92 protein-coding genes, 1 tRNA gene, 1 other RNA gene, 5 pseudogenes and 1 riboswitch (2 of these 100 running past the window's edge) are annotated in these 115,343 nt (G+C 60.9%); of the genes and pseudogenes, 38 read left to right on the top strand and 61 right to left on the bottom strand.

Translation table 11 applies throughout. The features are described from left to right. The 3 genes and pseudogenes from ACTAQJ_RS01030 to argS all read right to left on the bottom strand — a co-directional run. Positions 1–544 carry the 5' portion of a homoserine dehydrogenase gene (locus ACTAQJ_RS01030; protein WP_431115645.1) on the bottom strand. It extends 773 nt beyond the left edge of the window, so 544 of the gene's 1,317 nt are visible here — the first part of the coding sequence; the start codon lies at positions 542–544; its stop codon lies beyond the left edge, outside the window. Beyond that, entirely contained in the window at positions 537–2,021 is a 1,485-nt protein-coding gene (gene lysA, locus ACTAQJ_RS01025) for a diaminopimelate decarboxylase (protein ID WP_498700104.1), read from the bottom strand. The genes ACTAQJ_RS01030 and lysA overlap by 8 nt, the downstream gene beginning before the upstream one ends. A gap of 4 nt (positions 2,022–2,025) precedes the next feature. Next, positions 2,026–3,676 (bottom strand): annotated as a pseudogene (argS, locus tag ACTAQJ_RS01020) (arginine--tRNA ligase). 230 nt (positions 3,677–3,906) lie between these two features. Between argS and ACTAQJ_RS01015 the strand changes: the two are divergent. The 6 genes from ACTAQJ_RS01015 to ACTAQJ_RS00990 all read left to right on the top strand — a co-directional run bounded on the left by ACTAQJ_RS01015 (position 3,907) and on the right by ACTAQJ_RS00990 (position 8,563). Then, complete coding sequence (locus ACTAQJ_RS01015) at positions 3,907–4,383, top strand: FMN-binding protein (RefSeq protein ID WP_498700102.1); 477 nt, start codon at positions 3,907–3,909, stop codon at positions 4,381–4,383. A 5-nt stretch (positions 4,384–4,388) separates the two neighbouring features. After that, complete coding sequence (locus tag ACTAQJ_RS01010) at positions 4,389–5,261, top strand: FAD:protein FMN transferase (protein WP_498700100.1); 873 nt, start codon at positions 4,389–4,391, stop codon at positions 5,259–5,261. After that, on the top strand, positions 5,258–6,760 hold the full coding sequence (locus tag ACTAQJ_RS01005; protein ID WP_498700098.1) for an FAD-dependent oxidoreductase: 1,503 nt from the start codon (positions 5,258–5,260) through the stop codon (positions 6,758–6,760). The genes ACTAQJ_RS01010 and ACTAQJ_RS01005 overlap by 4 nt, the downstream gene beginning before the upstream one ends. A 120-nt stretch (positions 6,761–6,880) precedes the next feature. After that, a tRNA-Arg gene (locus ACTAQJ_RS01000) sits at positions 6,881–6,953 on the top strand. Positions 6,954–7,160: 207 nt separating this feature from the next. Then, the gene (locus ACTAQJ_RS00995; RefSeq protein ID WP_498702132.1) at positions 7,161–8,177 is read left to right on the top strand and encodes a M4 family metallopeptidase; all 1,017 of its coding nucleotides are present in this window, start codon (positions 7,161–7,163) and stop codon (positions 8,175–8,177) included. A gap of 83 nt (positions 8,178–8,260) precedes the next feature. Beyond that, positions 8,261–8,563: a protealysin inhibitor emfourin gene (locus ACTAQJ_RS00990; protein WP_223946383.1), complete on the top strand. Its 303-nt coding sequence runs from the start codon at positions 8,261–8,263 to the stop codon at positions 8,561–8,563. 16 nt (positions 8,564–8,579) lie between these two features. On the opposite strand, the gene ACTAQJ_RS00985 is transcribed toward ACTAQJ_RS00990, so the two are convergent. Next, positions 8,580–9,548: a GlxA family transcriptional regulator gene (locus ACTAQJ_RS00985; RefSeq protein ID WP_442003831.1), complete on the bottom strand. Its 969-nt coding sequence runs from the start codon at positions 9,546–9,548 to the stop codon at positions 8,580–8,582. Positions 9,549–9,629: 81 nt separating this feature from the next. Here ACTAQJ_RS00985 and ACTAQJ_RS00980 point away from each other — a divergent pair, with 81 nt between their 5' ends. Both ACTAQJ_RS00980 and hrpA read left to right on the top strand, forming a co-directional pair. Continuing rightward, positions 9,630–9,800 carry a hypothetical protein gene (locus ACTAQJ_RS00980; RefSeq protein ID WP_223946385.1) on the top strand — a complete coding sequence of 57 codons (171 nt, stop codon included), beginning with the start codon at positions 9,630–9,632 and terminating at the stop codon, positions 9,798–9,800. A gap of 252 nt (positions 9,801–10,052) precedes the next feature. Continuing rightward, positions 10,053–14,048 (top strand): ATP-dependent RNA helicase HrpA, encoded by a 3,996-nt coding sequence (gene hrpA, locus ACTAQJ_RS00975; RefSeq protein WP_498700094.1) that lies wholly within the window; start codon positions 10,053–10,055, stop codon positions 14,046–14,048. Between the two features lie 3 nt (positions 14,049–14,051). On the opposite strand, the gene ACTAQJ_RS00970 is transcribed toward hrpA, so the two are convergent. The 3 genes from ACTAQJ_RS00970 to ACTAQJ_RS00960 are packed head-to-tail and all read right to left on the bottom strand — an operon-like array spanning position 14,052 to position 16,599. Continuing rightward, positions 14,052–14,480, bottom strand: coding sequence for an HIT family protein (locus tag ACTAQJ_RS00970; RefSeq protein WP_431115654.1), 429 nt, complete (start codon positions 14,478–14,480; stop codon positions 14,052–14,054). Then, entirely contained in the window at positions 14,477–15,673 is a 1,197-nt protein-coding gene (locus ACTAQJ_RS00965; RefSeq protein WP_498700092.1) for an NAD(P)-dependent alcohol dehydrogenase, read from the bottom strand. The genes ACTAQJ_RS00970 and ACTAQJ_RS00965 overlap by 4 nt, the downstream gene beginning before the upstream one ends. Beyond that, on the bottom strand, positions 15,670–16,599 hold the full coding sequence (locus ACTAQJ_RS00960; RefSeq protein WP_498700090.1) for a sulfurtransferase: 930 nt from the start codon (positions 16,597–16,599) through the stop codon (positions 15,670–15,672). The genes ACTAQJ_RS00965 and ACTAQJ_RS00960 overlap by 4 nt, the downstream gene beginning before the upstream one ends. 97 nt (positions 16,600–16,696) lie before the next feature. Here ACTAQJ_RS00960 and ACTAQJ_RS00955 point away from each other — a divergent pair, with 97 nt between their 5' ends. After that, positions 16,697–17,779: a PLP-dependent cysteine synthase family protein gene (locus tag ACTAQJ_RS00955; RefSeq protein ID WP_498700086.1), complete on the top strand. Its 1,083-nt coding sequence runs from the start codon at positions 16,697–16,699 to the stop codon at positions 17,777–17,779. Here the strand turns inward: ACTAQJ_RS00955 and ACTAQJ_RS00950 are convergent. Then, entirely contained in the window at positions 17,776–18,453 is a 678-nt protein-coding gene (locus tag ACTAQJ_RS00950; protein WP_498700084.1) for an MBL fold metallo-hydrolase, read from the bottom strand. The two genes, ACTAQJ_RS00955 and ACTAQJ_RS00950, sit on opposite strands and share 4 nt — an antisense overlap. A gap of 94 nt (positions 18,454–18,547) precedes the next feature. Between ACTAQJ_RS00950 and ACTAQJ_RS00945 the strand changes: the two genes are divergently transcribed. After that, entirely contained in the window at positions 18,548–19,015 is a 468-nt protein-coding gene (locus ACTAQJ_RS00945; RefSeq protein WP_498700081.1) for a Fur family transcriptional regulator, read from the top strand. Here ACTAQJ_RS00945 and ACTAQJ_RS00940 read toward each other — a convergent pair. The 5 genes from ACTAQJ_RS00940 to ACTAQJ_RS00920 all read right to left on the bottom strand — a co-directional run bounded on the left by ACTAQJ_RS00940 (position 19,012) and on the right by ACTAQJ_RS00920 (position 24,418). Then, positions 19,012–19,902: a metal ABC transporter permease gene (locus tag ACTAQJ_RS00940; RefSeq protein WP_431115661.1), complete on the bottom strand. Its 891-nt coding sequence runs from the start codon at positions 19,900–19,902 to the stop codon at positions 19,012–19,014. The genes ACTAQJ_RS00945 and ACTAQJ_RS00940 overlap by 4 nt on opposite strands. After that, the gene (locus ACTAQJ_RS00935; RefSeq protein WP_431115662.1) at positions 19,903–20,736 is read right to left on the bottom strand and encodes a metal ABC transporter ATP-binding protein; all 834 of its coding nucleotides are present in this window, start codon (positions 20,734–20,736) and stop codon (positions 19,903–19,905) included. A gap of 153 nt (positions 20,737–20,889) precedes the next feature. Continuing rightward, positions 20,890–21,882, bottom strand: a complete 993-nt coding sequence (locus tag ACTAQJ_RS00930) for a metal ABC transporter solute-binding protein, Zn/Mn family (RefSeq protein ID WP_498700075.1) — start codon at positions 21,880–21,882, stop codon at positions 20,890–20,892. A 113-nt stretch (positions 21,883–21,995) separates the two neighbouring features. Continuing rightward, positions 21,996–23,069, bottom strand: coding sequence for a hemolysin family protein (locus ACTAQJ_RS00925; protein WP_431115664.1), 1,074 nt, complete (start codon positions 23,067–23,069; stop codon positions 21,996–21,998). After that, positions 23,066–24,418 carry a hemolysin family protein gene (locus ACTAQJ_RS00920; RefSeq protein WP_431115665.1) on the bottom strand — a complete coding sequence of 451 codons (1,353 nt, stop codon included), beginning with the start codon at positions 24,416–24,418 and terminating at the stop codon, positions 23,066–23,068. Before ACTAQJ_RS00920 ends, ACTAQJ_RS00925 begins: the two co-directional genes overlap by 4 nt. Positions 24,419–24,904: 486 nt before the next feature. Between ACTAQJ_RS00920 and ACTAQJ_RS00915 the strand changes: the two genes are divergently transcribed. The 5 genes from ACTAQJ_RS00915 (at position 24,905) to ACTAQJ_RS00895 (ending at position 31,174) form a co-directional block, all read left to right on the top strand. Further along, positions 24,905–28,723 (top strand): multifunctional oxoglutarate decarboxylase/oxoglutarate dehydrogenase thiamine pyrophosphate-binding subunit/dihydrolipoyllysine-residue succinyltransferase subunit, encoded by a 3,819-nt coding sequence (locus tag ACTAQJ_RS00915; RefSeq protein ID WP_431115667.1) that lies wholly within the window; start codon positions 24,905–24,907, stop codon positions 28,721–28,723. 140 nt (positions 28,724–28,863) lie between these two features. Continuing rightward, on the top strand, positions 28,864–29,463 hold the full coding sequence (locus tag ACTAQJ_RS00910; protein ID WP_216923989.1) for a GDSL-type esterase/lipase family protein: 600 nt from the start codon (positions 28,864–28,866) through the stop codon (positions 29,461–29,463). 82 nt (positions 29,464–29,545) lie between these two features. Further along, positions 29,546–30,394 (top strand): DUF4097 family beta strand repeat-containing protein, encoded by an 849-nt coding sequence (locus ACTAQJ_RS00905; RefSeq protein ID WP_431115668.1) that lies wholly within the window; start codon positions 29,546–29,548, stop codon positions 30,392–30,394. Further along, positions 30,394–31,008, top strand: a complete 615-nt coding sequence (locus ACTAQJ_RS00900) for a PadR family transcriptional regulator (protein ID WP_431115669.1) — start codon at positions 30,394–30,396, stop codon at positions 31,006–31,008. The genes ACTAQJ_RS00905 and ACTAQJ_RS00900 overlap by 1 nt, the downstream gene beginning before the upstream one ends. A 91-nt stretch (positions 31,009–31,099) precedes the next feature. Further along, positions 31,100–31,174, top strand: coding sequence for a 50S ribosomal protein bL37 (locus ACTAQJ_RS00895; protein ID WP_369299106.1), 75 nt, complete (start codon positions 31,100–31,102; stop codon positions 31,172–31,174). A gap of 139 nt (positions 31,175–31,313) precedes the next feature. Here the strand turns inward: ACTAQJ_RS00895 and rsrA are convergent, their stop codons facing one another. Both rsrA and ACTAQJ_RS00885 read right to left on the bottom strand, forming a co-directional pair. Then, a complete protein-coding gene (gene rsrA / locus ACTAQJ_RS00890; RefSeq protein ID WP_431115670.1) occupies positions 31,314–31,574 on the bottom strand; it encodes a mycothiol system anti-sigma-R factor in 261 nt (86 codons plus the stop codon). Beyond that, positions 31,571–32,383: a sigma-70 family RNA polymerase sigma factor gene (locus ACTAQJ_RS00885; protein ID WP_431115672.1), complete on the bottom strand. Its 813-nt coding sequence runs from the start codon at positions 32,381–32,383 to the stop codon at positions 31,571–31,573. The genes rsrA and ACTAQJ_RS00885 overlap by 4 nt, the downstream gene beginning before the upstream one ends. A 193-nt stretch (positions 32,384–32,576) precedes the next feature. On the opposite strand from ACTAQJ_RS00885, the gene ACTAQJ_RS00880 reads away from it, so the two are divergent. From ACTAQJ_RS00880 to ACTAQJ_RS00850, 7 genes are all read left to right on the top strand, one after another. Beyond that, the gene (locus tag ACTAQJ_RS00880; protein ID WP_431115673.1) at positions 32,577–33,092 is read left to right on the top strand and encodes a DoxX family membrane protein; all 516 of its coding nucleotides are present in this window, start codon (positions 32,577–32,579) and stop codon (positions 33,090–33,092) included. 6 nt (positions 33,093–33,098) lie between these two features. Further along, positions 33,099–34,487, top strand: a complete 1,389-nt coding sequence (gene aroA / locus ACTAQJ_RS00875; protein ID WP_431115675.1) for a 3-phosphoshikimate 1-carboxyvinyltransferase — start codon at positions 33,099–33,101, stop codon at positions 34,485–34,487. Positions 34,488–34,489: 2 nt separating this feature from the next. Next, positions 34,490–35,605, top strand: coding sequence for a ribosome small subunit-dependent GTPase A (gene rsgA, locus ACTAQJ_RS00870; protein ID WP_431115677.1), 1,116 nt, complete (start codon positions 34,490–34,492; stop codon positions 35,603–35,605). A gap of 54 nt (positions 35,606–35,659) precedes the next feature. Next, entirely contained in the window at positions 35,660–36,472 is an 813-nt protein-coding gene (gene hisN, locus ACTAQJ_RS00865) for a histidinol-phosphatase (protein WP_431115678.1), read from the top strand. Between the two features lie 191 nt (positions 36,473–36,663). After that, a riboswitch (SAM riboswitch) is annotated at positions 36,664–36,777 on the top strand. 31 nt (positions 36,778–36,808) lie between these two features. Then, positions 36,809–38,218, top strand: coding sequence for an aminotransferase class V-fold PLP-dependent enzyme (locus ACTAQJ_RS00860; protein ID WP_431115679.1), 1,410 nt, complete (start codon positions 36,809–36,811; stop codon positions 38,216–38,218). Positions 38,219–38,367: 149 nt separating this feature from the next. Continuing rightward, a complete protein-coding gene (locus ACTAQJ_RS00855) occupies positions 38,368–39,123 on the top strand; it encodes a class I SAM-dependent methyltransferase (protein WP_431120264.1) in 756 nt (251 codons plus the stop codon). A 9-nt stretch (positions 39,124–39,132) separates the two neighbouring features. Continuing rightward, positions 39,133–39,846 carry a metal-dependent transcriptional regulator gene (locus ACTAQJ_RS00850; RefSeq protein WP_431115681.1) on the top strand — a complete coding sequence of 238 codons (714 nt, stop codon included), beginning with the start codon at positions 39,133–39,135 and terminating at the stop codon, positions 39,844–39,846. Positions 39,847–39,864: 18 nt separating this feature from the next. Here ACTAQJ_RS00850 and ACTAQJ_RS00845 read toward each other — a convergent pair whose 3' ends face one another. Further along, positions 39,865–41,319 (bottom strand): MFS transporter, encoded by a 1,455-nt coding sequence (locus ACTAQJ_RS00845; RefSeq protein ID WP_498700056.1) that lies wholly within the window; start codon positions 41,317–41,319, stop codon positions 39,865–39,867. A gap of 88 nt (positions 41,320–41,407) precedes the next feature. Between ACTAQJ_RS00845 and ACTAQJ_RS00840 the strand changes: the two genes are divergently transcribed. Next, a complete protein-coding gene (locus ACTAQJ_RS00840; RefSeq protein ID WP_431120265.1) occupies positions 41,408–41,737 on the top strand; it encodes a hypothetical protein in 330 nt (109 codons plus the stop codon). Positions 41,738–41,761: 24 nt separating this feature from the next. On the opposite strand, the gene ACTAQJ_RS00835 is transcribed toward ACTAQJ_RS00840, so the two are convergent. From ACTAQJ_RS00835 to ACTAQJ_RS00770, 14 genes and pseudogenes are all read right to left on the bottom strand, one after another. Beyond that, entirely contained in the window at positions 41,762–42,775 is a 1,014-nt protein-coding gene (locus ACTAQJ_RS00835) for a S1C family serine protease (protein ID WP_498700054.1), read from the bottom strand. Positions 42,776–42,958: 183 nt separating this feature from the next. Next, positions 42,959–43,327: a transfer-messenger RNA gene (ssrA, locus tag ACTAQJ_RS00830) on the bottom strand. Between the two features lie 131 nt (positions 43,328–43,458). Beyond that, positions 43,459–43,929, bottom strand: coding sequence for an SsrA-binding protein SmpB (gene smpB, locus ACTAQJ_RS00825; protein ID WP_026540087.1), 471 nt, complete (start codon positions 43,927–43,929; stop codon positions 43,459–43,461). Positions 43,930–44,012: 83 nt separating this feature from the next. Further along, on the bottom strand, positions 44,013–45,425 hold the full coding sequence (locus ACTAQJ_RS00820) for a peptidoglycan DD-metalloendopeptidase family protein (RefSeq protein WP_431120266.1): 1,413 nt from the start codon (positions 45,423–45,425) through the stop codon (positions 44,013–44,015). Between the two features lie 55 nt (positions 45,426–45,480). After that, on the bottom strand, positions 45,481–46,395 hold the full coding sequence (gene ftsX, locus ACTAQJ_RS00815; RefSeq protein WP_224164730.1) for a permease-like cell division protein FtsX: 915 nt from the start codon (positions 46,393–46,395) through the stop codon (positions 45,481–45,483). Further along, positions 46,392–47,156, bottom strand: a complete 765-nt coding sequence (gene ftsE / locus ACTAQJ_RS00810; RefSeq protein ID WP_216924001.1) for a cell division ATP-binding protein FtsE — start codon at positions 47,154–47,156, stop codon at positions 46,392–46,394. The genes ftsX and ftsE overlap by 4 nt, the downstream gene beginning before the upstream one ends. A gap of 179 nt (positions 47,157–47,335) precedes the next feature. Next, positions 47,336–48,451 carry a peptide chain release factor 2 gene (gene prfB, locus ACTAQJ_RS00805; RefSeq protein ID WP_498700052.1) on the bottom strand — a complete coding sequence of 372 codons (1,116 nt, stop codon included), beginning with the start codon at positions 48,449–48,451 and terminating at the stop codon, positions 47,336–47,338. Positions 48,452–48,537: 86 nt separating this feature from the next. Next, entirely contained in the window at positions 48,538–48,948 is a 411-nt protein-coding gene (locus ACTAQJ_RS00800) for a pilus assembly protein TadG-related protein (RefSeq protein WP_477515042.1), read from the bottom strand. A gap of 70 nt (positions 48,949–49,018) precedes the next feature. Next, entirely contained in the window at positions 49,019–49,492 is a 474-nt protein-coding gene (locus tag ACTAQJ_RS00795; RefSeq protein WP_498700050.1) for a hypothetical protein, read from the bottom strand. A gap of 61 nt (positions 49,493–49,553) precedes the next feature. Further along, a complete protein-coding gene (locus tag ACTAQJ_RS00790; RefSeq protein ID WP_498702131.1) occupies positions 49,554–49,886 on the bottom strand; it encodes a TadE family protein in 333 nt (110 codons plus the stop codon). A gap of 135 nt (positions 49,887–50,021) precedes the next feature. After that, the gene (locus tag ACTAQJ_RS00785; RefSeq protein WP_477515041.1) at positions 50,022–50,225 is read right to left on the bottom strand and encodes a hypothetical protein; all 204 of its coding nucleotides are present in this window, start codon (positions 50,223–50,225) and stop codon (positions 50,022–50,024) included. Between the two features lie 126 nt (positions 50,226–50,351). Then, positions 50,352–51,293 (bottom strand): type II secretion system F family protein, encoded by a 942-nt coding sequence (locus tag ACTAQJ_RS00780; RefSeq protein WP_477515040.1) that lies wholly within the window; start codon positions 51,291–51,293, stop codon positions 50,352–50,354. Beyond that, positions 51,290–52,147 carry a type II secretion system F family protein gene (locus tag ACTAQJ_RS00775; RefSeq protein ID WP_498700046.1) on the bottom strand — a complete coding sequence of 286 codons (858 nt, stop codon included), beginning with the start codon at positions 52,145–52,147 and terminating at the stop codon, positions 51,290–51,292. Before ACTAQJ_RS00775 ends, ACTAQJ_RS00780 begins: the two co-directional genes overlap by 4 nt. Continuing rightward, positions 52,147–53,372, bottom strand: a pseudogene (locus ACTAQJ_RS00770) (TadA family conjugal transfer-associated ATPase). The gene ACTAQJ_RS00775 and the pseudogene ACTAQJ_RS00770 overlap by 1 nt, the downstream one beginning before the upstream one ends. Before the next feature lie 286 nt (positions 53,373–53,658). Here ACTAQJ_RS00770 and ACTAQJ_RS00765 point away from each other — a divergent pair. Continuing rightward, positions 53,659–56,379 (top strand): GH25 family lysozyme, encoded by a 2,721-nt coding sequence (locus ACTAQJ_RS00765; RefSeq protein WP_498700044.1) that lies wholly within the window; start codon positions 53,659–53,661, stop codon positions 56,377–56,379. A gap of 248 nt (positions 56,380–56,627) precedes the next feature. After that, positions 56,628–57,974: a hypothetical protein gene (locus tag ACTAQJ_RS00760; RefSeq protein WP_477515036.1), complete on the top strand. Its 1,347-nt coding sequence runs from the start codon at positions 56,628–56,630 to the stop codon at positions 57,972–57,974. A 72-nt stretch (positions 57,975–58,046) separates the two neighbouring features. Here ACTAQJ_RS00760 and ACTAQJ_RS00755 read toward each other — a convergent pair whose 3' ends face one another. Next, complete coding sequence (locus ACTAQJ_RS00755; protein ID WP_498700041.1) at positions 58,047–58,583, bottom strand: hypothetical protein; 537 nt, start codon at positions 58,581–58,583, stop codon at positions 58,047–58,049. Positions 58,584–58,669: 86 nt separating this feature from the next. Next, positions 58,670–59,476 carry an Rv1352/Rv1906c domain-containing protein gene (locus ACTAQJ_RS00750; protein WP_498700040.1) on the bottom strand — a complete coding sequence of 269 codons (807 nt, stop codon included), beginning with the start codon at positions 59,474–59,476 and terminating at the stop codon, positions 58,670–58,672. Between the two features lie 216 nt (positions 59,477–59,692). Here ACTAQJ_RS00750 and ACTAQJ_RS00745 point away from each other — a divergent pair, with 216 nt between their 5' ends. Further along, the gene (locus tag ACTAQJ_RS00745) at positions 59,693–63,139 is read left to right on the top strand and encodes a chitobiase/beta-hexosaminidase C-terminal domain-containing protein (protein ID WP_498700038.1); all 3,447 of its coding nucleotides are present in this window, start codon (positions 59,693–59,695) and stop codon (positions 63,137–63,139) included. A gap of 87 nt (positions 63,140–63,226) precedes the next feature. Here ACTAQJ_RS00745 and ACTAQJ_RS00740 read toward each other — a convergent pair whose 3' ends face one another. From ACTAQJ_RS00740 to ACTAQJ_RS00695, 10 genes are all read right to left on the bottom strand, one after another. Further along, complete coding sequence (locus ACTAQJ_RS00740) at positions 63,227–64,183, bottom strand: glycosyltransferase family 2 protein (RefSeq protein ID WP_216924011.1); 957 nt, start codon at positions 64,181–64,183, stop codon at positions 63,227–63,229. A 3-nt stretch (positions 64,184–64,186) separates the two neighbouring features. Beyond that, complete coding sequence (locus ACTAQJ_RS00735) at positions 64,187–64,555, bottom strand: GtrA family protein (protein WP_498700036.1); 369 nt, start codon at positions 64,553–64,555, stop codon at positions 64,187–64,189. A 119-nt stretch (positions 64,556–64,674) separates the two neighbouring features. Then, on the bottom strand, positions 64,675–66,789 hold the full coding sequence (locus tag ACTAQJ_RS00730) for a DUF6541 family protein (protein ID WP_498700035.1): 2,115 nt from the start codon (positions 66,787–66,789) through the stop codon (positions 64,675–64,677). A 74-nt stretch (positions 66,790–66,863) separates the two neighbouring features. Further along, a complete protein-coding gene (locus ACTAQJ_RS00725) occupies positions 66,864–67,595 on the bottom strand; it encodes an ABC transporter ATP-binding protein (protein WP_498700033.1) in 732 nt (243 codons plus the stop codon). Further along, positions 67,596–68,453: an ABC transporter permease gene (locus tag ACTAQJ_RS00720; RefSeq protein ID WP_224088060.1), complete on the bottom strand. Its 858-nt coding sequence runs from the start codon at positions 68,451–68,453 to the stop codon at positions 67,596–67,598. It abuts the gene before it with no gap. Between the two features lie 2 nt (positions 68,454–68,455). Then, complete coding sequence (locus ACTAQJ_RS00715; protein ID WP_477515031.1) at positions 68,456–70,468, bottom strand: glycosyltransferase; 2,013 nt, start codon at positions 70,466–70,468, stop codon at positions 68,456–68,458. Next, a complete protein-coding gene (gene glf, locus ACTAQJ_RS00710; protein WP_431115700.1) occupies positions 70,465–71,649 on the bottom strand; it encodes a UDP-galactopyranose mutase in 1,185 nt (394 codons plus the stop codon). Before glf ends, ACTAQJ_RS00715 begins: the two co-directional genes overlap by 4 nt. Before the next feature lie 186 nt (positions 71,650–71,835). After that, a complete protein-coding gene (locus tag ACTAQJ_RS00705) occupies positions 71,836–72,822 on the bottom strand; it encodes a Gfo/Idh/MocA family oxidoreductase (protein ID WP_477515030.1) in 987 nt (328 codons plus the stop codon). Beyond that, positions 72,822–73,913, bottom strand: coding sequence for a DegT/DnrJ/EryC1/StrS family aminotransferase (locus ACTAQJ_RS00700; protein ID WP_477515029.1), 1,092 nt, complete (start codon positions 73,911–73,913; stop codon positions 72,822–72,824). Before ACTAQJ_RS00700 ends, ACTAQJ_RS00705 begins: the two co-directional genes overlap by 1 nt. Continuing rightward, entirely contained in the window at positions 73,910–74,527 is a 618-nt protein-coding gene (locus ACTAQJ_RS00695; protein ID WP_477515028.1) for an acyltransferase, read from the bottom strand. The genes ACTAQJ_RS00700 and ACTAQJ_RS00695 overlap by 4 nt, the downstream gene beginning before the upstream one ends. A gap of 174 nt (positions 74,528–74,701) precedes the next feature. Between ACTAQJ_RS00695 and ACTAQJ_RS00690 the strand changes: the two genes are divergently transcribed. Continuing rightward, on the top strand, positions 74,702–78,811 hold the full coding sequence (locus ACTAQJ_RS00690; protein ID WP_498700028.1) for a type VII secretion EssC family protein: 4,110 nt from the start codon (positions 74,702–74,704) through the stop codon (positions 78,809–78,811). Here ACTAQJ_RS00690 and ACTAQJ_RS00685 read toward each other — a convergent pair. Continuing rightward, positions 78,808–79,245: a hypothetical protein gene (locus tag ACTAQJ_RS00685; RefSeq protein WP_498700026.1), complete on the bottom strand. Its 438-nt coding sequence runs from the start codon at positions 79,243–79,245 to the stop codon at positions 78,808–78,810. The genes ACTAQJ_RS00690 and ACTAQJ_RS00685 overlap by 4 nt on opposite strands. 311 nt (positions 79,246–79,556) lie before the next feature. Here ACTAQJ_RS00685 and ACTAQJ_RS00680 point away from each other — a divergent pair, with 311 nt between their 5' ends. Next, positions 79,557–79,805, top strand: coding sequence for a WhiB family transcriptional regulator (locus tag ACTAQJ_RS00680; protein WP_003804966.1), 249 nt, complete (start codon positions 79,557–79,559; stop codon positions 79,803–79,805). A 102-nt stretch (positions 79,806–79,907) separates the two neighbouring features. Here the strand turns inward: ACTAQJ_RS00680 and ACTAQJ_RS00675 are convergent. The 4 genes and pseudogenes from ACTAQJ_RS00675 to ACTAQJ_RS00660 all read right to left on the bottom strand — a co-directional run bounded on the left by ACTAQJ_RS00675 (position 79,908) and on the right by ACTAQJ_RS00660 (position 88,269). Further along, positions 79,908–81,376, bottom strand: a pseudogene (locus tag ACTAQJ_RS00675) (sensor histidine kinase). A gap of 32 nt (positions 81,377–81,408) precedes the next feature. Continuing rightward, positions 81,409–86,266: pseudogene (locus ACTAQJ_RS00670) on the bottom strand (NAD-glutamate dehydrogenase). A 57-nt stretch (positions 86,267–86,323) separates the two neighbouring features. Continuing rightward, positions 86,324–87,628, bottom strand: a complete 1,305-nt coding sequence (locus ACTAQJ_RS00665) for a CpaE/TadZ family protein (protein WP_498700024.1) — start codon at positions 87,626–87,628, stop codon at positions 86,324–86,326. After that, positions 87,625–88,269: a flagella basal body P-ring formation protein FlgA gene (locus tag ACTAQJ_RS00660; protein WP_498700023.1), complete on the bottom strand. Its 645-nt coding sequence runs from the start codon at positions 88,267–88,269 to the stop codon at positions 87,625–87,627. Before ACTAQJ_RS00660 ends, ACTAQJ_RS00665 begins: the two co-directional genes overlap by 4 nt. Positions 88,270–88,425: 156 nt before the next feature. On the opposite strand from ACTAQJ_RS00660, the gene ACTAQJ_RS00655 reads away from it, so the two are divergent. After that, complete coding sequence (locus tag ACTAQJ_RS00655) at positions 88,426–88,641, top strand: helix-turn-helix domain-containing protein (protein ID WP_498700020.1); 216 nt, start codon at positions 88,426–88,428, stop codon at positions 88,639–88,641. Positions 88,642–88,671: 30 nt separating this feature from the next. On the opposite strand, the gene ACTAQJ_RS00650 is transcribed toward ACTAQJ_RS00655, so the two are convergent. Then, positions 88,672–89,241, bottom strand: a complete 570-nt coding sequence (locus ACTAQJ_RS00650) for a hypothetical protein (protein WP_498700017.1) — start codon at positions 89,239–89,241, stop codon at positions 88,672–88,674. 145 nt (positions 89,242–89,386) lie between these two features. On the opposite strand from ACTAQJ_RS00650, the gene ACTAQJ_RS00645 reads away from it, so the two are divergent. Both ACTAQJ_RS00645 and ACTAQJ_RS00640 read left to right on the top strand, forming a co-directional pair. Continuing rightward, on the top strand, positions 89,387–90,181 hold the full coding sequence (locus ACTAQJ_RS00645) for a LysM peptidoglycan-binding domain-containing protein (RefSeq protein WP_498700016.1): 795 nt from the start codon (positions 89,387–89,389) through the stop codon (positions 90,179–90,181). A 161-nt stretch (positions 90,182–90,342) separates the two neighbouring features. Next, positions 90,343–90,765, top strand: a complete 423-nt coding sequence (locus ACTAQJ_RS00640; RefSeq protein ID WP_498700014.1) for an Rv3235 family protein — start codon at positions 90,343–90,345, stop codon at positions 90,763–90,765. Between the two features lie 129 nt (positions 90,766–90,894). On the opposite strand, the gene secA is transcribed toward ACTAQJ_RS00640, so the two are convergent. From secA to mtrA, 7 genes are all read right to left on the bottom strand, one after another. Continuing rightward, positions 90,895–93,636 (bottom strand): preprotein translocase subunit SecA, encoded by a 2,742-nt coding sequence (gene secA, locus ACTAQJ_RS00635; protein ID WP_431115716.1) that lies wholly within the window; start codon positions 93,634–93,636, stop codon positions 90,895–90,897. A 42-nt stretch (positions 93,637–93,678) separates the two neighbouring features. Then, entirely contained in the window at positions 93,679–94,968 is a 1,290-nt protein-coding gene (locus ACTAQJ_RS00630) for a winged helix-turn-helix domain-containing protein (protein ID WP_431115717.1), read from the bottom strand. A 27-nt stretch (positions 94,969–94,995) separates the two neighbouring features. Continuing rightward, the gene (gene hpf / locus ACTAQJ_RS00625) at positions 94,996–95,724 is read right to left on the bottom strand and encodes a ribosome hibernation-promoting factor, HPF/YfiA family (RefSeq protein WP_431115718.1); all 729 of its coding nucleotides are present in this window, start codon (positions 95,722–95,724) and stop codon (positions 94,996–94,998) included. Between the two features lie 143 nt (positions 95,725–95,867). Then, positions 95,868–96,116, bottom strand: coding sequence for a phosphoribosyltransferase family protein (locus ACTAQJ_RS00620; RefSeq protein WP_498702130.1), 249 nt, complete (start codon positions 96,114–96,116; stop codon positions 95,868–95,870). A gap of 877 nt (positions 96,117–96,993) precedes the next feature. Continuing rightward, entirely contained in the window at positions 96,994–98,712 is a 1,719-nt protein-coding gene (locus tag ACTAQJ_RS00615) for an LpqB family beta-propeller domain-containing protein (protein WP_498700009.1), read from the bottom strand. Continuing rightward, on the bottom strand, positions 98,709–100,505 hold the full coding sequence (gene mtrB, locus ACTAQJ_RS00610; protein ID WP_498702129.1) for an MtrAB system histidine kinase MtrB: 1,797 nt from the start codon (positions 100,503–100,505) through the stop codon (positions 98,709–98,711). The genes ACTAQJ_RS00615 and mtrB overlap by 4 nt, the downstream gene beginning before the upstream one ends. A 160-nt stretch (positions 100,506–100,665) precedes the next feature. Beyond that, positions 100,666–101,340 (bottom strand): MtrAB system response regulator MtrA, encoded by a 675-nt coding sequence (mtrA, locus tag ACTAQJ_RS00605; protein ID WP_144649950.1) that lies wholly within the window; start codon positions 101,338–101,340, stop codon positions 100,666–100,668. Between the two features lie 233 nt (positions 101,341–101,573). Between mtrA and ACTAQJ_RS00600 the strand changes: the two genes are divergently transcribed. From ACTAQJ_RS00600 to ACTAQJ_RS00575, 6 genes are all read left to right on the top strand, one after another. Then, positions 101,574–102,845, top strand: a complete 1,272-nt coding sequence (locus ACTAQJ_RS00600) for a DUF7847 domain-containing protein (RefSeq protein ID WP_431115721.1) — start codon at positions 101,574–101,576, stop codon at positions 102,843–102,845. 145 nt (positions 102,846–102,990) lie between these two features. Continuing rightward, positions 102,991–103,533 carry a DUF4129 domain-containing protein gene (locus ACTAQJ_RS00595; RefSeq protein ID WP_498700007.1) on the top strand — a complete coding sequence of 181 codons (543 nt, stop codon included), beginning with the start codon at positions 102,991–102,993 and terminating at the stop codon, positions 103,531–103,533. Between the two features lie 92 nt (positions 103,534–103,625). Next, positions 103,626–104,642: a DUF4350 domain-containing protein gene (locus ACTAQJ_RS00590; RefSeq protein ID WP_498700005.1), complete on the top strand. Its 1,017-nt coding sequence runs from the start codon at positions 103,626–103,628 to the stop codon at positions 104,640–104,642. A 78-nt stretch (positions 104,643–104,720) separates the two neighbouring features. Further along, entirely contained in the window at positions 104,721–105,743 is a 1,023-nt protein-coding gene (locus ACTAQJ_RS00585; RefSeq protein WP_431115725.1) for an AAA family ATPase, read from the top strand. 52 nt (positions 105,744–105,795) lie between these two features. Continuing rightward, positions 105,796–107,088 carry a DUF58 domain-containing protein gene (locus ACTAQJ_RS00580; RefSeq protein WP_431120272.1) on the top strand — a complete coding sequence of 431 codons (1,293 nt, stop codon included), beginning with the start codon at positions 105,796–105,798 and terminating at the stop codon, positions 107,086–107,088. 11 nt (positions 107,089–107,099) lie between these two features. Further along, positions 107,100–107,825 carry a DUF4166 domain-containing protein gene (locus ACTAQJ_RS00575; RefSeq protein ID WP_498700002.1) on the top strand — a complete coding sequence of 242 codons (726 nt, stop codon included), beginning with the start codon at positions 107,100–107,102 and terminating at the stop codon, positions 107,823–107,825. A 10-nt stretch (positions 107,826–107,835) separates the two neighbouring features. On the opposite strand, the gene ACTAQJ_RS00570 is transcribed toward ACTAQJ_RS00575, so the two are convergent. Both ACTAQJ_RS00570 and ACTAQJ_RS00565 read right to left on the bottom strand, forming a co-directional pair. Further along, positions 107,836–108,867 (bottom strand): uroporphyrinogen decarboxylase/cobalamine-independent methonine synthase family protein, encoded by a 1,032-nt coding sequence (locus ACTAQJ_RS00570; protein ID WP_498700000.1) that lies wholly within the window; start codon positions 108,865–108,867, stop codon positions 107,836–107,838. Between the two features lie 4 nt (positions 108,868–108,871). After that, positions 108,872–109,261 (bottom strand): chorismate mutase, encoded by a 390-nt coding sequence (locus tag ACTAQJ_RS00565; protein ID WP_431115729.1) that lies wholly within the window; start codon positions 109,259–109,261, stop codon positions 108,872–108,874. 128 nt (positions 109,262–109,389) lie between these two features. On the opposite strand from ACTAQJ_RS00565, the gene ACTAQJ_RS00560 reads away from it, so the two are divergent. Then, positions 109,390–110,046: an NADPH-dependent F420 reductase gene (locus ACTAQJ_RS00560; protein ID WP_498699997.1), complete on the top strand. Its 657-nt coding sequence runs from the start codon at positions 109,390–109,392 to the stop codon at positions 110,044–110,046. Positions 110,047–110,166: 120 nt separating this feature from the next. On the opposite strand, the gene ACTAQJ_RS00555 is transcribed toward ACTAQJ_RS00560, so the two are convergent. From ACTAQJ_RS00555 to ACTAQJ_RS00540, 4 genes and pseudogenes are all read right to left on the bottom strand, one after another. After that, on the bottom strand, positions 110,167–111,873 hold the full coding sequence (locus ACTAQJ_RS00555) for an ABC transporter ATP-binding protein (protein WP_477515008.1): 1,707 nt from the start codon (positions 111,871–111,873) through the stop codon (positions 110,167–110,169). Then, positions 111,870–112,862, bottom strand: coding sequence for an ABC transporter permease (locus ACTAQJ_RS00550; RefSeq protein WP_477515007.1), 993 nt, complete (start codon positions 112,860–112,862; stop codon positions 111,870–111,872). Before ACTAQJ_RS00550 ends, ACTAQJ_RS00555 begins: the two co-directional genes overlap by 4 nt. Before the next feature lie 2 nt (positions 112,863–112,864). Continuing rightward, positions 112,865–113,955 (bottom strand): annotated as a pseudogene (locus tag ACTAQJ_RS00545) (ABC transporter permease). Positions 113,956–114,080: 125 nt separating this feature from the next. Next, a protein-coding gene (locus ACTAQJ_RS00540; protein WP_498699994.1) for an ABC transporter substrate-binding protein crosses the window boundary here: on the bottom strand, positions 114,081–115,343 show its 3' portion. The gene runs 366 nt beyond the window's last position; the window shows 1,263 of its 1,629 coding nt (coding positions 367–1,629); its start codon lies off the right edge, out of view — the gene reads right to left on this strand; it ends in the stop codon at positions 114,081–114,083.

Genomic DNA, 115,343 nt, shown 5'->3' with positions numbered 1-115,343 from the left:
CAAGGGCGTCTGCAAACTGCGCGCCAGTGCTGTCCATCTGGTCAAGGATGAAGTTGGTGGTCCCGTTCACGATCCCGAGAACCCTCGTAATGCGATCGCCGGAGAGGCTGTCGCGGATCGGGCGCAGGATGGGAATGGCACCGGCAACGGCCGCTTCGTAGGACAGCTGAACGCCCGCCTTGTCAGCCTCTTCGTAGAGAGTGGGGCCGTCCTGCGCGAGCAGCGCCTTGTTACCGGTGACAACGCAGGCGCCATTCTGGATGGCAGTGACGATGAGCGTACGTGCGGGTTCAATGCCGCCCATGAGCTCGATGACGAGGTCTGCGTCCTTGACGAGGGTCTCGGCGTCCGTGGTAAAGAGTTCACGGGGCAGTTCGACGTCGCGCGGCGAGTCGATGTTGCGCACGGCAATACCGGACAGCTCGAGGCGGGCACCACTGCGGGCGGCCAGAGCCTCGGCGTCGTCAATAAGAATGCGCGCGACCTGGGCCCCTACATTGCCACAGCCCAGCAGGGCCACCTTCAGGGTTCGCACTTCAGACATTCGCCACTCCCATGTCGCGGTTCAAGAGATCTTCTTCGGTTTCCCCGCGGACAATGAGCCTGGCGGCTCCGTCGCGCACAGCGACAACGCCAGGCCGGGCCAGGTAGTTGTAGTTGCTGGAGAGGGCCCAGCAATAGGCGCCGGTACCCGGTACTGCGAGCAAATCACCGGCTGCCACATCCGCGGGCAGATATACATCTCTAACAACTATGTCGCCGCTCTCGCAATGTTTGCCCACTACGCGGGACAGTTGCGGAGCTGCATCTGAGTCACGGGACGCCAAAATCGCCGAATAATCCGCGTCGTAAAGCACCGGACGGGCGTTGTCGCTCATTCCGCCGTCCACCGACACATACCGACGCGGATACGTAACGTTCTCTGGACCAGTTTCGCTGCCCGGAACGTCAACGCGGACAGTTTTGAGCGTGCCTACCTCATACAAAGTGAACGTGGTGCTCCCGACGATCGCGCGTCCGGGTTCGATGGAAACACGGGGCGCTTCGATGCCGAGCTCCCCGCACTTTGAACGCACGACGGCGGCCATCGCCTGCGCGATTTCGGCTGGAGGCCGGGGGGTGTCCACTGGCGTATAGGCGATACCGTAGCCGCCCCCGAGATCCAATTCCGGCAGGATGATGGAGTATTTGGCCTGCATCGCTGCCTGAAAACCGAGGAGCTTCTCCGCAGCCAGCGCGAATCCGTCCGCTTCGAAGATCTGGGAGCCGATGTGGCAGTGCAATCCCAGGAGCTCCACGCTCGGGTACGACGCCGCGGCTGCCACTGCTTCCTCAGCCGCGGACAGGCCGGCTTCCTCCGTGGAGTCCTCAGCCATGGACAGGCCAAATTTTTGGTCCTCGTGAGCTGTGGCAATGAACTCGTGGGTGTGGGCGTGCACGCCTGGGGTGAGGCGAAGCATGACCTTGGCCGTTTCGCCGCGGCTGGACGCAATCTTGGCGACCCGTTCCAATTCATCGAGGCTGTCCACCACGATGCGGCCCACCCTCATATCCAGTGCCCGATTGATCTCGGCGTCGGACTTGTTGTTACCGTGAAGGCCCAGGTTGGCCCCGGGGATTCCGGCGCGGGCGGCAACAGCCAGTTCACCTCCGGAACAGGTGTCCAGGCGAAGGCCTTCCTCTGCCACCCACTGTGCCACTGAGGTGCACAGAAAAGACTTGCCCGCATAGTAGACATCCACTCCCCCGCAGATGTCCGCGAAAGCGTCGTCGAAGGCGTCCTTGAAGGCACGGGCACGCGCGCGGAAGTCAGATTCGCTCATCACAAAGAGAGGAGTGCCGAATTGCGCCTTGAGATCGCTGACTGAAATCCCGTCAATGGTGACCTCACCGGCGTCGTTCTTCTCCACGCCGGCTGCCCACATCGGTGCCTGAAGGACGTTAAGGTCCTCCGGGACGGCCAGCCAGTCAGGGGTAAGCGGAGAGGCCTGGGGTGAATTTGTTGCGGTGTTTGTGCTCATGGCCTTACATCCGTTCCGGCGCGGAAACGCCCAGCAGTCCGAGTCCGTTGGCAAGCACCTGGCTGGTGGCGTCGTTGAGCCAGAGACGAGTCCGGTTCACGTCCAGCACGGGTTCCTCGCCCAGCGGCGAGACACGGCAGGCGTCGTACCAGCGGTGGTAGGCACCGGCGATGACTTCAAGATGGCGGGCAACGCGGTGCGGTTCGCGGAGCTCGGCTGCTTTGGCCACGATGGAGGGGTAGCTGCCGAGGTAGGAGAGAAGCTCGTTCTCCGTGGCGTGATCCAGCAGCGATGCGTCGAACACAGATCGGTCCACCCCCGCCTCGGCGGCATTGCGCGCTGTTCCCCTGGAGCGGGCATGGGCGTATTGCACATAGAACACTGGGTTCTCGTTGCTGTTCTTCTTGAGCAGTTCCGGGTCCAGTGTCAGCGGCGAGTCGGCAGGGAACCGGGCAAGGGAGTAGCGCACTGCGTCCTTGCCCAACCAGGAAATGAGGTCCTTGAGTTCAATGATGTTCCCCGCGCGTTTGGACAACTTGGCGCCGTTGACGGACACCAACTGTCCAATGAGAACCTCAATGTTTACTTCGGGATCGTCGCCCGCGCACGCCGCAATAGCCTTCAGGCGATTGATGTAGCCGTGGTGATCGGCACCAAGAAGGTAAATCTTCTCGGTGAAACCGCGGTCCTTCTTGGAGAGGTAGTACGCGGCATCGGCGGCGAAATAAGTCGGTTCTCCGTTCGCGCGGATCATGACGCGGTCTTTGTCATCGCCGAAGTCAGTGGTGCGCAACCAAACGGCGCCGCCGTCGTCGAACACATGGCCCTGTTCGCGGAGGCGGGCAACGGCAGATTCAATGGCACCGGCGTCGTGCAGTTCCTTCTCGGAGAAGAAGACGTCGAACTCCACGCCGAAATCTGCCAGCGTTGCTTTGATATCGGCCATCTGTGCCTCGTAGGCAGCGGCACGGATGACCGGCAGGGCAGCCTCGTCCGTGAGTTCACGGATATCGGGGTGCGCTTTGAGTACTTCATCGCCGAGTTCGCGAATGTACTCACCGGGGTAGCCGCCCTCGGGGACGCCCCGGCCGTGGAGGCGGGAAAGAACTGAGTTGGCGAAGACGTTCATCTGCGAACCGGCGTCGTTGATGTAGTACTCGGCGGTGACGTCGGCTCCAGAAGCCCGCAGCACGCGCGCGATCGCGTCGCCCAGGGCGGCCCACCGGGTATGGCCGATGTGAAGGGGACCCGTGGGGTTGGCGGAAACGAATTCCATGTTCACAACATGTCCTGCGAGCGCCTGGTTGGTCCCGTAGGAGGAACCCAGCTCAACGATTGCCTTGGCGAGCGCGCCTGCCGTTGCAGCATCAACGGTGATGTTCAGGAAGCCCGGACCTGCGATTTCCACTCCGGTCACGCCGGCGATTTCCTGCAGGCGGTGGCTGAGGATTCCCGCGAAATCGCGCGGATTCGTACCGGCTTGCTTAGCCAATTGCAGGGCAATATTGGTGGCCCAGTCTCCGTGGTCCCTGTTCTTGGGGCGCTCCACCCGGACGTCGTCGGGGACAGCGGATTCCGCCAAGGCGATTTCGCCGGCAGAGACGGCATCCTTGAAGGCAGGTGGATATGGCAGCAGAGAGTTCTTCGGGAGTCACCCATCCAGCCTACCGGGGGCCCGCGAACTCGAGGAATTAAGGCTCGTTTATGTGGATATCTGGGACACAGCACCTATACATGAACGGCTGGCGGCACTCACAGACTGAACCATTACGCTGATTTCAACGTTGTGAAGACGTAAGAGGTGGCTTTTATCGGTCATCCAGAGACCGAAACCATCCGTTGACCGCATGTTGATCACATCTTGTCCAGTTGAAACGAGCAGAACATGACTACGCCACTCCGCAAGAGCCTCTACGTCGGGTTCGCCAGCGTCTCCATTATCGGGACCGCCGCTGGCTGTGCCCCCACAACGGAAGCCCCGTCAACCCAGACACCCGCTACCCAGAATGGTGGCCAGGCTTCCACTGGCAGCCCTTCTGCCTCCACTTCGGCTGGGAATGGTGGTTCCACGTACAAGGACGGCACATACAGCGCGGACGGAACATACACATCGCCGAACGGCCAGGAGACGGTTGGCGTCGAGCTCAAGCTGGCCGGGGACAAGGTGTCGGCTGTAAACATCACCGTCCACCCCTCCAACCCCAATACCAAGAAGTTCCAAGGAGAGTTTGCCAGCGGTATCGCCGCGCAGATCGTCGGCAAAGACATCGACGAACTCAACGTTTCAAAGGTGGCCGGTTCTTCCCTTACCTCCGGCGGCTTCAACGATGCCGTGAAGCAGATCAAGTCCCAGGCAAAGTAGCAGCCATGCCGCATCCGGGCTGGAGCCGCTTTAGCTTCGAAGGGATCGGTACGCACTGGGAGATTTCGACGTCGTCGATGCTTGCGCCGGACGTGCAGCGCCAACTGCTGGCAACGGTGGCGGATTACGACCACACCTATTCGCGGTTCAGGCCGGATTCCCTGGTGTCCGCTCTGGAGCGCGGTCCCGGCAGCATTTCCTTGCCCGGGCACTCTGTAGCCCTCCGCGACGTCTACGAGGCGCTGTACCGGATCAGCGGCGGCTCCATGACACCCCTGATCGGCAGTAGCTTGAACCGTCTTGGTTATGATGCGGGCTACACCCTGGTTCCTTCAGGCGCCCCTGAGGGTGCTGCCAAGTGGGAAGACGTCCTTGAGTGGTCCGGAACCACGGTGTCGAGCAAGGTTCCGCTGGTCTTGGACGTTGGCGCCGCAGGAAAAGGACAGCTCGTGGACCTGCTCGGTGAAGTCCTCCGTTCAGCTGGTTACCTGGACTTCCTGGTGGATGGCAGCGGGGACATGCTGCATACCGGAAGCATGCCGGTCACTGTGGCCTTGGAGCATCCCTATGATCCTAAGCAGGCGATCGGCACCGTGGAATTGGACAATTCCGCCCTCTGCGCTTCCGCCTCCAACCGACGGGCCTGGGGCGACGGGCTGCACCATGTGTTGGATGGAATCACGGGGCAACCCATCCAAACCACAGTGGCCACGTGGACCATGGCCGCGAGCGCGATGGTGGCAGATGCCTTGGCCACGGCACTCTTCATGGTGGAACCGGCTGCCCTTGAGGCTGAGTTCGATTTTTCCTGGCTCCGGGTGTTTTCGAATGGGACTGCCACATTTTCGGGTGGCTTTGAGGGGAGACTGTTCACATGAATGCCATGAAGTCGCGATTGGACACCTGGTTGGGCCGATTCACCATGTACCGCTTGATTTTGTGGGTTCTCGGGGTATTGGTGGCCTACAGCCTGCTCTTGAACGTCTTGGGGTGGCTGACCTTCGGGCTGCCACAGATGCTGGTTCACGTGTGCCTGTGCCTGGGGCTTACCTATGGATCGAACCGCCTGCTGGCTTTGCTTTTCCGAACCACGCCACATTCGGAGTCTTCACTTATTACTGGCTTGCTCCTCTATTTCCTGTTCTGGCCCACATTCGTCCCCACTGACATGCTGGGCGTTGCTTTGGCTTGTGTCCTTGCCAGCGCTTCGAAGTATGCTTTGGCTTTTCGTGGGCGCCACATTTTCAACCCGGCGGCTGCAGGGGCTTTCATCACGGGCTTGACCGGACTGAACATAGCCACGTGGTGGGCCGCAACGCCTGCCATGTTGTGGCTCCTCGTTCCTGGCGTCCTGGCTGTCCTGTACCGCACACGGAAAATGCTGATGGCAACAGTTTTCCTGCTGGTGGCCACCGGCATCGTCTGTGGCGAATTGTTGGGCCGGGGCATGACCTTCGGCCAGGCCCTGTGGCAGCCGTTGGCTCAGCGCCCCCTGCTCTTCTTTGTCGGCTTCATGCTTACCGAGCCGCTCACGCTCCCTCCACGCCGGTGGCAGCAATTGGCGCTTGCCGGCGTCGTCGGCGTTATCTTTGCGGTTCCTTACAACGTGGGCTTGGTGGCCAATTCCCCTGAACTCGCGCTCCTGGTGGGGAACCTCATCGCCTTCTTCCTGGGCCAGCGGGGCCGCGTGGAACTGACATTCAAGGGATCCCGGGCCCTGACACCGGGGACCAAAGAGTTCCGCTTCGAGCCACGGCGCCCCGTCCGCTATGCGGCCGGGCAATTCATGGAGCTGAACCTTCCGCATTCGGGGTCCGACGGCAAGGGCCGCCGCCGCGTCTTCAGCATCACCAGCGCCCCGGGTGCTCCGGAACTGACCTTCGGCGTTGGAACTGCCGAGCCCTTGTCCACTGCCAAGAAGACGTTGTTGGCGCTGAAGCCTGGTGACATGATTTCCGCCACAGCCGTTGGCGGAGACTTCGTGCTCCCCCGCGACGCCTCCACACCGGTCCTGCTGATTGCCGCAGGTATCGGCATCACGCCTTTTCTTTCCCACCTCGCGTCCGACGCCGCATCCCGCGACACCGTGGTCCTTTACCTTGCCCAAGGGAGCGATGAACTCGCCGCTTGTGAGCAATTGGAGGCATCCGGGGCAAAGGTGATCGCCCGGCTCGCGGATGGCTCCACTCCCCCCGATTTCATGCACGACGCCGGCACCTCCAGGATCGATGAACAGCGCCTTAAGGAGCTGGTACCGGACATCGGGGCCCGCGAGGTTTATGTCTCCGGTTCCCCGGCCAGCGTGGACTCCCTGCGTGCCGCGGCGCGAGGTGCAGGTGCACGGCGGGTACACGTTGACTCGTTTGCCGGGTACTGAGCTGCGGGTACCGCAGCGCCGTAAGGTGCAGGGCACTAAAGATCATGGCCGCGTTTTCTTTTGGGGCTCGGTGGCTGCTAAGCTCTAGGACGTCCCACCGGCAACGGAGGGAACCCCGATGCCCTCGTAGCTCAGGGGATAGAGCGTCTGCCTCCGGAGCAGAAGGCCGTAGGTTCGAATCCTATCGAGGGCACACACGATACCCCGCCAGTCCAACTGGCGGGGTATTTTTTGCGTTCCAGCTCGCCTCCGGCCGCCGCAACCCGGGTCGCCGCTATCAGTTCAGGGCTTGCCGGGCGAACACCCCAAAATTGTCAGCCCCCGCTCCTAGGCTGATCACAGTTGCCAGTCGCCAAGAGCCAAAGGGGTTGCCGTGATTTGTTCAATCGTTCCGCCTTACATGCTTCGAAGGATTGCCGCCCAGAGTGAACCACGGCTTTGGGCCGTTGCCCGTGCCGCAAAGGAATCACTCCTGCACATCAAGGACCTCCAGGCGGTTCGTGCCGCCCCGGCGCCCTCTACTCCCCCCAGTGCAATGGCAGCAAAGCCCGGCCCGCCAAAGCGCACCATCTACGATGCCGACACCTCCGAAAACCTGCCCGGCCGGGTAGTCCGCAAGGAAGGCACTGCCCCTATTGGGGACGCCGCTGCCGATGAGGCCTATGACGGTTTGGGCAGCACGCACCGACTGTATGCCGAGATCTTCGGCCGGGATTCCATCGATGGCGCCGGCCTGGCCCTGGACGCTACCGTTCACTACGGCAATCTGTACGACAATGCCTTTTGGGATGGCAACCAGATGGTCTTCGGGGATGGCGACGGGGAGATTTTCCAGCGCTTCACCAAGTCCGTCAGCGTCATCGGCCACGAACTGGCTCATGGGGTCACGCAATTTACGGCAGGGCTCAATTACCGCAACCAGGCAGGCGCCCTGAACGAGTCCATGTCAGACGTCTTCGGTGTCCTTGTGGAGCAGTACCTGAAAAAGGAAACTACCGAGCAAGCAAGCTGGCTGATCGGGGAAGGCCTTTTTACCGACAAGGTCCAAGGTGCGGCCTTGCGCTCGATGAAGGCCCCGGGCACCGCATACGACGACGACATCCTGGGCAAGGACCCGCAGCCGGACTCCATGGACACGTATGTTCGGACCAGTGCAGACAACGGCGGAGTACACATCAATTCGGGCATCCCCAACAGGGCGTTCTACCTTGTTGCCTCCGAGCTGGGTGGCAACGCATGGGGTGTGCCTGGGCAGATCTGGTATGGGACACTCACCAGCGGGTCGCTGACGCCAGCTTGCACTTTTGGCAAGTTCGCCAAGACCACTGCGGCCACCGCGGAAGAACTTTTTGGCGTTGGCTCCGTAGAGCATGACGCCGTCCTGAAGGCGTGGGAGACTGTGAAGGTCAAGGTTTAGACCAGCCGGCGGGACCGTCCGGCCCCGGGTAGTCCCGCCGTCATTGGCCTGCCGCCAGTACGTCAAACGAGAAGTAGCCGGTCATGAAAATCACCGTCCAGCGCAGTGGGGGCATAGCCGCGATGACACGCGTCTGGAGCGTGGAGGCAGTGTCTGATGATGACAAAGAGCGCTGGATGCCGATCGTTGAGGCATGTCCCTGGGACGAGGCGAAGAGCCAAGCCAGGACTGTGAACGAACCGGATCGGTTCATGTACTCCATCAGGGCAGGCCAACGGCGGGCGACGCTACCCGAGCGCGCGGTCACCGGGCCCTGGCAGGAACTGGTGGAGTGTGCCAAGGCTGAAGGTTCCGAATCCCGTGGCCGCCTGGGGGCCCGCCGCTAGATTGCCGGGCCCACTGCTAGATCGCCTCGGCCAACTGCCCGCGGAAGGCCCTTCGGTAACTCTGGGGACTCGTATCCAACACCTTCGTGAAATGGTGGCGCAGCAGAACGGAATGCCCGAATCCTGCTTCCCGCGCGATCTCATCGATATTCAACTCCGTGGACTCCAGGAGTTCCTGGGCCCGCAGGACCCTCTGGGAGTTCAACCAAGCCGCAGGTGTGGTCCCCGTTTCCGCCCTGAAGCGGCGTGCGAATGTTCTGGGCGACATATGCAGCCGAGCAGCCAACTCGTTGACACTGTGTTCTTCGTCGAGGTGTTCAACCATCCATCGCAGGAGTTCCTCCATTGGCGCTGAACCGCAGCGGGGCATTGGCCGGTCAATGAACTGGGCTTGGCCGCCGTCGCGATGGGGCGGGACTACCATGTCGCGGGCGATCGCGGCAGCTACGTTGGCTCCCAGCTCTACACGCACAAGATGGAGGCATGCGTCGATTCCGGCGGCAGTTCCTGCGCTGGTAATGATGGTTCCGTCCTGTACATAGAGGACGTTCTCATCCACCACTGCTGCAGGGTAGCGACTCGCGAGGTCCTGAGAGTAGTGCCAGTGGGTGGTGCATCGGCGCCCATCAAGCAGCCCGGCCCGTGCCAAGGCGTAAGCGCCTGAGCAAATGGACATCACCCAGGCGCCCCGGGCGTGAGCGGCCCGGAGTGCATCCAGGACAGGCTCGGGGATCTCCTGGTCCCGCCCGAAGGGAGCCATGATCACCAGGTCCGCATCGGCCGCAGCTTCCAGGCCGTGGTTGACGTGCAGCGAGAGCCCGGACTTCATGCGGATGTCTCCCGGCTCCGGTGCGCACACCCTGAAGTCGAAAGCAGGTACGCCTGCACCGCGGTCGGACCTGTCGATGCCGAAGACCTCAAAGGCTGTGCCGAACTCGAAGATCGAGAAGTCGGGAACAACGATGACGGCGACTGATTTCAACATATCTCCAGTGTGGCAGAAAATTGTCTAAATGGGGCATTTCTGCCACTGTTTCTTAGCTGCCGCCAAGAGAAGACTGAAGGCATGGAAATTTTCGGAATCATCCTCTTCATCGTCCTTATCACCGCCGTCGCAGCCACCGTGACCGCCCTCCTGAAGGACGGACGCGGCCACAACCCACCCATCAACTCCAAGGAACCCTGGAGCGCCTTCGACGCTCCGAGCACTCCCTACTGGAACCCGCGAATCTACTAGCGGCCCGCCAGCCCACTGAAAGCAGTCAGCCAAGGCCTGTCCATCCGACGCCCGTCCTTCACGGAATCCACCAGGATTTCCTGAACGACGGGCGTCCCTATGCCCGCCTCTCTATGCGCGCGGCTTGCAGTAGTTCACCTGGCGGGCAGCGATGAGGCTGCCGGACATCTGGGCTGCCGGATGGATGAGCTGCCGGACATGTGACAGGGACAGCGGACGTTGACGGGAAGCCACAGTAGACTGGCAGCAGCCATGACACTTCATATTTCCTACCCCGCTGAGCTGCCGGTATCCGAGCGCCGCGAGGATCTGATGGCGGCGATCGCCGCAAACCAGGTGACCATCATTGCCGGCGAAACCGGCTCGGGCAAAACTACCCAGATCCCCAAGATGTGTTTGGAACTGGGCCTGGGCGACAAAGGCCTGATCGGCCACACGCAGCCGCGACGACTGGCGGCCAGGACAGTGGCAGAGCGCATCGCGTCCGAGTTGGACGTCGAGATCGGCCAGGAAGTTGGCTTCCAGGTCCGGTTCACTGGCGAGGTCAGCGCATCGACCAAGATCAAGCTCATGACCGATGGCATCCTCCTGGCAGAGATCCAACGGGATAAGCTCCTGCGCAAGTACAGCACCATCATCGTTGACGAGGCCCACGAGCGCAGCCTCAACATCGACTTCATCCTGGGCTATCTGAAACGGGTACTCCCTCAGCGCCCGGACCTGAAAATTATCATCACCTCGGCCACGATCGATCCTGAACGCTTCGCCAAGCACTTTGGCACGGAGGAATCCCCCGCCCCCATCATCGAGGTTTCCGGCCGCACCTACCCGGTAGAGATCCGATACCGGCCCTTGTCACAGCCTGCCGGCGCCGACGAAGACGGGTCCGATGACGAACTTGAAGAGGACCGGGACCCGCTGGATGCGGTCTGTGACGCCGTGGACGAACTGGCAAAGGAAGCACCGGGCGATATCCTCGTGTTCTTCTCCGGCGAACGGGAAATCCGTGACGCTGCCGAGGCCATCAATGGGCGCATCCAGACCAACCGACGCCTCGCCGGCACGGAAGTCCTGCCCCTCTTTGCCAGGTTGAGCCTGCAGGAGCAGCACCGCGTATTCAATCCCGGTGGAAAGCGGCGCATCATCCTCGCCACCAACGTGGCCGAAACCTCACTGACTGTCCCCGGCATCAAATACGTGATCGACACCGGCACGGCCCGCATTTCGCGGTATTCGCACCGGACCAAGGTCCAGCGCCTGCCCATCGAACGTGTATCCCAGGCCTCAGCCAACCAGCGATCCGGACGGTGTGGCCGCGTTTCCGAGGGCATCGCCATCCGACTCTACTCAGAGGAAGACTTTGAGTCCCGTCCGCAGTTCACGGACCCGGAAATCCTGCGGACCAACCTGGCCGCCGTCATTCTGCAGATGACGGCCATGGGCGTTGCCCGCGGTCCCAAGGATGTTGAGAACTTCCCGTTCGTCGAACCGCCTGATTCACGCGCCATTAACGACGGCGTCACCCTCCTTCGCGAGCTCGGCGCCCTCAGCCCGGCAACTTCGAGCACGCCTGCGTCCAAGGATCCCCGCGGTAACCGTCGGAGCGGCAGTGGCCTGACCGCCGTCGGACAGAAACTGGCCCAGTTGCCGGTCGACCCAAGGCTCGGCCGCATGATTGTCGAAGCCGGCAAGCGCGGTTGTGTCCGCGAAGTGATGATCCTGGCAGCAGCCCTTACCATCCAGGATCCGCGCGAACGGCCCACCGACAAGCAGCAACTCGCCGCCGAGAAGCATGCGCGGTTCCGCGATGAGAACTCGGACTTCACTGGTTTCCTTAACCTCTGGAACTACATCCAGGAAAAGCAACGCGAGCTGTCCTCAACGCAGTTCCGCCGTCTGTGCCGCAACGAATTCATCAACTATCTTCGCGTCCGGGAGTGGCAGGACCTTTTCACCCAACTCCGCCAACTCGCCAAGCCCTTGGGTATCACGCTGGACAATAAGCGTGAAGCTGATCCCGTAGGCAACCACGAGGGAATCCACATCAGCCTGCTGTCAGGGTTGCTGAGCCACATCGGCCTTCTTGATGAGCGCAAGCGCGAATACGCCGGCGCCCGTGGCAGCCGCTTCGCGATCTTCCCCGGTTCTGCCCTGTTCAAAAAATCGCCTGCATTCGTCATGGCCGCCGAGTTGGTGGAAACCAGCCGCTTGTGGGCACGGGTCGCTGCCAGGTTCGATCCCTTGTGGGTGGAGCAGGTAGCCCCGGACCTCGTGAAGCGCTCCTACAGCGAGCCGCATTGGTCCTCCCGGCAAGGGGCTGTCATGGCCCACGAGAAAGTCACGCTGTACGGCGTGCCCATCATCCCGAACCGTCGGGTCAACTACGGCCGCATCGATCCGGAATTGTCCCGTGAACTCTTCATCCGCCACGCGCTGGTGGAAGGCGAGTGGAAGACCCATCACAAATTCTTCCACCGCAACCGCGCGCTCCTGCAGGAGATCGAGGAGCTTGAAACCAGGATGCGCCGGCGGGACATCCTGGTGGATGACCAGACCCTCTTCGAGTTCTATGACGCCCGGGTTGGCAGGGACGTCGTGTCTGAACGGCATTTCGATAAATGGTGGAAGGAGGCCCGCCAAACCGATCCAACGCTGCTGGACTTTGATCAGTCGCTTTTGATGAGCGAGGACGCCGAGGCCCTCGATGATTCTGCCTACCCCAAGACGTGGCTGCACAAGGGCTTCGAACTTCCACTGAGCTACGAGTTCCATCCTGTGGCTCCTGGGTCTGCTCCGAATCCTTCGGACGGTGTCACGGCTGAGGTTCCGGTGTTGTTCCTGAACCAACTGGACGACGCACCATTCCGGTGGCAGATTCCGGGACAACGCGTAGAACTGGTCACGGCGCTTATCAAGTCCCTCCCCAAGCAGGTTCGGAAGAACTTTGTGCCTGCCCCTGACGTCGCCCGTCAGGCTACGGAGGCCTTGGAAAGAGACTTCGATCCTGCCGCCGACGAACTCGAGCCCTCCTTGGAACTGGTGCTTCGCCGGCTCCGCGGACACGTCATCCCACCAGGATCATGGAACTGGGAAGGCGTGCCTGCCCACCTTCGCGTGAGCTTCAAGGTGGTGGACAACAAGGGCAAGGTCCTGGACGAAGGCAAGGACCTCGCCCAACTGCAGGAAAAGCTGGCCCCGGCCACGCGTCGGGCAATCGCCGAATCGCTCGGTGCTACACCCGCGACGACGGCCCCCGGCAAGGGTGGCACAAGAACCGGGGCGCCCGGCACCTCAAACGGCAAGACCGCAGGTTCCGCGGCAGGGACCGTCAGCCGCCCTGACGTCCGCGCCGGTGTCGGCCCAGCCCATGGGACAGTGGCCGAACGCACTGGTATCACCGAATGGGACTTCGGGACCGTGGAACGCCAGGTAACCCGAACGGTCAAGGGCCACGCCGTTACCGGCTACCCGGCGATCGTGGATGAGGGTACGTCTGTAGCCCTGCGCGTGTTCCAAAGCCAGCAGGAGCAGGAAGCGGCCATGCGGGGTGGCGTGATCCGACTCCTGGCACTTCGGATTCCCTCACCGGACCGCTACGTGCTGGAGCACCTCAGCAACACCGAAAAACTGACGTTCAGCCAAAACCCGCACGGCTCCGTCAGTGCCCTGATCGCTGACTGTGCCCTCGCCGCGATCGACAAACTGACGCCCGAGGCGCTGCCGTGGGATAAGGAAGCCTTCGATGCGTTGTATGAAGTGGTCCGCGCTGAGCTGATCGATACCGTATTTACGGTGACGGCCGTCGTCGAACGCATTCTGGCGAGCACGCGCCGGATCCAGAAGCAGCTGAAGTCCAGCGCCAGCCTGCCGCTCATCAGCGCCCTCAATGACATGAAAAGCCAACTGGAGCAGTTGGTCTTTCCGGGCTTTGTGGCACAGACGGGCTACGCGCAGCTGAGCCAGCTTCCGCGGTACCTGCAGGCTATCGAGAAGCGACTCGAGAAGCTTCCGGGCAACGTTCAGCGCGACGGATTGAATATGGCTATCGTCCAGGCGCTGGAGGACGACTACGACGACGCCGTGTCAGCGCTCCTCCCAGGACGCCGGGCAGGTGCGGAATTAACACGGGTGCGTTGGATGATCGAGGAACTGCGTGTAAGTCTGTTCGCCGTCGAGTTGGGCACGGCGTACTCTGTCTCCGAGAAGCGCATCCGAACGGTGCTGAACCAGGCCTTGGCGCCGGCCTGACGGCTAGTCCTCAGGTACGAAGTCCCCGTGGCCGGCAGCCCGCAAGGCCCCGCGCAGCTTCACAGCCGTGGCATCCATGACGGCAGGATCCGGATTATGGTCCACGTTGTGTACCTCAAAGTCCGCCATCGAATAGGCGGGCCAGATGTGCACATGCAAGTGGTCCACCTCGAAACCTTCCATCAGGACACCTACGCGCTTGGCGCTGAAAAGCTCCTCCTGAACCTTGCCGATCCTCTGGGCAACGTCCATGACCTTGGCCAGAAGCTCCTGGCTGGCGTGCGTCCAGGAATCCACTTCCTCACGAGGCACCACCAGTGTGTGTCCCGGCGTGATCGGAGCGATTGTCAGGAAGGCTACAACGTCCTCGTCCTTCCACACGAAACGCCCCGGGATTTCCCCGTTGATGATTTTGGTGAACAGCGTGCTCATGCATCTGCCCTTTCTGACGGTTCCTGAAGTGTTGCGGTGTCCAGTACAAATCGGTACTTTACGTCGCCGGCCACCATACGGTCGTAGGCTTCGTTGAGTTGTTCGGCCCCTACGATCTCAATGTCGCTGGCAACTCCATGCGCGGCGCAGAAATCAAGCATTTCCTGGGTTTCCTCGATCCCGCCAATCAGCGAACCTGCATAGGCCAGGCGGCGGCGTATGAGCAGCCCCGGGCTGACGGGCGGCATGTCATCAGCCGGGAGCCCAAGCTGGAAGAGAGCCCCATCAAGCCGCAGCGTGCGGAAGTAGGGGTTGAGATCGTGCGGCGCCGCAACGGTGTCAATGATGACATCGATACTGCGGTTCGCACCCGCCATGGCCTCAGCGTCCTTGGACAACACCACATGGTCCGCTCCGAGTTCCCGTGCGGCGTCGAACTTCGCTTCAGAGGTGGTGAACACGGTAACCTCCGCGCCCATTGCCTTGGCGATCTTGACGGCCATATGGCCCAAGCCGCCCAATCCCACTACTCCCACCGAATCTCCCTCTTCGACGTCGAAATATCTCAACGGCGAATATGTGGTGATTCCGGCGCACAACAGAGGAGCGGCTGCTGCGGCGTCCAAGGCTTCAGGAATACGCAGCACGAAGCGCCGGTCAACCACCACCGACGTCGAATATCCGCCTTGGGTTACTGCGTCGCCATTACGCGGGTCCGCCACTCCATAGGTGCCAACATTGCCCCGTTCGCAATACTGCTCCAGCCCATCCAGGCAGCTCTCGCACTCCCGGCAGGAATCCACCAGGCAGCCAACACCGACACGGTCACCCGGAGCAAAATTCTGCACAGCAGGACCCACCCGCGTTACCCGGCCGACGATCTCATGGCCCGGAACCAGCGGATAGGGCGGCAAACGCCATTCGCCACGTGTTGCATGAACATCGGAGTGGCAAAGACCGCAAAACTCGATCGCAATCTCCACATCGTCTTCCTTGGGCGCACGGCGCGCGACAGTCAGCGGTACCAACCCGCTGTCCGGGGAAGTGGCGCCAAACGCGGCCGCGAGTGTGGAACCTGCCGGATCCGATGACTGCGCAGGAACAGGCTTCGCTGTGTCCAGGGGAATTGGCTTCGCTGTGTCCAGAGGAATTGGCTTTGCCAGGGGCGGGGGCACGGGACGTCCAGGGGTCATGATCCGACGCTACTCCCGGCAGCGGTGCTCTTGCCACTTTGGCCGAGGGCGCCAGGAGCATCCTCAGCGTTCCCCACATAGTCGTCCTCGAATGGTGCACTGCCAACGGCCACGGGATTCGCGGCATTGTTTGACCATTGCGAGAACGACCCAGGAAAGAGTGCCGCAGTGTGTCCGGCAATTTCCAGGGCGGCAACCTGGTGAGCAGCCGTGACGCCGGACCCTCAATAGACCGCAACGTTGCCCGGGCCATCCGCTCCCAATCCAGCGAAGCGCCTGCGCAATTCCTCCGCTGACAGGAACCTTCCTTCCGCCGTGAGGTTTTCGGTGGTCGGTGCGCTGACAGCGCCCGGAATGTGTCCGGCACGGGGGTCGATCGGTTCGATTTCGCCCCTGTAACGTTCCCCGGCGCGCGCATCCAGCAGCAGGCCCTGCTCATGCCAATGCGCAGCTTCCTCCTCGGCTATCGTGGGCATTTTGCCCTCGGTCAGGGCGACATTCCCGACGGCGGGCGTCACCTCGCCTGCCTCCACAGGGTGACCTGCCGCACGCCAGGCGGCCAGTCCGCCGTCGAGCAGGTAGACGCTTTCCACGCCTGCGTTCCTCAGCATCCACCAAGCGCGGGCCGCGGCCATACTGCCGCTGTTGTCGTAAGCAACCACGGTGTCGCCGTCGTTGATCCCCCAGCGCCGCGCGGCAAGCTGGAAGCGATCAAGAGAGGGAAGGGGATGCCGGCCCAGGGCAGGCTGTGCGTGGTCCGCGAGTTCGCTGGGCAGGTCCACGAAAACCGCTCCTGGCAGGTGGCCTTCCAAGTATTGGCTGTGCCCATCCGTCCTGCCCAGGACCCAACGCACGTCCAGGAGCACGGTGCGCTCCCCCGCCGCGAGCCGCCGGTGTACTTCGGACGCGTCCATCAGAATGGTCATCTGCTCTCCTTCAGCTAAGCCTGCGTGGGCGCTCTGCTACCCATGCCAGTCTTCCAGCCTAGTCTTGTGTTCCACACCCCGCCGGTACGCTTGTCCGGTGAGCAATTCATGCATTCAGGACAGGGTTTGGGCCAGCGAGGCCATCCGCAAGATCGAAGCTGAGAACAACCGTTCGGCAGATACGCACCTCTACGCAGTCCCACTGCCCGAGCATTGGGGAGTGAATCTCTACCTGAAGGATGAGTCGACGCACCGATCAGGCAGCCTCAAACATCGCCTGGCCCGTTCACTGTTCCTCTACGGCCTGGTCAACGGCTGGATCACGGAGGGCACCACTATCGTGGAAGCGTCCAGTGGCAGCACCGCGGTCTCCGAAGCCTACTTCGCCCGCCTCATTGGCCTGCCGTTTATCGCTGTCATGACCAAGACCACCAGCCCGGAAAAGATCGCCCTCATCGAGGAATTCGGGGGCGCCTGCCTCTTGGTGGACCACGCTTCAGAGGTATACGCCGTGGCGGAGGAGACGGCGAAAACGTCCGGCGGCTACTACATGGACCAATTCACCTTCGCCGAGCGCGCCACGGACTGGAGGGGCAACAACAACATCGCTGAATCAATCTTCCAGCAGCTCTCCCTGGAAGAGCATCCGGTTCCCGAGTGGATCGTGGTGGGCGCGGGAACCGGCGGCACGAGCGCGACCATCGGTCGCTACCTGCGATACAACAGGCACCGCACTTGCCTGGCAGTGGTGGACCCGGAGAACTCTGCGTTCTACCCGGCATGGCGCGATGGCGATGCTGCCGCCGCCACGGGTTTGCCGTCCCGCATCGAGGGCATCGGCCGTCCCCGCGCGGAGCCGAGCTTCGTCCCGGCTGTCATCGACCACATGATCCAAGTTCCCGATGCCGCCTCTGTGGCGGCCATGCGACACCTGCGCAAGCTCACCGGATTGCATGCAGGGCCCTCTACGGGCACCAACCTTTGGGGCGTCTGGCAACTCGTGGCCCAGATGGTCTCGGAAGGGCGAAAGGGAAGCATCGTCTCGCTCATGTGCGACGGCGGCGACCGCTACGTCGGCAGCTATAACGACGCCGCTTGGCTGGCCAGCAAAGGACTGGACCCTGCGCCGTATGAAGCGGTCTTGGAGCGCTTCCACGAAACCGGTGCGTGGACCGGTTAAACCTCTACTGACTCACGCGGTGCGAGCCGAGTATAGGTGGTTCCATAACGGGCACCGATCCGTGTGACGTGGCCTTCCACGATCCCCCGGCCCAGCTCGTTAAGCAGACCATCATGGACGGGGAACGCTTTGGGCGCGCGGACAGAGATGACAAAATCCACCACTTCCCCCACTTTGGACCATGGCGCATGGATGGGCACCAGGAGCGTCTGGACGTTGATACCGTCCGGAACCACGAATGAATCACCGGGGTGGAAGACGTTCCCATCCACCAGGTAGCCGATGTTGGACACCACGGGAATCTGGGCATGGATAACGGCATGCTGGCCGCCGAAGGTTCGCACCGGGAACCCCGCTGCCTCGAAATCGGACCCCGGTTCGACCGTATGGATGCGGTTGGCCAACGTTTCGGATCCAGCTGCGTCCACCTCTGCATCCTCGGTGAGGGACTTTGCAGCACCTGCTGGCGCATAGACCTCAAGGGAAGAGTTGCTGCGCAGGGCCGCCAGCACGGCCGGCCGATCAATATGGTCGTTATGCTCATGGGTTACAAGGACAGCATGCGCGCCTGCCAACGCTTCTTCAGACTCAGAGAAGGTGCCAGGATCGATGACCAGGACCTGCCCGTCTTTTTCCAGCCGAACACAGGCATGCGTGAACTTGGTGAGCTTCATGGTGACAGCCTAGGGGCGGCCGCCGACAGTTTCCAAGCCTCCCCTACTGGTAAAATTGGGGTTTGCCAGCGTTTCCAGGGAAGTGAGTCTTTCAATGCCACAAGGCACCAATTCCGCCACGACGGGCCCAGCCTCGCCGGCGGCAACAGGCGTCAAGGAGCAGCGCGTCACCAAGCAACGCCTTGCCGTCAGCGCCGCGCTGGATGAATTGGACGACTTCGTCAGCACCCAGGAACTGTACCGCCTCCTGCAGAACAAGGACATCTCCGTATCCCTTGCCACGGCCTACCGCATCCTGCAGTCACTTGCCGACGACGGCCTCATTGATGTCCTGCGCAACGGGGAGGGCGAAGCCGTCTACCGCCGCTGCACCGTCACTGGACACCACCACCACTTGCTTTGCCGGAACTGCGGCAAGGCTGTGGAAGTTGAGGCCCCCGCGGTTGAGACCTGGGCGGCCCGCACAGCCGCTGAGCATGGTTTCACCGAGGTGGCGCACACCGTGGAGATCTTCGGACTGTGCCCTGAATGCACAGCCAGGAAGGCCGCTGGAAAGCTCTAAAGAGCGCCGGCAGGCTGCTCCCGTGATACGCGGCCGTTGAGGCCACGATTGGCCCGCACCCGCCCGATCACACGGCACACTACGTAAATAAGGAATGACAACGTGGTGACATAGGGGCTGATGGGTATCCGGCTGCCAAGGGCAAGCAGAATTCCACCCACGGTGGCAGCGGTCGCAAACACAACACTCAAAAGCACCACCAGGCGTGGCGACGTGGTAACCCGGAGTGCGGCAGCGGCCGGTGTGATGAGCAGCGCCAAAACCAGCAGTGCGCCCACAATTTGGATGGACAAAGCCACACTGACCCCCAGCAGCACCATGAAGCCGATCGCCAGGCCGCGAACGGGAACACCACGCGCTTCAGCCATTTCAGGGTCCACGCTGGCAAAACTGAGCGGGCGCCAGATCGCCGCGAGGGCAATCATCACCAGGACCGCCGTTCCCGCCAGCGCCTGAAGTTGGACAGTGTCCACGGAAACGATCTGCCCGGTGAGCAGTCCGAATTTGTTTGCGGCCCGGCCCTCATAAAGGGCAAGGAACAAGATGCCCAGGCCCAGCCCGAACGGCATGATTACGCCAATGATCGAGTTCTTGTCCCGGGCCCTCACACCCATGAGTCCCAGCAGCAGTGCCGCAGCCACTGATCCGATCAGCGAGCCGAAAATGATATCGGCACCGATCAGCAGGGCAAAAGCCGCACCTGCAAAGGACAGTTCAGAGATGCCGTGGACGGCGAAGGCCAGGTCCCGCTTCATCACGAACGTGCCGACGAGTCCGCCGAGAAGTCCCAGGACAGCCCCGGCCCAAATTGAGTTTTGAACGAGTGCCAGCAATTCGCCGTAGTTCTCAAAGTTGAAGATGGTCTGCAGGATTCCATTCAGGTCCATTTAGAACTCCTGCCCAGCCGTGGCGTGCGCGTCGTCATGGAAGTGCGTGGTCGCGTCCGGAAGCCCGACGACGACGATCCTTCCGTTGGTGTGGATGACTTCCACGTGGCTGTTGTACAGCTCGGACAAAACTTCGGTGGTCATCACTTCCTGTGGCGTCCCCACGCGGAAATGGCCGCCGGCCAGGTAGAGCACGCGATCAACGTAGTCGATCACGGGATTGATTTCGTGGGTTACGAAAACGACGGCACTGTTCCGGGCATGGCATTGTTCGTTGATGAGTGAACTGACGCCCTGCTGATGATGCAGGTCCAAGGACAGCAACGGTTCATCACAAAGGAGCACCTGCGGTTCGGTAGCCAGGGCCTGGGCCACCCGAAGCCGTTGTTGCTCCCCACCGGATAGCTGCCCCACCGGCACTTTCGCGTAGTCCGAGGCTCCCACCAACTCCAGCAGTTCATCGATCCGCTGGTTCACCTTCTTTGAAGACAACCGCATACCCCATCGGTGGCCGTCAATGCCCAGCCCTACCAGGTCACGTGCACGCAAAGGCGTATCCGGCGCGAAGGATTTTTGTTGGGGAATGTAACCGATCCGCTTGCTTCCCCGCTCCACCGGATGCCCGCCCAAGGCAACCGTTCCTGATTTCAGTTCCTGAAGCCCCAGCAGGACCTTCAGGAAGCTGGTCTTACCGCTGCCGTTGGGTCCGAGGACGGCAAAGAACTCCCCCGGATGTATGTCGAGATCAAGATCGCGCCAGAGTGTCCTCTTGCCGAACTGAAGGCTCGCTCCGCGGAGGCTCACTACGGGTGTCAAAAGTCGTCCTCGATTCATGCGTTGCTGGCGAACGCAACTAGTGGTGGCACCTTACAGTGGCGCCTGTGCTGGTACAGGATTCTGTGCTGGTCAGAGACAGAGGGCCCCGCAGCCATCCTGAATATCTTAGGACGCCGACGGGGCCCCCACCGCAATGGGTTGTCAGGAAATCTACTTCTTGAGCGCTGCCGTGATGGATTCCACGTTCTCTGTCATCCATTGCACGTAGTCCTTGCCCTCCGGCAAGGTTTCGGTGAAGTTCACTACCGGCACGCCCGCAGTCTCGGCAGCCCGCTTTACGGACTCGGTCTGCGGCCCTTCCGTCTGTTCGTTGTACGCCAGCAGCCGGACACCTCCGGAGCCCACCAGATCTGTCGTTTCCTTCAGGACCGACGCCGGGACGTCGGTTCCCTCTTCAATCGCCGCACTGTAGGCCTCCGGAGTCTTGTTCTCCAGTCCGGCCGCTGTCAGCAGGTATAAGGGAACGGGCTCTGTGATCGCCACAGGAGCGTGGTCGTTGCCTGCCTTGAGGGCTGCAAGCTTCCCGTTGAGCTCTGTCAGCTTCGCCTTGAACGTGTTGGCGTTGGTGGTAAAGGTCGAAGCAGATGCAGCGTCCAGGCTGCCGAGCTTGCTGGCAACCGCGTCAGCGAATTTGCCCATCGTGTCCAGGCTGTACCAGACGTGCTCGTTGAACTCGCCGTGGTCATGGTTGTGGCCCTCTTCGGAGGAGGCAGCTTCGGTGTGGCTTTCCTGTTCCGGAGCCAACCCCGAGACCTCAACGGCGCTGATCATGTTTTCGTGGCCGACTTTGGTCTCATCGGCGATTTTGTGGAGGAATTCGTCATAGCCTCCGCCGTTCTCCACCACGAGCTTGGCTTTGGAGATGACCAGCTTGTCTTGCGCACTGGCTTCGTAGGAATGCGGGTCCTGGCTCGTCTTGGTGATGATCGCGTTCACGTTGACCTTGTCCCCGCCAATGGCCTTCACGACGTCCCCGTAGACGTTCGTGGAGGTCACCACTTCAATGGCTCCAGTCGATGACGACGGCGCCCCTGCACCGGCAGTTCCGGCACAGGATGAAAGCAACAGGGCGGCAAGGCCTGCAGAAGCGGCCAACGATATGCGGGCGGCGGAACGACGCACGGAAACCTCGGATCTACTCAAATGAGAATCAAGAACATTTACTGGTGGAGTTCAGTTTAGCTCTAAATAGGAATGATTCCTATTTAGCAAGGCTTGCGCCGACCACCGGGGCCAGCACAAGCCACAATGTCCCGCTATTGCTGGGTCTGTGGACCGCCCAGGCGCCGTATCCCAGTCGCCTGCGTAGCATCGCGGATCTCCCCCACCAACTGCTCGATCACGTCCTCAAGGAACAACACGCCCTGTGTCGCGCCTCCGGGTCCAACTACACGGGCCAGATGCGATCCGGTCCGCTGCATCACAGACATCGCCTGCTCAATCTCATCCTCCGGGGAGAGGTTCGCCAGGGAACGGATCCGCCCCTCGGCGATCGGATGGCGGCGACCCTCCTCAGGTATGGAAAGGATGTCCTTGACGTGCAGGTATCCGGCGAGTTCGCCGTCGTCGTCCACCATGGGGAAACGCGAGAAGCCGGTGCGGCTGACCGCCTTTTCCAACTCGACGGGAGTCGACGCTGTCCTCAGGACCACCAGCTTGTCCAACGGAACCATGATGTGGGACGCCGTATGTTCAGAGAATTCCAGGGCACCGCTGAGCAAACCAGTGTCGTCGTCCACTAAGCCATGCCGCGTGGATTCCTGGACGATCGACTGGACTTCCTCGAGGGTGAACGAGGACGACACTTCATCCTTGGGTTCGATCTTCATCAATCGGAGGATGTGGTTAGCAAGCCAGTTGAGGGTCCAGATCACCGGTTTGACCACGCGGCCGATAAACACCAGCGGCGGTGCCAGCAGCAGTGCCGCCTTGTCTGCTACAGACACCGAGATGTTCTTGGGGACCATCTCTCCGAACGTTACGTGCAGGAACGTGACGAAAAGGAGTGCAATCGCAAAGGCGATGACATCCGCCAATTCCATCGGGACGCCAACCATCTCAAGCGGTTCCGCCAACAAGTGATGGATAGCCGGCTCGGCAACCTGAAGAATCAAGAGCGAGCAGACCGTGATGCCCAACTGTGCGCAGGCCAGCATCAGCGACACGCTTTCCATGGCCCGCAACGTAGTTTGCGCCCGCTTTGACCCAGCTTGCGCCAAAGGCTCAATCTGGCTGCGGCGTGCGGACATGATCGCGAATTCCGCACCCACGAAGAAAGCATTGCCGATCAGAAGAACCACGAGCCAGACAATTCCTGCCCAGTCACTCATACGGCACCTGCTTCATGGCGGTCATTCTGCGTGTCCTCAAGCGTGGCTTCATCTTCGGCAATGTGGCGGAAGCAGATCCGGTCAATTCTCCGGCCGTCCATCCGGGTCACGGTCAAGGTGCCCCCGCCGGTGTCCACAACGTCTCCCACTTTCGCGATGCGACCCAGCTTGCTCATCACATAACCGCCAACAGTTTCGTAGGCAGACTCGTCGGGAACGGTCAGGTTGGGGATTTGTTCGGACACTTCATCCGGCCTCAGCAGTCCAGGGAAGTACCAATCGCCGGACGCGCTCTGCAAGACGCCCGGACGAACTTTGTCGTGTTCGTCCGAGACCTCGCCCACGATCTCCTCAACCAGGTCTTCCAGGGTGGCGATCCCGGCAGTGCCACCGTATTCATCGAGAACGACAGCCAGTTGCAGGTTTCCTTCGCGCAGTTCGGAGAGGAGGGCATCCAAATGGATCGTCTCTGGAACGCGCAGTACGTCCGTCATGATGGCCCCGGCCTGAAGCTTCGCCCGACGATCCGCGGGCACGGCAACTGCTTTCTTGATGTGGACAACGCCGCGGATGTCGTCAGCCGAATCACCAATCACCGGGAAACGGGAGTATCCGGTTCGCCGCGCGGCGTCGAGGATGTCGCTCACAGGCTGGTCGGCATCAATCGTTTCCATCCGGATGCGGGGCGTCATGACGTCCGCTGCTGTGCGCCCCGAGAAATTCAGGGTTCTCGCCACAAAGTTTGCTGTGCCTGCGTCCAGTGTGCCGAGCTCCGCGGAACGCCGGACCAGTGAAGCCAGCTCAGCGGGAGTCCGCGCTCCCGAGATTTCCTCTTTCGCTTCAAGTCCGAACAAGTTCAGCACCTTGTTGGAGAAGCCGTTCAGCACCACAATGGCCGGCTTGAAGACGGCCGTGAACATCAGTTGCGGACGGGCAAGCTTCTTGCCCAGCGGGAATGCCAGGGCGATGGCCATGTTCTTGGGCACCAGCTCGCCCAGGAGCATCGACAAGAGAGTGGCGAAGGCCATTGCGATAACAAGGGCTATGGAATGTGCGGCTTCCGGAGTGAGGCCAAGGAGGCCCAGCGGCCCCACCAGGAGCTGCCCCACAGAGGGCTCCATGACGAAACCCGTCAAGAGCGTGGTCAGAGTAATGCCAAGTTGGCAGCTGGAAAGCTGCGTGGACAGGGACTTCAAGCATTTCAGCAGCGGAGCTGCGCCGTGGTCGCCGTTGTCAACTGCGCGCTGAACACTCGCCTGGTCCAGGGCAACGAGGGAAAACTCAACTGCTACAAAGAAGCCGGTGCCAAGAATCAGGGCAAAGCCGGCAAGGAGGAGAAACCATTCCACTTAGCGCTTCCCTCCAAGGGCAGGCGCCTGCAGTGCGGAACTTGCCCTCAAGGGGGAGATTCGCCCCGGCGGAGGCTGATCGGGTGCCGCAGACGCATGGTCCGTGGCGCCACCAGCTTGGAAGGCCGGCGCGTGATGGGCATGTGAACGGGTGTTGCCGGCTCGAGGGGCGCGCTGTGCGGAGTTGCCTGATCGGCTCCCCCGACAGTTCCCAGGCCGGCACCTAGATTTACTGTCCATAAGGGTTTCAGTCTACAGGGCAGGTACCGCGGGCCCATGCAGTGGTCACGCACTTGAAGGAAAATGAGTGTCTGGGCATTACGTCGACCTCAACATGATTTAGGTCACCACTATTGGCAGTTAACCAACGATCCTAACTAGACTGACAAAGGTCTGAGTTCGCGGGACCCGGACCCTGGTGCATTGTTGCGGAAAAGCAACCTTGGCCAGCGGGAAATCAAAACTCATGGAAGAGGCGTATTTCAAGTGCCAGAGCAGCCCAGCCACCGTCTACCAGAGGAATTTGGCGGAAACGAGTGGCTCGTTGACGAACTGTACGAGCGGTACCAGCAGGACAAGAATTCGGTCGACGCCAAGTGGTGGCCGCTCTTCGAATCCTTCGATACCGGTGACGGCACTTCTTCCAACGGAACCTCCGCAGCCCCAGCCGCTGCCAATCCCCCCACCCAAGTACTTCCCGTCGTAGCTCCGGCTGCAGCGGCCCCGGCACCGGCGCCGGCCGCTCCCGAAGCTGCCCCTGCGATCCCCCCAGCCGCTGCTGCTTCCGGTGAAGCTGCGGTTGCAGCTCCGGCCAAGAAAGCCCCGGCCACGGTTGCCAAGGACGGAGCAAAGAAGCCCGTCGGCGGCAACGCCGCGCAACCGATTCCTGCCCAGCTGCCCAAGAGCACCAAGGCACCCACCGCTCCCGAGGAAGACGTCGTTTCTGTCCTCCGCGGACCGGCGAAGGCCATCGCTACCAACATGGTGACCAGCCTTGAGGTGCCTACCGCCACGAGCGTCCGGGCAGTTCCTGCCAAGCTGCTGATCGACAACCGCGTTGTCATCAACTCCAACCTTGCACGTGCCCGCGGCGGCAAGGTGTCCTTCACGCACCTCATCGGCTACGCGGTTGTCCGTGCCCTCTCCCAGTTCCCGTCAATGAACGTCTTCTACGACGAAATTGATGGCAAGCCGAGCGCTGTCCAGCCCGCCCATGTCAACTTCGGCATCGCCATTGACATGCCCAAGCCCGATGGCACCCGCCTCCTGATGGTTCCCAACATCAAGAAGGCCGAGACCATGGACTTTGCCGAGTTCTGGCACACCTATGAGGACCTCATCAAGCGAGCCCGCAACGGCAAGCTCACGGCGGATGACCACGCCGGCACCACGGTCTCCCTGACCAACCCCGGCGGCATCGGCACGGTTCACTCAGTGCCACGTCTGTCCAAGGGACAGGCAGCCATCATCGGCGTCGGCGCCCTTGACTACCCGGCCGAGTTCCAGGGTGCCAGCGAGAAGATCATCGCCCAGAACGCCATCAGCAAGATCCTCACACTGACCTCCACCTACGACCACCGGGTCATCCAGGGCGCAGGCAGCGGCGAGTTCCTCAAGCTGGTCCACCAGCTCCTCCTTGGTGCGCAGAACTTCTACGACGAAATCTTTGAAGCCCTCCGCATTCCGTACGAGCCCGTCCGCTGGAGCCCCGACCTCCAGGTTGACCCTGCGGATGAGATCAACAAGGTTGCCCGCATCCAGCAGCTCATCCACTCCTACCGTGTGCGCGGCCACCTCATGGCAGACACGGATCCCCTGGAATACGTACAGCGCAAGCACCCTGACCTTGATGTCCTGACCTACGGCCTCACGCTCTGGGACCTGGACCGCGAATGGCCCACAGGTGGCTTCGGCGGCAAACCGCAGCTGAAGTTCCGCGACATCCTTGGAGTACTCCGGGATGCTTACTGCCGCACTACGGGCATCGAGTACATGCACATCCAGGAGCCGGCGGAGCGTAAGTGGTTCCAGGACCAGCTGGAGCACCCGTACTCCAAGCCGAGCCGCGAAGAGCAGCTACGCATCGTTTCCAAACTCAACGCAGCCGAGGCTTTCGAGACCTTCCTCCAGACCAAGTTCGTCGGACAGAAGCGCTTCTCCCTCGAAGGCGGCGAGTCGCTTATTCCGCTGCTTGACGCAGTCATCTCGGACGCTGCCGACGACGGCCTGGACGAAGTCGCGATCGGCATGGCCCACCGTGGCCGCCTGAACGTGCTCACCAACATCGCAGGCAAGACCTACGCCCAGGTGTTCCGTGAATTCGAAGGCACCCAGGACCCCCGCTCTGTCCAGGGATCCGGCGATGTCAAGTACCACCTCGGTACTGAAGGCACCTTCACCTCGGACAACGGCAAGCAGACCAAGGTCTACCTCGCCGCCAACCCGTCCCACCTTGAAGCAGTGGACTCCGTGCTCGAGGGCATCGTTCGCGCCAAGCAGGACCGCCTGGACCAAGGCGAGTCCTTCCCGGTCCTGCCCATCATGGTTCACGGTGACGCTGCATTCGCAGGCCAGGGTGTTGTTGCTGAAACCCTCAACCTTTCCCAGCTGCGTGGTTACCGCACCGGTGGCACCATCCACGTAATCGTGAACAACCAGGTTGGCTTCACCACGGCACCGTCCTCTTCGCGTTCATCGACGTACTCCACGGATGTTGCCAAGATGATCCAGGCCCCCGTGTTCCACGTGAATGGCGATGACCCCGAAGCGGTGGTGCGTGTTGCGCAGCTCGCCTACGAGTTCCGCCAGCGCTTCCACAAGGACGTTGTCATCGACATGGTGTGCTACCGCCGCCGTGGTCACAACGAGGGCGACGACCCCTCGATGACGCAGCCCCTGATGTACAACCTGATCGAGGCCAAGCGCTCTGTACGTAAGCTGTACACGGAATCGCTGATCGGTCGTGGCGACATCACCGAGGAAGAAGCCGAGCAACTGCTCCGCGACTACCAGGAACGCCTTGAGCGGGTCTTTGCTGAGACTCATGCGGCGCAGACCTCCCCCATCCCAATCATCACTGCTGACTCTGCCGCTGTCTCGGACATCGAGCGCCCGATTGCCCAGCAGGCGGACTTCGGAACCAACTCACCGGCTTCCACCGCCATCTCCCCCGAGACCCTTGCCCGCATCGGCAAGGCCCACCTGGAGATCCCGGAGGGCTTCACGGTTCACTCCAAGCTCAAGCAGCTCCTGGAGAAGCGTGAGCAAATGTCCCGTGAAGGTGGCATTGACTGGGGCTTTGGCGAGATCGCGGCCTTCGGCTCGCTGATCATGGAGGGCGTTCCCGTCCGGCTGGCTGGCCAGGACTCGCGCCGCGGTACCTTCGTGCAGCGTCACGCAGTGTTCCACGACCGCGCCAATGGCAATGAGTGGCTGCCCCTGGGCAACCTCTCGGACGACCAGGCCAAGCTGTGGATCTATGACTCGCTGCTGTCCGAATATGCAGCCATGGGCTTTGAATACGGATACTCGGTTGAGCGTCCCGACGCCCTGGTGCTGTGGGAAGCCCAGTTCGGTGACTTCGTCAACGGCGCTCAGACCATCATCGATGAATTCATTTCCTCCGCTGAGCAAAAGTGGGGCCAGCGTTCCTCGCTCGTCCTGATGCTGCCGCACGGCTACGAAGGCCAGGGGCCTGACCACTCATCCGCACGCATCGAGCGGTTCCTGCAGCTCTGTGCCGAGGACAACATGATTGTGGCCAACCCCACCACGGCAGCGTCGCACTTCCACCTGCTGCGTCGCCAGGCCTACAGCCGTCCCCGCAAGCCGTTGATCATCTTCACGCCGAAGCAGTTGCTGCGTCTCAAGGGCGCCGCGTCCGCTGTCGAGGACTTCACGACGGGCGGCTTCAGGCCAGTCATCAGTGATCCCGAGGTAGAGGCTGCAAACGTGGACCGGGTCATCCTGGTCTCCGGCCGCCTGTACTACGACCTCCTGTCCAACCGACAGAAGTCCGGGGACACCTCGACTGCGATCATCCGCGTGGAGCAGCTGTATCCGCTGCCGAAGGCTGAAATTGATGCAGAGCTCGCCAAGTACCCGAACGCTGACATCGTCTGGGCCCAGGATGAGCCCGCCAACCAGGGTCCGTGGCCGTTCATGGGCCTGAACCTGGCACCGGTGCTGGATCGCAAGCTCCGCCTCGTATCGCGTCCGGCGTCTGCGTCCACCGCCGCAGGCTCCATGAAGCGCCACGCTGCCGAGCAGGATGCCTTGATCAAGCAGGCGTTCGAACGCAAGTAGCCAAAAAACTGCCCGGCCGGAGGTGCTGTCAATGCACCTCCGGCCGGGCAGTTCTGTTAATGGGACAGGTACCCGGTTCATCAAGCCGGCCGCAGATCCAAAAGCCGTGCAAGGACCGTAACGAGTGTGAAGAGGTAACCGTGGAAGACAGGAAGCTGCGCATTGCGGCTGTAGGAGATGAATTGCTCGCCGGTTTGGGTGACCCCCGCGCCTTGGGTTGGCTGGGAAGAGTGCTGGCCCGTACCCCCCAGGACACCGTGGTGGTGGAAAGCTTCTCGCTCCCCTGTCCTATGGAAGGCACCGAGGGATTGGCCTCGCGATGGCAGGACGAAGCCGGCCGCCGTTTCAGCGATTCGCACGAGAACCGGCTGGTCATAGGACTCTCCGGCCGTGACCTGGAGTTCGGGCTTTCCACGGCGCGAAGCCGTTTGAACCTTGCCAACATTCTTGATGGTGCCTCGCACAGTGGCGTTGAAGTGTTCGTGGTGGGCCCTCCACCCACTCTTGATCCGGCGCGCAACAAACGCTTGGCCGATCTCAACACTGCATTTGCCGATGTCACTACCCGCCGCAACCACCATTACGTCGACACTTTCTCTCCATTGCTGAACCACGAGCAGTGGAGGACGGACCTGGCAGCCAATGGGGGGACACCAGGACAGGCCGGCTACGGATTGATCGCCTGGCTCGTGCTGCACCGCGGATGGTTCCAGTGGCTTAACATCGCCCAGCCGGAGTAGCCCTCCCGTAAACCATTGCGTTTCCCACATTCGCGATATATCGTGTTTTCATCAACGCGATATATCGCAACTTGGAGGGATCATGTCTGACGAGCTTTGGACCGTGACGGGCCCACAAACACTTGATGTGGACGATGTCCACTCGCTCAAACTTGGAATAGTCAAGGGCAGGTTCGACGTCGTCACCCACGACGAACCCTTCGTCCGGATCGAGGTCAGCGAGATCAGCGGCGACCCCCTAACCATCACGCTGGTGAACGGGCGCCTGGAGGTACGCCACCAACTTCAAGGACCACAAGGTTGGTTCCGAAACCTCATGGGTACCGTCAACAACACCAGCGCCAACTCGGTGGTGGTCGGGATCGCGCTGCCGCATGGAGTGGACGTCGAGGCGGGAACAGTAAACGGCGATGGCATGGTCTCCGGCGTCGATGGACGGATTCGCCTCAACACAGTCTCAGGCTCCGTCATGGCCGACGGCACCAGCGGTGAATTGCACGTCAACACCGTCAGCGGCGAAGTCATCGCCAGAAACCACGACGGCGTCCTGACCGCCAAGAGCGTTTCAGGTGAAGTCACCGCCTCGGGCAAGTTCAAGAACGTTAGGGCAAACACAGTGAGCGGGGACCTCAGCTTCGACCTCCACGACTACACCAACGATCTCGGAGCCAATTCCGTGTCAGGGGACCTGACCATCCGGCTGCCGCACGACGTCGGTCTGGACATCGTTGCCAAGTCTGCCAGCGGCACCGTCATCATTGATGACCAGATGTATGCCCAGCCCGGAAGCAAGGTGCAGACCATCGTCGGTCCGGATGAGAGGCTCATGCTGGTGCGGACCAATACGGTCTCGGGCAAGACGTACATCATGCACGGCACAGCGCCGGCCTCGGGAAATGACAGCCCGGTGCCTGGGGAGGCGGGTCTCTGATGCCTCCTGTTTTTGCGCACGGCGCCCTGCGCTTGTACCTTCTGGCACTGCTTGAGTCAGGACCCAAGCACGGATACGAGCTGATCAAGGCCCTGGGTGACCGGTTCGGCGGCACCTACTCCCCCAGCGCCGGGACTATTTATCCTCGTCTTGGGAAACTGGAAGAGGAAGGCCTTGTAGCTACCGAGACCGAGGGCCGCCGCACCAAGTACTTCATCACGGAAGCAGGGCTCGCGGAACTGAACCGCCGGCGGCAGGAGCTTGCCGACGTCGAGGATAATATCTCAGCCTCCGTGCGGCGACTGGCGGACAACCTGCGGGAAGACATCAGAACCAACATGCGTGGGCTGAAGGCAGATCTTGCGGCCACGGCTGAAGCCGCGCGCACCACTGCTACGGCCGCTACCTTCCAAAGCAGGACGGCGGGCTTTTCTCCTGAGGGCCACCGAATGCTCAAAGAGGCCGAGCTCCTGGTCCAATCATTCCGCGATGACATCCGCGTGGAGTTGCGTCAACACACCGCCTCGCACCCGCTGAATCCCGTAACCCTCGAGACAGTGCGTGCAGTGTTGGACCAAGCCCGCATCTCCATCAGGAATTCCCTGCGGAGCTGACAATCGCCCAACCCGGTTCGCGAGCGAACGCCCGGATGTGCGAAACTGGAGGGCAGCTCTATTGAGTATCAATCATTGAAGGAGGCCAGCTATGAGCAAGCGTGCACGTAAGCGTCGTGACCGTAAGCGCGGCGGCGCGAACCACGGCAAGCGTCCCAACACCTAAGCCGTCGGCTTAGCGTCAAGGCTTAACAGCAAGGGCCCCGGAAACCATACGGTTTCCGGGGCCCTTGGCGTTTGTGGGCCTTTTACCTGGCCAATTGCTGGCCCGTTGCTGGCCGCATTGCTGGATCAGCGGTGTTGGATCAGGCTTCCACCGGCTTGATGGAGTGGATCCGGTCAAGTATTGAGTTCTTGAGGTTCTCCGGCGCAGACTCCGTGCAGGAACGCTTAACCATGGTGCGGATAAGGCACTCAAGGTCATACTGCTCGGCACATTCCTCGCAGGTGTCCAAGTGCTGCTTGATCTCTGTGAGGTCATCGCGGGTCAATGCGCCGTCGAGGTACTCATAGATCCGCTGCATCCGTGTATCGTCGCAATCGCCCAATCCCTGGCAGTCGCTCATTGCTCTTTCTCCTGATTGTTGCTCCCGGCCGCGGCCTGGTCTTCGGTGTGGGCCTTGAAGCCCCGTTCTGCGGCGTAATCCGCCAGCATGTCCCGCAGCATCTTCCGGCCGCGGTGCAACCGCGACATGACCGTGCCGATCGGGGTGTTCATGATTTCGGAAATCTGCTTGTAGGCATATCCCTCGACGTCGGCGAAGTAGACAGCCAACCGGAATTCCTCCGGGATGGCCTGCAACGCGCTCTTGACATCGGAATCCGGCAGGTGATCCAAGGCTTCAGCCTCTGCGGAGCGCAACCCCGACGAGGTGTGCGACTCAGCCTTTGCCAACTGCCAATCCTCAATCGTGTCCGAGTTGGACTGCAGCGGTTCACGCTGCCGCTTCCGATAGAGGTTGATGTACGTATTCGTCAGGATCCGGTAGAGCCAGGCCTTGAGGTTGGTCCCGGGCTTGTACTGGTGAAAAGCCGAAAAAGCCTTGGTGTAAGCCTCTTGAACGAGGTCCTCGGCATCGGAGGGATTCCGTGCCATCCGCATCGCAGCTGAATACAGCTGGTCCACGTACTGCATGGCGTCGCGCTCGAAACGCTCCCGCCGCTGTTCGGGAGTTTCCGTGGTGACATCGACGTCAGCTGGTACCGATGCGTCGGCTGTGCTGTCCCCGGGGGACGAGTCGGCTGCTTCGTACATGGCCGCTGCGGCCGGTTCAATGGTGCTCATCGTTGCCAAGTCTACTGTCAGCTTCCGGGAATCCCGCTGTGCAGGATAGCCAGCCTCCAGCAGACCCACGCGGTCCTTAACCAAGGTCAAAAAACCAACTCCGTTCAGCGAAGCGGCAACACCATGCCGCGGCCCGGTCTTCACCGTGCTTGTTGTTCACAACGGCAGCGGCTGGGTAAATATTCCGCAAAGGTGCAAGACTAGAGCAGACTGCACCCCTTGAACACAGCACTTAGTGAATAACGTCATGAAATATCATGACAAGCCATCCAGGAGGCAAGACATGTCTGTTATCCGTTTTCTCGCGAGGCCGATGCTCGCGTCCAGCTTCGTCATCGCAGGTCTGGACAAGCTCAAGAACGCGGACGACACTGCCAGGCAATTGTCCCCGGTCCTTCGCCGCGCCTCGGAGTCACTGCCCTTCCCGACTGATGAGAAAGTCCTGGCCCGGGTAATCGGTGGCGCGCAGCTGGGCGCCGGCGCGTTGCTTGGCCTGGGCAAACTCTCCCGCTTCGCAGCAACGGTTCTGGCGCTGACGTCCGCACTGAACTCCTATGTGGAGTGGCGCTCAGCTGACATCAGCACGAAGGAAGGCCGGAACGCCCGCCGGGCCCAACTCTTGAAGAACATTTCCCTGACCGGCGGCGTTTTGCTGGCCTCTGTGGACACCGAAGGCCGCCCCAGCCTTGCATGGCGGGCTGAACACCTGGCGGCCGATGCCAAGAAGGCCACCGGCAAGCAGTTCAAGCGGGCAGACAAAGCAGTACGCAAGGCCGTAGACAACGCAGTTGGAGCATAAGGAAGCATGACAGGTACCACCGCAGCAAACACGGGTTCAACACACTCGGTCGACACCCTGCCCCTCTGGGCTGCTCCGTACGCCACCCGGCCAGTGGATGCCACGGTGACGGTGCCGGGCTCAAAATCGCTCACCAACCGTTTCCTGGTCCTTGCCGCATTGGCCGACGGCCCGTCCCGGCTGCGAGCACCCCTTCACTCCCGCGATTCCGCCCTGATGATTCAGGCGCTCAGGCAGCTGGGTGCCACCGTTACCGAGGTACCCGGCGACGGTGATTATGGACCGGACCTTGAGATCACGCCCCTGGATCCTTCAGCTTCGGGATCGGAGACCGCCATCGATTGCGGCCTTGCCGGGACAGTCATGCGCTTCGTTCCACCTTTAGCTGCGCTACGCAATGGTCCAACCACGTTCGACGGCGACCCCCACGCCCGCAAGCGGCCCATGGGGACCATCATCGAAGCACTCCTTGCCCTGGGAGTTCCTGTCGCCACCGAAGGCGGCAGGACGCCGTCGGCCCTTCCCTTCTCGGTGGATGGCACTGGCGAGGTTCGGGGCGGCCACCTGGTGATCGATGCCAGCGCATCGTCCCAGTTCGTCTCGGCCTTGCTGCTGGTGGGCGCCCGTTTCACCGAAGGCCTTCACCTGGAACACGTCGGCAAGCCGGTCCCCAGCCTGGACCACATCAATATGACCGTTGCCGTCCTTCGTGGAGTCGGCGTCAAGGTGGACGATTCGGTGCCCAACCACTGGCGAGTCGCGCCTGGCCCCATTCGTGCCTTTGACCAGCGGATCGAACAGGACCTTTCCAACGCCGGCCCATTCCTTGCCGCAGCCCTCGCAACCCATGGAACCGTCAGGATCCCCAACTGGCCTACCCAAACCACCCAGGTGGGTGACCTGTGGCGTACTATCCTGGTTGAGATGGGTGCCACTGTGACGCTCGAAAACGGTACGCTCACAGTAACGGGCGGCCCGGAAATCAAAGGCGCCGACTTCGACGAAACCAGTGAGCTCGCGCCCACGGTCGCTGCTCTGTGCGCACTGGCTACGGGCCCTTCGCGGCTAACCGGCATCGCGCACCTTCGTGGCCATGAAACGGATCGGCTCGCCGCACTGGCCGCTGAAATCAATCGGCTCGGCGGAGATGCAGAAGAAACAGCCGACGGCCTCATTATCCACCCGGCCACTTTGCACCCAGGCGTCGTACACAGCTACGCCGACCACCGCATGGCTACGGCGGGCGCTATTTTGGGGCTCGCCGTTGAGGGCGTTCAGGTGGAGGATATCGCTACCACGTCCAAGACGATGCCCGAATTTCCGCAAATGTGGGAGGCCATGCTGCAGCACGGCACAGGCGACGACGAAACCGTCACCAGTGAGGCCAGCAACTGACCATGGGCCGCGACGCAAGCTCCTGGGACGAATCCGACGTCCGGATCCGTCCGAACAAAAAAGGATCAAGGCCCCGCACCAAAGACCGCCCCAGTCATGATGACGCGGTCATCGGCCGGATCATCACGGTAGACCGCGGGCGCTACACCGCCATCGCTGGGGAAGACTCGGCGGATGAACGCATTATCATCGCTGCACGCGCGCGTGAACTGCGACGCAACCCCGTTGTCCCTGGCGATTTCGTCGCCTTGGTGGGCGACGTATCGGGAGAACCGGACACCCTTGCGCGGCTCGTCCGCATAGAGGAGCGCAAGACGCTCCTCCGGCGCAGCGCTGATGACACCGACCCCATCGAAAGAGTGGTGGTGGCCAACGCAGACCAACTTGTGGTGGTGGTCGCCGCGGCCAATCCGGAGCCCCGAACTGGCTTTATTGACCGCGCCTTGGTTGCAGCCTACGACGCCGGGATCGAGCCGCTGCTGCTCGTCACCAAAGCAGACGTCAAGGACCCTGCCGAGCTGTTGTCCAACTATCTCAGCCTGGACTTTCCCATCATTATCAGCCGTACCGCAGACGATGAAGCGTCTGGTATTGACGCCCGCTCTGACGACGGACTGTCCGCGCGGCTGGACAGCCGCGCGGTTGCCGAGTTGCGGGCCCACCTTGATGGAAAAGTGACTGTCATGCTGGGCCATTCGGGCGTCGGCAAGTCCACCATGGTTAATGCCCTGACCGGAGCCGAACGGGCTACCGGTGGTGTCAACGCCGTCACGGGGCGGGGCCGGCATACGTCGTCGTCGGCGTTGGCCCTGAAACTGGCAGACGCGCCTCCAGGCAGCTGGATCATCGATACCCCCGGTATCCGCTCCTTCGGACTGGCCCACGTGGACCCCGACCGCATCCTGCATTCCTTCCCCGATTTGGAACCGGGCACGGAAGCTTGCGACCGCGGCTGCAAGCACGATGCCAGCGCCATCAATTGCGGCCTGGACGCGTGGGTGAACGAGGGACATGCCGGTCCTTCCGGAGTGGCCCGCTTGTCTTCGCTCCGGCGACTGCTGGGCGCGGACCCTCGTTTGGAAGCCAAAGAGACCAAGGAACTGGGTACCGTCAACTAAGCATTGGTGCTCCACATCCCAGCTGCACGGAACGTTTCACGATAGTTTGGTGGCATGACCCAACCCGTTTCCAGCTACAACGACGACCTTCGACTGGCCCATGTGCTGGCGGATTCCGTGGACGCCCAAACCATGGACCGCTTCAAGGCTTTGGATCTGCAGGTCGAAACCAAGCCTGACCTCACGCCCGTGACGGATGCCGACAAGGCTGCGGAAGAAGCCATCCGTGGCCAACTGTCGCGCTCGCGCCCCCGTGACGCCGTCCTCGGCGAGGAGTTCGGCAGCAGCGGGCATGGCTCCCGGCGTTGGATCATCGACCCCATCGACGGAACCAAGAACTTCGTTCGCGGCGTTCCTGTGTGGGCCACCCTGATCGCATTGGTTGACGAAGGCGAGCCGGTCGTTGGAGTTGTCAGCGCTCCCGCACTGGGCAAGCGTTGGTGGGCAGCAAAGGACATGGGCGCCTATATGGGCCGCTCCCTGGCATCAGCCACCCGGCTCAAGGTGTCCAATGTTTCGCGGTTGGCAGATGCTTCAATGTCATATTCCAGCCTCTCCGGTTGGAAGGAACGCGGCAATCTGGATGAGTTCCTGGGGTTGACCGAAGACATCTGGCGAACGCGGGCCTATGGCGACTTCTGGTCCTATTGCCTGGTTGCCGAGGGGGCCGTGGATATCGCCTGCGAGCCAGAGCTGAATCTTTACGACATGGCCGCATTGGTTCCCATCGTGACGGAAGCCGGCGGCCGCTTCACCTCGTTGGAAGGCGAGGACGGCCCCTTCGGCGGCAACGCCCTGGCCACCAACTCCATCCTGCATTCAGAGGTCCTCAAGCGGCTAAACCCTTCCTTGGATGACCTCCTCTGAACCAACAGCACCGACAGCACCAACAAGCCAACCGGCTTTGCATAGAATTTTCGACGGCGGATGCCTCCTTTTCGGGGCATCCGCCGTCTTTTCTTCGCCCAAAGCCCAGTTTCCGGACCCTTCGTAACAATGTGCTTAACAAAGCGAAGCGACTTTGGAGCAGGCCAGAGGCGTGACCTAACCTCTTTACAGGTCACGAGTGCCAGCGCTAAACCCCGGTTTGCTGGCCGGCAACCCTCCATTCGCGGTGGGGTGCCCCGGGTGACGACCTGGCCGGTCCGGAACGGATACGGCAAGCGCGGATCCCCATAGGGGGTCCCTCTTGAGTGAGGTCCCATGAGCACTGCTACGTTCAACTCCACCGTTTTGCCGTCCCTTGTGGTCGAAGAAGCAGCGCACGAAGCCGCTGCAGGCAGGCCCCTGGCCGCCGTCACAGGCGCGGAGCTGCAAGCTCCCCTGATCCAGGGTGGCCACGTCCGCTACGCCAACCTCGACTACGGAGCATCCGCTCCAGCGCTCACAATCGTTTCTGCGTATCTCAACGAGATCCTCCCCTACTACGCCAGTGTCCACCGCGGCGCGGGCTACGCTTCCCAGATCAGCACCTCGGTGTACGAGAACTCCCGCGACATCGTCCGCGAATTCGTCGGCGGCCGTCCCGACGATTCCGTCATCTTCACCCGGAACACCACGGACTCGCTGAACCTTTTGGCAGGCTGCCTCCCCGTGCTGGACGGAAAGCCAACGGGCGAGGTCCTTTACCTGGACATCGAGCACCATGCCAATCTCCTTCCCTGGCAGGGCGTCCCCCACCGCAGTGTCGTGGCTGCTTCGACACTGACAGCTACCCTGGCCAAGCTCCGCGAGGAACTCAGCCAAGGCGGAGTGTCATTGCTGGCGGTCACCGGGGCCTCGAACGTGACCGGTGAAATTCTGCCGATCGCCGAACTCGCAGCACTTGCACACGAATATGGTGCCCGGATTGTGGTGGACGCCGCGCAGCTTGCCCCGCACCGCCGCATCAATATCACCGAGGCAGACGTCGACTACATCGTGTTCTCCGGGCATAAGCTTTACGCTCCGTTCGGCGCCGGTGTTGTTGTGGGCCGTCCTGACTGGCTCGACGCCGGCACTCCCCACCTTGCCGGTGGTGGCGCTGTTCGTGAGGCCCGTCTGGACTCGGTCAGCTGGGCCTCAGGTCCCGCACGCCATGAGGGCGGCTCCCCCAACGTCCTCGGTGCAGCAACATTGGCCCGTGCGACGCAGGTACTGGCCGGCTTGGATCAGGATGCCTGGCATGCCCATGAAGCTGCCATCCGCTCCTACCTTGTACAGGGACTTGAAGCAATCGACGGCGTGACCGTTCACCGGATCTTCAGCGACTCCGAAGACACCATCGGCGTGGTCAATTTCTCGGTGGAAGGATTCGACGCCGGACTGGTGGCCGCCTACCTCGCCGCCGAACACGGTGTTGGACTTCGTGACGGCCGCTTCTGCGCCCATCCCCTGCTCAAGCGGCTAGGACTCCCTTCCGGCTCGCTGCGGGCCAGCTTCGGCGTAGGCTCCCGTCTGGAGGATGCCACACGACTCCTGGCTGGTATCGAAGAACTCAAGCGCACGGGTCTCGGTTGGGACTATGTAGTGGATGAAGGCCGCTGGGTACCGGCCAACGACCACCGCAGCTACCCGGAATGGGCACCAAACACCCCGGGCACCGCAGGCGCTGCTCCCTGCACGATTGACTGAAACACACGTACTGTGCGGTAAATTCGTAGGGTAACTGGCGTTCGCGGTAGAGGAGTCTGTGCGTGGCCGTGCCTTCCCGTAGTGTTTCCGGCGGCGTTGTTTCGGGTGGTGTTGTTTCGGGCAGCGCCAGCAGGCCAGGTGGTCCCAAACTGCATGCCACCCGCCGCCACGAACTGGGCCAGAGCTTCCAGGACGGCGGCGAACACTACGATCGCGTTCGGCCCGGCTATCCCGCGGACTCAGTGGATTGGCTTCTTCCTCCTGGAGCGAAGTCCGCCGCGGATGTTGGTGCAGGCACAGGAAAATTTACGGCACTGCTCGTGGACCGCGGCCTGCAGGTGGCCGCCGTCGATCCTTCCACAGACATGCTGGAGCAACTTCGAAAGTCCTATCCCGGCGTTGAGGCGTTGGAGGGAACAGCCGAGGCAACAGGGCTGGCGGACTCAGCATTCGACGTCGTCAGCGTTGCCCAGGCATGGCATTGGTGTGACCCGGTGAAAGCCAGCACGGAAATCGCCCGGATCCTCCGGCCCCACGGAGTACTGGGCCTGATATGGAACCAACTGGACACTTCTGTGCCCTGGGTACACCGGTTGTCACGCATCATGCACGCCGGAGATGTGCACAAGCCCGGCTTCCGGCCAGTTATCGGACCGGAATTCATGGACTTGACGAGCCATCTCACCAGCTGGGAGGACGCCGTGTCACCGGAGGACATCATGGAGCTCACAAAATCGCGCAGCTACTACCTCCGTGCAAATGAAGCCACCCGCTCAAAAGTCATGGGCAACCTGGAGTGGTACCTCTACGATCATCTCGGCCATGCCCCCGGCCAACTACTGGGATTGCCCTACCTGACCACTACGTGGCGGGCCCACAAGATCCACGGCGCCCCGCCACGGTAGGCTTGGTCTGTGAAGACCAGTACGCCCTCCTCCTCGATCGAGGACTACGTCAAGGTCATCTACTCCTATACGGAGTGGCAGGACAAACCAATCACGTCCTCGCAGCTTGCCCTGCGGCTTGGCGTTGCCAATTCCTCGGTGTCTGAAATGGTCCGCAAACTCAAGGACCAGGGCTTGGTGGACCACCAACCCTACAGTGCCATCAGGCTGACTCCGGAGGGCATGCGCCTCGCGTTGTCCATGGTCCGGCGTCACCGCCTCATTGAGACTTACCTCGTTGACGAACTCGGTTACAGCTGGGACGAAGTCCATGATGAAGCCGAGATGTTGGAACACGCGGTGTCCGATACCTTCATCGAACGCATGGCCGCCAAGCTTGGCCATCCCCTCCGGGATCCTCACGGCGACCCGATTCCCTCGGCGGACGGATCGGTGGAGCTTCCTCACGCCTACCGCATGATCGAGTTGGACGAAGGCCACTCAGGCCGCATCACCCGGATCAGCGACGAAAATCCGGATCTTCTTCGGTATCTCGCGTCGGAAGAGATCACCTTGGACGCTCCTGTGGAGGTGGTGGGGCGCAAACCATTCGGTGGAGCCCTCGTTGTTCGGATTGGCACCGGACCCCAACGCCGCGAATTCGATCTCGCGGACGAGGTTACAGGGGCACTTTGGGTCCAAAGCGCTGAAGTCCACGAAGGCTGCGTGCTTCCCGCGCGCTAACTGTGCACAGCGCATCGGTTAGCTGCGCTTGTCGGCCGACCCGCCGTCGTCGGACGCTGTATCCGGTGCACTGTCAGCGCTAACGGCCGCTTCGGGAAGGGGGTTGCGGATCCCGACGGCGGACGCCACCGCGCCGACGACGAACAGTGCCGCCGTGACAACCAAGGCGTTGTACAAACCTTGCCGTGTGAACACAGGACCAACGATCAGGCCGGCAAAGGCAATGCAGATAAGGCCGGCAATACGGGCCACGGCGTTGTTGACGGCCGAACCAATCCCGGCCTCTTCCTGCGGTACCGCGCCTAGAATCGCTGCCGTGAGTGGCGCGACGAGGGTGGTGAGTCCCACGCCAAAGACGATCTGCCCCGGCAGCACCTGGGTCCAGTAGTTCAGGGGCTCCTGGATGGAGAGGGACATCAGAAAGCCCACACCGCATAACAGCGGCCCCACAGTCATGAACCATCGAGGACCATATTTTCCTGCCAGCCCTCCGAAGTAGGACGCAGTCAGCATCAGGATGACGGTCGCTGGGAGCAAAGCGATTCCCGCGATGGTAGCCCCCATGCCTCCAACCTGCTGGAGATAGATGCCCAGGACGAAGAATCCCAGCGATATCCCACCGTAGATCGCAAGCGTGGCAAGGTTGCCCCAGCCAAAGTTCCTTATGGCAAACAGCCTCAACGGCAACATCGGCTCCCTGGTCCTGGCCTCGTGGACCAGGAACAACACCATCGCCACCACGCCGGCCAGGAGCGGCAGCCACACATGGACGCTCGCCCAACCCATCCGGCCCTGTTCAATGAAGGCATAGACGGGACCACCCAGCCCGATCATTGCCAAAACAGCGCCGAGGTAGTCGATTCCCTTGCTCTTGTCCCTGGCCGCATCCGAGGCCCGAAGGCCCGCGAGCAGAGGCCAAATCGCGACCGCTGGAATAACGTTGATGAAGAAGATCACCCGCCACGACAGCATGTCCACGGAAACCCCACCAATGAGGGGCCCTACGATGGCGGCGGCACTCGTCCAACCGGACCACTGGCCGATCGCTTTGGACTGGGAAGGCCCGGAGAAGGAGGTAATGATCATCGCCAACGAACTGGGCACCAGGAGGGCGCCGGCAATACCTTGAAGTGCGCGGGACACCACCAGGACTTCCCCGTTCCAGGCCAGGCCGCACATCACGGACGTCAGGGCAAAGCCCGCTAGCCCCCATTCGAGGATCCGAGCCCGGCCAAAGTGGTCCGATAATGAACCGGCCACCAGGATGAGGGCCCCGAGGGTCAACAGATAGGCATCCACCACCCATTGCTGGATGACCAAGCCACCGCCAAGTTCACGTCCAATCGCCGGGAGCGCAAGGTTCACCACGAAACCATCCAGGATGGCGATAAAAGAAGCCACAATCGCCACAACGAGCACCCGTTTTTGAAGCGGTGTTCTCGGCAGCAAAGCCACAGCATCCGTCATGTGCACAGCCTACGCGGCATTCGTCCATGGCGAAGTCCCGTATCGTTAAACGGTGATTAGTAGACGTGACGCAGCATTGGCCCTTGATATCTCCATGGAAATGGCCCAGCGCCACGGCATCCCGTCACGGCTGTCAGAAGCGGAACTTCGCAACCTCCAGGACAATCCCCCGGCCTGGCTGGTCCAGTCACGTGCCAACCGCACGGGCAAACGGCCCGTATGGGTTCACCTGACATGCGCAGTGTGCGGGTACTCCGAGGCGGTACGGCCCAAGAAGTGGTGGCCCGACTTCTCGTTTGTCTTTTGCGGACACCACAAAAACAGTGAACTGCCGGAACTGTTCCTTGGTGACGTACGCAGCGAATACGAAGGGGTCGGCAGCCGCTTTGTGGGCGTGGTCGACGTCCGCGAGGATCAGGCCTAGGCTCGTCTCATTGCTGCTGGCTCGTCATTGCTGGCTCATCTCCGACGGAACGGCTATCAGCTGTACCGTTTTGCCGTCACGCAGCACGGTCAACGGGAATGGTTCGCCTATGGCCTCGGCAAACAGCAGCTTCTGTAAACTCTCTGCACTGGATACAGCCCTGCCCTGGGCCCGAAGCACCAGGTCCCCTGGCTGGAGTCCCGATAATTCCGCAGGTGAGCCGGCAATGACTTCCACCACGCGCAGCCCCTCTTTCTGGCCAGTCCGCACCACGGCACTGGCATCGAGCGGGATCGGAGTACTCACCAAACCCAGGTAGGCACGGCGCACCCTCCCATCCTTGAGCAGGGAGGCGATAATTCGCTGGGTTGTCGTATTAATAGGTACGGCGAGTCCAAGCCCCAGTCCAGCAATGGCCGTGTTGATGCCGACGATACGGCCCCGGGTGTCGGCCAGGGCGCCCCCAGAGTTGCCCGGGTTAAGGGCCGCGTCAGTCTGGATGACATCCTCAATCACCCGCCGGTGCTCCCCTGCACGGACGGGGATGGATCGTCCCAGGCCGCTGACCACGCCGGCAGTCACGGATCCCGCAAGGCCCAGCGGGTTGCCCACCGCGATCACCAGCTGGCCAACCCTTAGCGAGTCGGCGTTACCCAAGATGGCGGGTGGCGGGGTGGGTTTGAGACCACGGACGACGGCCAGGTCAGACAGCGGGTCCGCCCCCACGAGCTCCACGTCGGTCTGCTTGCCATTCGCAAACACCGCTCTTCCGGACTGGATACCTGCCACGACATGGGCATTGGTGAGCATGTACCCGTCACCGGTGAAGACCACAGCCGACCCGCTGCCCACACGCAGCTGCCCGTTCCGACGCGCACTCGTCATCTCGATAGCGGCCACGTGCGGCGTGACAGACTCCGCAACCCGGATGACGATCTGCGAGTACGCGTCCAAGGCCGCGTCGTCATCCGGCTCCGTAGGCGCCTCTGAATCCCCGCCGTCATCCGGAATTTCAAACTCTGGCTCGGTGCTCATCACATGCCTCCTGCTACCGCGGTGCCGTGCACGTCCTGTCCGGTTCCAGTCCAGTTCAGTGCCTACCCTGTACAACGGCCAGGACAGGGCGGCTAGTCCTCGTTCCCCTACGCCGTGGGTGAACGGCGTGCGTGGCGTGTTCGGACAAAGAAAAAGCCCCCGGATCACTGGGATCCGAGGGCCTTCCGGTGGAGATGGGGGGAATTGAACCCCCGTCCGATGTCGTTTTGTCAGGGCTTCTCCGGGCGCAGTTTGCGTCGGATTTTCTCGGCCCCAGCCATCCTGCAAACAGGTGGCTGATCCGGGCCCAGTCATCTAAAAGTCCCGTTTACCTCAATGACGAAGGCAAACAGCAGTGGCTATCTAAATGACGCCAGGAACCGGGGCGATAGCAACCCCGGGCTGACGGACTGTCTTACTGCTTAGGCAGCGAGAGCGAAGTCAGTGCGCTTAGATTCGGCACTTATTGGTTTGCAGACAGCGTTTACGAGATAATTCTGCATCCTCGGCCCGCTTCACCTGTCGCGACTAACATCGTCGAAACCGATCATCCCCGTATTTTGTTACCAAACCGGCAAGGCATTCATCAAGCGATCGAATACCTACCGGACTATCCATCATAACGCATGCACCCGGAAGATCATTCCCGCGACACAAGCCCTGGGCGGGAGCACCTGCATCCAAACCTAGCGGCGGTTGCGCTCCCGCAGTTCGCGCAACGATTCGCGCTTATCCTGCTGCTCACGCAGCGTTTGGCGCTTGTCGTAGTCCTTTTTACCTCGTGCTATGGCTATTTCAACCTTTGCCCGACCGTCCAGGAAGTAAAGCTGCAACGGCACCACGGTGAAGCCGGATTCGCGGATCTTTTGGGAGATCTTGTCCAGCTCTTCGCGGTGAAGCAAAAGCTTACGACGGCGGCGCGCGGCATGGTTGGTCCAGCTCCCCTGGTGATACTCAGGGATGTGGATGCCCTCCATCCACAGTTCGTCATTGTAGAAGGTACAAAAGCCGTCCACCATGGAGGCGTGGCCTTCACGGAGGGATTTCACTTCGGTACCCATCAGCGCAATGCCAGCCTCATAGGTATCCAGGACATGGTAGTTATGCCGGGCCTTCCGATTGGTGGCCACTACCTTACGGCCACTTTCCTTGGGCACGGTAGAACTCCTTGTTAGATGCGGATTTCAACTAGTGTACGCCAGAGCCCGCGGGCCCTGGTCCCTGACGAAGGGACGGGCTACTAGAGGAGGGTCATCGGATCCACTGCGGCGCCGTTCAGCCAGGTTTCGAAGTGTGCGTGGCACCCCGTGGAGTTACCCGTGCTACCCGAGTACGCAATGAGTTGCCCCTGCGATACTTGCTGCCCGTTGGCCACCACAATGCTGCTGTTGTGATAGTAAATGGTCGTCAGGGAGTTGCCCTGCACCACGCCGTGGGACAGCTTCACCCGCCATCCACCGCCGTCTGCCGAGTTCCAACCAGAGTTGAAGACAGTACCGGCAGCTGCAGCATAAACAGGAGTACCGCAGGCTGCACCGAAGTCGATGCCGGTGTGCATGTAACCACCCGTGCCATAGAAATCGATGGTTCCGGGCGGGGTTGCCCGCCAGCCGAATCCTGACGTGATGGGTACGTAGCTCGCGAAGGGGTGTCGCAAACCAAACGCGGAAGGCGAACCCACCGGCGGGACATACGGTTGCTCGGGGGGTGCCGGCCTTCCTTGCGCAGCCGCTGCGGCGGCCGCAGCAGCAGCTGCCTCTGCGGCGAGGCGACGCTGCTCCGCCTCCCACGCCTCCCGAAGCTTGCGGTCCCTCTCTACGATTTCGGCTGCAACAGAGTCCTGTTCGGCCTTCACGCGGGCAAGATCGGCTTCAATGCCGGGCTTGGCCGCCTGTAGTTGTCCATTCAGGCGGGTAGTGTCCTCGATGAGCTTGTCGACTTCGGCTTTCTTGCTCGCAGCCTCGTCGCGCGCAGCCTTCTCCCGCTCAAGCGCGGCGTCGGCTTTGGCCTTCAGGTCCTGGATCTCAGCCTCGACGGCGGCCAGCCGGGCCTGGGAGTTTACGTTGGTGGCGTTCTGCTGGGTCAGCTTGGTCATTGCAGCGTTCTGGCTGCGCATGGCCTGATCGGCGAGGTCCATGGATTCTGTCAGGCTGCCGGACTCGTTGGATCCGAAGAGCAGGGCGATGTTGGTGGGCACGCCCCCGGATTTGTAGGCCTGTGAGGCGATTTGGCCGATCAGTTTCTTCGTATCGGTGATCTTCTGCTTGTCACTCTCAAGCTGCTCAGTGATTTTGGCTTTGTTCTGCTGGGCGAGCTCCACCCGGGCAGCCAATGCCTCAACTTCCTTGACAGCACTGGCCACGCGGCCCTGCGCTTCCAGAAGTGCCTGCTGGGCGCCCGGGAGACGTCCTTGGTAGATGACAAGATCGCCCGCGGCCTTGGCGATCTTCGAGTCCACAAACTCCAAGGACGCTTGGACGCGCGCGGATTCAGCCTCGAGTGCAGCCTGCTGGTCGTCCAGGCTGTCCGCATGGGCCGTAGGTACACCGGACAGGAGGCTCACAGCGAGGCCCAGGGCGAGCACGCCACCAAGAATCCTGGCTTGGCCGGACGCAAGGCGCCGACGCAGGGAGTTCTGGTCCAACGTGGTCATCATGAGTCCTTTTCGCTTGTCAGCACAGTTGTTCGCAGCCGCCCGTCCTTCATCACTAAACCTTCAAGTAACGCCGGAGGGTCAACAAGGAGGATATCCCGGCCAAGCCGCCGCCGAGCGCAATCAGCACCGGCGCGATCACCAGGACCTGCGTCGATGAGATGAAGGGAGTGTTAAGGAATTGCCTGGAGAGATCACCATTGAGCCAGAAGTGTGCCATCAGCCACAGCGTCACGGAGGCCAACAAGGCCCCGACAACAGCGGCGATCACACCCTCCAGGATGAACGGCAACTGGATCACTGTCTTCGAGGCGCCCACCAGGCGCATGATCCCCGTTTCCCGGCGCCGGCTGAACGCCGAGAGCCGGATCGTGGTGGTTATCAGAAGCACCGCGCAGAAGATCATCACCGCCGCCACACCCATCGCGGCCACAGAAGCGCCGTTCATCCAGGAGAAGATCCGCTCCAACACCTGGCGCTGGTCACTCACCGTCTCAACGCCAGGTTGCGAGGAAAATGTTTCGCTGATGATCTGGTACTTCTCGGGGTTCTTCATGTTGATACGGAACGAGGCCGGCAACTGGTCCTCAGACACGGAATCAACAATCGGCGAATTGGAGAACTGCTCTTTGAAGTGCTTGTAGGCCTCGGCCTGGGATTCGAATTGGAAGTCGTTGATGTACTGCTTGACTGCGGGAGACTCCAACATTGCCTGAAGATTGTCCTGCTGTTCCTTGGTGGCCGGCCCCGAGGCGCAACCAACCGCCGTCGAGCCATCGTTGCAGAGGAAGACCGCAACCTGGACTTTGTCGTACCAGTAGCCCTTCATCTGGTTGATCTGCATCTGCAGCATTCCGGCTGCGCCAACGAACGTCAGGGAAACAAAGGTCACCAAGACGACCGAGATCACCATGGACAGGTTGCGGCGCAGGCCGCTGCCGATTTCCCCGAGGATGAAAAGGAGCCTCACAGCTGTGCCCCCTGCGCGCGGTTGAGTTCCTCGCCACTGGCGTCCTTCAGCCGCCGCGATTCACCCACAACCGGAATCATGGATGTGTACAGTGCCTTCGCTTCGTCACGGATGACCTTGCCGTTCTTGAGCTCCACCACGCGGCGGCGCATTTCATTAACGATGTCGTCGTCGTGGGTAGCCATGACCACAGTGGTGCCGTTCTGGTTGATCTTGTCCAGGACTCCCATGATTCCCATGGATGTAATGGGGTCAAGGTTCCCGGTGGGTTCGTCCGCAAGGAGAATGCCTGGGCGGTTGACGACGGCGCGGGCAATCGCCACACGCTGCTGCTCGCCACCTGAAAGTTCGTGAGGCATCCGCTTTTCCTTGCCCTCAAGGCCAACGGTCTTCAATACCTCAGGAACCGTCTCCCGGATAATGGAGCGGCTCTTGCCGATGACCTGCATGGCAAACGCCACGTTCGCGAAGACATTCTTCTGCGGTAGAAGACGGAAATCCTGGAAGACCACACCGATACCCCGGCGAAGCTTGGGGACTCGCCAGCTCGAAATGTTGGCCACGTTCTGGCCGGCAACGTAAACCGAACCTGAGGATGCTTTGTCTTCCTTCAGGATCAATCTCAGGAAGGTGGATTTTCCTGAGCCTGAGGCGCCCACCAGGAAGGTGAATTCACCGCGGTTGATCTCAAGGCTGACAGAATCGAGCGCCGGTCGGGCATTCTGCTCGTAGACCTTGGTGACATTCTCAAATCTGATCATGGCCCTTTAGAACCCCGCCGGACATGACGTACTCGCCCAGTCCAACAGCCGGAGCGCGGGCTTTCGATGGGGGAAGTGAGAGCACCGGCCACTCGACTATACGCACGCAGCAGCCGGGATTCCGGGGGTTTCGGGGGCGTGTCGTGGAATCCGACGCCCCCGGAACGCGGACTGAGACCCTAGCTGGCAGCGTTACGGTTGCCAGTGCGCCAACGGATACCGGCGTCGATGAAGTCATCGATGTCGCCGTCCAGGACAGCCGAAGTGTTGCCTACTTCGTGTTCCGTGCGCAGGTCCTTGACCATCTGGTACGGATTGAGCACATAGGAGCGCATCTGGTCTCCCCAAGACGCCTTGACATCACCGGCCAAGGCTTTCTTTTCAGCGTCCTGCTGTTCCTTCTTAACAAGCAGCAACCGCGACTGGAGCACACGCAAGGCAGCTGCCCGGTTTTGAAGCTGCGACTTTTCATTTTGCATTGACACGACGATGCCCGTGGGAATGTGTGTCATGCGCACGGCGGAGTCGGTCGTATTGACCGACTGGCCTCCTGGTCCTGAAGACCTGAAGACGTCCACGCGGATTTCGTTGTCCGGAATCTCGATTGAGTCGGTCTGTTCAATCAGCGGGATGACTTCGACGGCGGCGAACGAGGTCTGCCGGCGGCCCTGATTGTCAAAGGGGCTGATACGGACCAGGCGGTGTGTGCCCGCCTCGACGCTGAGGGTGCCGAATGCGTACGGCGCTTTGACCTCAAACGTGGCGGACTTCAGGCCTGCTTCTTCAGCATAGGACGTGTCCATCACGGTGGTGGGGTATCCGTGGCGCTCCGCCCACCGCAGGTACATACGCATCAGCATCTCTGCGAAGTCGGCAGCGTCGACACCACCTGCTCCTGCCCTGATGGTCACTACGGCTTCCCGCTCGTCGTATTCGCCGGACAACAGGGTGACGATTTCGAGCTCGGCGAGGGCCTTGCGAATAGAAGCCAGCTCTTTGCCTGCCTCGGCCATTGACGCTTCGTCGCCCTCGTCCTGGCCGAGCTCCACCAGTACTTCGAGGTCGTCAATGCGTGAGGCAAGCTTGGACAAGCGCTCCACTTCTGCTTGCCGGTGGGATAAGCGCGAAGTGACAACTTGCGCCGATGCGGGGTCGTCCCAAAGGTCCGGCGCGCCAGCCTGCTCACTCAATTCGGCGATTTCTGCCTTCAAGGCATCAACATCGGTGACGTTCTCGATGGAACTGTAAGTGGCGCGAAGCGCGCGGATTTCTGCGGGAAAATCAATCTCAGCCATGGTCTTTCCAGCGTACGCTATCAGCCGGACTCCCCCGACTGGGCGCCGTCATTGCGTCCGTATGATTGCGTCATTGCGTAATGTCGTTATTGGGTGAGCCGGGATCTGGCCGTGGATCTTGCTTCAACAGGGATTCCCTCAGGCAGCAGGAAGGTGACCAAGGGCGGATGGGCGATCGCCCTTAAGACCACCACCGCCGTACCGCCGGGTGAACTTCCCGTTTCAGGAGAAACTTCCAAGTGATCGTGCACGGAGAAGGCTTCGCTGTTTCCCAGGTACAGATCAACCGCGCCCAGCACCCGCTCGTCCACCAGCGACGCCGAGGGCACACTGCTTCCTTCGATGTCACCCACGACGTACGAATCTGCAGCAGCAAGTGCGGCGCCATCGGCCAAGGACAGAAGTTTTTTGTGCTCCAGGTAAATCGCCGAAGTAGCCATCACCACCGCGGCCAACAGGAGTGCCAGAAGTACGAAGCCTACGATCAGCACGGTCATCTGTCCCTCTTCCTCTTTGCGCCCTATCCGCCCCATCGCCATCTTTACGGCTCCTCTTCACGTTGACGATTCACTGAAAGCGGCCCACGACTTGTGTGGCAGAGGCATTGAGCACGGCAGCGTTAAGTTGTAGCGAGTCGCCAAACGGAACCATCGGCAAAGGGACAGTCAGTCGAACCCAAACTGTCACTGTGGTGCCTGCCGAAAGGCAGTCTGACCGGTCGCACGTGATCTCAATTTCGGCCGCTTTCGCCGGGTAGCCGTAATCCTTCAACGCCAGGAGGACGCTCTGTTCTGCGCTGGTCCTCGCGAGGGCGGGTTCAGTTTGGGAAACAAAGACCTTGGCCGCCTGATCCGCCGCACCCACCACCGCGAAGGATCCGCCTTGGATTTGGCCCACGGTTACCAGGAAATAGACAACCGGGACCATGAGCAACAGTGCCAGGAACGTAAACTCCACGATGGCACTGCCGCGTTGCCTTTCGACGTCGGCACCCACTGCAGATATGTCTTGATATGGTCCGAACACCAACTGCAAAGCCATCTTCAGTCGATGCCTACGGCGGTTCATTGTCGAAGCGGGAAACGGCGCCGGAGTCAGGACATCACTTTGGAAGGGCAGCATGTCCGGCAACCTCCATGACTCCGCCCGGTCCGATAAGCCCCACGACTGGCATAGGCGCCCTCACGGTCACTTCCAATGCCCGAATTCCCTCCAGATTCCTTTCAGCGGTGGTCACGTCTGCCGCGAAATCTCCATTGAGCGCCGTTTCGATCAGTTCGGACGTCCTGGCCTCCGCGTCCGTTGCCGTTCGATCGGCAAGGGTTCCATATCGCGCTCCGGACGCGGCGGCATCAACAAGTGTGTTTCGGACGTGAAGGACAAGCGTGAGCTGGACGATCGCCATGAACAGCAACGTCAGCAGCGCAGCAATCATCACGAAATCGATAACGGCGGAACCTCGTTCCCCACTTTTGAGTGCACAGAGACTTTGAAATGCGCAGGGATTTTGAAATGCACAGGGCAGGCAGAGTGCGTGATTTTGCCTGCGGGACCACGCCTGCCCCATCTCCTAGCTGCCCACCTTGGCCATGGCCTGCGTGAAGAGGTCCGCCAATGCTGGCGATGCAATTGCGAGGAGCCCCGCGACCAATATTGCGGACATCAAGGTGATCATCACCCACCCGGGGACGTCACCGCGCTCACCGTGTTCCAGCTGTGATGCCGCATTTCGCGCCTGCACGGCGAAGGCCCAGGAGAAAAAGGGCCAAGTCATCGTGTTTGCGGCAGAAATCGATCGTCCATACTTCTTCATTATTTTCCCCAATGTGTGTGTTTGTATTGCTGGCAATGTGCGACGGGCGGACAAAGGTAATGGGCTAATGAACCCGGCTTGGTCCCGTCAAAGGCTCAACTGCAAAGCGGCGAGTGCAGGAAACGCCGCAAAAATGACCGTTAGTGGAAGGACCCCGAATACCAGGGGCACCATCATGCCGATTTCTTTTCGACCGGCTGATTCCATCAGCTCCCGCTTCGCAGCGTCGCGAACATCGGCAGCTTGTGCCCGAAGTACATCGGCCAACGGAGTCCCCCGCTCCACGGCCACCACTAATCCGTCGACGAATCGGACGAGGGGCGGCAGTTGTGTTCGGGCAGAGAACGCCTGGAGTGCTTGGACCAGAGATTTTCCTGATCTCGTATCGGACAGAACCGCGGTGAATTCTTTGGCGAGCTCGCCGGTGGATGTACGGGAGATCCTGTCCATCGCGCCCACTGCGCTCTCTCCGGCGGCGACGGCCAGGGCCATGAGTTCGGCAAGGCTGGGAAACTCCGCGAGAATCACCGATTCGCGGCGCTTAATCTTTTGGCCAAGCACGAAATCGCGGAGCACGTATCCACAAAAGGCAGCCCCGATTACCGACACCAGTGATGGAAGCGGGCTGAATCGTCCGGAGGCAGCACCCAGCCCTACGCCGATCACGGCAAGCAGGAAGCCGCCTGCGGCCCACACCAGTTGCTCCGCCCTGAAATCCACCACGCTTTTCGCGGACCCGGCTCGAGCCAGTCTCTTTCGCAAGGCTGGGCCGCCACTGTTAAAACGGGACAAGTAGCCAATTCCGTCTTGGATAACTGGGCGGAGAATGCGTTCCAATGGTCCAAAGGGTGTCAGATTATGCGTAGGCGCCCGGAGGAGGCGCGACTCGAGATTCTGCGACTTAAGCTGAGGGTCAATGCGCTCCGCGAATGTCCTGCCGCGCATGAAGGGAAGCCGCACCAGAATCAACCATGTCCCTCCGCCCAGGAGTAATCCGAGGAGTGTTGCGGTGGCGGTCGAAGTGCTCATTGCAGGACCCGTTCATCCTCGGGTAATGCCCCAATACGCAGCATGACTGCGTAACACAAAACCGAGACAAGAAGTCCGCCGAGCAGCACCACGGCCCCGATTCCGGAGTTGTAGGCAAGCATGGCTTCAGGTCTACCGGCCATGACCACCAAGACTATCCAGGGTGCTGCGACAGCAAGCCGGGCACCGTTTACGGTCCAGGACTGCCTGGCCTCGAGTTCGCTGCGCGTCCGGGCGCTTTCCCGAAGAAACCCTGCCAACGTACCCAACATCCGCCCAAGGTCGGAGCCACCCACTTCCCGCGTCATGCGTAGTGCCTCGATGATCCGGTCAGCCACCGGATCTGCCAGGCGGTCCTTGAGTTTGTTTACAGCCGCATCGAACTGACCGCCCGACCTATAGTCGGCACCAAAATCCAGGAACAGGCCCCGCAGTTCGTCCGGCCCGTTGTGCCCAAGTTGGATCAAGGCCTCTGGCAAAGCCAGGCCTGCGCGAATGGCGGATCTGAGGTGGTCAACAACATCGGGCCACAGTTGGCGGAGGCTGGCACGGCGTTTCCGCGCCCGTCGACGCACGAGGCCAAAAGGAATCCAAGCGCCAAAGAGTCCGAAACAAAGGCAGACGGGCAATGACGCGGTCACAACGAAGAACAGGAGCATCGCAATGACTCCGCATCCAGTGCAACTGAGAAGGAGGCCCGCACCAGTGACCTTTTCTATGCCCGCCGAGAGCAAGAGAAGTTCCAGTCGTCGTGGCCGGGGTTCTCTGGCCCGGACGTTTGGCGGATGCTCCCAGGTGGACCACCAGATAAGCATTGCTCCACCGCCGCAAAGGATCCCCAATAGCGGGGCCATCAGTTCAGCTCCAGCAGCGCGGCAACATCAAAACCAGCCACGGCAAACTTATCGACCGCCGGCATGGAGTTGGCTTTGGGCTGCAGCTGCCCTTCAAGCATGCGGAACACCACCGAGGATTCGATGACCCCGTTTTCTACGCGGCGCCCCAACGACAGGATTTCCGTTACCTGCCTGCGCCCATTGGCCTGCCGGGCACAGTGCACCACCAGGTCAATGCACGAGGCAACTGTGGGAAGGACGAATGCACTGGAAATGTTCGCCCCGGCCAGCAAAGGCAGGGTGCAAATCTTGGTGACGGCGTCATGGGCCGAATTTGCATGGACTGTGCACATGCCAGGCAGCCCGGAATTCAACGCAATCAGCATGTCCAGGCTTTCGGCTTCGCGGACTTCGCCAACCACCAAGCGGTCAGGTCTCATGCGAAGGGCTTCCCTAAACGAGCCTTCGCAACGGAATTTCTCCATGACCTTCCAGGTTCGGTTGCCTGCATTGGAGACCCACGACGTCGCGCAGAGGGAGTTGCAATTCAAAGATCTCTTCAACGGTTACTACGCGCTCACGTGAGCCAATGCTTGCTGCAAGGCAGTTCGAACATAGTGGTCTTCCCTGCCTGGGTGGCACCGGAAACGAGGATGTTGAGACCGCTTGCAACGGCTGCACCAAGGAACCTGGCAGATTGGGGTGTGAGGCTTCCCAACTCGACGAGATGCTCAAGCCGGTTCGCCCTGGCGATGAACTTTCTGATGTTGACAGCCCAGTGCTTCCTGGTCACGTCCGGAATAGCAACATGCAACCGTGACCCGTCCGGCAGGGCCGCATCCACGAACGGTGACGACAAGTCCAGCCGCCGCCCCGAGCTCTTGAGCATCCGTTCGACGAGGTCCCGGATTTGCTGCTCGCTCAGGGTGATTCCCGTCAGCTCGGACTCCCCATTACGCGCGACATAAATTTCGTGGGGCGCGTTGATCCAAATTTCCTCAATTCCAGGATCATCCAGGAACGGCTGCAGCGGACCGAATCCCGCTACGGCGTCAAAGACGTGCCTGCGGGCGGTTTCCAGATGTCCCAATGGCGGAAGAGGTCCAAGGAGAGCCCTTTCGTCGTAGTCGTTGACCGCGTCCTCAACCAAGCGTCGGACTTCCGCGGTCTGTTCGAAGGGGTCCAAGCCGCGGCGTCTGATAAGTTCGCGGACCTCACCCTCCACAATCCCAACGGCCTCCATATTTCCCCCAAAAACCTTCGTGTCCGTATCCGAGAGGCGTATCTCGAGTGACCTACGCTAAGGGAGCCGCCATCGAGGGCCAAGTCCTGCTTGGGGGCTTGTGGATAACTATTGGAACAAGAGTCCCTCCAGCATCGCCTGTACCACTAGTCACTCCAGTTTCCGAATGTTAGGGTAAAGCCCGTTAGGAGCTGGCCTTTGGTCCCATGCGCAGGCGCCCGCCCCGGAGCTTGTCAGCAAGCCACACCATGCGCCGCTGAACCGCGGCACAGGGCCGGAATTGGATATGACAAGAACCCCCATAGAGTCGGTCCATCGCATGCCGCTGGCAAGGACTGGAATCGCCCTTTGCCTGGCCCTCCTTGCAGGGACTTTTCCCGGCGGTCCTGCATGGGCGGAGGATTCCGGCCCCCGGCCAGCGCCAGCCCCCATCGCCGAACAGAAGTCGCCAGCGCCGAGTCCACTTCAACCATCGACGGACTCCGGGGCCGTCCCCGAGGACAGCGCCCCGACGGTGACCAACCAGCCGCAGGTGCCCACCGCCGTCGAGCCTTCACCTGCTGTCGCTCCGCAGCCGGCCGTCGGCCCCGCTGTGGACGATCCAGCTGCGCTGCCAAGCACCAAGGTGATGCCTGGCAATGCTCCGGATGCCGAGACCATGAAGGCAGCAATGCGCGCTGCGATTCCGGCGGGCGGGGCAGAAATGGGTCAGCGCTCACCCAGGGTCATAGCGGCAAAGCAAGGCAGCGGAAATTCAGGGCCTGCTGGCTCACGCACCGTGGGACAGGTGGTGCCGATGGACGCCGATCCAGGTCACTGGAGGCCAACCATCGGTATCCATGGACAGGACGTCAGCGCGCACCAGGGCAACGTGAACTGGCAAAGCCAATGGAACCAAGGATCCCGTTGGGCTTACGTAAAGGCCTCCGAGGGCAACTATTACCTGAACGAAAACTATGCACAGCAATATGACGGCTCCCGCAACGTCGGCATGGTTCGAGGCGCCTATCACTTTGCCATCCCCAACTGGTCTTCGGGTGCGGACCAAGCGAGATACTTCGTGGCAAATGGCGGCGGATGGACAGCTGACGGTTACACACTTCCTCCAGTCCTGGACATCGAATACAACCCCTACGCCGGACGTACCATCAACGGCTTCTACTTCGGCAACACCTGCTACAACATGTCGAAGGCACAACTTGGACAGTGGGCTGCCGATTTCGGCAACACGGTCAAAGCCCTGACGGGGCGCTTTCCGGTCATTTACAGCACCACGGATTGGTGGAATACGTGCGTAGGCAACTCCACGTTCGGGAGTTACCCGCTGTGGATCGCCTCATACTGGAACAACCCCACGAACTCTCCTGGATCCTTGCCCGCCAGCTGGGGCGACTACACCATGTGGCAGTACAGCAGCACCGGGCCGTTCGAAGGTGATTCGAACATCTTCAACGGCAGCTACGATCAGCTGCGGACCTTCGCCCGTGGTGCCTCAGCCCCTTCCAACCCATCCATCAAGTCCGGTGCCGACCTCCTGGCTACAAGCTCAACCGGCAGGCTCGATGCATTTCCAGCCGACGGAAGCGGCCGGATCACGGGTCCAGTGACCATCGGTTCGGGGTGGACCGGTGCAAAATCGCTGTACGTCGTCGATTGGAACCAGGACGGCGTCCAGGACATTCTTTCGCAGTGGTCCGACGGGACGCTGAAGGTCTTCCGCGGTGCTCCTGGCGGCAGCTTCTATGCTCCCATCCAAGTCGGTTCCGGCTGGCAGGAAATGTCCCTGACAGTCGGGTGGTGGAACTCCAAAGACGGCTATCCGGGCGTTATAGGACAGGACTATCTGGGCAATTTGTATCGGTACCCGAATACCGGGGGTGGAGCGCTGGGGGCCGGGGTCCTGATCGGGACCGGCTTCAGCGGGCACCAGTTGAACCAGATCGACTTCGACGGCGACGGTAGCCAGGACATTGTCACGCGCACCTCTGACGGCACCCTTCGCCTGTATCGTTCGAATGGCTTGGGTAGCTTCCTCAACGAAGCCGCCCAAGTGATCGGTTCCGGATGGAATGGCATGACGTCGGTAAGTTCAGCAATCGGCTTCAGCGGTGCCGGGTCCCAGGGACTCCATGCCCGCACCGCCAACGGTGACCTTTACTATTACCCAGCCGTCTCGGGTTCGTGGGCCGACCGCAGCCTCATCGGACTGGGCTGGGATGACGCGATCCGGATCAGCGACGCTCCCCTGGATGTTGAGACAACACTCGGCATCGACCAGGAAGATGTGGTCGCGGTGCGCGCCGATGCCAACCTCTACCGCTATCCCGGCACGGGTACCACTGCGCTACTGCCCGAGGATCTCATCGGAACAGGGTGGGCCGGCCTGAAAGCCGGGTTCGTCACGGATTGGAACGGAGACGGCGCCCTGGACATTGTGGCGCAGTGGTCCGACGGCCGGCTAAACGTGTACCCGGGCAGGACCGGCAGCGGCTTTGGGGCCCCCATCGCCCTCGGCAGCAATTGGAAGGACTGGACGCTAAGTGTTGGGACGTGGAAAAAGGCCGATGCACATCCCGGAATCGTAGGATACGACTCCACGGGTCGGCTGTACTACTTCAGCAACCCCATTGGAAAGACGGTGTCCACCGGTATCTCCATCGGAGTCGGTTGGACTGGCCTGGACATAGTTCAAATGGACTTTGACAAAGACTCCAATGCCGATCTCCTGGCAAAAAACGCAGCGGGCGATCTGAAACTGTACCGTTCCAACGGCACCGGCAACTTCATGCAGGAAGCAGCGCGCGTGGTCGGAACAGGTTGGAACGTCATCACAAGTTTCGGTGCAGTCCGTGGATTTGCCGGAGCAGGCTCCAGCGGTGTCATCGCCCGAACCACCGTAGGCGAGCTGCGGTACTACCCGGTGGGTTCAAACAGCTCGTGGGAAACACCAACTCGAATCGGCACAGGGTGGAATTCCCTGACGATTCTCTCACCAGCGGCAAAGTAGCAGGCACGCAGCCCACTTTCGAGGGCCCTTTCGTGGAAATCTTCCATGAACGGGGCCCTCGGTTGATTCCGGGCCCCTGCCAGATACGCGCAGGCGATAAATATCGCCTCGGAGCGGCCAAAATTGCTGAATCACATGGTCTAATGAAGGTGGTCTCACGTATTGGCTGTTCAGCGCATTCGGGGTACGGACTTTGTTTGGGGGCAAGCGAAGATCACCCATTGCGCACAATCAAGGAGTGATCTTTTATGGCGTTTAGAGTTGCAACTGCAAGCGCAGACATTACGCCGTCGCTAAGCACCAATCCGTATATGGCCGGATATGGCACCACCGATGGCGGACGGGAGGCCACCAGCAGTTCGCCGTTCGAGCCCCTCTATGCCCGGGCAATCCTCATCTGGGAAGACGCTCATCCCCACATCATCATCTCGTTGGATGTCCTGGCAGTGCCCCGGGCCATGCATCAACGGATCCGCGACAGGATCATTCAACTCGCGGATTGGTCCAGCAGCGACATCCTGATCCAAGCGACACATACACACAACGGTCCCGCGCTGATCGACACCTTGCATCCCTTCATGGCTTACGGACTGGCAGACCTCGGGTTGGTCCGCTCGTACAGTGATGACTTGGAAGACACAATCGTTGACCTTGCCCAGGAAGCACTGGACGCGAACGAGGAGGCCGTGACCTTCGACTACAAAGTCTCAACCCAGAATTTTTCCGCGAACAGGGTGGGGCTCCCTTACACAGAAACCGCGGTCCCCATTCTGGTAGCCAGGCGGGGCAACGGCACACCGGCGGCTGTGATCTTCAGCTACGGCTGCCACCCCATCAGCGCAGGTTTGCGCACGCTCTTTGATGGAGATTTCGCAGCCGGCGCCTGCAACTACATCGAGAACCGAAACCCGAACTGTTTCGCCATGTTTGTGCAGGGACCCGCCGGGGACCAGGATCCAGGAGGGGTCCGCAGCTGGGAACTCAGAGACCAGCATGGGGACGCCCTCGGCGCGACCGTAAATTCAAACATGCAGTCTGCCGGCAGGGCGCTCAGCGGCCCCATGGTGACGCGCTACCAGGAGGTCCAGCTTCCATTGGACATCACACCGACTGCGGGAAATCTGGCCGCCGTACGTGCCGCATACGTGGCCCGTTTGCCGAACCCCAATGGCCAGCCGCAGTGGTACCAGCGTCATGCCCAAGTCATGATCGGACGAATCGACAGCAATAGCTACAAAACCGCAGTGCCATCCCCCTTCCAAGTGTGGAAGTTCAACGGCAGCCCCCAGCTGAAGATCGCCATGATCGGTGGCGAACTCGTTAGTGGATATGCGGCCTATTTCCGGAATCGGAACGGTGGGACCAACGGAATCATCGTTGGCGGATATGCGAATGAGTCCTGCTGCTATATACCCAGTAATGAATTCTTTCCCCCTTCCATGCCACTTGGCAGCTATGAGGGCGGCTGGGAACCCGATTTCCCAGGAATTGCTGGTGGTTCAATGACCGTATATGGCCATCTGGCCCATTTCAAGGCGGGCACGAATGGCGTGGAGACCACACTTATCAATGCCATGAATTCATTACTTGCCTGAACAGACGGACTAAAGGCGCGGACCAATCGTGGTCCGCGCCTTTCCGTGTCTGCCCTCCTGGCAGCCGCCTACCTATCCGGACACTGCCGTCTTAAGCCACTTGGTGAGCACAGCCGCCTGCGGCGCCAGCGGAGCAAGCGTCAGGGCGCCTTTCACAACGGGAACCCCATAAGCGGCGAGCGAGGCTGCAAGCGTCCTGGGGTCCGTCCGGGTGCATGCCTTAATGATGCGCAAGCAGAGAGCAGAGGCGTCGCCGGGAACGGCACCCGCTGCAAGGGCGGCATTGACGGCGGCCGTCTCCTCCGGAGTCAGGACATGTGGTCCTTTTCCGACATAGTCAACTTGGCAGTCGGTGACGTGCATGTAGCGCGTGGATGCCCAGACCTCTTCAAGGCTCGAGAACTTGCCTATCAGGCTGCCATCAGCACCTGTGCACGTGAATTGATACCGTATCAAAGGTTCCGGGCGTTCCCGCGGGATTTTGTCGTCGTTCGCGACCACAGGCGCCATATCAAGTGCGGCTGGTTGGGAAGTATCTACATTGGTTCCTGAGCAACCGGCCAAGGCAATAGCTGCCACGCCGAGCTGAAGAACACTGCGCCTGCGCATGTCCACCGAGGGATCCCCACTTCATTCGGATGCTCCCCAGCTCCGCATGCATTGGTTATTCGCCCCAAGCCGTTTCCGGCTGCGTCTTAGTACATCTTCCCCCAAATTCCGCATTTGTCACTAGTAAAGTTTTGGCCGGCAGCAAGATCGACGCCTTCGCCCACCGCTGGAAGTCCTCCCTCGGCGGCAATTGCACCCCCTGCGCCGGCTATGGACCACCTGCAATCCGCTGCCGAAGGGCCTTGCTTGACGACTTGATATTTGCCAGGTTGCACCGAATCGCCCACCAAATGGCTGCCATCAGCCATCCTTGTGCCCTCGGCCCAGGCTGCGATGATTTTGCCCTGCGGAGCATCCGCGCAGCGTGAGGCCGCGGCAAGCAACGTCCCGTGTCCGGCTTCCTCAAATCCACCCGGACCGCTTTCATCACTGACCCGCGTGCAGAGCCGGAGGACGTCCAACAACACTGCCAGGCCTCCATCGTCGCCCGGTCCTTGTGGCGCCGCCGTCGAAATTGCTTCTGCTTCCCGGGGCGTTGGCTCGAACGGATCCGTTCCGGTGTAAGTGACTTCGCAGGAGCCCATCCGCGTGTAGTTGGTGGCAGCCCAGACCTCGGCGAGACTCGACAACTGGACTTCCGGCGAGGCGTCAAGGCTTGTGCATCGATAGGCGTAGCGGCCAGGTTCATCACCGTCGCCCAAGGGCTCGCCGTCACCCGTGGTGCCAGTACTGGGAACCGTCGACGGCGAGGGGCTGGGCTCCGCTGTGGCGCTGGTGGTTGCCGTGCCGGTTGTTGTCGACGAGGTACTCGTTCCCGGGGGTGGTTGTGGCGATGGCGTACAGGCGACCAACAGCATCACCAGCGGCACCACCATCGGAAACAGTCTGCGCATTGTGACCTCCACCTCAATCGTGCGGGGCTGGGATTGCCCGGTCAAGACATCGGGAAAGGCGAAAGGGGACCAAAAAAATGTCCCGCATCGAAAAGTACCTAGTGACAAATGTGAAAATTGGGGGAAGATGTACGTAGACGCAGCCGGAAACGGCGTGGGGCGAATAACCAATGCATGCGGAGCTGGGGAGCATCCGAATGAAGTGGGGATCCCTCGGTGGACACGCGCAATCGCAGTGTTCTTCAGCTTGGTTTGGCGTGTCTTGCCTTCGCCGGTCGCTCAAGAACATCTCATGGAAACTCCCATCCCTCCGCCATCAGCGGGACGGTTGGAGGACGGCATCGCCACAAAGTCACCGCACTGATCGCCTCGGCGAGCCTGGCTACAGCAGCGCTCACAGGTGTATTCACAGCGGGGGCTGCCAGCGCTGACCAAGCCCGCCAAACCGTCGCCGTTGGTCTCACGAAAGCCGCAGGTTCGGTGGTGGACCCGGCCGGAAGGATCTGGGTCTCAGATGCGCGTGCCGGATTCTGCCGCGTGACCGAAGCTGCGGGCGCCACCCCGGGCGGGCTCGAAACAGGCACCTGCCTTGGAGGCACGTTGGCTGGCCATAAGAGTGGACCGGCCCTGGCCGGAACTCCCGCAATGATTGATCCGTCGCCTGCCAATCACGGCTCGGGCGACGAAATCGCGTTCATTCCGGATGCCGCCGTCGGAAGTTCCGAGGTAGTCCGCGCGGTTTGGAAGCCCAGCACAGGCGTATTCGACTATGACAGCCAGTTGACCATTTTCGACGGCGACCTCCGTCCGAACGCGGTCAGTGACGGCCCCGATGGCAACATCTATTTGTCGTTCGGCAATGCCCGGTCGATTGTGAAGATCGTGGATCCGACGGCCCTCCATCCGAGCATCGAATCAATCGCTTCGGTTAACTCAAGCTCCTTGAGCCTTGCCGCCACGCACCGCAACAGTGCCGGCAACGTAGTGGTCTATGTCGCTGAAACCTCAGGATTGACCGTGTTCACCGCACCCGAGGACGGAGTGCTGACCAACTTCGTACCAGCACCGCTCTATAACGTCGGCAAGCCGACGGCCATCTACTACGACTGGCAGTCGCCCTTGGTGCTGTACACGGGAACCGGTGGCGGAACCACCACAGCCGACGCCGGCAAGGACACCGTCTCGCGTATCGACCTAAGCACCGATACCGTAACCAACCAATGGGCGCTCGGTTTCAGCAAGATCGGTGGACTGAACATGCGCGACGGCAAGCTCCTGCTCATGGAAGACCCAGGTCAGCTGGATCCTGCCAAGCCAACCCAGCAGGGCAGGTTGCTCAGCCTCGGTGGCGTCGTACCTTCGATTGTGAGCGGTCCGACGGCGGCTAACGGAACCCAGGCAGCAAACCCGGCGTTCACCAATGATTCCACTCCTACTTTCACTGTGGCCTCAACGCCTCCGGGCGGTGCCCTTGAATGCAGTCTCCAATTGAGTACCGCAACACCTGTCTGGCAAGTGTGCACGAGTGGAACGTTTACGCCTGCAACCGCCTTGACCAACGGCGCCTACACATTCTCCGTTCGTGCGGCACCAACAGGGCTGCCCGTATCCCGGGCATTCACGGTTGATCTGACTGCCCCAGCCGCCCCGGTGATCACCTCACCCGCTGCTGGAGCTACAGTCAACGGTTCGCCTGTCCTGGGCGTGACCTCGGAGGCGGACTCCGTCCTGTCCTGCTCGGTCGATTCCACCACCATTTTCACGGCCTGCAGTAACGGCTATGTCTTCAACCTCACAACCGCAGGACAGCACGTCCTACGGGTCCGGGCGACAGACATGGCAGGCAATATCAGCACCGTGGCATCGGTGACTGTTACCACCGACCTGACCGCACCGCAGGTATCCATCAGTTCTCCTGCAGAAGGCGCAACAGTGGGCATCTCGCCGTCGTTCGTCTTTGCCTCAACGTCCACTGACGTTGCCGGGTTCAGGTGCAAGCTGGGCGCCAACGCCTTCACAGCGTGCACATCGCCAAAGTCCTACGCCAACGTACCCAATGGTCCTGTCGCGTTCACGGTGGAAGCCATGGACAACGCAGGGAACACCTCCACCGCAACCAGGAATGTCACTGTCTTCGCTGCCGACACCACCCCACCTGTGGTCTCTGTCGATCCGGCCGGAGGAACGTACGGGGCAAACAAAACCATCAGCCTCACTGTGAACGAAGCAGCCACCATCTATGTGACCACCGATGGCACGACGCCGACAACGTCCAGTCCTGTCTACTCGGGACCGATCGCGTTGACGTCGTCGATGACGTTGAAGTACTTTGCACGCGACACCGCGGGCAACTCTTCAACGGTAGCGACCCAGACGTACGTCCTTGACAACACTGCACCGGTTCTGACGGTTGCACCCGTTGCCGGAGCCTACGCATCAGGGCAGCTTGTCACCATGACTTCCAGCGAACCTGGAAGCATCTTCTACACAACGGATGGCACCACGCCCGCTACTGCAGTGGCGGGAAGCACGAAAGCATACTCGAGTCCATTCGCACTCACGGCTAACACCACCGTAAAGGCCCTTGCTGTGGACGCGTATGGAAATGCTTCTGCAGTCACTACCAGCGTTTACACGGTCTTGGACACTACCCCACCGGTGGTCACCGTGACTCCACCTGCGGGCAGTTACCCGGTGAACCAGCAGATCACCCTCACGGTGAATGAAGCGGGTTCGAGCATCTACTTCACAACCAACGGGACCACTCCGACTGCCACAGCCGCCAACAAGTACTCCACAGCCATCACGCTGACGGCCGCGATGACCTTGAAGTACTTCGCGGTGGATCCGTCCAACAACAGTTCGGCGATCATCAGCCAGGCCTACATCGTGACGGCGCCACCGGCCAACACATGGAAGGACTACACCGGCGACGCAAAGAACGACGTCGTGGCACGCGACAATGGCGGCACGCTATGGCTTTACCCGGGTAACGGCAGCGGTGGTTGGTTGACGCAACGTTCGCTGGGAACTGGTTGGAACTTGCTGAACGCGATCGTTCCCACCAAGGACTTCAATGGTGATGGACGAAGCGACGTCCTGGCGCGTGATACCAATGGCGTCCTCTGGCTCTATCCCGGAAACGGGGCCGGCGGGCTCCAGCCCAGGGTGCAGGCCGGCACGGCTTGGTCGGGCATGACGCTCATCCTCGCGCCAGGGGACTTCAGCGGCGATGGCAAGGCCGATGTGTTGGCGCGGGATTCGGCTGGTGTCCTGTGGCTGTACCGCGGAAACGGCACTGGGGGCTTTGTATCAAGCGCCCAGATTGGCACTGGGTGGAACTCCATGACGGCCATCCTGAGTACCGGCGATTTCAACGGCGACGGCAAGACCGATGTCCTGGCCAGGGACACGTCGGGGATCCTATGGCTCTATCCAGGCAACGGTACCGGCGGTTGGCTGAGCAGGGTCCAAGTTGGAAGCGGCTGGAGCGGGATGACTGCAATCCTGGGCCCCGGCGACTTCAACGGAGACGGCAAGAACGATGTCCTTGCGCGCGACTCCGGTGGCAACCTCTTCCTGTACCCCGGTAACGGAACATCAGGATGGCTCTCCCGGAGCCAGGTCGGGTGGGGCTGGGGAGGGTTCACGTCGCTCCCCTAGCAGCAAGGACGTGACCCCGGCAGGAAAGAGAAGGGAGGGTCAGGACGCCAAGCGTCCTGACCCTCCCCTTCTTGTTACAGGAATTCCCTACGTACGTTCCTTCATGGGATGCATCGTGGGTCTGTTTGGACTTGCCTGTATGTCCAGTTGGAGGGATACCAACAGCATCTGGACTCCCAGCACAAAGGGCACAACAGCCAACATCACCGATCCCGCGGTAGGAGATCCTACGCTTGCGGCGAGAACCCAGATCCCTGCCACGAGACCCATGACAATAAGGGCGATGCCTGCGATCAGCAGAAGAGCCACCGCTGAGAAGGACCAGACCATGTACTTCCACCAAACACGGCGCCAGAAGCCGCCAAAGAGCATGGCCAGCAGCTCGGGGATCACCTTCCGGAGCTTGATGCTGGAAACCTCATTGCCGTAAACAGCAGGAATTGGGACATCCACAATCGGTACATCGAGGATGTTCAGGTGAATCAGGAGGTCGTTCTCAAAGCTGTAGCGTGCGGCCACCTTATTCATTGGCAGGCGACGAAGAACTTCCGTCCGGATCGCCGTGTAACCATTCTGGGGGTCGAAGATGTGCCAGTAACCCGAGGCCAGCTTTGTCATGAACGACAAAACGATGTTGCCAAAGATGCGGTAGCCAGGCATGCCGGCAAAAGACTCACCGGAAAAGAAGCGGTTGGCCTTGGCAAAACCGTAACCATCCACCACCGGATCGAGCAGCTGCGGCAGGTACTCCGGATCCATCTGGGCATCGCCGGCCATCACAACGTTGATGTCGGAGCCCAACTCCATTGCCGCTTTATGCGCCGTCAGAACGGCGCCACCCACGCCTTGGTTGACCTCATGCCGAATCAAGGTGACCCTGCCGTCATCCGCCCGAAGGGCAGCCCCGGAGGTGTCGTCGGGGCTGCAGTCATCAACAATGACAATGTCATCGACGAAATCAGGCATCGTTTCGATCACCTGTGCGATGTGGTTCTCTTCTTTATAGGCCGGTACTACCGCGGCAATTCGAACGCCTCGATACATCGATTATCCTTCGCTGCTGTTAGGTGTGAATTTCTGTGCTGGCGCGTCAGTGCCCGACGCGCCATCTGTCTGTCCGCTGGCGCTCTTCGGTTGCTTCTTTTGCGGGAAGATCCAGTGCTTGTAAATGAAGTAGTTCCATCCCATGGTCACAATCGTCGCAACCACTTTACCGGCAACATATCCGGCACCCAGGAACTGGAAGAGCTCCACGATTCCCATGACCGCCACAGTGTTGAAGGCCAGGAGTCCTGAGTACCGCAGCACTCCACCGAGAGCCGTTCCGCCTCCCCCGAAGGCAAAGTGGCGCTGCAGGAAGTAGTTGAAGAAGAAACTACCCAGAATCCTGCGCCCGTGGCCAACCAAAGCGGCCAACCAAAGACTTGGAAGCAGAGCGCCAGCAGACCGAGATCCACAATGAAACTCAGACCGCCCACCACGAGGAATCTGAACAAACTGGACGAGAGGAACTTTTTGATGAATGCCTTCATTGGTTAGCAGATCCTTCCAAGCGGGGCGATGCCATCGGGTTTCCGGTTCTCGAGGATTCCCGGGACTCCGTCAAGCTGCACTCGGTCCTTGGCAGCGGCGTCGAAGGCTTGTTTGCCACCTGGCAGCTGGGACCAATCGATCCGGTACAAGGCTGCGTTTCCATCACGCACAACAAGCTTCAAGTAAGGGATGGAATCAGGATGGGTCAACCCCGACTTGGGCTCATCCCAGGCCCGGATCCGACCGTCAGCTATGTACACCCATTCGATACCAAGCTCCGATGCGGCCGCCCGTGCGTCGGGATCAGTCGCCAACTCAGGGAGCTTTTGAAGGACAAGCAGCTGGCGGTTGGTAGGAAGTATTTCGAAGTGCCGGATCATCGGCATTCGGTTCCCGAGTGCGTACATCCATACGGAACCATCACAGGAGTCATTCAGCACGGTGGCGTCCTGGGGAACATACTGGTCAATTTTGCTCAGCAGATCCACTTCGGATGAGCTGAGGGTGGGGCCATCAATCTTTGTATTGATGTTGATGCGCTGGGCATTTTGCTTGAAATATGGGATCGCGCCGACCCCGCATACCAACAAAACCGCGACGGCGGCCGCTGCCGTGACGACGTGGTTCGGCCTGCGCCCATTCGTGCCGCCGGACTCGTGGGATTCTGCCCGACGATTGCGGAACCGCCGGACGACCCATTCGATTGCCTCTCCGGACTGGGCAACGCCCAAGCCCGCAAGCGGCACGAGGAGCATGACAAGGACGCCGAAAATGCGCCATTGATCGTCGTAGAAAGGTGCTGTCAGGTTCAGGAAACGGGGGCTCTCGCTGCCCATGGTGTAAACAGACAGAAACGCAAAAGCCAGGACCGGGCCAAAGTACCACCACATGCGGATCCTGAAGGCAACAGCGAGGCAGCCAAGGGCAACAAGGGTTGTCAGGATCGGCATGGCCATGGAGCCATGGTTCAGGAGAACAATGTTCTGGATGGCACCGTTGCGATCAGTATCCGGTGCCCACATCATCTTGGAGACGCGCTCAGATTCCTTGAGCATCTGGGTAATGATCGGCAGGCCGATGATCGCCGCGAGAACCCCTGACACCGCCAGGTAAACAGTAATGCCCAGGATCCTGCCCTTGCGCCGTATCAGCGCGGAGAGCAGCCAGAAGAAAAGAACCGGCAGTACTACGAATGCCAGGGAGGGGTGCACGGCAATAAGGCCCACTGCTCCGAAGGCAATGCCCAGAACCCAGAACTTTTGCCGCTCCAAGGCACCTTTGACTGCCAGGAAGACGAATGGACCCACCAACAGCATGCCAGCGAAAAATGGAATCAGCGGGCCACGCCACAGTAAGTCATAGGGGTAGACCGTGAACCATCCCGAGACTGCAGCCGCGGCGGCGACGGCAACCGGGCGGCGTGTGAGGATCATGGTCAAGGCCATGGCGCTCAGGGGCAACTGAACGGCCATCATCACCAGGACGAAAACATTCAGGAACACCGGGATGCTGACAGCACTCATCGGCCAGAACAGCGCGAGCACTGCGTGGAACGCAATCGGGTAGCTCCTGATGGGCGCATCAGAAATAGTGGTGTCGTAGTAGGCGAAGTTGCCCGCTATGGCCGGATCCCATTCATGATTCACCGAGATAAGCCGGATCATGTTTGCATGCCAAGGAATGTCCCAGTCCTGGTTTATCCCCAGGAGGCCCTCAGTGCCGACAAACCATGACACGGCGGCGACGGCTCCGCCTGCAAGAAGGCCTACGAGCAGGATCCACCAGGAGCCGGCAAATCGATGCTTACCGAAAATGCTTGGCTGTGTTCGGAGGGGAGTCTGGAACTTGTCAGGGAATCTACGCCTCAACAGGAGGCGTAGAGCCAGCAGGACAGCAGCCAACACCAGCAAAACGGCGGATACAGGAAGCAGCTGCCAGCTCAACCCCAAGGAATTGCCCATCACACCGATGACCGTCAGGGCACCCATGCCCAACAATGGTGCCACGACGGGCAGGAGGGTTCGCCGCACTCCCAGTGCTTCTCCGAGAAGCCAGCCTGGACCCCACCACAACACAACGATCAGGAGTACACACAACAGCAGCGGGCCGATACCCATTCCTACGATCGCCTTTCTTAGATGCTTCCACTAGCCATCCCTTGACAGACGACTCTTGCTATTGGATGCCGGACTTAGTTGCGTTCCCGCAGCCAGGCGACAGCCTGGTCAGCCGGACCTTCGAATTGGACAGTGCCGGAGGATAAGACGACTCCCCTGTCGCAGATCCGCGAAATCATGTCCAGGTCATGGCTGACAACCACGAGGGTCCTGCCTTCGTCGGACAGCTGCTTAATCTTGGCCAGGCACTTCCGCTGGAAAGGTTCATCGCCAACAGCCAGGATCTCGTCCACAAGGAAGATATCCGGCTGCGTATGAACTGCCACCGCAAAAGCAAGGCGCAGGAACATTCCGGAAGAATAGAACTTCACTTCCGTGTCGATGAACTGCTCGATTTCCGAGAAAGCGACGATCTCGTCGAATTTCTCGGTGATCTCCTGCTCTGTCATTCCAAGGATCGCGGCGTTAAGGAAGACGTTCTCACGGCCGGACAAATCCGGGTGAAACCCGGCCCCAACCTCAATCAGGCCGGCAACGCGGCCTTTGGTCCGCACAGTGCCCTGATCCGGCAGGATGACACCGGAAATCAACTTAAGCAACGTGGACTTACCGGAGCCATTGAAACCCAGAAGGGCCACGGTCTCCCCATCCTGTATCTCGAAGCTGACATCGTGCAGGGCATCGAACTTCTTGGTGAGGTCACCCTTGCGTCCCTTGACGAGCCACACAAGCGTCTCCTTAAGGGAGTGCGAGTGACGCAAATTGAAGGTCTTCTTCAAGCCCTTGACTATGACGGCGGCGCCCACTCAGACCTCCTGCGCAAAATGGCCTTCGAGCCGGCGGAACACCAGCTGGCCGATGATAAGGAAAACTGCGGCCATCCCCAGTCCAGCCAACCCCGTCAACATCAGGTGAGGGGGCAGTTCGACAGGCTTGGTGACCGTCGGGTACCAGAACGCCCAGTGGAACAATTCCACCGCCACGGTCACGGGGTTGAGCTGGTAGATCGTCAAGACCCAGTCCGGGGCAAGACGACGGATCATGGTCCAGTCATAGAGGACGGGTGAAGTCCAGGTGACGATCATCATCAACATGTCCACGATGTTCTCTGCATCGCGGAAAAACACGTTGATGGCACCTGCCAGGAGGCCCAGGCCAGTGGCGGTTACGGCCACAATGACGAAGCCCAGCGCTGCACCCACCAGCTGCATCACATCTGGTCGCCACCCGTTGAAAAGGGCAGCAGCCAGCAAGACGACCAGTTGGGGAAGGAAATGCACGGCAGCGACCCAGACCGACGCCACGGGAAAAAGTTCCCGAGGCAGGTAGATCTTCTTCACCAACGCGGCATTCCACACGATGGAGCGCGTAGCGTTCGAAAACGCTTCCGTGAAGAAATTGACCACAATGACGCCGGAGAACATGTACAGGGCGTAGTTGGGAATCTGGTCCCCCACGCGAAGGACGATGCCCAGGGCAAAGAACAGGACCAAGTACTGGACCAACGGCTTCACATATGACCACGCCAGGCCCAGCACAGAACCCCGGTAGCGGACCCTGAGTTCCTTGCGGACGATCAGTTTGAGGAGGTACCGGCGCCGGAACACATCCAGCAGACCGGCACCTACCCCTGGAACAGCATAAATATCAGTGGAGTTGGCCATCGCTACTTTTTGGGCTCCGAGGCATCGAACGTCTCTCGCCAGGACTCCATCGATGTGATCTGAGGCAGCGCCGCACGGTACTGGGCCCGGAGCGTCTCCCAATTCGAGAAAAGCTGCGCGTGCAGCTGGGTCGTTTCAACCAGAAGCCGGCGTGCCAACTTGGGATCGCGCTGGTACCACGACGCTCCTGTGCCATCGGCATTGGAGACAACGGCACTGTCCAGATGCGCCAAGCTCCACCATTTGCCGTCCTGATGTGCAACATGGGCCTCAGGGTTGGTCTTGGCAGAATCGCGAACCGGAGCAAGGGTCTGCTTCAGGACAGTCTTAACCGCCCAAGGCAGCAGGCCAAGAGCACCCGGCTGCTTATAGCTCTGGGGCTTCTTCGGCGGACGTTTGCGGAAGGACTCAGGGAAGGCACCGGGATCGGTCTTGATCTGGGAGTCAACAAATTCCTCGCGCATGGCACGGAGCTTGGGCATTGTGGTGGGCAGCTGCTCGTGGAGCTTACCTGGCCCCTCCAAGACGTCCCGGAGAGCCATCACACGAGCTTGCTCTGGGTAGTACTGCATCGATACCAAGTGCTTAATGTCCGTGTTCAGGCTTTCACGGAAAATCCGGCCACCCTTGGGGAACGGCGAATGCAGAAGAGTCGCGATGAGCCTGTTGCGTTCGTGATAGTAAGCCTGCCAGTCCACAGAGTCATCTTTATCAGCCCATGAGACATGCCACACCGCTGCACCCGGCAGGGTAACGGTCGGGAAACCTGCCGCGCGGGCACGCAAGGAGTACTCGGCGTCGTCCCACTTGATGAACACGGGAAGGGAGAGTCCGATGTTTTCCACGACGGTCTTGGGGATGAGGCACATCCACCAACCGTTGTAGTCAGCATCCCAGCGGCGGTGCAGCAGTGGCGTTGAGCGAAGGCCTTCTGCGGAGAAGTCGTGATTTCCCAGGCCCTCCACGGGTCCCCAGAGGAAACGGTAAAAATTCACTACTTCGGCGTAGGCGTGCAAAACGGACTTGTTATACATGTCGAACATGTGTCCGCCGACGATGGTGGGCTTACGGCATAGGTCGGCAAATGCGACCGCCCTCAGCACACCTTCGGTTTCAAGTTCAATGTCGTCGTCGAGAAGCATAACGTAGTCGCTCTTGTCAGAGACGAGCATCTCGTACATGTTGCGGGCGAACCCACCCGAACCACCAAGGTTGCCCTGGTTGATGATGCGCAGCTGCTCGCCCATGGATGCGGCGACGGCGTCGAACCCGTCTTCGTCGGCCACCTTCTTGTTGCCTTGGTCCACGATGATCAGTTCCGCGAGGATTTCACGGAGACCGGAGTCGGCATCGATTGACTTGATGGTTTCAAGGCAGTAGTCGGCACGGTTGAACGTTGTAACACCCAGCGTGACTTTCCCCTGGGGCCTGCCTTCATCAGGAACAGCCCAGTGGGCGCTCTTAAGCGTCATTCCATCGCCGCCGGCAATGAGGTCGAACCAGTACCAACCGCCATCGCCAAAGGGAGCGAGCGTAAGTTCGAACTCGTTCGACGCAGTTCCCTCAACGAGGATCGAGTCCACGCGCTGCGATGCGCCGCGCGCATTCGACCGGTAAACGATGACCGTTCCTTCGCCCTCGGTCTCGATGTGGAGAACCGTCTTTGTGGCGATGGTCCATTTGCGCCAGTAACTGGCCGGGAAGGCATTGAAGTAGGAGCCAAAGGAAAGACGCTCGCCCCGGCGCACCTGCACCGACCCGCGGTCCAGGATGTCCTCCGGGTGGAGTTTGCGGGCCATGCCCACTGCCTGAACAACTGCTGTGCCGTTGTCGTCCTGCTTGCGGACCTTATTGGTGTCCGGATCGACATAGAGCGGCAGGGTATCGAGGTCGCGGTTGGCCGGGAAAACCACACGCTGGACTATTCGAAGGTTCTGCTCAGTCGACGCCGGGCTGTCTGCGGCTGTTGTGGCCGTCATGGCAGTCTCCTGGCTTTCGTTTGTTGTGGCGGTCATGCGTCCACTCCACCACTTTCCAGCTTGGCGCCGCCCGTGAAGTGCGGCTTGATCTTGTTGTCGAACATGGACAGGGCCGAACCGATGGCCATGTGCATGTCCAAGTACTTGTACGTTCCAAGACGCCCGCCAAACAGTACAGACTTCTCGCCACGTGCAAGATCACGGTATGCGAGCAGTTTGCTGCGGTCTTCTGATGTGTTGACGGGGTAGTAAGGCTCGTCCCCCTTCTCCGCAAAACGCGAGAATTCGCGCATGATGACCGTCGCGTCCTTCGTGTAGTCGCGCTCAGGGTGGAAGTGGCGGAACTCGTGGATGCGAGTGAAAGCAGTCTCCGGGTCCGGGTAGTTCATCACCGAGCACCCCTGGAAATCCTCAATCGGCAGCACTTCTTCTTCGAGGTCGATCGTGCGCCAGGAGAGATCACCCTCGGCGTAGTCGAAGTAGCGGTCTACGGGGCCTGTGTAGATCACCGGAACCTGGCCAAGGACCGAGGACCGGCCGAATTCGCCATCGTCAAAGAAATCCGTGTTGAGGATAACTTCGATGTTGGGGTTGTCCGCCATGCGCTCGATCCACGCCGTGTAGCCGTCGACCGGAAGCCCTTCATGGGAGTCATTGAAGTAGCGGTTGTCGTAGTTGTAACGCACGGGGAGCCTGGAGATGATCTCCGCGGGAAGGTCCTTCGGATCCGTCTGCCACTGCTTGCCGGTGTAGTGCTTGATGAACGCCTCGTACAGGGGCCGCCCGATCAGCTGTATTCCCTTGTCATTCAGGTTCTGGGGATCAGTGCCGGCAAGCTCGCCCGCTTGCTCCGCAATGAGCTGACGAGCTTCGGTGGGGCTCATTGCTGCACGGAAGAACTGGTTGATGGTGCCGAGGTTGATCGGCATGGGGTACACCTCGCCCTTGTGGCTGGTGTAAACCTTGTGCTGGTAGCTCGTGAACTTGGTGAACCTGTTCACGTACTCCCAGACACGTTCATTCGAAGTATGGAAGAGATGCGCTCCGTAGCGGTGCACCTCGATTCCCGTCTTCTCTTCATTCTCGCTGTAGGCGTTTCCTCCAATATGGTGGCGGCGATCAAGAACCGCGACCTTTAGCCCCAACTCGGTAGCGGCGCGTTCTGCAATGGTCAGGCCAAAGAAACCCGAGCCGACGACGACGAGATCAGCGTTCACAAACTCTCCTGTGTATTGGCGTGCGGGCACAGAAGTGCCCACGTCTACTGGTCAAGGCTACCCGACTTGGCGTGCGTTCCCCGTATCCGGGCCCTTGGCCGAGCAGGGGCGGCTGGGGTCCACAAACACCAGAGGGAGGCTGGCACGTGGCCAGCCTCCCCCAAAGGCGATGCTTGATTTGGAGTCTCAGAGGCTGATGACAGAGCCCGATTTGGCGGAGTCCAGCACTGCCTCAGCGACCCGCAGGGTCTCAAGGCCTTCCGCCATCGTCACGATGTTCATCGACTTTCCGAGGATTGCGTCACGGAACGCCTCATGCTCCATCTTCAACGGCTCCCGCTTGGCAAGGGCAAAGCGGGTCGAGGATCCCTCAGATACGCCCCGGAAGGCCGCAACGGAATCCCAGTCCGTCTGGAACGTTCCGTTTTCCACGAAGGTCAGGTCTGCAGAAATGGTGTCGGCGATGAATGCCCCACGTTCGCCCAGAACGACCGTTGTACGTTCCTTCATGGGTGACAACCAATTCACGATGTGGTTGGTTACGACACCGCTCTTGAGGTGGCCAATGGCTGTAACCATGTCTTCATGTTCGCGGCCACTGCGGGAGGTCGTGTGCGCTACGACGTTCACGAAGTTGCTCTGCGCCAGCCATGCGGTGAGGTCGATATCGTGCGTCGCAAGATCCTTGACCACCCCGACGTCGGCGATGCGCGCCGGGAAGGGTCCCTGCCGTCTTGTGCTGATCTGGTAAACGTCACCAAGGTCACCATTCCCGAGTCGCTCGCGAAGGCTTTGCAGGGAAGGGTTAAAGCGCTCGATGTGACCGACCGCGCCGATGAGGCCATTGGCTTCGAAGGCCTTGGCAATGCGTCCGCCCGACTCGGAATCGTTCGCGATCGGCTTCTCGACGAGGCAGTGGATACCAGCCTCAGCAAGCCGCAACGCCACTTCCTCATGCAGGATGGTCGGCACGGCAGCCACTGCCATGTCGATTCCCTGCTCAATCAGTTCCTCAACTGTGTTGTAGACAGTCAGGCCATCAGCAACATTGTGTGGATCGCCGAACGAATCCGCGACAGCCACCAGGTCAACGCCGTCAAGCTCGCGGATTACGCGGGCATGATGGCGGCCCATCATACCCAGTCCGATGAGGCCTGCGCGGAGGTTTGCCACTAGCTTCCTGCCTTTGCGATGGCGTTGACGGCCGTCACGATACGGTCCAGATCATCCTGGCTCAACGATGGGTGCACCGGGAGGGACAGCACGCTGGCTGCAGATTCCTCAGTTACAGGCAGCTCATCCGATGTCTGGAAGGGCGCAAGGCGGTGGTTCGGGATGGGGTAGTACACGCCACAGCCGACGTTGTACTCCTCACGCAATGCCTTAGCGAAACCATCGCGGTCATCGGTAATGCGGATGGTGTACTGGTGGTAGACGTGCTCATACCCCTCGGCTACCTTCGGGGTGATGACGCCTTCGATGTTTGCGTCAAAGAAGGCTGCGTTTTCCTGCCGGGTCTTGGTCCAGCCTTCGACCTTTGTCAGCTGGACGCGGCCGATGGCTGCATGGATGTTGGTCATGCGGGCGTTAAAGCCAACCAGCTCATTCTCGTACTGGCGCTCCATGCCCTGGTTGCGCAAGAGACGGAGGCGACGTTCGACGTCGGCCAGGCCTGTGCTGACCATCCCACCCTCGCCGGAGGTCATGTTCTTCGTGGGGTAAAGGCTGAACATGGCGAAGTCGCCGAAGGTTCCGACCTTGCGGCCGTTGACAGCGGCACCATGAGCCTGGGCCGCATCCTCGAACACCTTGACCCCGTGCTTCGCAGCGAGCGCGCCAATGGCATCGACGTCGAAGGGGTGCCCATAAAGGTGGACCGGCATGATCGCCGCCGTGCGGTCGGTAATCTTCGACTCAACAGAGGCAGGATCCAGCGTGTAGTAATCCGGGTCAACATCGGCAAAGACTGGCGTGGCTCCGGTCAGCGCGACCGAGTTGGCCGTTGCTGCGAAGGTGAAGGAAGGAACAATGACTTCGTCGCCGGCGCCTATGCCGGCGGCCAGAAGGCCAAGGTGCAGCCCTGAGGTGCCAGAGTTGACGGCGACAGCTGCGCGGCCGTCCAGAAGTACTTGGGAAAATTCCTGCTCGAAGGACGCAACCTCCGAGCCTTGGGCAAGCTGGCCGGAGGCCAGAACTGCCTCTACGGCCTTGCGCTCGTCGTCGCCAATGATGGGTTTGGCGGGGGGAATGAATTCGGGGCTCATGCCTCTACCTCTCGAAGTGTCTCGTTCTGTTCAACATATATGGCGCCGGTTTCCGGGCATACCCAGTTCCCGCCAATGTTCTGCAGCGGGAAGCCCGCCTTACCGACCCAGCCCCGCCGTTTGGCCGGAACCCCGACCATCAGCGCGAAATCAGGGACATCTTTGGCAACAACCGCTCCGGCGGCTACGGTGGCCCAGCGTCCGATGGTCACGGGAGCGACGCACACGGCGCGGGCACCAATGGACGCTCCTTCACGAATAGTGACGCCCACAGGCTCCCAGTCGTGCGCACTCTTCAGACTTCCGTCCGGACCTACAGCACGGGGATAGGTATCATTCGTCAGCACTACTGCCGGACCGATAAACACGCCGGCCTCCAGTTCTGCGGGCTCGTAGACAAGTGCATAGTTCTGGACTTTGCAGTTGTCCCCCATCTTGACGCCGGTGCCGATGTAGGCACCGCGTCCGACGATGCAATTGACGCCCAATTCGGCTTTCTCGCGGACCTGGGCCAGATGCCAGATCTTGGATCCATCACCAATTACCGCCTCGTCTGAAACATCGGCGCTCTCTGCAACCACTATCACCGGTGAAGGTCCCTTCTCATTGAGCACACGCGACAACGAGTTTCATCTTAGCCGAGACGCCATGTCCTCGCGTCAAGCCAGCGTCTTCAGCTGGTATCGCCAACAGTTGTCCACATAGCCCGGGAAAGGGGCAGCAATCTGCCCGGAAATTCCATAGCCTCAGTTCTGGACGGCTGCGGGAATCCAGGAAGGAATGGGGAAATGATCTTTGAGTGCACACTGGTACGCGGCCCGAAAGCCGGGTCACCGGAGCCCCCGGAAGAGCTGACAATCACTGCCTTCGGCGGAATGCCGGGCTCAGAACTCCAGCGGCAATTGCAGGAGGCCCGGGGGGTCGGGCCCCTGTCAGTTGCAGGGGAAGACCTATCCGCCCTGACTGTCGGACACCCGCCACTCGTGGCCGGGGCAGTCCTGGTGGACGGACACTGTCCCGCGGAAAAGTCAGACTCTCCGGCAACGCCGCTCCTGCTCCTGGCACACACCGGACCGGGGGCCGGCTCAGTCTTTGCACTCCAGCGCGGTTACCACCACCTTGGCCGTGGCGCTGTCGACATTCGCATCCCTGATCCGGGGATGTCCCGCGAGCATGCCGTGTTGGAGGTGTCCAGCACCGCATTGAGCGTCACAGACACGGGGAGCCGGAACTCGGTACTTGTTGATGGGGAGCGAGTCCGGGAAAAGACGGTGACATCGTCGTCGAGAATTCGCTGCGGCAACACCACCTTCACTATCGTTACGTCAAACAGCTCCACTCCCGGGATTCATGCCGATGCCGGCCGTTCTGTTCAAGTGCCACTTGAAGTCCAGCGTCAGACGAGCTCTTTGAACCGGTGGTCAGTTGCGGTTGCGGCGGGACTCCCGCTGGTAGCAGGCGTTGGTCTTGCACTCGCAACGGGAATGTGGATGTTCCTTGGGTTTGCGGCCGTTTCCGCGCTGAGCCTCCTTGTTCCGATGATCAGCGGAAGGAAGGGACGCCGGGAGTTCAGGCTTGCCGTCGCAACGGCGGCACTGCAGGACGCCGAACGCCGCCGCCGATGTTCGCCGTCTGCGGCAGAGATCATCGTTGCCACCTTGGCCCCGGCGGCAGGCTTGGTCCTGAAGCCTACGGCACCTCTGACATTGCCCGTCCCTGGGGCAGGATCGCCTGATGCATCACGACAAGGTACGGACGCCGGCTCCGGAACGTGGGTCCGGCTAGGTACGGCGCCCACGCTGGCCAATGTGCGGCTCGTCCCTGCAGATCCCCATTTCCGTCCACCAGCAATCGGCGCCATGCCAGTGACGCTGGGCTTGCACCCCGCGATTGTTGCGTTGCATGGCCAGACCGAGCACGTTGACGCCCTGATCCGTTTCATCGTCATGCAACTGGCAAGTTTCCCAGGGTCGTCGTCCACACCGATCGTTTTTCTTGGACCGATAGGCCGCCTGCCTCTCAGCGCCCGGTTCCTGCCATACCTGACGCTTGCGACGAATGATGCGGCCGCAACGGCAGCTCTTCGAAGGTTGAAGGGAACCAACAATGGCAGGCTCATCGTTCTCGATGACTCGCCGGGCGGGGATGACCGCCATGCCAAACTCCTGGATGCCGCCTTGGAGGCTTCGTGGCAGGTGTTGCGGCATTCCGGCTCCTATGCCGGGCCCACCGGCGTGGCCATCGAGATAGGACAGTCTGGTACATCCGCCGTCTTGCAGGTCCCCGGTGGCCGGCAGGAGTTCATCCCGGACATGGTTCCGCTGAAGGCTTTCGAACAGTTTTGCCGCACAGTGGCGTCCAATCCGCACCGGGAAGCTGCTGCCGACGACGGCATACCAGGATCCTGCTCTTTGAGTGACCTGCTTCCAGACGGACCTCGAGGCATACTCCGGCGATGGGTTGGAGACAACGGGCCAAACGAGCTCCAGGCAATTCTGGGGCAGGGCCAGGACGGCCCCTTGACGTTTGATTTCCATGTCGACGGACCCCATCTCCTGGTAGCCGGAACGACCGGCGCCGGGAAGTCAGAACTCCTGCGGACGATCGTGGCGTCCATGGCGCTGAATCATTCGCCGGACCAGGTGACATTCCTGTTTGTCGATTTCAAGGGCGGCTCCGGACTACGCCCTTTACTTGGGCTTCCGCACTGCGTGGGCCTTCTTACTGACCTTGGAAGTCATCATCTTGACCGCGTGCTTACTTCCCTGCGAGGCGAGATCCGCCGTCGCGAGGAGTTGTTCGCGGATGCTGGGACTTCAGACTTGGTTGCATATCAACGTTCACCTGCTGCTACCGTAACGGCGATCCCCCACCTGGTCCTTGTTGTGGATGAGTTCCGAATGTTGGTCGACGAAGCCCCCGGAGCGCTTCGTGAGCTGATGCGCGTTGCCGCCATTGGACGGTCCCTGGGCATTCACCTGGTCATGGCTACACAAAGGCCACAGGGTGCGTTGACCGCCGACATCCGCGCCAACGTCACGTCAAGCATCGCCCTGCGTGTTCAGTCGGATGCGGAGTCGATGGACATCATCAATTCCAAAGCCGCAGCATCCATCGGCGTCGATGTCCCTGGGCGAGCGTATCTTGTGAGGGCCACCGGTAACCCCGAGGAATTCCAGACGGCGTCTCTTGCTGTGCCAGCCACGGTCAGCCGGTGGGCCCCTGGGGCAGCAATCGTTCAGTCGGCCTTCGCGGCCTTGCACCCTCCTCAGGACAAACAGCCAATGGTCGGGAAGTCCACGGCACAGGCGGAAGCAAGGGCGGAAGCGGTGGTCTCGGCAACCCGAACCGTCTGGCGCTGCCTGGGGCGGGCCGACCCCAGGCGACCTGTAGCCCCACTGTTGCCGGCATCCATTGCATGGAATGAAGATCTATCCGCTTTCGGTGTGGCAGGCAAGGATGTTGAAGACGTACCGGACGCGTCGATGGCAGCCGTGGGTCCGTTGGGAATCGTGGACAGACCGGAACAGCAGTCAGTTGAGGCCCTGCAATGGTCACCCACCGACCATGGTCATTTCGCCCTGATCGGCAGCAGTTCCAGTGGAATGCACGAATGTTTCAAGGCTGCGTCGGCGATGCTGGCGGCACACGGAACCCCACCGCATCTGTACATCCTGGATTCGACTGGAATGCTCGGAAAGCCCCTCCAAGGCGGCAGCTATGGCGCCACCTTGGGCCTGCATCAGTTGGCATTGGCGGTACGGGTCCTTGAGCGGCTCACTGAAGAAATGGCACGTCGACGCGCCGAAGGCCAGGACGTGTCCACAAGTCCCCGTTTGGTCCTGGTGGTTACTGGCTGGTGCTCATGGGCCGCAGCACTCCGATCAGGGCGTTTCGCGTGGGCAGAGGATCTTTTGAGGGACATCATCCGGGACGGGACGCCCCTTGGCGTCACAGTGCTGATCTCCGGCGAACGCGAACTCGTCAGCTCACGCTTTTTCTCCGCAATCCCAAACCGGGCATTTTTCCCAACCGGCGCCACGGAGGAATCGCGCTATCACTGGCCCCGCCTTCCGGAAGTCGAGTCTGTCCCCGGGCGCGCCGTTGCCATGGGTGGATTTGTTCAGGGCGCAGCCACGGTGGTTCATTTCCGCACTGCACCAAGCGGGACGGACTGGCCGTTCGTCGATCTTCAACCTTCGTCGGAACCACCCTTCCGGGTCCGGCCCCTCCCCGAATCCCTCAGCACGTCTGAATTCGATGTCGCGATGGCTGAAGACCTGGACAGCGGGATATCCCCGGACTCCATTCCCTTGTGGATCGGCCTTGGGGGTGACGAATCGGTTCCCATCTCATTTCCCCTTGGGCCACGTGGAGTCAGCATCGTCATTGGGGGCCATGGCTCCGGCAAGACTTCAGTGTTGGCATCCCTGACGTCCCTTAATCCCCAGGTTCCGTGGGTCTTCCCGGGAGTTGGAACTACTGCCGGTGCTTTCTGGGCAACCGTGGCCCGCTCAGCCACCGCGGGATCGCTGGATCCTGCAAGCATCCTCTGCGTCGATGACGCCGATCTCCTGGATCCGGAGGGGCGGGCTGCTCTCGCCGCCCTGGCCGGCCGGACACGAGGAGTGATCATGACTGCAATGTCAGGTCCGGCATTGCTTCAGCGCTTGCCACTGGCTGGAGAGGTCCAGGCCAATGGCATGGGCCTCATTCTGGCTCCGAGGACTCCCCTGGACGGCGACATCCTCGGAGTGAGGTTGGAAACAGAAAACTCACCGCGTGCTGGTCGGGGTGTAATTGTCCGGGGAAACCGTGTGGTCCAGTTGCAGGTGGCGTTCACCAGCGACTCCGCGACGAACATCAGCACCATCGGAAGTCATGGCAGCGTTCGCTAGAGCGCGCCCTGCGTCCCTCCCGCTCGTGATGCATATGCGATAACGCTCTTTTGGAAGAGAAACACGATCGCTGCCAGCGCAGGCAAAATCATGGCCAACCCTGGAAGAACCAAGCCTCCGGTCATGGTTGGGAAACCAATGGTAAGGACGAACAACTGAGCCACCAGGGCTGCCGCGCGGGTCCATCGGTACCCGCGGAACAGGAAATGGCCCACCGCGAACAGCCAGGCCGAGAAGGCCAATAAGAGGCCCAGAGTGAAGACCGCTCCCCAAAACGTCAGGACAGGAGCTCCGGTCAGTAGTTCGAACGCATACCAAGCCGCAGCGCCCAGGAGGGCCAATGCTTCCAGCACCACAACGATCGAAATAATCAGGATTCCGGGGGGCTTCTTGCCACCGGATTCCAGCCCACGAGTAATGGGTCCCTCAGGCACAGGTCTCACTGGACCGTTGTTTCCATCTGATCCAGAGTTTGGTTGGGCCGGGTTAACAGGAGGTCTTGACACACTGGCACACTACCGGACATAGTCATCTAGCAGTGAGGGCACTGGCGGCTGATGTGATGCATCGCTCACGGATTCAGGGCATTTCAACGACTAATACCCCTTGTTTACAAGGCGTTAACATGAAACGCTTGACTCAGACGACCAAGGGGGCCCATGCGGGCCCCTTTCCTTTGGAGCCTCTCGTGAATGTTTTCACAAAAGGCTCAAACTAGTTCTCACGAATGGAGTGACTGATCAGCATGGATTGGCGTAATCGCGCAGCCTGCCTCGACAAGGACCCGGAGCTCTTTTTCCCAGTCGGCAACACGGGACCAGCACTTCTGCAGATTGAGGAAGCAAAGAGCGTTTGCCGCCGGTGCCCCGTTGTGGACACTTGCCTTCAGTGGGCTCTTGAGTCCGGCCAGGATGCAGGCGTCTGGGGTGGCATGAGCGAGGACGAACGCCGCGCACTCAAGCGTCGCGCAGCACGAGCCCGGCGCGCTTCTTAGCAGGCAGACAAGCACCAAACGCAGAAGGCCGCGGACCACATGGTCCGCGGCCTTCTGCGTTTAATACGGCTACCTGCTAAACCCCTACACCTAAGGAAGTCGCTATGCGCGCGCGAGATTCAGGACAATTTCGACGGCGGTACCGCCACCGTCCCGTGGGCTCCATTGAATGGATCCCCCAAGCTCACTTGTAACCAGGGTACGCACAATCTGCAGACCCAGGCCTTCCGTATATTGCCCGTCCGGCAACCCAACGCCGTCATCGGCAATTGTCACTGTCAAGAACTCGTCATTTCCGTCTCCCGCTGCACGGTCAGCCAGCAACCAAACAGTGCCCGTCCGTCCCTCCAAACCGTGCTCAACAGCGTTCGTGACCAGTTCGTTGATGACCAGGGCCAGGGGCGTGGCGAAATCGCTGGGCAGTTCGCCGAACATCCGGACCTTTCGGTGCGTACTTGCTGGGAAGGTGAAGCGACTTCGGCAGAAAGCCTGAACTGGCGCCCAATAAGTTCATCGAAGTCGACGCTTTGAGTCAGACCTTGGGACAGTGTCTCGTGAACAAGCGCGATGGTAGCCACGCGCCGCATGGCCTGTTCCAGTCCCTGTTTTGCTTCGTCGCTGACCATCCGTCGGGACTGCATACGCAGCAGGGCAGCAACGGTCTGGAGGTTGTTCTTGACCCGGTGGTGGATCTCCCGGATCGTCGCGTCCTTGGTGACCAGCTCCATTTCGCGGCGCCTCAATTCGGACACATCGCGGCACAAAACAAGGGCACCAAAGCGATGTTGCTCGTCGCGCAAAGGAATGGCACGCAGGGAAAGGCTGACCCCCCTGGACTCAATCTCGCTGCGCCATGGCATTCGGCCCGTGACAACCAACGGCAGTGTCTCGTCCACCATGCGCCGATCCTTCAGCAATCCGGCTGTCACTTCAGCGAGGGAACGTCCTTCCAGGGACTCGACCTCGCCCAGGCGCCGGAAAGCAGACACGCCATTGGGGCTTGCGTACTGCACAATGCCTTCGGCGTCGAGCCGGATGAGTCCGTCCCCTACACGCGGGGCACCTCTGCGGGATCCCGTTGGCGATGCGAAGTCAGGCCACAACCCGAGAGTTCCCATGCGAAGGAGGTCGTATGCGCATTGCCGATACGTGAGTTCCAGCCTGGATGGCATACGGGAACTGGACAGGTCCATATGGGAGGTGACAACGGCGAGGGTCCTGCCGTTGCGAACCATCGGCACGGCTTCGACACGCAGCGCCATCTCGCTGCTCCAGCTGGTTTCACTGGAGCGCTCAATGGAGCGGCTGTTCCAGGCCTTTTCCACGAGTGGACGAAGATCCGAGCGGATGCCCTCACCCACGAAGTCCGCGTGAAACACCGTATGCGATGTTGACGGACGTACGTGGGCGAGGGCGATGTACCCAAACTCCGGATGCGGAAACCACAAGGCGAGGTCCGCAAACGCCAGGTCGGCGACCATTTGCCAATCGCCTACCAGGAGGTGCAGCCATTCAGCATCTCCAGGCCCGAAATCAGCGTGTTCCCTGATGGGGTCTGTAAAGATTGCCACTGCACCTCCATTTGCGACGCTGGGACCTGCCCCTAGCGTCGAACGATTGACCTCAAGAGCCTTAATGCTACCGATAGTGAAGCCATGTCATCGGCTTCGAGGGAATTGACCTCATCAAACATGGTCTTCGCCCGTCCGAGTTGTTCGGCATTCAGGCCTTCCCATGCCCTTAGGCGATCCTCGGCAGGGGTGCCGGGCGTGCTCGACTCAAGAACCGACGTCGTCATATCTGCGACGGTTGAGTAGAGGTCGTCCCGGAGCGCCGCACGGGCAAGTGCCTGCCAGCGGTCGTCGCGGGGCAGTGCGCTGATCCGTTCCAGCAGCGAGTCCACGTGGAAGCGGTTGAACACCGTGTAGTAGACATGCGCCACTTCCTCGACGCTGTTGGTCCCGGTCTGGGCAATCCTTGCGATGTCCAGCAACGCATAGCTCTCGAACAGCTCCGCCCACCTGTGCGCCAGGTGATCCGGCAACTCCCAGCCGCGGGCCTTTTCCAGCCAGCCGGTGATCCGAACTTTGTCATCGCCACGTAGGTAGTCCAGCAGTTTGGCCCGAAGCGGCGCCATCATGGGCTTGAACGACTTCACGACGTCGGCAATCGGCCGGGACGCCATGCCCTGCCCGAGCACCCATCGGACTGCGCGGTCCAGGAGCCGGCGGACATCCAGATGGACTTCGCTCCAGTGCTCGGTGGGGAACGATGCCGGAAGGGCATTCAATTCCTCAACCATCGGATCGAGATCGTAGATTTCCCGCAACGCCACGAATGCCTTGGCTACCGCCACCTCATTGGCCGACGTTTCTTCGATCGCCCGGAAGGCGAAAGTGATGCCACCGAGGTTGATGATGTCGTTGGCCACCACCGTAGCGATGATTTCGCGCCGCAGCGGATGGGTGTCCAGTTCGGCGTCGAACCTCTCCCGCAACTGCTTCGGGAAGTAGGCCCGGATCGTCTCCTTGAACCAGGGGTCGTCGGCCAGGTTGCTGTCCCGGAGGGCACCCGCCAACTCGATCTTCGCGTAAGCGGCCAGGACAGACAGCTCGGGAGACGTCAGCCCCTGGCCCTGTTCCAGGCGCTGGCGCAGCGTCTCGGTAGTGGGCAGTGCCTCCAGGTCACGCTTGAGGTCGGCTGATTTTTCCAGCCAGTCCATCAGGCGCTCGTAGCTGGGGCTCCAGTCCGCAACCCGGGTGCGGTCGTTAACGGAGCAGGATGTTTTGGTCGATGTTGTCCTGCAGGACCAGGCGGCCGACTTCCTCGGTCATGTCAGCCAGGAATGCTGCGCGTTCTGCCGCCTCAAGCTTCCCGGCCGCCACCATACGGTCAACGAAGATCTTGATATTGACCTCGTGGTCGGAGCAGTCAACGCCCGCCGAGTTATCAATCGCATCCGTATTAAGGATGACACCCTGCAATGCGGCTTCAATACGTCCACGCTGGGTCAACCCCAGGTTGCCGCCCTCACCGACTACCTTGACACGGAGGTCCTTGCCGTCCACACGGATGGCGTCATTGGCTTTGTCCCCTACAGCAGCATGTGTCTCCGTGCTGGCCTTGACGTAAGTGCCGATGCCACCGTTGTACAAAAGGTCCGCGGGGGCAAGCAGGATTGCCCGAAGCAATTCGGGAGGGCTCAGCTGGGTGGTTCCGTCCGGCAACCCCAGGGCCTTTCGTGCTTGTTCTGACACGGGGATTGTCTTGGCTTGACGTGGGTAGACGCCACCCCCTTCGCTGATGAGGGTCCGATCATAGTCATCCCACGAAGACCGCGGGAGCTCAAAGAGCCTCTGCCTCTCCGCGTACGATGCGGCCGTGTCCGGGTTGGGATCCAGGAAGATATGACGGTGGTCAAATGCCGCCACGAGCCGGATGTGGCGCGAAAGCAACATGCCGTTGCCGAAAACGTCACCTGACATGTCGCCCACGCCGACGACGCTGAACTCTTCGGTCTGGGTGTCGAGGTCGAGTTCACTGAAGTGCCTCTTCACTGACTCCCAGGCGCCGCGGGCGGTGATACCCATGGCCTTGTGGTCATAGCCTACGGATCCACCTGATGCGAAGGCGTCACCAAGCCAGAATCCATATTCGGCAGCCAACCCGTTGGCTGTGTCTGAGAACGTCGCCGTTCCCTTGTCGGCTGCCACCACCAGGTAGGAATCATCGCCGTCGTGGCGAACAACGTCCGACGGCGGCACAAGCCGTTCGCCCTCCGCTGTGGTAACGAGGTTGTCAGTGATGTCCAACAAGCCGCGAATGAAGGTCTTATAGCTTTCAACCCCCTCGGCCATCCAGGCGGCGCGGTCAACTGCGGGGTTGGGCAGCTTCTTCGCGAAGAAGCCACCCTTGGCGCCGGTGGGTACGATCACCGCGTTCTTCACGGTCTGCGCCTTCACCAGGCCCAGGATTTCAGTACGGAAATCCTCCCTGCGATCGGACCAGCGAAGACCACCACGCGCCACCTTGCCAAAGCGGAGGTGGACGCCCTCCACCCGCGGAGAGTAAACCCAGATTTCGAACATGGGGCGCGGGAACGGCAAACCATCGATGGTGGTGGGATCCAGCTTGAAGCTCAGGTATCCCTTGTTTTGGAAGAAGTTGGTGCGCAACGTGGACTCAATGAGGTTGACGAAGGTCCGAAGCACGCGGTCCGCGTCCAAGGTGGCTACTTGCTCGATAGCTTCTGCCAGGGCAGCTCTTGCGGCACCTTGCTGTTGGGGACGCTTGCTTTCCTCGACGCTGGGATCAAAGCGGGCGGCAAACAGGACGGTCAGACCCCGTGCAACATCCGGATTGGCCAAGAGGGTATCGGCGATGAACCCAAAGGAGTTGGTATTGCCCATCTGGCGCATGTACTTGGCGTAGGCCCGGAGGACCACCACTTGGCGCCAGTGCATGCCTTCACGGAGCACAAGGCGGTCAAAGTTGTCAGACTCGACGGCCCCTGTGACTGCAGCACCAAATGAGTCAGCCAGGAGATCTCCGGTGGCGAGCGGGTCTATGCCAGCCGGGTACTTCAGCCCAAGGTCATACAGGAAAAAGTCGCGGTGATCCGCGGTTTCGATTTCGAAGGGCCGTTCGTCCAGGACTTCGAGGCCAAGGTTGTGGAAGTAAGGAAGGATCTGGCTCAGGCTCTTGGGCTCCATCAAGTAGAGCTTGACCCGAGCATCCTCCTCCAATGCGTCACCGGCACCTTCGGGAAGGTACACGTGCACGCCGGGGCGGAGTTCCTTGCTCGCTTCCCCTGCCCGTTCGGCCTGGGCTCCATACTTTTCAAACCGTTCGATGTCCTCCAGCGCGTCTTCAACCTCGTAGTCGACGCGGTAACCGGGAGGGAATGCCTCAGCCCACAGGGCGGACAGTACGTCAGCGCTCTCCGCGGGACGGTTCTCACGAAGTACCTCGGCGATGCCTTCGCTCCAGGACCTTGAGGCACGCATCAGCCGGTGTTCGAGTTCTTCTACGTTGACTTCGGCAAGTTCCGCGGTGCGTGGCAGCCTGATCCTGAAGAAGACGCGTGCAAGGGCCGACTCGGTGATCCTAGCTTCGTAGTCAATGCTCTCGGCCTGGAAGGTCTCGCGTAGTTCCTGCTCAATACGGAGCCTGACACTCGTGGTGTACCGATCACGCGGCAGGTATACGACTGCGGACATGAAACGTCCGTAAATGTCGGGGCGCAGGAAAAGCTTGGTCCGGCGCCGTTCCTGGAGTCGCTGGATCCCGGTGGCCGTGGCCGCAAGGTCCGGGATTTCGATTTGGAACAGTTCGTCGCGGGGGTATGTTTCCAGGATACCCAGGAGGTCCTTGCCCGAGTGTGAATCCATTGGGAAGCCTGCGTTACGCAAAACCGCATCGACCTTGTCCCGGACAATGGGAATGTTGCGGACCGATCCGGTGTAGGCACTTGTGGCGAAAAGACCGATAAAGCGCCGCTCACCATTGACGTTCCCCGCTGCGTCGAAGCTCTTGACGCCGATGTAGTCCAGGTATGCCGGACGGTGGACGGTTGAGCGGGAGTTGGCCTTTGTGATCACCAGTGCCCGCTTTTCACGGGCGCGCTTGCGGCCGGCGTCCGTGAGGTGCTGGATCTGCCGGGTGTTGTCGCCAGCGCGGAGCAAGCCCAGTCCGCTGTCCTCACGAAGTTCCAGGACGTCTTCACCGTCTTCGTTCACGAGGTCGTATTCGCGGTACCCGAGGAACGTGAAGTTGCCGTCATCCAGCCAGCGCAAAAGGTCCTGCGCCTGCCTGAGCTCGGCAATCTGCTCCGGGTGCGAGACGCCTCCAAGCGCTTCTGCAAGTTCCAGTGCCTTGCTACGCATTTTCGGCCAGTCTTCAACGGCGGCGCGAACATCTCCGAGGACGCGTTGGAGGCCGGCAACCAATTCTGCGCGGGCTTCCTCGCTGACGCGGTCAATTTCGACGGCGATCCAAGACTCCATGTGCGAGGAGTTGTCGTTGTCGCCGAGGAGGTGGGCGACGCTGGGCAGTGCCGCGGTGTCGCCACTGGAGATGCCGATATTTGACGGGACCCTGGAAACGTTGCTGAGCTCGCCCGAGACCCGGTCACGGGTAACCACGAAAAGCGGGTGCATCACCAGCCGGATGGCGCAGTTTTGGCGAACGAGTTCGGCGTTGACGGAATCAACCAGGAACGGCATGTCATCAGTAACGATGTAGACAACGTTTCGGTCAGCCTCGACGCCGATTTCCACAATGGCATTTCCGGGTCGCCGGGACTGCGCAACTTTCCTGTGTGTGTTTGCCCGCGAAATCAGCAGCTCAGGCGCATACGCCCGGGAGTCCTCCTCTGCGAGATGCTCATAGTAGTCACCGAAGAACCCCTCACGGACAACTGCTGCATCGGACCGATCCTCCACGCTGGATCCTGACGACATCTACAAACGCCTCCATCACATGTTGATTGCTGCGACTCTGCAGCCCACATGGCGAGCCTAGCGCTTAAGCAGACCGAAGGCTCTGGAAGATCGGCCAAGGGATTTCTGATTTTGCTGGATAGGTGCACAGACCAACCCGGCAATGGCTTTACGCAAGGGAGAGTCGGGCGATGATTCCAACAGGACAGACCCCGACAACAGCGCGGCATCGCACGCTTCCGCGTCTGCAGGTAAGTAGGCATCAACGCCATGGCCAGGGCCGAAGCGCTCCCAGGCCTCGGATAACTGCTGCCTGGGCGAACGGCCCGCCGACGCCCGTTTTACCTTATTGAGGAGCACGCGTGGCGTTGCCTGTGGAACCGCAGCTTCGAGCTCGGCCAGGCCACGGACCAACCGTGGGACGCCGATCGCGTCCGCAGCCCCCACCGCAAAAACCTCGTCTGCCAGCTCCAAGCTGCGCAAGGTAGCGCCATTGCGGCGTGGCGCCATAGTGTCAAAGCTCAGTTCCTCGTCCGCTTCCAGGCAGAAACCGGTGTCCACGACAACTACCTCCGCCACCTGCTTGGCCCTTTCAAGGACAATCGAGAGCGCAGAGGCCCTCAGTTCAGTCCAGCGGTCCGCCCTTGTGGTTCCAGTGAGTACTCGGAATCCACCACTTTTGATGAAGACAGACGTAGCAGCCCGGTCCAGGGCCTCCGAATCCAGCAAACCTTGGTCAGCGAGCCTGCAGGCCTGGGCGAGGCCAGCCGACTCTTCCAACAGCCCCAGCATGGCCGATACGCTCGCACCGTAGCTGTCAGCATCCACTAGAATCACGGACTTGCCTTCGGCCGCCAACTCGGCAGCCATGTTTACCGCAACCAGAGTTCTTCCCGGCGCGCCTGTTGGTCCCCACACGGCTATCACCCTCCCCGAGCCGGCCGCTTCGGGTTCTCGCGTTTCCGGCGCCAACTGGAATCCCGCAGATGAGTCTGCGAAACCGGCGTCTGGAGACTTGCGGGTGCCAACGGGCCCACCGTGGCGGCCCACTGCGTCGGAAATCCTCATGGCAAGGGCTGAGGGCTCAATATCAGTGGACGCTGTTACTACACCAATGGCGGTGAGCCTCGAGACCTCCGCGGGGTCCACAGTCAGAGCGAGAATGGACACACCTACGGCAGCCAGCCGGTCCACCAATGTAGCGGTTAGTTCTTCACAGCCTTCGGCAACGACTGCCGCCAGGGCAAGGCCGCTTTGGCAGGCGGCCATCAACTCCGCAAGCTCTGAACACCGGCGGACCACCGTGACGGGGCCATGCAAGCGTTCCAGCCCACCAACCACCGCTTCCTGTGCCTGGCCAACAGTTATGACCGGGATACTCATTGACTGATGCCCGCGGGGTTCCAAACCACAGATACCTTGGCGGCGTTGGCCTTGGCACCCAGCAGCTTGGGCATCTGCCTGTCCGTGACCAGCACCAGCACGACCGTTGTCTTTGAGGCACCGAGAGCACCGGAACCCGCTGTTACCTCTGCGATTTCAGCACCGGGCAGCAACAACTGTGGTTCTTCAAAAGCGTTTTGCGAGCCAGGCATGGCGACCCAGACGTCCACTTTCGCACCGGGAACTGCCTGCGCTGGAAGCGACTCCTCCATTGATATGGCAACAGGCTTCCGGTTCAGGACGTCAGCCTGGCCGAGGCTCTTCCGGGGAACGAGTTGGTCCTTCTCAATTCTCTGTAGCGCCACCTTGCCCTGGGCAATTCCGCCCTCCACGGTTAGGTAGCCGGACTCGACGTCGTCCAAGCGAACCTGGACGACGGTTAGATCCTCGGGCCTCACGGTTTGGCCAACCGCAATACCCTCCCGTGCGGCATAAACCTGTGTGGTCCGATCAGCTGTACTGACAACTGAGATGACTCCGGCGACGGATACAAGCATGAGCAACACGCCCACCAGGAGTCGTGGATCCTTCCAGGACGGCTTCTTCAACCTGTTGCCGGCGACGCCTGTACTCGGATCCATTTTTCCTGCTCCCCCATTGAAGTTTCATGGCATGGTTACCCGCGCCGCCTCTTCATTGTTGCCGTGACCCGGCGCAAGCCAAAGTCAAGAACTCCAAATCAGGGGAAATTGTGGATAACTGTGCCAAATGGTGCCAACAGGTGCCAAAATAGTCGCATGCCCCGATTCCTGACTCTGGCGGACATCGCCGAACAACTGCAGATAAATTCGCCGCAGGCCTATGCCCTGGTACGCAGCGGTGAGTTGAAAGCCATTCAGGTCGGAGGACGCGGGCAATGGCGCATCGAGGAAAAGATGCTGGAGCAATACATCGAGGAGCGGTATGCCGAGGCCAGCCGCATGATTGAAGAAGCCAAGTCCAAGTCGAGTTAGCGTTGAGGGGCCAAAGAGACCTATGAACGGCTAGAGTCCGTGGTTCCCGCTTGAGCACAGGGCCGCGAGCGATGAAAAGGGAATAGTCCTCACGGCCGCCACTGCATTGCCCCGCCGCACCTCGCCCCGCGTATCGGCAAAATCGAAATGGTCCCGTCCAACCCTGTCGATGACACCATGGAGCCTGTGGTCTCCGCCCGGACCGTTGGCCAGGACCACTGTCACCGGCGCCCTGTCTCGGGAGAGCCCCCGGAGTGCGCTGGCAAGCCTTAGCGAACTTTGAACCTGGGTAACAGGCTTCCTGGCCAATCTTCCCAGGCCGTCGTAATGACTTACCGATGCGCATGGAATGAGCCATTGCCGTCCGTTGTCGATCAACACAAACCAGTCCCCACCAATGTGGCCCAGGGTCCCTTGGAGAGAAATACCGCTGTTCAGCACCAAAGTGATCTCAGCTCCGGCGACGCCCCGAAGCCTGTCCGCCAGGTCCAGACCGGCAAGCTCGACCCGCACACGTTCGGATATTTCCGATTCACGGACCAAGGTGCGCTCAGCAGAAAACTGCGCTTCCAGATCTTCAAAAAGAGAGTCCCATCTCATATCGTCACAATAGGACCCGTAGCGCGTGGCGCCAACTGCAATTGGATTTTCCCGTCATGATTGGACAAAGCCCTTCGACTGTGCTCAGAATTGGCAAACAGCATCAAATGACATCAAACAGCATTAAAGAGCCGAAAGGGTAAGAATGAGCAGCGATCCATCAAGGATCCGCCACGATGCCACCTTGGCCGCCGTGCTCCTCGCGTTGGGACTTTTGCTGCTAATCGTTGGGCAGAACCTCGTGGGGCAATGGCAGGTGGATACAGCCCACGGGCAGAGAGGTACGTTCGACCACCTCCTCGCCCTTGCATCCAGCGCGTCGGGAATTGCCATTGTGTCTTGGTGGATCCTCTCACTTGGCCTCGCAGCTTGGGCAGCAGTTCTGCATGGCGCGGGAAGGAGCGGCAGCGCCAACGTCATCGCCAAGTTCAGTCCAGGCTTCATGCTGAGGCTGGCGCTTGCCCTTCTAAGCCTGAATTTCCTTGGAATTCAGGCTGCACAGGCCGCCGCAACGCCCGGACCTCAATGGCAAGCCACTGCCAGTGGCGCCACAGGCACGGCAGCGTGGCATCCAACAGCTGGCGCACAAGGACCCCTGCCCGCTATGGGAATGACTCCAGCACGAAGCACCGAAGAAAGCCACGACGCAAGCCGGCGAGGGCCTGCCTGGCAGCCACATCCTCCCATGGTTGAGCCCGGCCTCCTGTCGCGCCCAGGCTCTCGGGACATGACGTTTGAACACCCCGCTGAGTCGAGCGTTGTCGTCAAGCCGGGTGACACGCTGTGGTCCATTGCCGCAGACAACCTCGGACCCTTCGCGACAGACGTTGACATCGCTCTCCATTGGCCGAGCTGGTATTCAGCCAACCGAAGGATCATTGGCAACGACCCTGCGACCTTGCGCCCGGGGCAAGTACTGCAGCCCCCAACGCCGGGCTAAGGTCCTCGCCGCACGTAAAGAATCCGACTGTAATGGACGGCACCCACTCAGGGGCACTCGTTCAAGACGTAAGACCAGTCCCATTGTCATCCCAGACGTAGCAACCTGAGCCAAGCGATGCCCGCGCAACGGCTCACAGAGTGAACTCATGAGGATTGACCATGACTGTTGTAACTGCACGCCGCCACGCAGACCGCCAAAGAACCAAACGTTCCGCAACGAATGCCGGAGCCGATGCTTCTACCCTTGACGTAAGGTTAGTGGCGCGAAGCATCGCCCAAGCTGCAGTCGAGGTACTTGCCGGGACAAGGTCCGTTCTCCAGCTGTCCAGATCCCTCGATGCGCAATGCTTTCTTTCGCTCCAGCATCGGGCCGCCCTTACCCGCGAACACGCTTCACGTACCCGCGGCTCGTTACAGGTTCACAGAAGCCCAATGGTCCGTTCCGTCCGGGCTTGCGCGATTTCAGACTCCATCTACGAGGTCAGCATCGTCGTCTCTGAGGAGCAGCGCTCGCGCGCTATTGCCATGAGGTTGGAACACTCCGACGGGACGTGGCAGGTCACCGCCTTGGAGATTGGCTAGGCACCAGGTTGGCTAGGCACGTGTCATTAGGCACCCGTAAGCCCAGCAGGTTGCCTCGACCAGGAGTCGGCCGATCTTCGAAAAAGACCCCGGACATGTGTCCGGGGTCCTTTCTCATAAGGGACGAGATCAGCGTCGCTTCTTCTTGGCAGTTTTGCGCTGCTCCTGGGTGGCTGCCTTGGCAGGATTACCGGATCGGCCCGAGGAGCGACCTTCGATGCGGGTCTGGCTCGCACCGTCCTCGCCTGGGGCTGTGTACTGCAATTGCGCAGGCTTCTCGGGTGTCTCCAGACCTGCAGCACGGATCTGGGGATCGTGGTGCTCGGTGTGTGCACCTGCCGCAGTATCGTCGGCAACAACGACATCTTCGGCGGGGGTCACCTCAACTTCAAGGTTGTAGAGGAAGCCAATGCTTTCCTCACGAATGGCTTCCATCATGCTTTGGAACATCACGAAGCCTTCGCGCTGGTACTCCACCAGCGGATCGCGTTGGGCCATGGCCCGCAGCCCGATGCCCTCTTTGAGGTAGTCCATCTCGTACAGGTGTTCTTGCCATTTACGCCCAAGCACCGACAGAACTACCCGGCGCTCCAGCTCGCGCATACTTTCAGAGCCAATGGCTTCTTCACGGGCCTGGTACACAAGCCGCGCGTCAGAGAGGATCTCTTCCTTGAGGAATTCGGCAGTGACCCTGGACTTACCGCCGGCTTCATCAATGATTTCCTGGGCAGTTACGGTGGCCGGATAAAGCGTCTTCAGGTTGGACCAGAGCTGGTTGAAGTCCCAGTCATCGCCGTTGCCTTCTGCCGTGGCGGCTTCAATAAGGGCGTTGATGGTGTCTTCCAGGAAGAACTGAACTTTTTCGTGGAGGTCATCGCCTTCCAGGATCCGACGACGGTCCCCGTAGATCGCTTCGCGCTGGCGGTTCAAAACGTCGTCGTACTTGAGGACGTTCTTGCGCTGCTCCGCGTTGCGGGCTTCCACCTGACCTTGAGCCGAGGCAATGGCACGGGAAACAAGCTTTGATTCCAGCGCGACGTCGTCGGGCACAGAACTGTTCATGAGCCGCTCGGCAGCACCGGAATTGAACAGCCTCATGAGGTCATCGGTCAGTGAAAGGTAGAAACGGGATTCCCCGGGATCGCCCTGACGTCCGGAGCGGCCCCGCAGCTGATTATCAATCCGGCGGGACTCGTGGCGCTCGGTGCCCAGCACGTAGAGGCCGCCAAGGTCCAATACTTCCTCGTGCTCGTCCTTAACCGCTTGCTTGGCCGCTGCGAGTGCCTCGGGCCATGCTGCCTCGTACTCTTCCGAGTTCTCCTCCGGGTCCAGGCCCCTCTTGGCGAGGTCTGCGATAGCAGTGAATTCGGCGTTGCCACCAAGCATGATGTCGGTACCGCGGCCTGCCATATTGGTTGCCACTGTGACGGCACCCTTACGTCCGGCCTGAGCCACGATCGAGGCTTCCCGTGCGTGGTTCTTGGCGTTCAGGACCTCGTGGCGGATTCCTTCTTTTGCCAGCAGCTTGGAGAGATATTCGCTCTTCTCAACGCTGGTGGTGCCAACCAGTACGGGCTGGCCCTTTTCGTGGCGTTCCGCGATGTCTTTGACGACGGCGTCAAACTTGACGATCTCGTTCTTGTAGACGAGGTCCGATTGGTCGATGCGCTGCATGTCCCGGTTGGTAGGGATGGGCACAACTCCGAGTTTGTACGTGCTCATGAACTCGGCTGCCTCGGTCTCGGCCGTACCCGTCATGCCGGACAGCTTGGAATACATGCGGAAGTAGTTCTGCAGCGTTACCGTTGCCAGAGTCTGGTTTTCGGCCTTGATCTCGACGTTTTCCTTGGCCTCGATGGCCTGGTGCATGCCTTCGTTGTATCGTCGCCCGGCCAGGATACGGCCTGTGTGCTCGTCAACAATCAGGACCTCGCCGTCGAGGATGACGTAATCCTTATCGCGCTTGAAGAGTTCCTTCGCCTTGATGGCGTTATTCAGGAAACCAATGAGCGGTGTGTTGGCCGATTCGTACAGGTTCTGGATACCGAGGTAGTCCTCCACCTTTTCAATTCCGGCTTCCAAGACACCAACAGTCCGCTTCTTCTCGTCGACTTCGTAGTCAGCCTCCGGTTGAAGTCGGAGTACGACCTTCGCGAATTCGCTAAACCAGCGGTTTGTGTCGCCTTGGGCCGGGCCCGAGATGATGAGGGGGGTACGCGCTTCGTCAATCAGAATCGAGTCAACTTCATCCACAATGGCGAAGTTGTGGCCCCGCTGAACGAGCTCACTGGCGTCCCAGGCCATGTTGTCGCGCAAATAGTCGAAGCCAAATTCGTTGTTTGTCCCGTAGGTGATGTCTGCCGCGTATTGCTGCCGACGCACGGACGGATCCTGGTTGGAGAGGATGCAGCCGCTTGTGAGGCCAAGGAAGCGGTAGACACGTCCCATGAGCTCGGACTGGTATTCGGCAAGGTAATCATTCACCGTGACCACGTGGACGCCGTTGCCCGTTAGGGCATTGAGGTATGCCGGGGCAGTTGCCACGAGGGTCTTGCCTTCACCGGTTTTCATCTCGGCGATGTTGCCCAGATGGAGGGCTGCGCCACCCATGAGCTGCACGTCAAAGTGCCGCATGCCCAGCGTTCGGGATGAGGCCTCGCGGACTGCTGCAAATGCCTCCGGCAGGAGAGCGTCCAAGGTCTCGCCGTCCTGGTGCCGGGAGCGCAGACGGTCCGTTTCCTCCCGAAGTTCAGCGTCAGAGAACGTCTTGAAAGAGTCTTCCAGGGCATTGATGGAATCGGCATAGTTCCGCAGTTGCCTGAGTGTTTTCTTGTCACCCGTGCGGAGAAGTTTTTCGATTAGTGATGCCACGTGAAATTGCTCCCAGTCTCATGCTGCCGAATTCTGGCTGTTTCAGTCTACGGGAGAGAGTATCGCCACGTTATCCGGTTCCCCTGTGAGCGGACTGCTTTGCCCATCGGGTTCACAAGGCCCGATAGGTCCCCAGGCCACTGCCTCGGAGAGTGGACCCGAGAGATCCCCCACCGGCCACACAACAACTTCCTGAAGGCCGAGCCACTGGGCCATGAGCCACAATTCGGCGGAAAGCTCGACGGCGGTATCGGGTGGCGCTCCCGGCTCACCAAAGGCGGACCGAACCAAGAGTTGGCCTGCGGCCCTGTCTGCCTTCAAATCGACCCGAGCCACGATGCCTTCCCTGAGCAGGAAGGGCAAAACATAGTAGCCGAAACGGCGCTTGGCAGCGGGCGTGTAGATCTCAATCCGATAGTGGAATCCGAACAACTCTTCCAGGCGCCGCCGCTCGAAGACCAGCGAGTCAAAAGGGCTCAGCAGCGCCCGGCCTTCGGCCCTGCGTGGCAATCTGGCCTCGATGTGCCGGTAGGTTTCCCGGTCCCAACCGCGAACGGAAACGCGCTCCAGCCGGCCTGCCTGGAGAAGTCGCTGCACCGACGCCTCCCCGGCCTTCAGCGGGGTCCGAAAATAGTCGGCAAAACACCGGACCGTTCCGATGCCGTGGGCCATGGCGGCTGCATCCATGAGCCGGTCAAGGGCAGCATCGGCATCCATCCCACCGTCTAGCGAACCCGGCAGAACCCTGGAAGTAAGTGTGTAGAGGCGTTCGAATTGGGGTGTACGCGAAGCTGCCGAAACGCGGCCCTCTTCAAACAGGTGCTCCAGAACGCGCTTCACGGTGTTCCAGTTCCAGCCCCAATTTCCGCTTTCGGGGTCCTGGGTGTGCCCAAGTTGTGCAGTCAAGGCAGACGCCGTCATCGGCGGCCCGGCCTCCAGGGCTGCGAGGATTCGTTCCTCCATGGCAATACGCACCGCGGGCTCCAAGTGATGAGCACCCACCCACGCCCGCTTTTGCCAGAGAAGCAGGTCGGGAAAATGTTCCGGACGGATATAACTGGCCTCGTGAGCCCAGTACTCCATCATCTTGCGTGGTTTTCGGACTGCCATGGAGTGAAGGATTGCCGGATCATAGTTTCCCAGACGGGAAAAGAATGGCAGATAGTGGCTCCGGGCCAGCACATTCACGGAGTCGATCTGGACAAGCTGGATCCGGGCAAAGGTCCGGCCCACCGCCCGTGCGGTCACGGGGCCGGCGGGCCGGACTTTCGCCAATCCTTGGGCTGCCAATGCGATCCGCCGTGCCTGTGACAGGCTCAGCGAAGCGGTCATTGAAGTCCTTTCACGTGCGATCAAGCCTTACTTGGCGGTGGCCGCCTGGTCATCCGAGCGGTACGCGTGGATCTTCTCCTCCACGGCTTCCTCGCCGGGCTCGCAGGTGGAGTCCAGGGTTATGACACCATAAGTCCAGCCACTGCGCCGGTACACAACCGAGGGCGCATTGGTTTCCTTATCCAGGAACAGGTAGAAGTTGTGTCCCACCAGTTCCATGTTGTCCACTGCATCATCGAGCGTGAGGGATGCTGCAGGGAAAACCTTCCGACGGATCAAAACGGGTGAATCTCCCGCTGGAATGTCGTTCTCGATCTCGTAGGGCGACCGCTCATCGGCCTGCGGTGCAGGCTCCTGGTGGCTGTTGGCCTCTACGTAAATTGGCTCGCTGGCACTCGCGGGCTCAAGGGAGGCCGTTGCTTCCCGAACGGCCTTGGGCGTGTGTCGCCCATGGTGCACCTTCTTCCTGTCCTTTGCGCGACGCAACCGCTCAAGCAGCTTGTTGTACGCAAGATCGAAGGCAGCAAATTTGTCAGCGGCTGTGGCCTCGGCACGGATAACAGGGCCTCGGCCCAGGACTGTCACTTCAACGGTGAGCTGTCCCGGCGTTTGCCGGGGGTTGGTCTCCTTGGAAACCTTGGCGTCGACTCGCTGGACTTTGTCCCCCAGCGATTCAATCTTTGAGATCTTCTCGCCGGCATATTCGCGAAAGCGGTCAGAAACTGTCAGATTTCGTCCGCTGATCATGAACTCCATGGTGCCCTCCAAATAACTCAGGTGACACGACAACGACGCTGTAGGGGGCTGGTCTGACGGACAGTCGAGCCCCTTTCCGAGCCGCTATCGACAGGTACATCTGTTCTTGGTACCCACAACCGACGTTAGTTCATCGGCACGAGTTATTCACCCTTTGGCCACTTATTTTTTGTTTGCGTCTTAACCCCACCATGGGGCTCGTCTCCGTCGGTGTGCGAGGCGTAGGCTGGTGGCCTCGTGGCCGCGAGAACAACGGCGCCGCAGACTATCCCTCCGGCCGCAGAAACAGCCCGGGCAGCCTCCGCAAGGGTGGCTCCAGTGGTGAGAACATCGTCCACAATCAGGCATCTTTGCCCGCGGATCTTTTCCCTGTAGCGGGGCCGAACCCTCATGGAACCCCGGACACGCCTGGCACGCTCACCCCTGCCGAGTCCCTTTTGGCCGGTGGAACCATCTCTCCCCTCCGTGCCAAGTATGGCCCTGAGGCCATTTCCGATCAGGTCTTTGCACATTGCGGCCAGCCACTGGTTTTCCAGGAGACTCCCGGTCTTCTCAAGGGCGATAAAACCCGGGTAACGGGACAACATGCCTCGTCTCTTCATGCAGCGGAGCAGAACGTGTACGGGGCTGAAACCCCGGCTTCGGAAGGCCCTGCCGCTGCTGGGAACAGGAACAACGTAAAACCCTGGCTGGTCACCAATGGCCAGCCGGACTGCGTTTCCGAGGCAGGGCGCCAACACCTCAGCCAGTCGCCACTGGCCGAGGCTCTTGAACGACAACAGGGACTGCGAAAGTTCATCCCGATAGGGCCCCGCGGCCACCACGCCCAGCTTTACAGTGCCATCGACATCGACGAGCGCTGGCGATTCCTGTTCGGCCCTGAAGGGTTTCCTGCAAAGCTGACGCACCCGCTTGGCACAATGCCTGCACAGGACGGCGTCTTCCACACCGCAGCAGACGCAATCAACGGGAACAAGGAGTGCAACCAACTCCATCAATGCCGCTTGCAGGTTGGCAATCAGGCGCCCCAGCAGGCGCCTGTCCTTTCCGCGTCGCGGGGGTCCTGAGGGGTCCGGGTCACCAACATCCGGGTCAAGCCGACGCCCGATGCGTTGGGCAGATCGAGGACCATTGACGGCAGACGGGAGGTTGTTCACGGAGACAATCATGCTGGTAGCCTTAGGCACTTTTTGTTCCGGTGACAGCCCCACAGCCCGCTATGTGAACAACCACCGCTTGGTTGGGGCAGCGCCTCCAGGGTGCTCCGGGTCAGCCAGGGAAGGCAGGCTCCGTTGGGCCCTTGAGCTGAAGCTCCCAACCATTTCCGACACGTTGGAAAATTCCCGCTGTGGACTGGCCGTAGATCTGTTCTGACCCGTTACCTGCGCTCAGGCTCATGAGGCCGTCCCACGGCGCCAGCTGCTGTGGCTCCCCCGAGGTAAGCGAGAGCAACTCCGGAACCACGGTAGCCGTAGCCGAACTGGCCATGACGGCAACGGTGGACCCGTTGACCCACACTCCCTGGTCAGGCGAGGTGGACGTGAAAAGAGTGATCGGAGCCGTAAGATCCTTTGGCGCGCCGTCTGCAGTCCGGACGATGCCCGTCACCTGAACCACTGATTTACCGTTGGCCTCGGATATCACCAGGGCGCGGGTACCTTCGCGCGAAATCCGGAAATCCTTGACAATCCGTCCGGACAGCCACGTGGGAGATATGGTCGCCATGGGTACAGCCATGCCGGGGGCAACGCCCGTGGGCTTGAAAGCCACAACCTCAGTATTTCCGCTGGCACCTGGTCCCGCCGTCCAAACCCAATCATGGGGACTGAACGAAGGCCCGGTCAACGTGCTTCGGGTGGTCAGCTGGCGGGCCGGTTGACCCGGCTCAATGGAGTACAAGGTGGTCTTGTCGCCGTTGAGGAAGGCAACGGTTTGGGATACAGGCGACTCGGCGGGTGAATGGGGGCCGAGCCCTGCAACCGACTGAATGTCAGGCAATGGTGAAACGCGATTGTTCTCATAGCGGACCAAGTCGCCGTTATTGACGGCAATCTGGCGGGCAGGCACATTCTTGTCCACAACCGGCGGCAGAACAGTCCCGTTGTCCTCGACCCGGACCAGGTCCTGGTCAGCGCGAAGCTGGACGTTAATGACATCCGGTTGCCCCCTGAAGGTTAGCGCCAGCTGGTTCTGCATGCGTTGGCGGTCTTCTGCCGATGCATCGAACAGTTCCTTGGCCGACAAATCCACCTGGGCTGCTCCTGAAACGACAGGGACAGATTCCCGGGCCAACTTCATCCCGGAGGGAAAGGCGCTCACCACTGCCCCACGCAAGTAGGGCGCAGGCCCAGCAAGCAGGGCGCTGGTCATGGATTTAACAGTCTTCTTCTTGATGAACCATCGGTAGTCCGGCACCGCATACGTGAAGGTCGGGTCATAGAAGTAGATAGGGAAGGCGCCGTAAATGACTTTGAACGTCTCTTCCGGAATCGCAGTACCATCCGGAACCTTGGAGATCCGCCACTCCCCCTCCACTTTCTCCAGCGAGACGGGGATGGTCTCCTTGGTCCCCGGCGGAAACTGCCTGGCTATTCCGTCCGCATCCACCGTGTAGGCAAGGTCGACCTCGTAGAGGTATTCATTTTCCACGGCCGTCTTCACCACGTGGGCTCCGCGGAAAACGATGGCCCGCTTATCCGGCTTCCACGTTACGGCCTGGGCTTGGGTCAAATATTGCCGTGCTACGGGATAGTCGTCCTCATAGCCGCTGCCAGCCATGTAGAAATCCTCAATGACGGCTTCAGGTGTGGAGCCTGCGCGTGGGGCTGCGGGGAAGAACACAGGGGCGTTGGGGTTTCCCGCTCCCTCATCCTGGCTTTTTCCCACTGGTCCGGACCGGGGAATCTGGGCGCACGAAGCCAGCAAGACCATGAGCGCCGCCAGCACGGCAACAAAAGCCCGCCGGCGTACGGTTCCAAGGACCCTCATGAGCCATCGCCCTTTCCCTTGTCACCCGAAGGTCCCTTGTCACCCGAAGGAGGCGTTCCGACGTCGAATTTGCCGTCTATAGTGCCAAAACCCGTACCCAGGACAAGCATCTGGCGTTCGATGCCGGCTCCGGGCAAGTCGATGTCCGCAGGTTCCAACTGAAGGGGCGATTTGAGGATGGTTCCGCCCTGCTTGAGCGGCAATGTCAACCTGAAGTTTGAGCCCGCCCCTTTGCGACCCCATGCCTGAAGCCAGCCGTTGTGGAGCTTGGTATCCTCGGCGGCGATGGACAAGCCCAGTCCGCTGCCACCAGTAGTTCGGGCGCGCGCCGGGTCAGCCCGCCAGAAGCGGTCGAAAACCCTGGCGGCTTCCGCTTGGCTCATTCCAATTCCGTGGTCCCGCACGGCCACGGCCACGGCGTCATGGTTTGCTGCCACAGATATGTGGATCGGCTTTCCCTCGCCGTGCTCAAGGGCGTTGAGGAGCAGGTTCCTCAGGATCCGGTCGATCCTGCGCGAGTCCATTTCGACAATGATGCTCTTCTGACGGGCGTTCAGGCGGACCTCGGAGCCGTATTCGGCAGCTACTGGTGCTGCGCCCTCCATGACGTGCGAGACCACTTGGAATATGTCCTGGGGTTCGGCGTCCAAGACGGCAGCACCAGCATCGAAGCGTGAAATTTCCAGCAGATCCGACAACAAGGACTGAAACCGCTCCACCTGGTGATAGAGGAGTTCGGCCGAGCGTTTGTTCATGGGATCGAAGTCTTCGCGGGCGTCGTAAAGGACCTCCGCCGCCATGCGAACGGTGGTCAAGGGGGTGCGAAGCTCATGCGAGACATCAGAGACGAATCTTTGCTGCATTTGGGACAACGTGGCCAACTGGGTGATCTGCTCCTGCAAGCTGGCCGCCATATGGTTGAACGAAGCACCAAGCCTGGCTACCTCATCCTCACCTTTGACCACCATGCGCTCTTGGAGCTGGCCCGCAGCCAGCTTTTCCGACACCACGGCAGCATGGCTCACAGGGCTGACGACATTGCGCGTGACGTACCAGGCGATGGCACCAATCATGAGCACGAGCGCCGCACCACCGGCCCACAGCACGTTCTGGATTTCGTCCAGGGTCTTCTGTGCAGTGTTCAGGTCATAAATCAAATACAACTCATAGGCAGTGCCGTTAAAGGTCACTTTGTTTCCAACGGCAATACCGGGTCGGTCCTCGTTTCCAACCGGGAACTGCATGGAGGCCCAGAACTGTTGCTTCCCGCCTTCCTGGACAGCCTTTCGCAATTCCGGCGGGATGACGCGGACAGTGAGCTGGTCCGAGGCGCGCGACTCTACCCAGCGGTTACGGGGTTTGGTCTGTTCCGGCACGGCTTCGAAGACGTAGCGCCTCTGGATCACCGAGCCCCGGCCCTCTACGGCGGTTAACGTGTCATAGACCAACGTGATGACGCTTGATTGATCAGTAACCTGTGCGCCGTCGAAGGTGTCCTGAACCTGTTTTACGTTGTAGCGGGATTCCGACTCCGCCTGGGCCAGCCTTTCCTGGAACAGGTTATTGGCGATCTGGTTGGAAAGGTATGCTCCGACGATCGCAAAAGACGTTACGGCAAGCAGGAGCGTCGTCAACACGGTCCTGAACTCCAATGACCGCCGCCACCGCCTCAGCAAAGAACGCCAGAGGAAGCGAAGACCCGGCCGTATCTGCCGGACACCGATCGCGACGAGGCGGGAAACCCTGAGAACCAGAATCAGGCCACGTCGCATCCATATCCGGGCGCGCCACATCAGCCAGGGAAGGTTCCTTCGTACTGGATCGCTGGGGGCGGAGGGTGAACTCCCGGACCCCGAGGGCTCCGCGTTCTGCTGCTGCGCTGCGGGCTGCTCCGGAGTGCCGGACGCCTGGTCCTTGTCCTTGTCCGGGGTGCCGGTGTTGCCGGCAGGAGACTCAGGAACCTGCTTTATACCCGACACCACGCACCGTCAATACAACTTCGGGCGCTTCCGGATCCCGTTCAATCTTGGAGCGCAAACGCTGAACATGGACATTGACCAACCGGGTGTCCGCGGCATGGCGGTACCCCCACACCTGTTCAAGCAAAAGTTCGCGCGTAAAGACCTGCCACGGCTTGCGGGCCAATGCCACCAGGAGGTCGAACTCCAACGGTGTAAGTGAAATACGCTCTCCACCGCGGGTGACCAGGTGGCCGGCGACGTCGATGGTTACATCAGCAATCCGCAGGGTTTCCGGAGCCTTTTGCTCGCCCGGCCGAAGGCGCGCACGGACACGCGCCACAAGTTCAGCGGGCTTAAAAGGCTTGGGCACGTAGTCGTCAGCACCGGATTCAAGCCCTCGGACAACATCCGAGGTGTCCGATTTCGCCGTGAGCATGACAATGGGAACGTCCGATTCTCCACGAATCTGCCGGCAAACTTCGATGCCGTCCGAACCCGGAAGCATGAGATCCAAGAGCACCAAATCGGGTTTGGACGAACGGAACACTTCAAGAGCCTGGCCGCCGTCTGCGCAGAATACGGGCTCGAAGCCATCATTGCGCAGGACAATACCAATCATCTCTGCGAGCGCTTCGTCGTCGTCAACTACCAGAATCCGTGCCTTCATAGTTATATATTCCCTTATCGCCAAGCCTTTGTCCTGTTGGGCGGGCGCACGGCATGGCGTCCCCCAAGGCACTTCCACCGTACTGCACGCCCGCGCTTGGCTCGATGTGGATCTGCTGTCCGGGCAGTATGGGCTCAGGCTATGAGGGAGGACACCGGGACTATAGGCTTGGGGCGAAGGTCCATGTGGGGGACGTCGGATGTCGGGCGGGCCGGATCTCTTGGGGAGGAAATGTGTCACAGCCAGAGCACGGCCAGCAGCCATATCCGGGCGGTCAGCCTGCGTGGGGCAACCAGCCCCAGTGGGGAGGTCCGCCCGCGTGGTCAGCCCCACAGGGCGGCGGCAACAACTGGCCGGGCTACCCTCCGCCAGGACCAGGACCAGCGGGTGGATGGCCTGCGGCTGCGCCTGGCGGACCACCCTACGGCCAGCACATGTACGTTGCCCCACCCAAGCCCGGTGTCATTCCCTTACGCCCCCTGCAATTCGGCGAGCTGCTCGATGGTTCCTTCCAGACCATACGCCGGAATGCCGCCTCCATGTTTGGTTCAGCCCTGATCGTCCAGGCCGTCGCCGCCGCCCTCCTGGGCGTTGTGACCGTCGCCATGTACGAGCTCATGGATTCGTTGGAAGCGACGGATTTCAGCGGGGACGCGGCTGGATTCTTCGGCCCGTTCCTGGCCGTCATGGCGGGTTCGGTGGGAGTCTCCGTGTTGATTGGCTTTCTCGGCGCCGTTCTCCAGGGCGTCATGGTCATTCCGGTTTCCCGTTCTGTCCTCAACCGACGGACTGGCTTCGGGCAAATGTGGAAGTTGGCTGTCGGGCGGATCCTGCCCCTCCTGGGAGTAGCAGCCGTGCTCACTTTCGGTGGACTGCTGGCCGCAGCTGCCGTCGTCGGGATTGCCGTGCTGTTGTTCACGGCCTTGGGACCGGCTGCCTTGTTGATTGTCTTTCCCTTGGGCTTCGGGGCCATCGTCGTTTTTGTCTGGATTGGACTGAAGCTCATGTTTGCCCCCGCCGCCATCGTCGTGGAGCGGATCGGCGTCTATGACGGGCTCCTGCGATCCTGGCAGTTGACCAAGAGCAATTGGTGGCGCATCTTCGGCATAACGCTGCTGGTGAGCGTCATGGTGGGAATCATCGCCCAGATAGTACAGATTCCAGCCTCTCTCGCCGCGACCGCGATTGGATCTGTAATCGCTCCCCACCCGGACGCCGAGACAGTGGCCTCCACCCTGATCCTCACGACCGTGATCTCGATGATCATTGGAGCTTTGGTTGGGTCTGTGACATTCGCTTTCCAAACATCCGTGTCCGCGCTCATCTATATGGATCTTCGAATGCGTCGGGATGGGCTGGACGTGGAGTTGATGCGGCTGATGGAAAGCGGTGCAGATCCCGAGGGAATCCCGGGTGGTCCTCCCCCGCAGGTCCAAGGAAACACATGGCCACCTGGCGGCGGACAATGGCCAGGCAATCCTCCCGGGCGCCGGCCGCAGGCATGAGGGAAGCATTAATCCATGTCATTCCCGCTTTGGCCGGCACTGAACCGCCGGTGACTCCGGACCGTGACGAAGCACGTCGCTGGGCCGAGGAGGAACTATCCAAGGCGCAGTATGCCCAGGCCCGGCCCAGTTGGCTGGACCAGCTTTGGCGCGATTTCCTGGACTGGCTCAGCTCCTTGGAAGGGGACGGATCTTCCCCGGGAGCAACATCGCTGTTCCCCTCATCATTTCCTTGGCTGTCGTGCTCATCGTGGTGGCTATCCTCGTAGTCCGTCCCAGGCTGAATGCAACGCGAAAAACCTCCATTGCCGGCATTTACGGCAAGGACGCCGTTGTGGACGCTGCCACATACCGGAAGCGCGCTTTGGCCGCGGCCGACGACGGCGACTGGCCGTCCGCCGTCGTCGATCAGTTCCGGGCCTTGGTGCGTTCCGCGGAGGAACGGGATGTCATTGAAGCGCGGGCCGGACGGACGGCCGATGAAGCCGCAGGGCACTTGGGCCAGGCCTTCGCCCCCGCTCAACTCCGGCTGGTCGATGCAGCCCGTCTGTTTGATGCGGTCCGCTACGGAGAACAGGCCGCAACACGCTCGGACTATGAAGAAGTGCGCAAGTTGGATACGGACCTCCTGGCCCTAACACCTGACTTCAGTGGCCAGGACCAGCAGGGATTCGCGGTGCCGCGATGACCCTCCAGGAACAGGTGCCAGAAGCTTTACAGGGAGGAACTCCTCCTCAACGGCGGACCAGCGCATTATGGAGTTGGTTCCGAAAGCACCTGGTGTGGATTGCACTGGGAGCAGTGTTTGCCGCATTCGTGACGTTCCTGATAGCGGAGCGGTTCTCGGCACCCAACGACTCCCGCGCCTTGTCTACCCGTAATCCCGCTCCCGACGGGGCCATGGCCCTGGCCGAAATACTGGGGCGTCACGGTGTGGGCATAACCCCCACCGATACCCTCGAAGACACCCTGGCAGCGCTTTCCGACGACGACACCACCGTGCTGCTGTATGACCCCCGCGGTTTCCTGGACAGATCGCAGTTGCAAGATGTGAGGGCCGCGGCCGGGCGAGTAGTGGTGGTGGCACCGCGGCTACGCACGTTGAACGGCCTCGATCCGGGCATCCGTCCCGGCGGGGTGGTTCCCGAAGCAACAAAAATCCTTGAACCGGGCTGCGGCCAGGAAGATGCAGAGCAGGCGGGAAGCGTTGCCGCACAAGGCCCGGTGTACCTGGGGCCGGTAGTTTGTTACGCCACCCGCAGCGACGGACCTGGACTTTATGTGGCCTCGGAGGATGAGGGCGTCATTGTTCTGGGGAGCACCGGGTTGCTGGAAAACCAACACCTCGCTGCCGAAGGCAACGCCGCATTGGCGATCCGGACCCTGGGAAGCTCCTCAGACTTGGTCTGGTACACACCGGGCCTCACGGATGTAGCGTCCGATCGATCCGCCCCGACGCTCAGCGAGCTTGCACCGCCCTGGCTGGCATTTGCGGGTCCATGGCTGGCTGTCATAGCTATCCTTGCCATCCTCTGGCGTGGACGACGCTTGGGCCCGTTGGTCTTTGAGCCACTTCCCGTGGTGGTTCAAGGCCGCAGAAACTGCCGAAGGCCGTGCACGCCTCTATCAGGATTCACGGGCCGTGGAACGCGCCGCCGACAATCTGCGGGCAGGAACCCTCGCCCGGTTGGCCAAGCATTTCAATCTGGGGACGGACGCCGCCGGGGAGGCCATTATCGACGCCGTGGCCCGGCGCCTTGGACGGCAAGCACCGGCGATCCGGTGGGCATTAATTGATTCCAAGCCGCAGACAGAAGGACAACTGGTGCAGTGGGCACAACAGATCGAACGAATCGAACAGGAGGCGACGGCCCGATGAGCAACCAGCCGAACAACTACACGGACAGCAACAACCAATACTCCGGTGGCGCGGCCCACCAGGGCGTGGAGGATCCTGCCCGGCAGTCCCTGCTGAACGTCCGGAACGAGGTTGGGAAGGCTGTGGTCGGGCAGGATCCCACAGTGACGGGCATGCTCATCGCCCTTCTCTGCGGCGGCCACGTCCTGCTGGAAGGTGTGCCCGGCGTCGCCAAGACCCTGTTGGTCCGGGCGTTGTCCACTGCCTTGAGCCTGGAAACCAAGCGCGTACAGTTCACGCCGGATCTCATGCCCGGTGACGTCACGGGCTCCTTGGTGTACGACTCGCATTCATCGGAATTCACTTTCCGCGAAGGGCCTGTTTTCACCAACATCCTGCTGGCCGATGAAATAAACCGAACGCCACCCAAGACACAGGCCTCGCTCCTGGAAGCAATGGAGGAACGCCAGGTTTCCGTGGATGGCGTATCGCGGCCACTCCCTGCACCCTTCATCGTGGCAGCCACCCAGAATCCCGTGGAATACGAAGGAACTTACCCCCTGCCCGAGGCCCAATTGGACAGGTTCCTCCTCAAGCTGACCATGCCCTTGCCAGGAAGGGCCGAGGAAATCGAAGTGATCCGCCGGCACGCCGGTGGCTTCGACCCCCGAAACCTCGCCGCGGCCGGCGTGCGGGCGGTGGCTGGCGCCGTCGAGCTTTCCAACGCCCGCGCGGCTGTGGCGCAAGTGGCCGTCGCACCGGAAATTCTGGCCTACATTGTGGATGTAGTCCGGGCCACCAGATCAGCCCCGTCCTTCCAGCTGGGCGTCTCCCCTCGAGGCGCTACTGCCCTCCTGAACACGTCGAAGGCATGGGCGTGGTTGTCCGGGCGGCCCTTCGTGACACCGGACGACGTCAAAGCATTGTCCTTGCCTTGCCTCAGGCACCGGGTAGGCCTGCGTCCTGAGGCCCAGATGGATGGCATCCACGTTGACGACGTCCTGGGCAGCATCCTCGCATCCGTTCCGGTGCCTCGTTGATTCTGCCGGTGCTGCAGATGATGCCGATGACGCAAATGGCAACGGTGCCCTGATGGCCATCACGGGTCGTTTTGTGTTGCTGGCTGTTGCCGGGCTGGTTCCGTTGCTGCTTTTTCCGGCGTGGAGCACGGTGCTGTTCGTCGCTATCGGATTGCTCCTGTTCCTGACCCTTGACCTTGTCCTGGCGGCTTCCCCAGCCAAGCTGGGCTTGGCTCGTCAGCAACCGGGCAACGTCACTTTGGAAAGTCAGGTTGATTCCGTCCTCACGGTGACCAACCTGGGCCGCCGGAAGCTACGGGCGATGATCCGGGATGGTTGGCAACCTTCCGCTGGAGCCCTGAACCCAGCCCAGCCGCTCGACGTTCCAGCTGGTGAACGTCGCCGCATGACGGTTTCTCTGGCGCCACGGCGCCGCGGCGATCTCGAGAGCCCACACGTGACGATCCGTTCCTATGGGCCCTTGCGGCTGGCGGCACGGCAGCGAACGAGGGCTCTTCCCGGGCGGCTTCGGGTGCTGCCACCCTTCCATTCCAAACGGCATCTGCCATCGAAACTGCGCAAGCTGCGCGAACTTGATGGCAGGGCGGCTGTGCAGATCCGGGGCGCGGGAACGGAGTTCGATTCCCTGCGGGACTACGTTCGTGGCGATGACGTCCGATCCATTGACTGGCGTGCAACCGCCCGTCGCACATCTGTGGTGGTGCGGACCTGGCGTCCGGAACGGGACAGGCGCGTTGTGATAGTTCTGGACACATCCCGAACCGCAGCGGCCCGCATTGACGACGAGCCGAGGCTCGATACTTGGATTGAGGCTGCGCTGCTGCTCGCGGTTCTGGCGGAACGGGGCGGGGATCGGGTTGACTTCCTCGCCTACGACCGGATGCTCCGCGCGAGGGTCGAATCTGCTTCGAAAGGCAATCTCCTGGCCCAACTCGTTCAAGCCATGGCGACGTTGGAGGCCGAGCTTATCGAACTGGACTGGCAGCAGATCCCAGGCCAGGTGCGCGCCGTGTCGGCACACCGCTCTCTTGTGGTGCTTTTGACAGCCCTCGACGGCGGCGCCCCGGAGGAAGGCCTTCTCCCCATGGTGGCCCAGCTGGTCCGCCAGCACGTGGTGGTGGTGGCATCTGTCCGGGACCCCTTGCTGGCAGAGATGAAGACCGGGCGTTCCACAGCCAGCCAGGTATTCCGTGCCGCCGCCGCGGAACGCGCCCTGCTGGAACGCGCCGCCGTCACTGAACAATTGCGGCAACTCGGGGCTGAAGTGGTGGACGCCGAGCCCTCTGAGGTCCCTCCCCTGCTTGCTGACACCTACATCCGGCTTAAAGCGGCCGGACGGCTCTAGGAAGGACTCCAATGAACGAACCCATCTACCGGCTCGCCCTGGGCAATGATTTCACCAAGCTGGCGCCCGAACTCCAGGAGTACTTCTCCCTGGCGGCAGGCTCCGGGTCATATGGAATCGGCGAAGGAGTCTTTGACGTCGTGGGATGCCAGCAAAAATGGATGCGCCCTTTGCTGGCCCTGACGGGAAGCGAAGAGGCCTTCTTCCCTGAATACGGCGAAGGCATTCCGTTCCGCATTGAGAACCATGCCCACGTGGATCCCTTTGGCCGGCAAGCCCTCACGGCACGGCGTGAAATCTACTTCCCATCCGGGACGCGATTGTTCCACGACACCACGAGCGCTATTACCACGCCGCAGGCCGGCTCCGTTACGCCCGCACCGATCCGGTTGGTGGACCATGTTGGCCGTTACCGCCGCCTCGTCACGGACCTCGACGTCAGCGTCACACCCAACGGCCGGTTGCGGGGCGTGTCCAAAGCCAGCCGGCTCTTCCTGGGTCCACTGCGCATTCCATTGCCGGCGGCCCTGGACGCAAAGGCCTTCGCGGAGCAATGGTGGGACGAGTACGAAGGCAAGCACCGAATCCAGGTCAAGGTCATTCAACCCCAGATCGGCGTAGTGCTTGTCTATGCCGGCCGCTTCGATTACCGGTTGGCGCCCTACCTGCCCGGGGCCGCCCAAGGCACATCGCTCCCCCGCTATGCAGAACCGGATCGCTGGGAAAAGAGGATCTAGCCCTTGCCGATCAGCCCTGTGACAGTTGGTCCAGGCCATCGGCCACTTGGGTGAGCCGGGCGAGCACTTCCTTCGCTGTGGAGGGCTTCACGTGGGCGAGTCCCGTTGCCGGCGTCAAGCGCAGTGCCGGCAAAGCCGACGCCGGGAGGCCCAGCTGGCTCCAAGGCCGCCAAATGCTTTCCACAATGTCTGAGGTCCGCGGGAGCATGGCATCAGCGTCCGCTGTGGGCATCGCACCGGCCCACAAGCGCTTGCCATCTTCCACTGCTCCGGCAAGCTGCTCCCATTGGCGGGTTGTCAATGCCCTCAGCGGCACGGCAATGCCATCGGCGCCCGCTTCGAGTATGCGATCAATCGGGGCCTCGATCTCCGGTACTGCCACCACAATTTCGACGGCGCCTGCTGCCCTGAGCGCATCGATCACCAATCGCCAGGCACCCGCAACCTCCTCGCCGGGGATGGACCGCAGAGTGCGGTAACCACTCGCCGTCGGGATTGTTCCGCCCATCACTGCGGCAATGTCCGGCTCGTCCAACTGGACCACAACGCCCGCTCCGGGGACCGCTCCCGAGATCCGTTGAAGGTGTCCTGCTACTCCGGCCGCCAGTGACTCTGCGATGTCACGGCGCGCCCCAAAATCGAGGAGGGCTCTCTCGCCGTTGTGGAGGTACAAACCGGCCGCGAGGCTCAGGGGACCCATCAACTGGACCTTGATCCCACTGGCTGAAACTTCCTCTGTTCCAGCGACGTCAGCCAGGATGTTGACGTCAGTGGCAAGCGCGGATCGTCCTCGTTGCGCGTCCTTTCCCGGCCGGTCCACCAATCTCCAACCGTGGGGCTGAACGTCCACGGCCAAATCCACAAGGAGCGAAGCTGTCCTGCCTACGGCGTCGGATCCCACGCCACGGTCCGGCAGCTCGGGCAGGAACGGCAGGTGGGGGTCGCCCAATTCCCCCCGGATGATCCGCAGGGATTCTGCAGGGTCAATCCCAGGCCATGGGCCAAGAGCCGTAGCGCTAACCCTTCGCACTTCTCCTGACATACTTTCAGGCCTGCTGGCTGGAGATCTGGTGATCCTCTGCGATGGCCTCGTGATGGCGGATCACTTCACTGATGATGAAATTCAAGAACTTCTCGGCAAATGCGGGGTCAAGATGCGCGTCCTCGGCCAGGCGGCGAAGCCGGGCGATCTGGGCTGCTTCCCGTCCAGGGTCGCCCGCCGGAAGTTTGTGCGTGGCCTTGAGGACCCCTACTTTCTGGGTGGCCTTGAAGCGTTCCGCGAGCAGGAAAACGAGTGTGGCATCAATGTTGTCGATGCTGGACCGGATGGAGAGCAGCTCATCCATGACGCCGCGATCCACCTGGCCCGCGAGGGAACTCGCTGACGGGTTGAAGGAATCGTCGTCTTCGGGGAGGGCATTGTTCTGCTCGGTCATGGTCCCCAGTCTATGGGGTGCGGCGGTAGCGTTGCCGGTGTTACCTGACGGCGTCCCGCCAGCGGTGTTCCCGTCGCGGGAATCGGTGCAGAATGGCAGCATCACTGCACTCGACCAAGGGAGCTTCCATGAAAATCGCTGTTCTGGGAACAGGAATGGTGGGGCACGCCCTCGCTGGCAAGCTGGTGTCTTGTGGTCACGAGGTCATCATGGGTTCCCGTGAATCCGGTAATCCCAAGGGCGAGGAATGGGCCCAACAAGCTGGTCCACGCGCCAGTGCGGGCTCTTTCGCGGAAGCGTGCGCACAGTCCGAGCTGATCGTGAATGCCACACCCGGTACTGTGAGCCTGGCCGTCCTCGCTGAAGCCGGCGACGCCACCCTGAACGGCAAAATCCTCTTGGACGTGGCTAATGCCCTTGATGGATCCAGCGGCTTCCCGCCATCTCTCACAGTCTGCAACACCGACAGCATCGCCGAGACCATTCAACGGACCTACCCCGAGGTGCGGGTAGTGAAATCCCTTAACACAGTCAGCGCCCCCGTGATGGTGGATCCAGGGCGGCTTCCGGGCCCACATGACATGTTCATGGCGGGAAACGACGCGGATGCTAAATCCACAGTGTCAGGCCTGCTGCAGGAGTTTGGTTGGGCGCCCGAGCACATCAGGGACCTGGGAGCACTCGACGCTGCCCGCGGCATGGAAATGTGGCTGCCCTTGTGGCTAAGGATCTTCATGCAGCAGCCAAAGGGAAAGATGTTCAACATCGCCATCGTCTCGGAATAGCTCAGGAACCACCCTCAGCAATGGAGGCACTGAAGGTCCGCTCCCCAGCGTGGAGAACGGACCTTCGGTGCAGCTTTCCGGCGTTGTCAGTGCCGGCGTTGTCGGTGCCCGGCTTGGGACCTAGCCGCCCAACAGCGCGCGGTGGGCTTCCCGGCGTCGTGCTTGTTCGTCAGGGTCCGGAACCGGCAAGGAGGCAATCAGCCGCTTGGTGTAGTCGTGCTGGGGCGAGCCCATCACATGGTTGCCGATGCCCTGCTCCACCAACTGTCCCTTGTACAGCACGCCCACCCAGTGCGAGAGCATGTCCACCACTGCAAGGTCATGGCTGATGAAAAGTGCCGCGAAGCCGAACTGCTCCTGGATGTCCTTGAACAAGTCCAGAACCTTGGCCTGCACTGAAACGTCCAGCGCGGAGGTTGGTTCATCGGCAATCAGCAGCCGCGGATTGAGCGCCAACGACCTCGCAAGAGAGGCCCGCTGCCGTTGTCCACCGGACAGCTCGTGCGGGTAGCGTTGCGCGTACGACGCCGGCAACTGGACTGACTCGAGCAGTTCGCCTACCTTTTTCCGCGCCTCAGCCGCGCTGGGCTTCGTGTGGATAATCAGCGGCTCAGCCACGCATTCGCCGATGGTGAGATGAGGGTTGAAGGAGGCGGCAGGGTCCTGGAAAACAAAGCCGATCTCCTTCCGCAGGGGACGGAAAGTACGCTCCTTGAAGTCCAGCATCTCGTAGCCGAGGACTTTGAGACTGCCGCCCGTTGTCCGGTTCAGGCCAGCGATTGCCCGGCCAATGGTGGATTTTCCGGAACCAGACTCGCCCACCAAGCCAAAAACCTCGTTCTCCGAGACTGTGAAGCTGACGTTGTCTACGGCTTTGAAGCCATGGCGTCCAAACCGGCCCGGGTACTCAATGGTGAGGTTCTTCGCTTCGACGAGGACCTTGCCGTCTTGATGCAGTCGAGCGCGAGCGCCTTCAGAGGCTGAGTTCCGGCCCAGGTGCGGGACCGCAGCGAGGAGCTTTTTCGTGTAGTCCTGCTGTGGTTCCGCGAACAACACCCTTGAGGGCGCTTCCTCCACCACATCTCCCTGGTACATGACCACTACCCGGTCGGCGAGGTCGGCCACTACGCCCATGTTGTGGGTGATCAACACGATGGACGTGCCGTAGTTGTCCCGCAAATCCCGGAGTAGCTGCAGGATTTCCGCCTGCACTGTGACGTCCAGGGCAGTCGTTGGCTCATCGGCCACAATCAGGCCGGGGTTCAAAGCCAACGCAGCGGCAATCACCACGCGCTGTTTTTGCCCGCCGGAAAACTGGTGTGGGTAGTAGTTGACCCGGGTTTCAGGATCCGGAATGCCCACCTTGCGCAACGCCTCCGTGGCGCGTTCCTTGGCCTCCTTGGCAGACACGCGGTGACCGTCCTTGGCGTGCGCACGGATCCCTTCGGCAATCTGCCAGCCAACCGTGAACACGGGATTCAAGGCGGTGGAGGGTTCCTGGAAGACCATGGCTACGTCGCGGCCACGGATCTTTCGTAGTGCGGATTTGCTGACGCTGATCACGTTGTTGCCATTGATCACCACCGCGCCGGAGCTGATGGCAGTTTCCGGAAGGAGGCCAAGGATGGTCTTGGCCGTCACGGTCTTGCCGGAGCCGGACTCCCCCACGATCGCCACTACTTCCCCGGCTTTGACGTCCAGGCTGACATCCTTCACCGCATAGACATCCCCGCCATCCGTGGCGAACGTGACTTTGAGCCGATCAATGGTGAGGACCGGTTCACTGGCGGCCCCGGCATCGGAAATGTTTCCGAGGTTGGTGGTCATGGCTTACCTGCTTCTGAAGCTGTAGGGGTTGCAGGGGATTTCGTTGCGCCTGCGCGCTTGCGTCCACGGATCCGGGGATCGTTGAGGTCGTTGATGCTTTCGCCAACCAGGGTCAGGCCCAGGACCGTCAGCACGATTGCGATGCCGGGGAAGACACCGGTCCACCAGATACCCGAGGAGGTATCGGCCAGCGCCTTGTTCAGGTCGAAGCCCCACTCTGCAGCGGACGTCGGCTCGATACCGAAACCAAGGAAGCCAAGGCCGGCAAGCGTCAGGATCGCCTCGGAGGCATTGAGGGTAAACATCAGGGGCAGGGTGCGCGTTGCGTTCTTGAAGATGTGCCGTCCGATGATACGCAGGCTGGATGCACCCAGTACCTTGGCCGACTCGACGAAAGGCTCAGCTTTGAGCCGGATGGTTTCGGCGCGGATGACCCGGAAATATTGGGGCACGAACACCACGGTGATGGAGAACGCACAGGAGAAAATACCGCCCCAGAAACTGGACTGGCCACGGCTGATCACGATCGAGATGACGATTGCCAAAAGCAGGGTGGGGAACGCGTAGATGGCGTCCGCCACCACTACAAGGATCCTGTCCAACCAGCCGCCGAAGTAGCCGCTGAGCAGGCCCAGGGCGACGCCGAGGAAAAGGGACATTGCCACGGACACGATAATGACGGTCACGGCCGTCTGGGATCCCCACAGGACGCGGGACAGGACGTCATAGCCGCCCACAGTGGTGCCAAGCAGGTGTTTGGCACCCGGTGCCTGTTGGGTGGGGAAGGAACCGGACGCATCGCTGAGTTGGGAGTATCCGTAGGGGGCCAGAAGCGGGGCGAAAATGCTTGTCAGCAGGAACAATCCGCTGAGGACAACGCCCACCACCAGCATGCCGCGTTGGAGGCCAACGCTTTTCCTGAGGTGGGACACCACCGGAAGCCGGGAGAAGAGGGGCTGCTTGGGAGCAGTCAGTGAAGGAGTGCTCATGGTCAGTACCTCACTCGGGGATCGATGAGCGCGGCAATGATGTCCACGATGAAGTTGGTCACTGCGACGATGATGGCCAGCAGCACGACAATGCCTTGGACAGCTACAAAGTCACGGGCATTGAGGTATTGCACCAGCTGGTACCCCAGGCCCTTCCACTCGAAGGTTGTCTCGGTCAGGATGGCGCCGCCGAGCATGAGCGCAATTTGCAGGCCCATGACAGTGATGATGGGGATCAGCGCAGGCTTGTAAGCGTGTTTGGTAACCAGCCGGAACTCACTAACGCCCCGGGACCGGCCAGCCTCAATGTAGTCCTTTCCCAGCGTGCCAATGACGTTTGTCCGTACCAGCCGCAGGAAGACCCCGGCGGTCAGCAAACCCAGGGCCACGGCCGGCAGGACAGCGTGGGATGTAACGTCTCCGAGAGCAGCAAAGTTGCCGCTGCGAAGCGCGTCCAGCCAGTAGATGCCTGATGGAGCTCCCAGGCTGCTCATGGTCAATTCCGTGCGCGTGGAGGCACGTCCTGCCACGGGGAACCATCCGAGCCACACCGAAAAGGTCAGCTTGAGAAGGAGGCCTGAAAAAAACACGGGTGTGGCATAGCAGAGAATCGCGAAGAACCGCAGAACGGCGTCGGAGCTCTTGTCGCGGTGTTGGGCTGCGATGAGTCCGAACGGGATACCGACTGCGAGCGCCACGATCAGTGCGTTGATCGAAAGCTCAAGTGTTGCGGCCCCAAAGGTAGTGAGTACCTCGACGACGGGACGGCGGTCGGTGATCGTCGTGCCAAAGTTGCCGGTGATGAGTTGGCCAAGGTATTCGAAGTACTGGATCAGAACGGGCCGGTCATAGCCGGCATCGTGGATTCGCTGTGCCAGGACATCTGGTGGGAGACGTCCGCCTTGGGCAGCAGTGATGGGATCTCCAATGACCCTCATCAGGAAGAAGACCAACGTCACCAGAATGAAGACGGTGGGGATGATCAGGAAGAACCGGATCACGATGTACTTTCCAAGGCCTCCCCGGCCTTGGACTTGCTCCTGGGAGCTACTATCCCGGGCTCCGCCTCGGGTACCTCTATAACTGTTGTCATTGTTACCTGTATTTCCTGCCCGTGGATTGCGCGGGATTGGCTCATGCATGCCGGCCACGAGGGTGGTCAGCAAAGGAGGCGGGACACCGGATCAGTGTCCCGCCCCTTTCCATCACATGGTGTGGTTACTTCGAAATTGTTCCGAGGCGGAACTTGAAGGATGCGTCCAGCGTCTTTTCAACACCGTTCACGCCACTTCCGGCCACCGCGACTTGAGCGCCCTGAAGCAGGGGCAGGGTTGAGATGTCCTTGGCCAGTGCGTTCTGGACATCTTTGATGTCTGCTTCCCGCTTGGTCTTGTCAGCCTCGGTCAGCTGCTTGGCGATCAAGTCGTTCACAGTGGGGTTGTTGTAGTGGTTCTTCAGGAAGCCGCCGTCCGGGAAGAACGGGGTCAGGTAGTTATCGGCGTCGCTGAAGTCAGGGAACCATCCAAACTGGAACACGGGGTACTCGTCAGCGCGGCTCGCCTTGCTGTAGGTAACCCATTCAGTGGACTGCAGGTTGACCTTGAAGAGTCCGGACTTCTCCAGTTGTTCCTTGATCATGGCGTACTCGTCACCCGAGGAGCCGCCGTAGTGGTCCGGGTTGTACTGCAGGTTCAACGCAACAGACTCGGTAATTCCAGCGTCCGCCAGTACCTTCTTTGCCTTGTCCAGGCTCGGCTTTCCGTTGTCTCCATAGGCATCCTTGAATGACTCATTGGCGCCGAGGAATCCGCTGGGCACGTTGGAGTACAGCGGGAGGTAGGTGCCCTTGTAGACCTGGTCAGCGATGGCTTGGCGGTCGACGAGGTTGGCTACGGCTTGCCGGACTGCGAGCGCCTTGGCGGGATCAGCGCCGGCTGCCTTGGTTCCGAACGGCATGGTGTCGAAGTTGAAGGTGATGTAGCGGATCTCGCCACCCGGTCCCGTCAACACCTTGACTTTGGAGTCCTTCCTCAGGTCGTCAACGTCCGTGGCACTGAGGCTTCGGAAGGCGACGTCGATGTTGCCCTGCTGGATGTCCAGCTTGAGGTTGGTGGGGCTGGCGTAGTACTTGATGGTCGCTTCGTCGTTCGCCGGCTTGCCGAGGACACCCTTGTAGTCACCGAACGCCTTGAAGCTAACAAGTTCGTTCTTCTTGTAGCTATCGATCGTGTATTGGCCGTAGAAGGCTTTAGCCTTGATGATCTCGTCGTCCGGAAGGATCTTGTCCGCCGGGAAGACTTCGTCGTCAACAATGGGCGCGGCAGGACTGCTGAGAATCTGGCTGAAGGTCTGGTCATTTGCATTCTTCAGCTTGAAGACCACTGTGGTGGCATCAGGAGTGCTAACACTCGCGATGTTGGTCAGGAGGGACGCCGGGCCGGCGGGGTCGTTGATCGCAACCTGTCGGTCGAACGAGAACTT

This window comes from Arthrobacter sp. alpha11c (assembly GCF_054149985.1).
Note: the sequence above shows the minus strand (reverse complement) of the source record. Positions and strands in the feature narration are given on the sequence as shown.

What these genes read in the sequence shown, in the direction of transcription:
- ACTAQJ_RS00570 (WP_498700000.1), bottom strand. Translation starts at nt 108,867, where the DNA reads ATGTCAGGAGAAGTGCGAAGGGTTAGCGCTACGGCTCTTGGCCCATGG.
- lysA (WP_498700104.1), bottom strand. Translation starts at nt 2,021, where the DNA reads ATGAGCACAAACACCGCAACAAATTCACCCCAGGCCTCTCCGCTTACC.
- mtrB (WP_498702129.1), bottom strand. Translation starts at nt 100,505, where the DNA reads ATGTGGCGCGCCCGGATATGGATGCGACGTGGCCTGATTCTGGTTCTC.
- prfB (WP_498700052.1), bottom strand. Translation starts at nt 48,451, where the DNA reads ATGGCTGAGATTGATTTTCCCGCAGAAATCCGCGCGCTTCGCGCCACT.
- ACTAQJ_RS00665 (WP_498700024.1), bottom strand. Translation starts at nt 87,628, where the DNA reads ATGAGTATCCCGGTCATAACTGTTGGCCAGGCACAGGAAGCGGTGGTT.
- ACTAQJ_RS00795 (WP_498700050.1), bottom strand. Translation starts at nt 49,492, where the DNA reads ATGGCTTTGCAGTTGGTGTTCGGACCATATCAAGACATATCTGCAGTG.
- ACTAQJ_RS00645 (WP_498700016.1), top strand. Translation starts at nt 89,387, where the DNA reads ATGAGCAGCGATCCATCAAGGATCCGCCACGATGCCACCTTGGCCGCC.
- ACTAQJ_RS00935 (WP_431115662.1), bottom strand. Translation starts at nt 20,736, where the DNA reads ATGAATCGAGGACGACTTTTGACACCCGTAGTGAGCCTCCGCGGAGCG.
- ACTAQJ_RS00560 (WP_498699997.1), top strand. Translation starts at nt 109,390, where the DNA reads ATGAAAATCGCTGTTCTGGGAACAGGAATGGTGGGGCACGCCCTCGCT.
- ACTAQJ_RS00980 (WP_223946385.1), top strand. Translation starts at nt 9,630, where the DNA reads ATGGAAATTTTCGGAATCATCCTCTTCATCGTCCTTATCACCGCCGTC.
- ACTAQJ_RS00555 (WP_477515008.1), bottom strand. Translation starts at nt 111,873, where the DNA reads ATGACCACCAACCTCGGAAACATTTCCGATGCCGGGGCCGCCAGTGAA.
- ACTAQJ_RS00950 (WP_498700084.1), bottom strand. Translation starts at nt 18,453, where the DNA reads ATGAAGCTCACCAAGTTCACGCATGCCTGTGTTCGGCTGGAAAAAGAC.
- ACTAQJ_RS00965 (WP_498700092.1), bottom strand. Translation starts at nt 15,673, where the DNA reads ATGACCCCTGGACGTCCCGTGCCCCCGCCCCTGGCAAAGCCAATTCCT.
- rsrA (WP_431115670.1), bottom strand. Translation starts at nt 31,574, where the DNA reads ATGAGCGACTGCCAGGGATTGGGCGATTGCGACGATACACGGATGCAG.
- aroA (WP_431115675.1), top strand. Translation starts at nt 33,099, where the DNA reads ATGACAGGTACCACCGCAGCAAACACGGGTTCAACACACTCGGTCGAC.
- ACTAQJ_RS00680 (WP_003804966.1), top strand. Translation starts at nt 79,557, where the DNA reads ATGGATTGGCGTAATCGCGCAGCCTGCCTCGACAAGGACCCGGAGCTC.
- ACTAQJ_RS00775 (WP_498700046.1), bottom strand. Translation starts at nt 52,147, where the DNA reads ATGGCCCCGCTATTGGGGATCCTTTGCGGCGGTGGAGCAATGCTTATC.
- ACTAQJ_RS00840 (WP_431120265.1), top strand. Translation starts at nt 41,408, where the DNA reads ATGGAAATGGCCCAGCGCCACGGCATCCCGTCACGGCTGTCAGAAGCG.
- ACTAQJ_RS00985 (WP_442003831.1), bottom strand. Translation starts at nt 9,548, where the DNA reads ATGTTGAAATCAGTCGCCGTCATCGTTGTTCCCGACTTCTCGATCTTC.
- ACTAQJ_RS00900 (WP_431115669.1), top strand. Translation starts at nt 30,394, where the DNA reads ATGCCTCCTGTTTTTGCGCACGGCGCCCTGCGCTTGTACCTTCTGGCA.
- ftsE (WP_216924001.1), bottom strand. Translation starts at nt 47,156, where the DNA reads ATGATCAGATTTGAGAATGTCACCAAGGTCTACGAGCAGAATGCCCGA.
- ACTAQJ_RS00990 (WP_223946383.1), top strand. Translation starts at nt 8,261, where the DNA reads ATGAAAATCACCGTCCAGCGCAGTGGGGGCATAGCCGCGATGACACGC.
- ACTAQJ_RS00780 (WP_477515040.1), bottom strand. Translation starts at nt 51,293, where the DNA reads ATGAGCACTTCGACCGCCACCGCAACACTCCTCGGATTACTCCTGGGC.
- ACTAQJ_RS00700 (WP_477515029.1), bottom strand. Translation starts at nt 73,913, where the DNA reads ATGAGCCCCGAATTCATTCCCCCCGCCAAACCCATCATTGGCGACGAC.
- ACTAQJ_RS00970 (WP_431115654.1), bottom strand. Translation starts at nt 14,480, where the DNA reads ATGAGCACGCTGTTCACCAAAATCATCAACGGGGAAATCCCGGGGCGT.
- ACTAQJ_RS00660 (WP_498700023.1), bottom strand. Translation starts at nt 88,269, where the DNA reads ATGGATCCGAGTACAGGCGTCGCCGGCAACAGGTTGAAGAAGCCGTCC.
- ACTAQJ_RS00755 (WP_498700041.1), bottom strand. Translation starts at nt 58,583, where the DNA reads ATGCGCAGGCGCAGTGTTCTTCAGCTCGGCGTGGCAGCTATTGCCTTG.
- ACTAQJ_RS00565 (WP_431115729.1), bottom strand. Translation starts at nt 109,261, where the DNA reads ATGACCGAGCAGAACAATGCCCTCCCCGAAGACGACGATTCCTTCAAC.
- rsgA (WP_431115677.1), top strand. Translation starts at nt 34,490, where the DNA reads ATGGGCCGCGACGCAAGCTCCTGGGACGAATCCGACGTCCGGATCCGT.
- ACTAQJ_RS01010 (WP_498700100.1), top strand. Translation starts at nt 4,389, where the DNA reads ATGCCGCATCCGGGCTGGAGCCGCTTTAGCTTCGAAGGGATCGGTACG.
- ACTAQJ_RS00615 (WP_498700009.1), bottom strand. Translation starts at nt 98,712, where the DNA reads ATGAGGGTCCTTGGAACCGTACGCCGGCGGGCTTTTGTTGCCGTGCTG.
- ACTAQJ_RS00800 (WP_477515042.1), bottom strand. Translation starts at nt 48,948, where the DNA reads ATGACCGTGCTGATCGTAGGCTTCGTACTTCTGGCACTCCTGTTGGCC.
- ACTAQJ_RS00760 (WP_477515036.1), top strand. Translation starts at nt 56,628, where the DNA reads ATGGCGTTTAGAGTTGCAACTGCAAGCGCAGACATTACGCCGTCGCTA.
- ACTAQJ_RS00785 (WP_477515041.1), bottom strand. Translation starts at nt 50,225, where the DNA reads ATGACTTGGCCCTTTTTCTCCTGGGCCTTCGCCGTGCAGGCGCGAAAT.
- ACTAQJ_RS00995 (WP_498702132.1), top strand. Translation starts at nt 7,161, where the DNA reads ATGCTTCGAAGGATTGCCGCCCAGAGTGAACCACGGCTTTGGGCCGTT.
- ACTAQJ_RS00585 (WP_431115725.1), top strand. Translation starts at nt 104,721, where the DNA reads ATGAGCAACCAGCCGAACAACTACACGGACAGCAACAACCAATACTCC.
- ACTAQJ_RS00940 (WP_431115661.1), bottom strand. Translation starts at nt 19,902, where the DNA reads ATGGACCTGAATGGAATCCTGCAGACCATCTTCAACTTTGAGAACTAC.
- ACTAQJ_RS00580 (WP_431120272.1), top strand. Translation starts at nt 105,796, where the DNA reads ATGGCCATCACGGGTCGTTTTGTGTTGCTGGCTGTTGCCGGGCTGGTT.
- ACTAQJ_RS00860 (WP_431115679.1), top strand. Translation starts at nt 36,809, where the DNA reads ATGAGCACTGCTACGTTCAACTCCACCGTTTTGCCGTCCCTTGTGGTC.
- ACTAQJ_RS00650 (WP_498700017.1), bottom strand. Translation starts at nt 89,241, where the DNA reads ATGAGATGGGACTCTCTTTTTGAAGATCTGGAAGCGCAGTTTTCTGCT.
- ACTAQJ_RS00690 (WP_498700028.1), top strand. Translation starts at nt 74,702, where the DNA reads ATGATCTTTGAGTGCACACTGGTACGCGGCCCGAAAGCCGGGTCACCG.
- ACTAQJ_RS00945 (WP_498700081.1), top strand. Translation starts at nt 18,548, where the DNA reads ATGCCACAAGGCACCAATTCCGCCACGACGGGCCCAGCCTCGCCGGCG.
- ACTAQJ_RS00720 (WP_224088060.1), bottom strand. Translation starts at nt 68,453, where the DNA reads ATGGCCAACTCCACTGATATTTATGCTGTTCCAGGGGTAGGTGCCGGT.
- ACTAQJ_RS00880 (WP_431115673.1), top strand. Translation starts at nt 32,577, where the DNA reads ATGTCTGTTATCCGTTTTCTCGCGAGGCCGATGCTCGCGTCCAGCTTC.
- ACTAQJ_RS00550 (WP_477515007.1), bottom strand. Translation starts at nt 112,862, where the DNA reads ATGAGCACTCCTTCACTGACTGCTCCCAAGCAGCCCCTCTTCTCCCGG.
- hpf (WP_431115718.1), bottom strand. Translation starts at nt 95,724, where the DNA reads ATGGAGTTCATGATCAGCGGACGAAATCTGACAGTTTCTGACCGCTTT.
- ACTAQJ_RS00820 (WP_431120266.1), bottom strand. Translation starts at nt 45,425, where the DNA reads ATGACCACGTTGGACCAGAACTCCCTGCGTCGGCGCCTTGCGTCCGGC.
- hrpA (WP_498700094.1), top strand. Translation starts at nt 10,053, where the DNA reads ATGACACTTCATATTTCCTACCCCGCTGAGCTGCCGGTATCCGAGCGC.
- ACTAQJ_RS00765 (WP_498700044.1), top strand. Translation starts at nt 53,659, where the DNA reads ATGACAAGAACCCCCATAGAGTCGGTCCATCGCATGCCGCTGGCAAGG.
- ACTAQJ_RS00640 (WP_498700014.1), top strand. Translation starts at nt 90,343, where the DNA reads ATGACTGTTGTAACTGCACGCCGCCACGCAGACCGCCAAAGAACCAAA.
- ACTAQJ_RS00715 (WP_477515031.1), bottom strand. Translation starts at nt 70,468, where the DNA reads ATGACCGCCACAACAAACGAAAGCCAGGAGACTGCCATGACGGCCACA.
- ACTAQJ_RS00790 (WP_498702131.1), bottom strand. Translation starts at nt 49,886, where the DNA reads ATGATTGCTGCGCTGCTGACGTTGCTGTTCATGGCGATCGTCCAGCTC.
- ACTAQJ_RS00925 (WP_431115664.1), bottom strand. Translation starts at nt 23,069, where the DNA reads ATGAGTGACTGGGCAGGAATTGTCTGGCTCGTGGTTCTTCTGATCGGC.
- hisN (WP_431115678.1), top strand. Translation starts at nt 35,660, where the DNA reads ATGACCCAACCCGTTTCCAGCTACAACGACGACCTTCGACTGGCCCAT.
- ACTAQJ_RS00750 (WP_498700040.1), bottom strand. Translation starts at nt 59,476, where the DNA reads ATGCGCAGACTGTTTCCGATGGTGGTGCCGCTGGTGATGCTGTTGGTC.
- ACTAQJ_RS01015 (WP_498700102.1), top strand. Translation starts at nt 3,907, where the DNA reads ATGACTACGCCACTCCGCAAGAGCCTCTACGTCGGGTTCGCCAGCGTC.
- ACTAQJ_RS00730 (WP_498700035.1), bottom strand. Translation starts at nt 66,789, where the DNA reads ATGGGTATCGGCCCGCTGCTGTTGTGTGTACTCCTGATCGTTGTGTTG.
- ACTAQJ_RS00620 (WP_498702130.1), bottom strand. Translation starts at nt 96,116, where the DNA reads ATGAGGGTTCGGCCCCGCTACAGGGAAAAGATCCGCGGGCAAAGATGC.
- ACTAQJ_RS00905 (WP_431115668.1), top strand. Translation starts at nt 29,546, where the DNA reads ATGTCTGACGAGCTTTGGACCGTGACGGGCCCACAAACACTTGATGTG.
- ACTAQJ_RS00655 (WP_498700020.1), top strand. Translation starts at nt 88,426, where the DNA reads ATGCCCCGATTCCTGACTCTGGCGGACATCGCCGAACAACTGCAGATA.
- ACTAQJ_RS00630 (WP_431115717.1), bottom strand. Translation starts at nt 94,968, where the DNA reads ATGACCGCTTCGCTGAGCCTGTCACAGGCACGGCGGATCGCATTGGCA.
- ACTAQJ_RS00575 (WP_498700002.1), top strand. Translation starts at nt 107,100, where the DNA reads ATGAACGAACCCATCTACCGGCTCGCCCTGGGCAATGATTTCACCAAG.
- ACTAQJ_RS00740 (WP_216924011.1), bottom strand. Translation starts at nt 64,183, where the DNA reads ATGTATCGAGGCGTTCGAATTGCCGCGGTAGTACCGGCCTATAAAGAA.
- ACTAQJ_RS01005 (WP_498700098.1), top strand. Translation starts at nt 5,258, where the DNA reads ATGAATGCCATGAAGTCGCGATTGGACACCTGGTTGGGCCGATTCACC.
- mtrA (WP_144649950.1), bottom strand. Translation starts at nt 101,340, where the DNA reads ATGAAGGCACGGATTCTGGTAGTTGACGACGACGAAGCGCTCGCAGAG.